We start from the raw sequence: 115343 nt of genomic DNA, 5'->3' as shown, positions 1-115343 counted from the left end.
CTGCCAACAGTGGTTTCCCGTACCAGGAAGTAGGCGGTTTTGTCGTAGTAGAACCGGTTCTCAATACGCTTGCGAAGCTCTGCATCTTCAATGTCCTGGGGATCAATGAACCGGGTGCTGAGGAACAGCTGGGGATCAATGGCCAGTTGCAGGTCACTGTCGTAAATCAGGGTGTCTTCGCTGAAGGCTGCCCGCTGGGCGGTGCGCAGGGGCTGCCAGCGGTAGTTGGCCAGCTGGAGATAGTCCAGCTGATAGCCCAGGCGGCCCATGTCCACCTGATAGTCGTAGATGTCCTGCAGGCGTGCCAGGTACAGCATGAGGCGGGTGCCTCCGGGGCGGGGCTCCAGGGTATCCTGATCAAGAATGGTGATGAGGGCGGCTTCCCGACCGTTGCCGGAGAGGGAGGCCAGCATGTAAATACTTTGCTGCTCGGCCAGGTTCAGGCGGTCCACCAGCCGGTTGTTGTGCACCACGATGGTGCCGGCGTTAAATCCAAAGTTGTTGTAATCTGCCTGCAGTTGCTCAGTGGCAAATTCCAGCCGTTGGATGCGGGTATCGTAAATCTGGGCACTGCCGTTTTGCACCTGCAGCTTGGCCACCCGGGGAACGCCGTAGCTTTGCTCTGCGGCGGCATACACCTGGCTGCCGGTCATGCGGGAAAGCTGCTGCAGAGTGAGGGCCTGGGCGCCGCTGTAAAGCTGGTTGTTTTCGGCCTTGTACCGCACCAGCTGGTCGCCGTGGGGAACCCACCGGTTGTTTTCCAGCCGGGTAATGTCCTTTAGAATCACCTCGCCGGCCCGGAGATCAACGGAGTCAATGGTGCCCCGAATCAGATCGGTGATATGGCGCTCGGCATCTTCCACTCTTATGGTGGCAATCTCTGGGCTGTAAATATCATCAAAGAGGAGGATGACCCGGTCGCCGTTCTTTATTTCAAAGGGCTGGGCCATGCGGCCTTCCCGTTCGATGCGGGTGAGGGTGGTGATCTGGTAGGTTTCCCGGTTGCCGCTGGGCATGGCGGTGATTTCAACGGAAGTGCCGTCGTAGCTGAGCACATCTCCCACCTTGAAGCGGCTTTCAGGAGGAATATAGCCATGAAGGGCCGGGTCTTCCTCCAGAAAAGCATCGATGCGGTTGATTTCAGTGGCTCCGGTGACGCTGCTCCGGGCACGGGCGGCGGTGATTTCAATGCCATAGGGCAGGCCCTGTAGGGATGACGGCTGACCGTTGATGGTCACCGGCAGGCCTGACCGGGCGGTGAGCTGATGCTCCAGCCCGTTGAAGTCTCTTATTTTCAACATGTTGGTTCCCGGGTCAATGTTTTCCAAAAACCCGGTGAGGGGGGTGACAGCTTCTGCCTGACTGGTGCCGGAGGCCAGCACCATGAGACGGGCAGTGCCGTCGGGGTTATGGTACCAGCGGACATCATCGCCCACATATACCTGACTGGACAGGGTATAGGTGGTGTTGCGCAGTACCAGCAGGTCTGCCTGGGGGGTGGCATGAATCAGTGCGGCGGTGCCGTTGTGATTTTTCACACTGATCTGCCGGGTGACATCGCCGGCCCCGGTGCCGGTGGTAATGGGGGTGATTTCTTCCACATGGCCGGTTTGGCGGGTGATGCCCTGAAAACCAATCCATGCAGGAATGGCCTTGTGCATGACAGCGGCCATTTGGGCACGGGTCATGGAGGCATTGGGGGCAAAGGTGGTGGCACTGGTGCCGCTCATATAGCCGGCCTGAAGCACGCCTTCGATGAAGGGGCGATTGGCCTGGTCGATGGCACTGGCATCGGTGAACCGGTTCAGCTCCGGAGTCATGCCCACGGCTGCCGGTTCCAGGTTGATGGTACGGGCCAGCCACACGCTCACCTGCTGACGGCTGGCGGGACGGCCCCAGGCGGTTCGGGTGGTGAGCTGTTGCCGCAAGGCATTCTCCAGCTCGGTGAGCTCGGGAGATGTGAGTTCACTCATCACATAGGGCTGGACCTGGTCATTGACGCTGCGTTCCAGGGCGTCGGCTTCTGCCGGGGTGAGCTGGTTGATGGTGTCGGCTTCGGCAGCGGTGAGAATGCCCTGCTGCTGGGCCAGGGTGACCACTGCCTGCCGGGCGGCATCGGCATCGTTGGAGAGATTGACTCCCGCCACATTCACCGGTGCCTGAGCAGCCCGCTGTTCACGGAGTGCTTCGTCAAGTCCCCGGGCTTTCAACAGAATGGTGAGGGCATCCCCATAGGAAAGGGACTGGTCGGGGGAAAACCGGTTGTTGCCGGTGCCCCGAAGGAGCCCCAAACCGGCAATTTCCAGAATGGCGGGGGCGCCCCAGTGATTGTTGATGTCGCTAAACTGCAGTTCCTGAGCCATTTGAGCGGCACCGGGCATGCCCCGGTACTGGGGGGCGGAAGTGAAGGGGGTGATGGCTGCCGCCGGGCTCAGGGAGGTGATGAGCAGGGTCATGATGAGGATGAAGGCGCTCACGTGTCTTTTCATTGGTTAACTCCTCGAATCAGAATTTGTGGTGCTCTCATTCATCTACCGGTTGCTGATCAGCTGATAAATACCAGATTCCCGGAAGGTGGCGGTGGTACCGCCCACGCTGTTGAATTTGTGGCTGGCCGGGTCGTAGACCATGAGGGCGGTGTTACCGGTGCTGCTGCCCTGGTAGACTCCTGTGTTAAGAGCAATAGCCAGGCTGGCGTTGCCCAGCAGGCGGGGCAGGTTTTGCTCATTGCGCCCGGCCTTCAGGTTGAAGCCCACGCCGTAGGCGCCGGAGGCTCTTCGCTGGGTACGGGTCACGGCAGAGGTCATGGCAGTGGCTTCCTGCCCTTCCAGCCGCTTCAGCTGCACCTGTACCACCGCGTCCTTTTGCTGGTCGTTGGTGAGGCCGCTCACCTCCCGGGTGAGAAGATGGCTGGGAGTGATGGTGAGGGAAGCGCTGCCGTCGGTGATGCGCACTGGCCGGTTCATGGTGGTGAGGGCACTGACAGGGAAGGCCACGACAAAGTCGTTCTGCCGGCTGTACTGGGCGCCGGAGAAATCGATGACATAGGGGGTGGTGCCGGCGGGGATTTCCCGGCTGCCCACGGTGCGTACCACCCGGTTACCAGCGACTTCTTCTTTGCCTTTGGTTTCCAGCTCTTCCTGCTGGCGATCAAGTTCTTCGATTTTTTCACCCAGTTTGGGGTCATCCCGCAAACTGAAGGTGCGGGTGCTGGCTTCGGCGGTTTCAATGGCGCTGCCATAACGGTTCAGGGCACGCACCCGGAAATCGTACCGGGTGTCTGGCTCAAGACCCCGCACCAGGAAGTCAGCCTCCTGGGTGTCACCCAGGTAGGTGAACTGGGCATCGCTGCTTTTCTTGCCGTAGACTTCAAAACGATCAGAGGCATTGAGTACTTCAGGCCCTGACTGGGACCATACCAACTGCACGCTGGATTCGGCCCCGGGGATGGCTTCCAGCACCAGCGGTTTATCCGGTACAGGTATGGCGTAGTCAAAATCACTGTAAGGGTCTGACAGACCGCCGTCGGGGTTGATGATGATCAGGTCGTCGTTCGTCAGATCCAGCACTTCAGGGAAGCGGAGGACCATCACATTCTCGCTGGTGACATTCACTGTGGAGGCAGGCACGCCGCCCACCACGCTGAAGTAGAGGTTGTTGCCGTTGTCGTCAACGCCCCGCACCCCTTCGCCGTGGACAGTCTCCCCGGCAGGCTCCTGGCCCTTGCGAATCAGGCGGCCTCCCAGAATTACTTTGGCGCCGGAGATGAACATTTCACCGGTGACGGTGACGTCACTCTCACCATCATTGGCAAAAATGCGGGCCGGATCCATGGTGGCGATGTTGGGCTGACTGATGTATCGGAACTGGCCCGGGGGCAGGCTCAGCTCGCCGTCGGGGTTTTCCACCCGTACATTGACGTTGCCGAAGGTATTCCCTGCAGGGGCAGTGACTTTAATCTGACGGTAATCCACATATTCCAAGTTGCCGGAACCATCTTCCACCCTTGCTTCTCCAAAGAAGACATTGAGGGGGTTCTGTTCGTAGCCCTCCATGGTTTTACGGAAATCATTCCCTGTGAGGGTGATGCGGGTGCCGCCGGTGACAGGACCTTCTGCCGGTGTAATGGTATCGAGGCGGGGATCGGATTCACCTTTGGTAATTTCAATATAAATGGGCGTGGGTTCTGCCCTGTCGGAGGTGGCAGAGCCGCCGTCCACATTGGTCACTACCACCCGGTAAAGGCTGCCCACTGTGTTTTCAGGGAGAGAGGGCATGGTGAAGGTGAGGCGGTTGGGCAGGTTGTAGGTGATGTCCTGAGATCCAATATTCACCACATCGCCGATATTGATGCGGGCATCTTCACGAAAATCGGTTCCCACTATGCTGATGACGTTGCCGCCACGGAGGGAGACTTTCTGCACCCTGATTTCCCCATAGCCTTCCCGCTGCTCCAAAAGGGGATCTCGCCCTTCACGGGTGATGTTGGTGATCACCGGGCGGCTGTCGGGGGTGATGTACACAAAGTCACGGCTGGCGGTGCCGCCGTCGGGGTTCACCACTGACAATCTAACAGTGCCTGTGGTGTAATAGGCGGGCATGGTGGCCACCAAATGTCGCGGGGTGCGGTACAGCACTTCCGGCGCGTAGCCGCCTTCCACAAACAGCCGGTTTTCCCGCACTTCAAAACGAATCAGCTCCCGGTAGGGGTAGGCTTCATCGCTATTGTTGGTGAGGTGCGTGGTATCGATATAAACTGTCTCACCGGACTGGAAACCCCGGTATTCATGGCTGTAGGTAGTGCCCCGGTCGACGATGCTGACTTCCAGCGTGCCGGTGCCTCCGGCATCGTACCGGGCGGTGACTTCTCCCGCCAGGCGAACGGTGGCCCTTCCGCTGCGAATGACCCCGGAATTTTCGTCTTCCCGGGGAAGGTTCTTGTTAGTGCGCTGGCCCACACGGACCATTGCCTGATTTTGGTTGGTGAGCCGCTGGGAGGCGCCATTGGTTCCATCGGTATCCAGCAACAGGGTAATGAGACTTTCTTCAAATCCCTGCCCCAGAATTTCCACCAGCGTGCCTCCCCGGCGATCGGCCCGGTCAGGGTTGACGCTGGTGATGGCCGGCTGAGAACTGTCGAAGGTGAAGCTCAGGGTGTTGGAAATACCGGAGTCGTTGTTCACCACATAGACCGGTACGGCACCTGCATTGGGGCCCACCACCACCTGAAGGTAGGTGGGTGAAAAGACTACAATTTCAGCCTCCTGGCTGCCAAAGTAAATCTGGGGATAAAGCTCGTCCAGCAGTACCTGATACTCATCGTTGTAAAGGGAAGTGCCTTTGTTGTCTGGGTCGGCATTCAGGGTTTCGGTAATATTGCCGTCTTCATCCCGGATATTGCGGAAATCACGGAAATCGAAGCCAAAAATCTCCACCACATACCTGCCGGCGGCAGAGCCGCTGACGGGAGAAATGCTGTCAATTCTGGGATTGCTGGTGGGCACCACATAGGTGTATCCAAAAAGATCCACACTGTAGTCTTCGGTACCTCCGGCAGTGCGCCGGGTGCGCTGAACAGTGATGGGCTTGTTGAAATCCACGTGGAAGGTGCCGCCGTCGGGGTTCACCAGCACCAGGGGCACGGTAACACGGTCGGTTCCCTTGTCCCGGATATTTTCGTAGAAAGCAGGTACTTTGATGCGAATTTCCTGGCCATTGGGAGAAACCACCACATCGGCGGCGGGCACCTGCTGGGCACCGACAAACACCTTGGTTTTGCTGGTGCCGGTATCCACAAATCCGGTTTCCACATCGAGGGTGTCATCCAGTTTCAGATTCACCAGATTGCCGCCGGCTTCCGGCCCAATTTCCGGTACGATGTCTCTAATGGCGGGAATGGTTCTGGGTTCAGGATAATAATAGAAGGCATTGGTGAGACGGGCCTCTTTGGTATCTGGGTTCACCACGGCCACATCATACAGGCCGGCACCTGTCCAGGGGGCTATTCCCATATTGGGAACGCGAATGTTGAGGGTGCTGCCGTCAATATAGGTGACCCGGTTGCCGGTGATGGTGTCGAACCCGTCCACCTGACTGACAAAATAAGGGGTATAGGCTTTCAGTGTTTTGCCGTCGAAAGACAGCACCCCTTTGGTGCTCTGGGTGATATTGTAGGTGTTCGTGCCGGAAACAGCCTGGAAATTACCGCCGTTTCGGCGAATCTGGTAGCGCAGACCCAGTCCGTCTTCAATCCAGTAGCGGTTTTGCACATCCCGGATCAGACGGTAGAATTTTCGGGAAGTTTCGTTATAGAAAATCACGCTTTCAAAACCTTCACCGGCTCGCCATTGGCCGGTATCAGCGCTATAGATAAACACATGGTCTTTCAGGGTTCGGTCAGGAGCCGCCCCCTCATGGTAGGGCGTAAGCGCAACCCGGTTACCTTCCCGGTTATAGGTATTGATGTCGTGTGCCCCCATGAAAAAGCGGGTGCCAATGAGCCGGTTCATGATGAAGACATCAATGTTGTTCAGATCTGTCACCCGCACAGTGGGGTCCGGCCGCAGAAAATTGCTTCCCTGGGCAGTCACCAAAGTTCCCTCAGTGCCTTCAGTGGGCGCAATGCGGGTGAGGCGGGGCTCGGTAAAGGTGGTGGTGTAGGTGAAGGGGTAGGTGGCCAGGCCGCCCTCCGGATTCACCACCTGCAGCTGGGTTTCGCCGGCACGATTGCCTGCCGGCGCCGTGAAATCAATGGTTTCTGCGTCGCCGGAAACAGTGATGCCGGGGACCACACGCCCTTCAATAAACACCTGAGTTCCCGGCCGGAAGTTGGAACCGGTGATGCGGACAGGAACGCCCCCCTCAAGGGACACCAGGTTGGGAATAACGCTGATAATTCTGGGAAAATCATTTTCTCCGATTTCCCGGAACTCGACTTTTTCAGGGAAGTTGATGAAAAACGCATCGTCAGGGAACTCCCCGCTGCCCCGCCGCGGGTTGAGAATCGCAATGGAACGGTCGTTTCGTTCAATGACCTCAAAACCCTCTGAACCTGCTCGCAAGCGGATCACCAGGGTGTTGCCGGTTTCGTTGTTGCCGATGCCGTCCACCAAAGTGCTGCCTCTCAGCACCTGAAAACTCTCGGGCACGTAAACACCAGGCGCGCCCGGCGCCGCATTGGGGTCAATGACCATTTGTCCCAGGCGCACCTTGGGATAATTCACCTGCTCCTGGCCGCCTGACATGTAGCGGGTCACCAGAAAGCCATCTCCCCGAATCACCAGCATCAACTCTTCAAGACTGCTGTGGAGATAGTCATTGTCGCCCAGCCGTTCGATGGGGATGATGCGGGGAATCACCTCTTCCACCTGGGGGGCTTCTGTGGAAGGGATAAACGTGAACTTGCCATCGGAGGTAACAATCTGCTCAATCACCAGCTTGGTTTCATTCAAGTCATCAAGGGTGATGGTGGTGAGGACTTCAACGGATACCGGCACTTCCCGGGGCTGAGTAATGGTGTAGGTTTCTGTCATCACTTTAAAGGTGTTATCCCGTTGAACACCGGTGCCTGTTTGGGGGGTGAAGTCGTAAATGCGCAGGGTATTGTCAATAACCACCTGAAAACTGCGCTCCACACTTTTCACCGGCTCAAGCGTGCCGCCCAGGTTAATGACCGGGATGGCGCTGGCTTCGTGAATGTATTCCACTGTCAGTTCCGATAGTCCGGTTGAGGGAATGGCCGGCACCACCATTTCCTCAACCGGGTAGTTCAGGCCGTCGATGTTCAAACGGCTGAAGAAACCGCCGGTGATGGTGACTTCTGTGGGCTGGAGGGACGGGGCCGATGCCGGTGAAAAGTTATCGATCACCGGGCTGTCCTGAATGCTGATCACCCGGTACTGCTGGTTCATCACATAACGGGAGTCGGTGTTTCCCCGGGGGGTCAATACCACATAATAGGCTCTCCCGGCATCAACGCCGGGAACCGTCACGGTATAAATCCAGTCTCCGTTGGCCTGGGGTGCCGGGTTGCTGACAAAGCCGGCCCGGTTGGCGGGAGACAACAGGGTGAGGTTGGTCAGGTCTTCCACAAAATACACGTCGTATCCGTTGGCAGGCATCTGGTTGTTCCAGGTGAAACGCACCCGGCTGCCCACTTCGCCCAAGGTGGGGAACATGGTCATCCCGTCGAGATTCAGGGGCGTGATGACACGAACGGCATCCACATAGTTGTAAAGATTACGCAGTGAGTTGCTGGTGGTTAACCGCTGAAGGGAACGCTCCACGGTAATGGTGAGTAATCCGCCGGGAAAGCTGTTGCCGGGAGCGGCCTGAAGCCCTACCTGGCTGTTGGTCAGAGTGAGACCTGCAGGGTAATTGGGGTCAGCGGCATCGTCATTTGTCCAGACCCTGGCAACAGCGCCGCCTACACGCACAATATAGCCGGCAGGTGTGTCAGCCAAATCTTTCACATTGGCATCACGACCGCTGACAATGATCACATCTTCGCCTGTGACCAAAGGGTTCACCACCCCTGTGATTTCAGGTATTCCTTCAGAAACATTGTTGTATTCCAGCGTTTCGGTGGTGTTGTCAGGTTTTTGAAAACGCACCTGCACCTGGCGCAGGCCGCTGAAATTGTCGGGTATTGTTGCCTGGGCCAGGGAACCAAAAACCGTCAGCTGGTTTGCCGGCACATTGTACAACCCGGCAACATCGTCAAAAACACCCATGGTATGGCCGGTGATCCCTGTACCGGAAAAGTCGCCGTCCTGAACGGTGACCCGCTTCAGCACCCGGATAAAGTTCTCATAATTGTTGGTGATGGTGAGAATGGGCGGGGTGAGTTCCAGTGCCGATGCCGAGGTAATACCGGCCATGGCACCCATTTCCAGCGGCAAAAACGTCACCAAAAACGCCACCAAAAGCAGCCAGGCAATGGCCCGACGGGGGGTGTGACGGTATTGTTTGTGGGGGGGGCTGGAGTGCTTTCGATGAAAAGTGGCGGGTGTGTGCATGGGTTAATTCCTCCATTTGGCTGATATTGTGAAGCTGATATGATCAGATTGGGATTGTCATTTGACACTTCATTTCGCTGTGATAGATGAGATTGAAGCGACTTGCTAAAGTCCTTCTGAGAGGAAAAGTGGCTACAACTCTATACTTTTATCGACAAAAATCCGATAGTATGTTAGAGGCTTTTCTTAATTATGTTCAAGACTTTATCGGGTGGCCATCGGAATCAGGTTGCCATCAGATTCATGTGATCATCGCGTTCAGGGCATGACCACCTGATTTGCCTCATTGCCATGGCCGGTTATTGCCATTGAACGCCCCTTATTATATCATAAGGCTATGACACCACATACCCCAGATCCCCATATTAATGAAGGCCGTCTCATCATCATGAAGATAGTCCCATCGCATGAAGATATTCACTGCCACGAAGACATTTTCCCGATCATTAAAACCGCACATCACATCATGAGGAGGTTCTCTAAATTGAAGACATCTCACGGTCATGCTTCACTTTGTCATTTTTTTCAATTTTTGTGTTTGTTTCTCGTTGCACTGCTGGTGATGGGCAGCCTGGCCCCCGCCTGGGCTGCCGGTTACCCCCGGAATGCCACGCTGGAGTTGCGGGATACAGCCATCACTTTGGACAACTTCGCTCTGCGTCTGGAACAGCCTCTGGTTTGGCTGGAGGGCCAGCCTTATGGTCCCGCCATGCCTCTGGGTGCTTTTTTAGGGGTGGGGGTTCGCTTTGATGCCACCGAAGGCTGGCTGGAGCTGACCACCGAAGGCGTGTTGAACCAGCCGGGCACCAACCCCTGGGCGGGAGAAGTGGCCCGACTGGGCTACGAAAAAACCCAGCTGCAGCAGCATCAGCAGGCACTGGAGGCTTCACTGGCAGCATTGAACACCAGCAGCACCGGTAGTGCCACCAGCACTGTCTTAACGGAAATGAGCAGCCTTCGTGAGGCGGAGCGCTTTGTTCAGAACGTTTTTGGCCGGGTGCAGGGGATTCCACTGTCGGTGAGCCTTGCAGACAGCGGCAGTCAACTGATGACCATCACCGTCACCGTGGACGAAAGCGACCGCCGGGATTTTGAACGGCTGGCCAGAAGCACCGTCACAGCTTATGTGGAGGATTTGGTGGCCGCCGCCACCACCCTGGCCCCAGGCACCTGGGAAGTGACAGGCAGCCTGAGAAGCCGCAACAACAGCACTCGCAGCCTGGTGGAGTTTGAGGCAGGCAGCAACAGTACCCGCCCCACCCTCACCTTCCGCTATACCCCTTCTGGCAGCAGCAGCTCCAGCTCCCGTGACACCCGCATCGGCAGCGTCACCGCCACCATGGCCCGCCGGGTGGAAGACCGGCTCAATGATCAGCTGAACCGGTATGACGGCGTAGACTACAGCTTTCGGGCCCGAGCCGCAAGAGATGAGCTGGATGTCACCATCGACACCCGCCGCAGTGATTACGAAGCCTTGAGCCAGAGCCGCCGGGAAGCCTTTTTAACCCGGGTGGCCGAGGAAATCAACCAGGCTGAACGGAACCTTTATGTGTGGGGAGAAGTGCTGGACGAAGACACCGGCCGCTTTTTGGAGAGCTTTCGCATGGACAGCGGGCGCCTGCGGTGGCACAGCGCCACCCGTTATGATGACCGGTACGATGACTACTACGACGACCGGTACCGGGATGATGGCCGGTACTGGTACGATGATCGCGACCGGTATGACGACCGGTACCGGGATGCCCGGGATGACCGGTGGCACAACTGGCAGCAGGAAGCCGGCACCACCACCGAGACCGCCGGCAGTCCCCCGATGCAGGATGCCTATGCTGCCCTGGCGGCCCCTGTGGCCATTACCACTCAGCAGGCCGGCATCACCCTCTACCCCCTGCGCATGACGGTGGATGGGGTTTCTTTCCACAGTCAGGAAGAAATGTTTGTCTGGCAGAACACCCTGTATGTTCCCCTGGGTGAATGGGCTGATGCCCTTTATCTGACACTTTCCAGTGATCCTGTCACCAACACCCTGAGACTGGGCAGTAACCCGGCTGCCAGAAGCAACCTGTTCCCGGCCATGCTTCAGCAACTGGAGAATGACCGTCAGACTGTCGCTGCCTTGCAGGCAACGGTGGCCGATTTGGAGCAGCAACTGACTGAAAAGCAGGAAACCCAGCAGGATGAATCCCGTCGCATCCCTTACCGCCGGGTCACCACCCTGGCAGGCATGGAACGCTATTTGGAGGACTATTACGAAACCATTGACGGCATTTCCACTTACATCACTTTGTCTCGTATTTCAGGCAGCCGTTACCGGCTGCGTATTACCTATGATGCCGCTGATTTCAACCGGTTTGATGCCCTTTCCCGCCAGCGGATTGAAAACTGGATTGGTGATATGGAAGCCGCCCTGCAGGAGCTTTTTGATGCCGACGCCACCATCGAGGGCTGGATCACCTCCCGCAACACTGCCTCCAATGAATATACTTATATTACTTTCACCTCCCGGGATGGCAGCCTGCGGTTTAATTTTGAAGAGCACGGTGGCTCAGCTGGTGTTCAGACCGTTGATATTACTGAGCTGTTACGCATTTTACGCCGATACCTGGGCCGCTTTGACGGTATCAGCTATGAATATGATGCCCAATTGATTCGCCGGGATGTGGAACTGACGGTGATCACCCCTGAAAGCCGGTTTATGAACCGGTCTGTCACTTACAAGAGAGACTACCTGATGGCGCTGCAGAAAGAGCTGGAAGACAAGTACCCCAACATTCGAGTGGATGGCTTTATGGTCAACAACCGGGGCGAAGAACCCTTCTACCGGTTCGCCATTGAACGGGGGGAGCTGCGTTCTTACAGTCTGATGGAGGACGTGGCAAGGGAACTGAATCGCAACTGGAACCGTTACGACGACTTGCGTTTCACTTATACGATACGGGAAGACACCGATGGTTCAGTGCGGGTGAAGCTGGAAGGCGATTTCGCCATTCAGGAAAGTGCCTGGCGCTCAGTGGATGAAGCTGCTTTTGATCAGTGGGCTGAAGAGGTGGCCGCCGAAGCTGTACGGCTGCTGAACCGCACCGTCACCCTGGAAGTGGTTGACCGGGTGGCCCAGGTGATTCTGGTGAAGGGCAGGGAGTAGATAATTAAAAGCGCCATCGGGCCGGAAAACCGGTACGGTGGCGCTTTTTAGAGTGTTATGGGATGAACATTTAGCAAACTGAGTCAACGTCTAATACTGATGCAATAAATCATGGTGCCCGACATCCAGTAACAGAATGACTCGATCACCTTCATAGTACCAAATAACTCGAATATCCATATTCACACTGCACTCAAACAAGTTTTCTGTCCCCTTAATACGTTTACTTCTTAGTCAGGGGTGCATGGGATTTTCTGCCAGTCGTTCAACTTTTACTCTAATCAACTTCTTTTCCTCTGCCGTCAATTTCCTGTAGTGTTTCAGAAATCTTTTCGAGTAAGTGATCTGATACACTGCCACCTCACCTTTCGTCTTTGTCTAATTGAGCAAACAGATCATCTACGTTGTCGAAGACCGCCTTCTTTCCAGATTGAATATCTGATTTTAAAGTTTCCATTTCTTCTTTTAATTCTTCTACATATCTTTTGGGATAAATTGCCACCGGCACCAAATGAATCACTCCACCCTGCTCAACAATTTCAAACTGATCGCCTTCCTTTAACCCCATTCGTTTGACTACATCCTTAGGTATGGTTATCTGTGATTTTTTTCGAAGTTCAGTCAGCATTATTTTCACCTCTTCATCTTTTCTTGTTTTTCAATTTTCTTTCTTTCTAACTTTCTATCTTTCTTTCTTTAAGTATACTCCAAACGCCAACGCTGATCAATCATTTTTTCCTGCTTCCTTCAAGCTCATTATTAAAAGTATATCAATCACTATTTTGCATGTGCTGCTTCCTATGCCGCAAAAAACCGGCTGTGACAATCTGTCGCAGCCGGTTTTTTCATTGTTTCATGCGATTTTGATTTACTATTCCCTGCTCATTGTTCCCTGCCTTCTCGTCACAGCCGGTTTTTATTTAGCTTTTATGCTGGTTTAAGTTGGGTTATGCCTGTTGCCGTTTTTTCAGGATCACACCTGCGGCTGTCATAAAGAGGCCGGCCAGGTAGAGGTGATAGGGACTTCTTTCACCGGTTTGAGGCAATGTGGGCACTCCCAGAGGAACTTCTTCGTCGAGAATGATGATTTCTTCAGGGGTGTCCATGGTTACCACTGGTGTTGGCGCTCCCAGAGGAATTTCAAAGGGTTCAATGGTGACGTCTGCATCGGCATCGGCGTCAGCATCGGCGTCAGCATCTGCGTCAGCATCTGCGTCGGCATCAGCATCTGCGTCGGCATCTGCGTCAGCATCGGCGTCGGCGTCGGCATCAGCGTCGGCGTCCTGTTCTTCATCCCGTTCGTTGGTAATGGTCATCATGGGGAACAGGTTGCAGTATTGGTAAGCAACATCTTGTGTCAGGAAGATGGGCACTGATTCAGGGCCGCAAACTCCAAAGAGAATCATTTGGTCACTCAGATCATACAGGGGTGCCAGCCAGTCTGCTCCCGGATCCTCTTCCACAAAGTACGCTCCAAAAGGTATGGCAGGTGGTGTTTCCAAGTTGGCAGGATTACCGAAGTACTTAAATTTCGCCCCTGAGGACATGACTTCGATCAGGCCGTTATCCTGGTTGTCTCCCACCCATTCGCCGTTCCAGAAGAAACGGTTGGTTCCCTGGTAAATGGTGCGTACCAGCGGCTCAACGCCTTCCATGGGAACCCATTCGCCATCGACAAATACCATGGGGGTCAGGGTAATTTCAAAGGGTGTCATGGTATCATCGGTGTCGTCACCCACAATCACTTTTTCAATGATCACATGGGGAATTTCACTGTTGAAGAAATCAATGGTGCGCTGTCCGTTAATGGGGCCTTCCACCATTTGAAGTGCCAGGGTTTCCATGTCGCTGTCTGTTAAAATGATGGTTCCTTCTTCTCCCAGGAATACGTAGTAAGTGAAGGGTGCCCATTGTACCCACTCGTCTGCGTCTTCGCCATCCTTGAGCCCTTCTTCCACTTTGTACCACTTATTCAGTGTCAGGTTCTCGAAGCTGAAGGCGCCGTCGTCATCGGTGAGTGTCTCTGCTTTCCATTCCCATTCTTCGGGGATGGTCATGAGTGTTGCTGAAACCATTTCGTCATCGACTTCGTTTTCTTCCATTCCCTTTTCTTCAGAGAGGGTGATGGGCCAGCCGGCTCCCGGGTCTTTGGGTCCCCAATAGCCGTAGCCGCCGCTGTAGTAGTATTCCATGAAGGGAACGATCCATTTGTTGCCTTCGATGTCGCCAAACTTTTCTTCTGTTCTTTGGTTGGTAATGGTGATGGTGGTGTCGCATTCATTTGACCAGTAGAAAACCAGACCTTTCAAGCCGTTTTCTTCCAGGCTTCTGATCATTGGCTCTCCGCAGTCGGACACGACTTTGTAGTTGATGTCACGATAGCCTTCCGGCAGATCTGTTTCAACGATGTGGTACCAACCAGCAGGAAGGTGGCTCAAATCAATTTGCCCGGTGGTTCCCTGCTGTAGCCCTTCCACGGTCATGGGGAAAGTGGGGGTTTCCTGAGCGCTTGCATACAGGTCGTTGTAGCCTTCATGTACATCAATGATTACTTTGAAGGGGGTGCTGTCCTCTGACAGCAGATCTTCATTTTCGTCGACAATCAGTTTTTCTAGGATCAGTTTGGGGGGAACAACCGTTTCACAATAGAAGAACGTGATATGGCTGATGCTGTCTGGCTGTGGCGAGTAAAGACCTGTGTCGCCATAGGTACCGCCAGGATAGCTGTAGAGGTATCCCCCAGGACCTGCTTTGACCCATACATGATAGACTGGGTCTGTGGCGCTGCTAAAGTCAAAGACGTTGGAGCTGCTGTAGGAAATATTGGTTAATTGAACATCAAACTGCGTGTTGGCATCTGACTTTGAAACCTTGCTGCTGTTCTGACTTCCCAGATTGCCTGCCTGGGGATCATCGATTTTGACTGATTTGAGTGTGCAATCAGAAGGATGACTCACGTCATTCAGTCCCGGTCCCGGGTTTAAGCCCATGTAGAGGGGTTCAATGCCCTGGCCTGTTGTTGGCAGTGAAGCCATCAACATCATACCTGTCAGGTCTAAAAGTTCTTTTTCAAGTTCTTCATCAAGCTCTTCTTCAAGCTCTTCTTCTACTGCGTCAGCTTCTGTTTCATCTGCATCTTCATTAAGCTCTTCGCCAGGTTCACCGTCTGCTTTTTCTTCCTCATCAGCTTCCGGTTCTTCGCCAGGTTCACCTGTCATGTCACCTTCGGTGTCGTTATCTGTTGCTTCGTCATTCAGATTTTCATCTGCTTCATCCAGTTCATCAGAATCATCATCTTCCTCTGCCGGCGGTGCTTCTGTCACGACCTCTTCCTGGCCCTGACCGGAATCGTCAGAAACGGCTGTGTCATCTGCCAGTGCGGTGAAGAAGCTTCCGAAGGCCAGTAGGAAAACCAGTAGTAAGCTCAATGCGAGTTGTCCTTTTCGAAGCTTTCTCATATCTCTCACTCCTTATTTCTGAAAATGGTGCCTGCGTTGTTCTAAAGGCAGGTGCTTTGTTTTCAGCCGCGTTTTGACGGGACGTGGTTACCCGAGGAGTGCCGCGTTTTTCTGGATGGGACGTGGTTACCCATTTTATTTATCTAAAACCTGATGAAAATAGGCGTTCTCTCTTTGGATACTGCTTCAGACCGACGGCTGGCGCTGTTGCTTACATAGATGAGCACCGTTGGTCCTGATGGTGGCTGACTGTTTTCACCTCCCCTTCCTCTTCAGCCCAGCTTCTGTGGCCTTCTCCTTCAACTTTTCCAAGGGCAGCTTGTATCAACTTCATCAGCTCCAGGACACTTCGAAAACTGATGGCTTCGCCGGTGTCCAAGCGCTGAAGGTTTCCCTGCCAGCTATTGTGTTGTTGATAACGGATGTTCACAAGAAACTGATTGGCTGTGCTTGGTGGATGTTGGATGGTTTCATGATTGTTGTTCATCGGGGATGCTCCTTTCTCTGAAGGGAGATGATACCCGACTCCCCATAGAAATGGGTCTGCTATAATTCAATTATACCGTCACCCTGTGACAAAACGCGGACAACGCTGTGACATCTGTGTGACACGGAAAGGCAGGGAATAGTGAATAGGGAATAGGGTATAGAAAAGGCAGAGGATCGGCGGCAGGGAATAGTGAGCAGGGCATAGGGAATAAACTCCAATGGATCAGCGCCAAAGTAAAACTTGGAGGGCAGTTGATAGGGCCCAATGGATAAGGTATAGTGAACAAAAGACCTTCGGTCAAAACAGGGGCAGCGACCCTGAGGGAACTAAAATGGGATGGAGGCGATGGTTGAATGGGTAAAAAGCAACAGCAGCGCTTGGAACAGGCCGTTGAAGCCAGTAAACGGAGCCAGCGGAATCGCTACCTGCTGGCAGGACTTTTGCTTGTACTGGCGGCCATGACCGCTTTTTATGGTGAAGCTTCCGACCTGTTGCAACGCCGGCAAGAACAGAAACTGACACAGCAGCATTTGCTGCTGTTTGAAGACAAGGTTTCAGCTCTGGCAGATGCCGTGTTTGCTGAAGAGTCGACTTCGGCCGCTTTTTTTTCTGATCCTTATGGGGTGTCCTTTTCCATCAGCGACACCACCCACCGGGCCTCTGTGGTCAATGGCCAGGGGGCCACGTTGCAGGAGGCTTGGGATGCTGCTCTTGCCAATGCGATGCAACTTATCGAAGAAGCGCACCTTGAGCCTGTGTGGGTCAAGGTGGATGTGGTGGATCACCGGGAGCCACTGGCCCGGGAAGACCTGCAGGGGATGCTGCAACCTTACCGCAATGAATTTTTCCGCAAGGGCATTGCATTTGATGCTGCCTTTGAAACTGCCTTTCTGGAAGCGGAGATCAACGGCAATAAACTGATTGACTATGAAGAAAAGATCTTGAGCCTGGAAACCATTCAGCAGTATTTGGAGACCTACAGCCGGCCTGTGATTGATGAAATTCCTGAGCAGCTGTATCTTTTCACAGCCCTGGGCTGGTTCTGTGATGAAGCGGGGCATGTCTACCCTTTATATGGTTATGAGGGCAACGGTTATGATTATGGGAGACGCAGGATTGAAGCCTTTGACCGTGAAAAAGCCGCCTCGGTGATTCTTTCTGCCACTGACTGGCTGGCAGGGGAGGTTCAGGAGGACGGCGCCTTCATTTATGGCTATTACCCCACCTACGACCGCCAGTTTACTGCCTACAACCTGCTGCGCCACGCCGTTTCCATTCAGCCCTTCATGTGGACCTACGACATGACAGGGGTTGACACCCATGCCGACGCCACCCGCGCTACCCTGGATTATTTGACGGAGGATCATGTGGTCTACTTACGTCCCGACACTGCTTTTATCATCGACCGCCCCAACGATGAGATCAAGCTGGGAGGCAATGCCCTGGCCATTATCACGCTGATGCAGTATATGGATACCTACGAAACGGATCAATACTTATCGCTGTGCGTTTATCTGGGAAATGGCATACTGGAGCTGATGGATGAAGAGGCCGGCACTTTCTACCATGTGCTGAACACTGATTTTTCTCCCAAAGAAGCCTTTCGAACGGTATATTATGACGGTGAATCCGCCTATGCCCTGGCACTGCTTTATGAAATGACTGGTAATGACAAGTGGCTCGACGCAGCCCGTTCAGCGGTGGAAAACTTCATTCGGGAAGACTACACCCGCTACCGGGATCACTGGGTGGCCTATGCCCTGAATGAGGTGACCCGCCATGACCCCAACCAGCGCTATTACGAGTTTGCCCTGCGTAATGTACAGGAGAATCTAAACGCCATTTATCACCGGGATACCTCTTACCATACTTATCTGGAGCTGCTCATGGCCAGCTTCGATCTGTATCATCGCATCAAAGAGAACAACCTGCAGGTGGATTACATGGCACATTTTGATGAAGCCTTTTTCATTGACACGATTTTTCACCGGGCTGAGCACATGCTCAATGGCTTTTTCTACCCGGAGTACAGCATGTATCTGAGAAACCCCCAGCGGATTAACGGCACTTTCTTTATTCGCCATGACGGCTATCGGGTGCGTATTGATGACGTGGAGCATTTTATTGCCGGTTATTACAACTTCTGGCGGCATTACGAGGCTTTGAGGCACTATCAGAATGAGTTTGCTCAGTAATGCAACCGCCAATTAGACACTTTTCAAATCATTTCAGCCAGCTTCACCTTCTCAGTGTCTGCAAGATTCACTCTCTGAAGAGCAACCAACTGAAACGGGTCTCGGCGTTTTTCCCGAGACCCGTTTGTCATATTAGTGGCTTTTATTAATCATTGTACGCTGCTTAAGCAGCTTCCCGTTTTCTGAGAATCATGCCTACCACGGCCAGCAGAATACCTGCCAGGTACATGGGATACGGGCTGCGTTCGCCAGTTTTCGGTAAAACGGGTGCTCCCAGAGGAACTTCCTCTTCAAGTGACAGGATTACCACTTCATCCACTTCCATGGGAACCTGTGGAACAATGGGGCCCCGGGGTGCAGTGGGGGTTCCAAGAGGGATTTCTTGGGGTTCCAGCACCACTGTTTCGTCTGAATCAGCATCTGCATCGGCGTCTGAATCAGCATCGGCATCGGCATCGGCGTCTGCGTCTGAATCAGCATCGGCATCGGCATCGGCGTCAGCGTCTGCATCGGCATCGGCATCGGCGTCTGAATCAGCATCAGCATCAGCATCGGCGTCAGCGTCTGCATCGGCATCTGCATCAGCATCGGCGTCGGCGTCGGCGTCTGAATCAGCATCGGCATCGGCGTCGGCGTCAGCATCTGCATCACCTTCTTCGGGTTGCTTGTAATTGACTTCACTTTCAGTGTGTTTTTGAACCACTTCTGTTACCACTTCTTGAATCTGGCGGCTGATCAGCGGCTGTGATGCCAGGTTTTCAACTGTCAGTTTTCCATTTTCATCAAGAGGCAGTTCGCCGTCAACCAGCGGCAGAAACACGTAGTAGTCTTTTTCCACGGTGGTTTTAGTTCCCGTCACTGAGATCTTCACCCACAGATGGTCAGGAATTTCATTTTCAGGAATACGAATGGTTACTTTGATGGTTTCTTCTTTTCCTTCGCCGGTTCTGTCTGATGCGACTTCGTAGCCTTTAATTGCCTGGTAAAAGTCATAGTCAGGGTGTTCAGGGGCCATTTCTTCGCCAGGTAAAAACTCATATTGCAGGGTGTAGTAGACGCTTGTCGGATTGTAGAAATAGGTGGTTGCATCTGTTGATTCACCAAATCCATCCACCAGATTTCGAAGTGAATCAAAAAGGGTTAACACTTCGGTGTTATTGGGGCTGCCCACATAGGTGTCCAATACTTTATTGCCCTGCAGCTTTTGGTGGGTTTCAACACCCTGCGGCACAGCATCGGGATTTAACACGTACCAAATGGCGGCTTGTACTGCTGCGATGCTCACATCATTATCTTTCAGGCTGCCATCTTCATTTTGGGGCTGGTTCTCCATGATGAGAGCCAGTTGTCCTTTTTGTACTTCTGTCAATTCATTGTACTCTTTCAGGAATACTTTCCCGTATTCCACACCATCGCTGAAAGGTGTTTCCTGATCGATGCAATAAGCTTCATAAAACTCCTGCACAGCTTCTTCATCAAAGTCATTTTGGATTTCTGTCACCGTTTCATCCGGATGGCTTTCTGAATCATCTTTCACAACAACCTCAAAGAGTGCTGTTGGAATTTTGTCACCTTGAGCAATTTTCCATTCACCAAAGCTGTAGGCGGGTTTGCCTCTTTCATTGTCTCTTTTCCACTCAGCATCAGCCTTGTAAATAATGTCGTAGCCATATTTGGCAATAGTTGCCTGATAAACATCTCCCAATTCCCAGGCCATCATGGCATCTTCAAATTCATCACCAAAGAGGTCTTCCAAGAGCTCCCGGCGCACTTCTTCAGGCACTTCTTCCCAGCCGGTGTCGTTGCCTTCTTCCCATCCTATTTCGTATTCAATGGAAAGTTCTTTTTCTGCTTCGTCTTCTTCTGTTGCTTCTTCATCAGCTTCATCTGCTGCTTCATCTGCTTCGATAAGCTCGACGTACAGGTCTCCTGTGTCCCCTTCAAGACGTTCTTCCGGTTCTTCAGGGTCCTGTGAAATCACTGGCTGAATATCGTCTTCCTGAACACTTTCCTGGAGCTCTGTTTGTTCCGGTGTATCTGCCAGAGATGGCATCACACTGCCGAAAGCCAATAATAATACCAGAAGTATTGCCAATCCTGCTTGCAGTTGTTTGTGTCTTCTTTTTAATGTTCTCATGGTGTTCGCTCCTTCAATTAAATGATACCTGTTTTCTTCTGGAGCCAGGAGCTCTTTTTTCAGCCGCATTTTTGAGAGGGACGTGGTTACCCATTGGTGATTCTGTCTTACTCTGAAAATCTTGTGAATGGCCACCTGTCTGGTCAATGTAATAGATTCATTATACACGGTGCTTGTGACAAATGACGGACAAGGCTGTGACATCTGCGTGACACGGCAAGGCAGGGAACAGGCAATAGGGAATAGGGAATGAAAAAAACAGGCCCCCGATCTTACTCAGAGGCCTGTTTGCGAAACGTTATTCAACTTGTGCCATGTTTTGTCTATTATGCGTGTGATCGTTTTCTGAAGAGGAATCCGGCTGCCATCAGGAATGCACCTGCCAGATAGAGATGATACGGGCTTCTTTCGCCTGTTTGTGGCAGTACGGGTGCTCCCAATGGAATCTCTTCGTCAAGTACGATGACTTCTTGCGGTGCCTGAGGTACTGTGGGTGCTGCCAGCGGAACTTCAGTTTCCTGAATTTCGATGGTTTCGTCTGCATCAGCATCGGCGTCTGCATCGGCATCGGCGTCTGCGTCTGCATCGGCGTCTGCATCGGCATCAGCGTCTGCGTCTGCATCGGCATCGGCGTCTGCATCGGCATCGGCGTCAGCATCGGCATCAGCGTCTGCATCGGCATCGGCGTCAGCGTCGCCTTCCGGTGGATCGTAAGCGTTGACAACGGTCACGATCACTCGAATGGGTGTCAGTTCTTCATTATCTCCGAAGAGATCGAAGTCTGCCGAACCATCTTCATTCAGTGTCAGTTCGACTGGTACGGTGATGCCCTCTTCATTGTCATACTCGTAACGAACTTCATAGCGCAGTCGTTCGTAATTCTGTTGCTGAAGAGGTGTCAGGTTCTCAATGATGTTGTAGGCCATCATCAGGTCAGGTGATTCATCTTCCGGATACCAATGGGTTTCGGGTCCCACGGGGCCAGCGGTGGTAAGGGTGTAAGGACCTGTGAAGTCATCTTCCCCTTCGATGCCACTGACAACCACGTTGAACTCAACGCCACCCTGATTAATAACCGGTGTTTCGATGGTTTCGCCTTCGCTGCCTTCTGTCACTACCACGATTCGCTTTTCAAGTTCCAGGTTGATTTCCATCATTTCTGGCGGAGTGTAGCGATTGATGACTTTGATGCGAATTCTGTCGGGCATATCCATCTCCCAGAGGTTCAGTTCAACCGGTGCCTCTTCAGGGGCGTATTCGGTTGTGCCATCGCCTTCTTCTCCCCAGAAGTACTCCACTTCGTAGCCTACCAGTTGGAAATGATCATTATCCCATTCTTTTTCGTAGAATTCATAGTTCATCACCAGGTTGTCATACCAACGGGTTTCGGTGATCACCCCGCCAACGGTGAGTTCATAATCATCTGCGAAGGTGTTGCTGTCTTCCATTCCCTGAGTTTGATAGATATCTATTGGGAACGGAAAATCAGGGTAATCTTGACCTTGAAGTTCGTCAATCACCAGGATGAATTCTGGCACTTCAAGATCTTCGATGTTGACGCCTTCGGGAAGCTGCAGTTCTTTTTCCATTTCGATGGTGATCTCACGACGTTCCCGATTCACCACGTTCAGTTCGTAAGGCTCGTTGGGTGAATATGAAGGAGGTGCAACGGCTTGTGTGCGAACTTGATTGTTGTTTCCAAAGGTGATGCTTCCCACAAAGACTTCTCCCGTGGTGTTGCCACTGCCAGGGGTCCACATTGCTTCTGAATTCCACCAGGAGTGTTCAAACCGGAAATTGTCATCTTCGCCAACAACTTCGTAGATGCTATAAGTGCCTTGTGTCAGGTTGTTGAGTACCAGGCTGTCATTGCCTTCCCCTGGTCCTTCTGCGAAAAGAACTTCGTCTTTGTAGACTTTAAAGGTGAAGCCACTGGCACTGATTTGTTCAGGCTCACGGTCTCCCAGACCCAGCCACCATTTGTTGACAATGAGGGAATCCAGTTCCCGGTTGGTGATGGTGAGTGTTTTGGGTGATGAGACATGGGCTCTGCCCAGGGTTGCCATTCCATTTGATTCAATGGTGAACTCTTCAAATTCAAAGTTATCAGGCATTCCCACTTCTTCAACCGTATAGGTGCCGAAGGGCAGCCCTTCCAGTTGAACAGGAACTCCAACGCTTAATGGGAACCAGGTTGGGTTTTCCGAATGTGGTGTGTAGCCGTGATCTGCCGGCATTTCCAGCGTGCCTGCCGGATTTTTAACGGTGATCCAGAAGACGGGATCAGTTTCCACATCCATAAGACTTACTGCTGCCGGCATCATTTGCCCGGGTACTTCCACCATATGAGCATCACTTTTTACAACGTCTTTAATGATTGTCAGTTTCGCTCTCAGTTCTTCGTTGGTGGCAGTGGTTTCTTTTGTTTGGTTAAACCCATGGATGGTGCTTTCCCAAACGATGGGTTCTCCATTGTGGCTGCCTGCACCACCGTTGTTCAGATCAAAGTCTGCGGAGCCAGCCACGACTTCTGTTACCAGATAGTCACCGGGAAGCAGGTTCTTGAACTGATCGGTTGGTGTACTGCTGTTCAGGGTAATGGTTTTGCCGGTGAAAACATATTGGCTGTTCTGATTGGCGTAGAGTTTAAAGGTAAACTCTCTGCCTTCAGGAATTTCGCCGGCTTGTCCGCCGTAAGGGGTCCACTCTTTTGTGACTTCAATTTTGTTGAGTTTGATGGAAATGGTTCTTTTTCCTGACAGATCAACAAATGTGGATGATCCATCTGTGGAAATCAGTGGCTGTCCTTCTTTGCCACTGGAAGTGTAGTTTGCTTTGTACCAGGATGCGGCAAAGCTTTGAGCTTTCCCGGTAACTTCCACTTCAAAATCCATATCTTCAGTCACTGCTGATTTGTTAACAAGAATCGTCACTTTTTTCTGGTGCCTTCCGGCATTCATCACCGTTTCTTGTCTTTGCCAGTTCCCTGCTCCGAACAAGCTGTCCAACTGGCTGTCTGTCATGTTATGGGTGAGGGCTGAGTAACTGCTGCTGCCGCTCACATCTTTATCATACCCGTAGGTGAATTCAATTTTCAGATGATCTCCGTCAATGCTCATGGAGGGGGTATCTACCTGGATGACTGCTCCCAGGTTCACCATGGGTTGCAGACCAATTAAATAATCATAGGCTTTCTTTGTGTTGCCGCTGAGGTTATGGTTTCGATTGTTGGTGCGTTTCCAGATGGCCTTTTGAGTGGCTTCAATGGCTTGTGCCTCAGTCAAGTTCGTTGTTCCATAAAGAGCGTTTAACTCACTCAGTGACAATGTGGGGTAGGAGTTGGCCAGAATCGCCAGTACATAATTATTGGCCGTATAGCTGGTTTGCTTGGTGTAGGTGTTCACCCACCAGCGCGTCTGCCAAAAGAAATCCCGTGTGCGGTATGCATTTTCCAGTGGCTTATCATAGTCAACGCAGTATACCAAAATATCGGAGCCAATGAAGCTGGTGGGGCCCAGTTCCCTGATGATATACCCATACCCGTTTGCCGCATAATCGCCTGTGAATCCATATCGTGTACTTGCATCCATCATCATCATGGGCAATGGTGCCGGTACTGATTGAACCAACTCAAGAACGGTGGACTCAGCCACAAACACTTCTTCGCTCAATACTGCAGTTTCCTGCACTTCTTCAGAACCTTCAGTCTCGCCACCGCTTCCTTCTGTGTCAGCTTCTGTGTCAGCGTCAGCGTCTGCATCGGCTTCTGTGTCAGCGTCTGCGTCTGCATCGGCTTCTGTGTCAGCGTCAGCGTCTGCATCGGCTTCTGTGTCAGCGTCTGCGTCTGCATCGGCTTCTGTGTCAGCTTCTGTGTCAGCGTCAGCGTCTGCATCGGCTTCTGTGTCAGCGTCTGCGTCTGCATCGGCTTCTGTGTCAGCGTCTGCGTCGCCTTCTTCTTCAAGTTCTTCTTCAATTACGACTGGCCCGCCAACAGGGGTGAGCTCGTCCTGGCGAATCATTTCTGCCACGACGACCACTGAAAGATTGTCTTCGGCCAGCGCTTCCTGCCATTTAGCCAGGTTGAATGTCTGGTTTAATCCATTGGTGCCTTCGATAATACTGTCTTCCAGGCTTCCGCCTTCTTTTGTCTGTCCTCTGAGGCTAAGGGCGTTGACCAGCCAGTTTTCACCTGGTGTTACCACTACTGTCAGGTTCTGACCATTTTGTAAAGCGGTCATTTCACCCACAATTTCTCCTGTTGCCAGCAGTGTCAGATTCACTGGCCCAAAGTTTTGTACGGGGTCAATAAAATCAGCTGCTTCCTCAAAGTCTTCTTCAATCTCTTCATGAATGATGACTTGTTTCCCGCCACCACTACTGCCGGTTTCTGCCAACGCCGATATCACACTGCCAAAAGCCAGCAGAAACACCAGCAGCATGGCCAAGCCTGTTCGCAGTTGCCTTAATCTTCTTCTGCGGGTTCTCATGTGGTTCTCACTCCTTTTCTGAAAATGTGCCTGTGTTTTTCTGGAGCCAGGCCCTCTTTTTTCAGCCGCGTTTTTTGGATGGGACGTGGTTACCCGGGAGTGCCGCGTTTTTTAAATGGGACGTGGTTACCCATTGGTGCTTCCGTCTGCGTTCTGAAAGGTCTAGTTACTACATAAGTGCGTTATCGGTCATTTTCCCAGTTGCTGATATTTGCAAGGTTGTCACTATCCAAGTTGTTCATGATGCTTTTTTCCCGTTTTCACCTCCTTTTTCTGTGTCTTCCAGTTTCTGAGATCCGTTTCAGGCAGGTGTCTGTCCCCTTGTTGTTTGACGGCTGCTTCCATCAGGGTCATCAGTTCCAGCGCACTTCGAAAGTTGATGGTTTCGCCTGTGTCCAGGCGCTGGATGCTTCCCTGCCAGCTGTGGTTCTGCTGGTAACGAACGTTGACAAGAAACTGAGAGCCTCCGAGATTGGGTGTTGTCTGGTGTCTGTTTGCTTTATTCATCGGGGTCCTCTCCTTTCAGCGAAGGGGGAATTCTCTCCCCACCCCCGTTGAATGCATTTTGGGTGACAAATGGGTATGTTTTGTTTGCTGTGTTAGGTCCATTATACCCGGAGGTTGTGACAAATGACGGACAAATCTGTGACATCTGTGTGACATGGAAAAACAGTTGATAGTTAGCAGGGAATAGTGAATAGGAAGGGCAGTGAAAAGCTTGCAGGGAATAGGGAATAAAAAATACCTCCCTATTAGGGAGGCGGGGGCTGTAGACAGCATAAGCTGAAGACAAGGGATTTGGTAAAGGGCAGCATTGAAAATCTTGTCAGTGTTTTTTCGAAAAGGAACGAAAACTGCAAGCGCCTGCTGTTTGAGCGCAGCGAGTTCAGGCGCTGTTTTCGAGACTTTCGACTAAAAACACACAAGATTGGAATCAGCTGGCCGGTCCAAAGCCCTTTGTCTTCAGCCTCTACCACCCCATTAGGGATGAGGTATGGGTGGGTGTTAGGATTCTTCCAGATCAATGACCTGGCTGTATACTTCACGCTTGGGAAGCTGGCGAAGGCGGGCGGTTTCTTTGATGGCTTCTTTTTTGGAAAGGCCGGTGGCCATGAGCTGGGTCACCTGCTCTTGGATGGTGAGGTGGTCATGAGCCTGTGCGGCGGCCTGCAGGCGCTGAATGGGGTCAAGGCCGGCCACCACCAGCACCATTTCGCCCTTTGGATCCCCCGGTGCGGTGTCAAGCTGCTGCCTGATTTCTTCCAGGGTTCCCCGGTACCAGGTTTCGTGGCGTTTGGTGAGTTCCCGGCCCAAAGCGGCCTGCCGGTTGCCCAAGGTATCTGCCAATTGTTTCAGGGTGGACAGGATGCGATGGGGGGCTTCGTAGAAAATCAGGGTGTGGGGCAGGTCTGTGAGTGAGGCCAGATGTTCCCGTTGCTTCTTTTTTTCCCGGGGCAAAAAACCCTCGAAGGTGAAGCGTTCTGTGGAAAGGCCTGAGGCGGCCAGGGCCAGAAGGACGGCGGAGGGGCCGGGGAGAACTTCAAAGGGAAGGTTTTCCCGAAGGCAGGCGGCCACCAGGTGGGTGCCCGGGTCTGAAATGCCGGGCATGCCGGCATCGGTGATGAGGGCAATGGTTTTGCCCTGGCGGAGGGCTTCCAGCAGGGGGCCTTCCTTTTCTCTGCGGTTGTGTTCGTGATAGCTCACCAAGCTTTTGCGGATGTTCAGGTGGTTCAGCAGCTTCAGGCTGCGCCGGGTGTCTTCGGCGGCGATGAAATCCACCTGTTGCAGCACTTCGATGGTGCGCAGGGTGAGATCCCCCAGATTGCCCAGGGGGGTGGGGCACAGGTAGAGGGTGCCTGGCTGTATGGTGAAGCGGTATGCACTGTTTTCAAGGGTGGCTGTCATGGAGCTGCCTCCTTTTCTTTGCCGTAGCAGGCCAGCAGCTGGGGGGTGTAGGTGCCATCGGGGTGGTAGATGATGAGGGGCGGGTGACTTTTCAGCTCTGGTCGGCCATTTTTGGTGAGCTGCAGCAGTACCATGGTGGGGGCTTTATGAGAATGGGAATGCACCATTTGCATCCACTTGGGTTCCAGCCGGTATTGCCTTCCCAGTACCATGATGTCTGCCAGGCGCTGGGGACGGTGAATCAGGTAGAACTGTCCTCCCGGCTCCAGCAGCCAGGCTGTCTGTGCCATGAGTTCCTGCAGGGTAAGGGTAATTTCGTGGCGGGCAATGGCTTTCTCCTCCCGGGGATTGGTAAGGCTGCCCGGGGGAAGGTAAGGGGGGTTGCTGGTGACCACTTGAAAGGAAGCGGGAGCCAGCACTTCCTGAAGATGGCGAATATCATGGTTGAGAATTTGAATGCGTTCATTCAATCTGTTCATGGCCACGCTGCGGCGGGCTCTTTCAGCCTGGGTTGGCTGTATTTCAACCCCGGTGATGTGGCAGTGGGGGTTTTTGCCGGCCAACAGCAGGGGGATTACGCCGGTGCCGGTGCCCAGGTCAATCACCCGGGCATTCCTTTTGGGTCGGGCGAAGTGGCTGAGGAGCACGGCATCGACCCCGAAGCAGAAGCCTTCGGGGTCTTGGATCAGGTGAAGTCCATTAAGTTGCAAGTCATCCAGCCGTTCTCCCGGCTGCAGGTAGTCTTGAAAAGGTGGCATGGTGTTCCCTCAGTTTCATTGATGATTGAACCATCTTGATGTGGTTACGCTACCGGTTGGTTATTCCACAGGCTCTGCTTTATCCGGTTTCTTTTTACCGTCGGCCTGGCGCAGTTTCTTCCCTTTATTCAGGGGTGTCAGCTGGTCCACGTGGCAGGTGACAATTTCTTCAGTGTCATCATCGGGATTTTTGACTTTCAGTTTTACTTTTCCCGTGAGGGTTTGGGTCTCGATGACTTCGCCTGTGCCTTCGGGGCAACGGCAGCGGGCACCGCAGGAGGGCAGGCGTTTCAGCATGTCCTGGTATGTTTCATGCTCGTATTTCAGGCAGCAGAACAACCGGCCGCAGATACCGGAAATCTTGGTGGGGTTCAGTGACAGGTTTTGCTCCTTGGCCATTTTGATGGTGACGGGATCAAACTCGCCCAGCCAGGTGGAGCAGCAAAGGGGTTTGCCGCAGGGGCCGATGCCCCCGATCATTTTGGCTTCATCACGCACGCCAATCTGCCGCAGCTCTATGCGGGTTTTGAAAATGGCTGCCAGGTCTTTCACCAGCTCGCGGAAATCAACCCGGCCATCTGCCGTAAAGTAAAAGATAATTTTGTTCCGATCAAAGGTGTACTCCACATCCACCAGTTTCATGTCCAGTTGATGCTTTTCAATTTTCTTCGCACCGGTTTCAAAGGCTTCTTTTTCCCGCAGGCGGTTTTCTTCACTGATTTTTCGGTCTTCATCGGTGACAATCCGCACCACTTTTTTCAGGGGGGAGACAATGTCTTTTTCAGAAACTTCTTTCATCCCCACCACCACGTCTCCAAATTCAACGCCTCTGGCAGTTTCCACAATTACCTGGGTGCCTACGGGCAGCTCATGCACATCTGGATCAAAATAATATATTTTACCGGCTTTCTTAAATCGAACGCCAACTACGCGATTCATGGTATTCCTCCCTCTATTGAAAAGGGCCTGCCGGCGAATCAACCGATACACCGGCGCCCCGTTTCCGTTATTGTATCAGATTTTGGTGCGAATGCACAATCTTTTTGAGGATTGGCCCTCACCGGAGGGAATGATTTCCCGAGTTCATTAATGGCTCGCGAATGGTACTCGTATGGCTCGTGGAGATGAATGGTTGTGGCAATACAAAAGCGAAAGGAAGGTTGCCGGTAAATATAGCAGGCGTGAGGGGTTGACATTGGGGAACGGTAGGCTTACGATGACCATAGGGTCAGTTTGATGGCGATTGCCTTAGGATGGCCATCTGCCCTTCCTCGAATTCCCCTTAGGAGGATCCCCATGCCTAAAAAAGCTTTTCTTGATCTCCCCAACCACCAGCAGGATGTTTTTTTTGACCAGGCGCTGATTCTTTTTGCTGCCAAGCCCTATCAAGAGGCGTCGCTCTCATCCCTGCTGCGGGAATGCGGAATACCCAAGGGCACTTTCTATGCCTATTTTGCCGACAAACTGGATTTATATACGTATGTGGTTGACACCGTGTTCACCATTCGGTCCGTTTATATTAAAAGTCGCTTTATTCGCCAGACAGATGATTTTTTTCAACTCTTTGAAGCACAGCTGCGGCTTGAAACCACCTTTCGTCTGGAGCATCCGGCTTTTCATCACCTGCTGTCGCTGGCCCTTGATCCCCGGTTTACCCCTTTCTCTCCGGAAAAACTCAAAGCACTTGAAAGTGATCTGTTCAAAAACTACCATGCATTGATGGTGCGTGATCAGTTGAAGGGAAAGATTGCCGCTGATGTGGATGCTCACATGATTACGTTTATCTGTCAGTTGATTTTAAAAGAATTTCATTTCTATGTTCAGCGGCAAATGACTACTAAAAAAGAAGCTCCCGGCGTTGCCGAAGAAGCTTCTTGCGATTATCGCGAGGTCACCGCCCAGGGGTCACGGCGGCTGATGGCTCTGCTGCGCCGGGGGTTATCTCCCCAGGGGCGTTAACCATTGAACCGCCGGGGCGGTGGTTGGGCGCTTAAAGCTGTCCAGCAGATTCAAGAGCAGTATTTCAGTGACGTAGGCCAGATTTCCATGATTTTCCAGGTCGTCCCGTGCCTGTTCCAACAGGAGCAGGGCATTGGAAAGGCCCCGGGACAGGTGCAGGATAACGGGCTGGTCATGGCTTTGGTCTGATGACCGAAATGATTCCCGTGGCGATGCCTGGGAAAGTGCCTGAGTTGCCAGCTGCTCCACCTGCTGCCTGAGGCGTTCTTCTTGATCCTGGTTAATAAGAAGGACGTTTTCCCCTTTGAGGGTGAGTACCTGCAAATCACGCACCCATTCCTGCCACATGGCCAGCACTTCAAGTGCCTGGCTTTTTTCACGTGCCAGAAATTCACCTGCTTCCAAAAGGGGTGATATCTTTCCTGCCGCCAGGGTGTCGGTGAGCTGTAACAGCTGTCGACGAAGTTCCTGGAAGCTTTCGCTCTCCCGAAGTTTCACAGCTCTGGCGGGGGTACCGTTGGCAAAGGCAGCCAGTTTGACAGCCTGATGAGAGTCGATCTGATAGCGGTTTTCCAGCCAGGCTTCCATTTCCTGTTTCCCCACCGGACGAAAGACTGCCGTCTGACACCGGGAGAGAACGGTGGGCAAGAGGGTTTCAGGCCGGGAAGTGGCCAGGATGATGACTGCATGGTCCGGTGGTTCTTCAAGGGTCTTCAGCAGGGCGTTCTGGGCCTGGGGGGTCATGATTTCCGCCTGGGGTATCACGTATATTTTCCAGTCGCTTTCGTAGGGCTTGAGATAAATGTCTTTAATGAGTCCCCGGATGGTTTCCACGGAGAGACTGGTGTCTTTTTCCGGATTTTCCGGCAGGATCCATCGAAATTCTGGGTGACTGCCTGCCATCACCTGGCGGCAGCTTTTGCAGGTGTGGCAGGGGGGCTTTTCATGGGAGCAAAAAATGGCGGCGGCAAACTCCCTGGCCATGGTTTCCTTCCCCAGCCCCGGGGGACCTTCGAAAAGATAGGCGTGGGAAAACTGCCGACTGTTAAGGGCCTGGGTCAGCAGTTTTTTCACGGCGTCCTGCCCCACGATGCCCGCGAAGGGAACGCCTGGTTTCGACATCACATTTTCCACAAAAATGCTCCTTTACAGCTTCAGGTATTCGGCGATGACTTCAGATATGCAACTTCAACTGCACTTAACTAACTTCAACTGCAGGCATTGAAATCCAGCTTCATCTGTTTGTCTACATCTTCAGGTATTCGGCGACATCCACCACAAAAATGGTGGCACCTCCCACGGTCACTTCCACCGGGTAGGGAATGAACACACCCGTGGTACCGGAGACAGGGGCAGGTGAAGTCACCATTTCTTTTCGGGACTGGCAGTTGTCAGAGATAATGGCCTTTACTTCTTCCACCCTGTCGTCTTCCACTCCCACCAGTACGGTGGTGTTGCCGGCCTTCAGAAAACCTCCGGTGGAGGCAAGCTTGGTTACTCGAAATTCAGCTTTGGTCAGGTCTTCCAGCAAGGCTTTTGCATCTTCGTCGTGAACAATGGCTATCACCAGTTTCATGAGTCATCCCTCCTCAGTGTTTTGGGGTTGCTTCAAACTGTCAGTTCTATTTCTCTATGCTGTTTCATGTCGTTTCATGTTCTCTATGTTGTTTCATGTTCCAGATGCTTGATGCGTTTATCGGTTTCACAGCGGAGCACCTGTTGGATCCAGGGAATGCTTTTGGTGGCATCAATGACCACGAAGCGGTCCGGATTCGCTGCTGCCAGCTGGCGATACGTCTGGTAGATGGTCTCATAAAAGGCCATGTCTTCCTGCTCCAGCCGGTCTTTGGGGTCACTGCCCTTGCGGTGAAAGCTTTCTTCGGGGGTGATGTTGAACCAAAAGGTGAGATTGGGCAGCCGGTTCATCAGGCCGGGTTCATTCACCTGGTAGACTTTTTCAATCCCCAGGTTGCGGCCGGCACCCTGATAGGCCAGGCTGGAATCCACAAAGCGGTCGCAAATCACCACTTCTCCCCGGTTCAGGGCGGGCATGATCACTTCAGCCACGTGCTGGGCCCGGGCAGCGGCATACAGGAGGGCTTCTGTCCAGGGGTGCATCTCCCCATGGTCGGGGTCCAGAATCAGTTCCCGGATTTTCTCGGAGATGGGGGTGCCGCCTGGCTCCCTGGTCATGCAGACCGTATAGCCCAGGCTCTCCAAATACCGTTTTAGTTGAAGCATTTGGGTGGTCTTGCCGGCACCATCCATCCCTTCCAGTGTGATGAACAGACCATCGGTTGTCTTCATGTGTGTGCCATCACCTCCACGTGGGGGGCATGGGGTGTTGCCATGCCCACAATATCCACACCGGCAGCGGCCAGTGTGCCTAAATAGCTGCAAAGAGACGCTTCAATGATTTCTCCCGGCACCACCAGGGGAATACCCGGCGGGTAGGGGATCAGACTGGCAGTACTCACCCGGCCGGCGGCCTGACTCAGGGGAATCCATTCCCTGGGGGCCCGAAGGGCAGACTGGGGGCTGCAGTGCACCTGGGGCAGCTCCCGGGGGGGCCGCAGGGAAGTCAGGCTCTCCGATGCCTGTGCGGGAACCGCCTGGTCGGCTAAACGGGCCAGGGCTTCGCAGAGCTGGTGCAGGTCTGCCGGGGTGTTTCCAATGGAGGCCAGCGCCAGCACACCCCTCAGATCAGCCATTTCCATTTGCATGTGCCAGGTGGCAGCCAGCTTCTTATCCAATTCATACCCGGTAAATCCGGTTTGATGCAGGTCGATCCAGATACGGGTCAGATCCATGGGTTGCCGGTGGGTACCGGTGCCTTCCTCCTGCCTTGAAAACAGGAGCCCGGGGAGCGATTCCAGTCGATGACGCAGGGTCATCATGCCATCGATCAAGGTGTTCATCATGGCTGGCCCCGGCCCTGCCACCAAAGAGGTGGCGGCGTCAAGGGAGGCCATTAACAGGTAACTGGGACTGGAGGTTTGGAAGAGCCGGAGTTGAAAGCGGAGGCGGTCCCGGTCAAGCCGGTTGCCCTGCACATGGAGCATGGAGGCCTGTGTGAAGGCCGAGAGTGTCTTGTGGGTGCTCTGAACAGCGGCATCGGCACCGCAGGCCATGGCATCGGCAGGCAACCGGGAGCTGAGGCGCAGATGGGCCCCGTGGGCTTCGTCCACCAGCAACACTTTTCCATCGTCATGAACCAGCCTGGCAATGGCAGCCAGATCGGCGGCATGACCATGGAAGGTGGGGCGGGTGAGTACCACTGCTTTCACCCGGGGCCAATCTTTCAGACCCTGGGCAACGGCCTGGGGGGTGATTCCCAGGGGAAGCCCCAGGCGTTCATCCACTTCAGGCACCAGATACCGGGGAACCACCCCGGTGAGGAGACAGTAATGATACACCGACTGGTGGGCGTTGCGATTGATGAGAATTTCATCTCCCGGTGCGGCGGCGGCACCAATCATGGCGTAAATGCCGCAAGTGCTGCCATTGACCAGAAAAAAAGTTTCTTCGGCACCAAAAACAGCAGCGGCCCGTTCCTGAGCCTGACGTATGGCACCGGTGGGGTTGTGGAGGTTGTCGGTGCCCGGTACTTCGGTGGTGTCAAGGGCAGGGAGGAATCCTGCCAGCAGGGGGATTTCCCCCATCACGCCAGAACGGTATAAATGGCCATTTTTGTGGCCGGGCATATGGAAGGAGATGGTTTCTCCAGCGGCCCGCCTGTGCAGCATCTGCTGCAGGGGGCCCTGGGGTTCGGTGATTTCGTCGGCGGCGGATGACTCGTTGACGGGCATGTGATCGCACCTTTCTCAGCTTGAATTGAGCTGTTGCAGAATGAGTTGATGTATTGCAGAATGACTTGATGTATTGCAGAACGACTTAAAATGTGACCGAATGAATCCCGCTGTCCCAGCATGATGTGAATGGTGTGACGCTGGACGGTATCAGCAGGTGGTCATGCCTTCTTTTTAATGCCTTTGTTCAGTGCTTTGGCCAGCTGTTCACCCGGTTGAAACAACATGCGGTAACGGCGGGTGCCCTCATAAAACTGGAGAAGATAGACATCGTCTCCCTTCACCCGACAGGCGTAATACATGGTTTTTCGCGCCCGTTTCATGCGGGGCAGCTGGGGCTGGATCTCCGCCAGAGGCCGTACCCATTCCACCTGATGGATGGGTATTTCGATGAGGGGTTTGTCTCTTCTTCCCAGGCGGCGTTCCACCTGAAGTTCACTGCCATCAAACCGGTAGGTGTAGGTGGCCAGCTTTCGGTTCATCAGCCGGGAACTGTAAAAGGCCAGGGTGATGATGAGGAGCAGGCCTGCCAGCCCGCCGTAACCTCCCGGCATCTGGTTGGTTAACACTACGGCGGTGTTCACCCCCATCACCAAAACCACCACCAGCAAAAACACTTTCCAGACAGGCTTTTTGGGTTCCTGTGCTTTCACTTCTATTTTCACGAAAATTCCTCCCTACTGTGTCATTTTTCGATGTCATCACCACCGGGCTTCTTCACCGGTTAAGGCTGTGATGGCACTTGGGTTTGACAGTGTTTCAGTCTGTATGATCTCTTTCAGAGAGGCCTTGTTGCTATTCATGTGGATTGTTTTCCACATGAAAAAGGATGTTGTCCACATGATTCACCAGGTTATCCACATTTAGTGGTTGACTTATCCACAACCCACTCTATATGGGGTCTCTCTTTCAGGGGAAGGTGGTCTCCCTGATGTCCAAATCATCCACAGCCGGGGGTTGGTTATTCACAGTAAACCCGGATTATCCACAAGGGTATCCACAGCTTTTTTTCAGTGAATAGATGATAGGGAATAGTGAATAAAAAGCCCCTTTCCCCGGTTATCGGAAAAGGGCATTTTTTCGTTCTTGCGACCGGCCTTTTATCACCTGCAACCGATGCACCTTCTTTTTGGCTGCAGGTGATTTCGCTGCAGGCGTTCTACCCACGGGCATTGGCTGTGTGGGCTTTCTTTTCCGATTGAGCAGGTTCATTTCCCTGATGAGAAGCAGGTTCTGAATCCCTAAGAAAACAGCCACAGGAATCAGCAGCAGCACCATAAAGGCAATGTTGGCGTTTCTTTCCATGGGCTGCATCCTCCTTTCAATCTTCAGGTAATCGCTGGTCCCTTTGGAAACATTATAGCACAAGTTTACCAACTGGGAACAGGGAATCAGCAGTCCTGTTGTGAAAAGAGGGGCGGCAGTTGTTTTTCGGTCCATGCCAGCACTTCTTCCAGGGTGGCGGCCTGGGGAACTTCCGGAGGAAGAACCGGCCGCTGAATCAGAATCACCGGCACCTTCACGTCTTCGGCGGCCTGAATTTTTTCCCGGGTGCCGCCGGTATCACCGCTGTCTTTGGTCACTAAACCGGCAGCCCCTGTATGGAGAAGAAACTGTCGATTCATCTCCCGGCTGAAGGGCCCCTGCATGGCAATGATCTGACCCGGTGTGAGACCCAGGTCGATGCACTGCCGGATAACGCCGGGGAAGGGCATGACCCGCACCAGCAATCTTTCCAGGGGAACATGGCTGCAGAACACCGGCAGTGACCGACTGCCGGTGGTGAGCAGCCATTGGCCGGAACGTCGGGCCACTTCTTTAGCGGCGGCTTCGGGGTCGGGGCAGGTGATGAGGTGGGGGTTGGCTTCTGTTTCTTCCGGCAATAGGCCGGGGCGTTGCCATCGCAGGAGGGGCAGGCAGTGTTTTTGGGCAACCCGGGCGGCCAGGCGGGTAATCTCCTGGGCGTAGGGGTGGGTGGCATCCACCACAGCGGTAATGTGATGCTGTGTCAGGAGGGCCTCCAGGGCTATTTGATCCAGGGGGCCAGTGGCCAGCTGGCTTGGAAGCAAAGACGCGGCTGAAGGGGTGGCGGTGGCTGAAGCGGTGGCGGTGGCTGAAGATAACGTGCTGCGTTGAGCCGGAGCCAACGATGGGGCCAAACCCGGCAACGGAGTTGGATCTGCCGATGAAGCTGGAGCCAGCGATGGCTCAGATGGCTCAGATGGATCAGATGGTGCAGATGGCGGCGATGGCACAGGCTCCTGGCCCACGGTTTTCAGCAGCAGCTGGCTGCCATAGGTGGTGACGGTGGTGGCCAGGAAGGGCCGGCGGGCATCGGTAAGGGCGGCGGCCAGCCGGCGGCCTTCGGTGGTGCCAGAGAGAATGAGGATCATAGGGCATACCCCCTGGGCGTCACCATGCGGCCATCCTTTCGCAAACGGGTGGACCGGTTGCCGATGATCACCACGGTTTGCATGTCAACGGGAGCTTCCAACAACTGGCTGAGAGGCCAGGTGGTGGTCACTTCACCTGTGTTCTGAGCCCGGGTGACCACGCCCACTGGGGTTTCCGGCGGCAGGGTCTGTTGCAGCAGGGCTACGGCTTCTTCCCACTGGCGCACCCGTTCCCGGCTTTTGGGGTTGTAAAGGGCAATGACAAAGCCGGTGGCGGCAGCGGCTTTCAGCCTGTCCAGTATATCCTGCCAGGGGGTGAGGTGGTCGCTGAGACTGATGGTGGCATAGTCTTGCATCAGGGGGGCTCCCAGTCGGGCGGCGGCAGCAGTGGCGGCGGTGACACCGGGAAGGATTTCCACGGGAATCAGGGGGGCTTCCTGTTCCTGCAGCTCTAATAACAAGCCTGCCATGCCATAGACGCCGGCATCGCCGCTGCTCACCAGCAGCACCCGGTTCCCCTGGGCAGCCAGCTCCAGTGCCTGACGGCAACGCTGGGTTTCCCGGCGCATGGTGCCATGAATCACTTGCTGATGGGTGACCAAGGGGGCCAGGCGGCGGGTATAGGTGTGGTAGCCGATGACCACATGGCTGTCTGTCAGGGCCTGGGCCACGGCGGGGGTCATATGCTCCGGCAGGCCGGGGCCGATGCCCACCACGGTGACGCTTCCCGCCAGGGGGGCCAGTGTGAAGGTGATGCCGGCGGCGGCTCGGGCAGGGTTGCCATCAGCCGGTGGTTCCTCTGGCAGCAGGCAGGTGCCTCCCCCTGAGGATAGCCAGGCGGCAGGACTGCTGACAGCGGTGACGCCCACGGCTTCTGCCGCCTTTGCCGAAGCAGGAAAATGGTGCTGAACGACGGCAATGGCTTCCGGGGAATGGCCCTGGAGGGACAGTTCCCATTTTTCTGCCAGGGCTTGCAGGCCCGGCTCCCGGGTTTTCAGGTCAATGGTGGCCAGAGCTGCCAGTGAATCCGAAGAAAGCTGATGATGCTCCAGAAAGGCTTCCAGGGCGTTTTCCAGCGCTTCCAGGGTGGTGTTTTTCCGGCAGCCCACTCCCAGCACCCACCGGCGGGGGAGGAGGTGCACCCATTCTCCCTCCGATAGTTGTTCTTCTGGAAAACCGGTGCCGATCCAAATGCCTCCAGTTCCTTTCAAAAAGGTGTCTTTGTCTTCCACCAGCTGGTACCCGGCGGGGAGGGCTGGAAGGAGAGGCTCGCTGCTGTAAACGGGGATGGGCCGGCCTTCCAGGGCGGCGGCGGTCCATTTTTTGGCGGCGGTCCAGTGGGTCAAAGGGGCGTGGAGACGCTGGGCCAGTTGGTCAACGGCCAGCACATTGCTGTTATCGCTGGCGGTGGTGATCACCGGCCGGGCACCGGTGAGACGGGCCACTTCCCGGGCCAGGGCATTGGCACCTCCCAGGTGGCCGGAAAGGAGGCTGATGACATGACGGCCTGTGTCATCCATCACCAGTACTGCCGGGTCGCTCCCCTTGTGCCGGGGCAATTGCTGCAACAACCGCAGGGCAATACCCGTGGCGGCGATGAACAGGAGGGGTTGCCCTTTCTCAAAGGCTTGGGCTACGGCGGTGGCGGCGGTGCCTTCCAAAAGGAAATTCTCACGGGTGCTGTTTTCACTCACTGGTGTTTCAGGAGATGCTGGTATTTCAGAAAATGCTGGCGTTTCAGAAAGTAAAGGAACTTCTTTTTGAAGTGTTGTTTCCCCTGTTGATGGTGATACTTCCTGAGGTGATGGCGGCGGTGATTCCTGAAGAAGGTGTGCCGGCGCGTGGAGAGTGGTCTGGGGATCATGGGTCAGCAGCTCTCGGCCCAGGGTGATTCCCCGCTGGGTAAAGGTAAAGATTTGGAGGGGTAGGAACTGGGCCTGAGATCGAATTTGAGACTGAATCTGAGATTGAGACTGGGTTTCCTGCTTCATTGGTGTCCCTCCCGATAGCCGTGGCTGAAGGCGGCGTGATAGAGAAGGGAGTCTTCTCCCTGCCCCTGGAGGCAGTCGCCAATATAAATGAGGGCGGTGCGGTTGATGCCTGCTTCTTTCACCTGCTCAGGCAGGGTGGCAAGGGTGCCCCGAATCACCTGCTGGTCTGGCCATCCAGCCCGGTACACCAGGGCTGCCGGGGTTTCGGGGGGGTAGGCGGTGAGGCAGGCTTCGGCCACTTTTTCCACCATGCCGGTGGAGAGGAAAAGCACCAAAGTGGCCCGGTGAGCAGCCAGTTTTTCCAGGGCTTCTTTCTCCGGCACAGGGGTGCGGCCGCTCATGCGAGTGAGGATCACTGTCTGGGTGAACCCGGGAAGGGTGAGTTCGGTGCCCAGCAGGGCGGCCCCTGCCAGAAAGGAGCTGATGCCGGGAATCACTTCATACGGAACGCCGGCGGCTTTCAGGCGGCGAATCTGCTCGGCGATGGCACCGTAGAGGGAGGGGTCGCCGGTGTGGAGGCGCAGCACGGTTTTTCCTGCCTTTACCCGGGTGATCATCCAGTCGCAGAGGGTTTCCAGATCCATGGCAGCGCTGTCGGCCACATCGGCGGTGGGGGGGCAGTGGGCGAACACTGCAGGGTTGACCAATGAGCCGGCAAAAAGAATGGCCTGGGCTTCGGCGATGAGGCGGTGGGTTTTTAGGGGCAGCAGTTCGGGGTCACCGGGGCCGGCACCGGCGAAAATCACCCGGGGCTGGTCTTGGGGGGGTATGGAAGTCGTGGAAGTTGTGGAAGTCATGGGGATGCTCCTTTTCATGAACGAAGATAAGAACAAAGACAAAGGTAATATAACAACAAGGATTCTGTGTCGGCTTCAGCCGTGAAACCAATCTAATGCATCTACCATTTACTTGATCCGCCACCATTATGATCGGGGGGATCTGATGAGAATGCCCAAGGACAAATAGGGGAGTTTTCCTTCCCGAAGGCACTGGGGCCCTTCATGAATTTCTTCCCGAGCTTCTCCCAGATGGCTCACCACTCGCAGCAGGGGCTGGGGATGCTGGGCTTCCATCCACTGGGCCAGGGCTTCCTGACAGGCGGAAAGTTTATAGATCACCACGTTGCCGGGTAGCTGATCCAGCAGGGGGCCCATGTCTTCCCGCCCGGCGGTGCCGGGAATCCAGGTGAGGGGCTGGTCTTCTTCTGCCAGGGTTTGGTTCAGCCGGGCGGCGGCGGCAGAGGCGGCGCTGATGCCGGGGATGGTGCTCACCGGGTGGCCGGCCTCTTGCACCTGCTGCATCACATAGCTGTAGGTGCTGTAAAGGAGGGCGTCTCCCAGGGTGAGCATCACGGCGGAATGACCGGCTGCCAGCACTGCCATGATTTCTTCGCTCCGCTGCTGCCGCTGTACCTGCCGCTGGTGGTCTTCCCGATGCATGGCAAAGAGGAGGGGGCGGCACTGGGTGTGGGGGGAAAGCCAGGGCTTCACAATGTTCAGGGCAGCGCTTTCTTCGCCTTCCCTGGTAATGGGGTAAAAGACCACTGCTGCCTGCTGTAAGGCTTTGATGCCCTTGGCGGTGAGCAGGTCGCTGTCGCCGGGACCCACGCCGATGCCGGTGAGGGTGGGGCGGGTGGGAGAAATGGAAGGGGCATTGGTGCTGGTGCTGGTGCTGGTGTGGTTGTGGTTCTGGTTGCAGGCTGCTGGCTGTTGGGCTGGTTTTTCCAGGGTAATGAGGTACACCGGATTGCCCGCTGCCATCATGGTGGTTTTTCCCCGTTCCACATGGCGGGTGACCCCCACCTGGACGGTGGCCACATGGGTCAGGGTGCCTGCCGCCACTTGTTCCTTTGTCCAAGTGGTGACGGTGGCAAGGGTTTCCAGGGTAACGGCGGTGAGCACCATGCGTCCGCCGGGCTTCAGTTTCGCCAGGCCTTCTTCCAACAAAAGGGGTAGGCCGCCGCCGGAGCCGCCGATGAAGAAGCGGTCAAGGGGCGGTAGGGAAGGCAGTAACGTTTCGCCTTTTCCCTGATGAAGGGTGACATTGGCGCAGTGAAATTGGGCCAGGTTCTGGCGGGTGAGGTCAACGGCCTCTGGGTTCACATCCATGGCGTACACCTGCCCGGGGGCAGTCATGCGGGCCATTTCAACGGTGACAGAACCGGAGCCGCAGCCGATGTCGGCGGTTACCTGGCCGGGAGCCAACTGGAGGCGCGCCAGTATCAGCCACCGGATTTCCTCTTTGGTCATGGGCACATCACCCCGGAGAAAGGCGCTGTCGGGGATGCCGGGACTCGCGAAGGCCAGGGGATTCGCCCCTGTTGCCTGTTGGTCAGCGGGCTGGTCAGGCGTTGCTTGGGTACCAGGGCAGGTGTTGCAGATGTCGGATAATGGCTTGGTCACAGGAAATCACCACCACATTGAGAGAGTAAGGGCCTCCGGCGGCAATGGCCGCGGGGGAACCCAGAAAAATACGTTCATCGTCATAGGAAAGGCGCTGGCCCACGGCCATCATCACTTGATAATCAGCCTTCTGCGGTGCCGGTGAATCGGAAGAAACTGCTGGATGGTGCAGGTCAGCAGATGTCTTCAGCACTTCTGCCTCCGGTAAATCGGATGAGGATGCCAAAGATGTCATTTCTTGGAGGGCCGCCGCCAGTTGTTCCGGTCCCTGTTGGGGGTCGGTGAGGAGGCAGATGAAAGAGTGCTGGCGAAGGGCTGTCTGCCAGTCCGTCTGGCGCCCATGGAGGCTGAGGCAGCGGCCCTCACTCCAGGAAAGGCCCAGGCGGCTGCAAAAGAGCTGCAGGGAGCTGATGCCGGGAACCACCCGCAGCTTTTCCGGCCCAAAGTGGCTGGTGAGGCGGGGCAGGAGGCTGTGGAATCCGGGATCGCCGGAAACCAGCACTGCCACGGCGGGGGTATCGGATGCCTGACGGCGGTCTGCCACCTGCTTGAGAAAGTCAGTCACTGGGCCTTTCAGGGGAATCAGTTCCCAGGGGCCTTTTTCGTAAGGAGCCACCAGCCGGGGAGCCCCTGCCAGCACCTGGCAGTTTTCGATGGTCTCTCGGGCTTCGGGGAGTAAATACCGGGGATGCCCGGGGCCCATACCCACCACTTGGAGGGGGGAATGTTGTCTGTTGTGGTTTGTCATGGGGTGTCCTCCTGTTCTTTCCATTTTTCCTGTTGCCGGCGGCCCTGGGGGCACATGCCCAGCAGCCCGCCTTCATAGGAAAAAAGGATGGTGCCCACTTGTACCTGATGGTCGGTGCGCTCTGCCGCTGCCCGGGAAATGCGGTGAGCCAGAAAATCAAAAAAAGCCTTTTCTCCCGCTGCCTGGATGATGCCAGCGGCTTCTTCGGCGGTGTTGCTGTGCATCACTTTTGTCATCAGGCTTATATCGGCTCCATAGAGGAGGAGGTTGGCGGCCAGGATTTCCCGCCGGGCATCGGCCACCCGGCTGTGGAGGTGGAAAATGCCGCCGGCGATTTTCACCAGTTTGGCCACGTGGCCCACCAGCAGCACTTCTTTCACCCCAAGGGTGGCGGCTTCGTCAAAGAGGGTGCCTGGAAAATTGCCCATGCGGATCACCGGCGAAGGGTCGGTGGCGGGGTGAATTTTCAGTTGGTCCCTTAAAAAGGCCTGGCCATGACTGCCGGGCACCACCAGCCAGCGGTGATGGCCGGCTGCTGCCAGCATGCGGCATTCCAGCTCCAAGGTGCGTACCCAGGCTTCCTGTGACATGGGCTCCACAATGCCGGTGGTGCCCAGAATGGAAAGACCTCCCACCACACCCAGTTTGGGGTTGTAGGTGCGCTTTGCCAGTGCCTCTCCGCCGGGAATGCTGATGGTGACCGTATACCGGCGGGAGGTGTCTAAACTCAAGGAGCCCTGGAAGACGGTGGGTTTTTCCCAGGAGTGGTCTTCCAGCACATGCTTCACATTGGTGAGAATCATCTGCCGGGGGGCGTCGTTGATGGCCGGCTGCCCCACCGCCACGGGAAGGCCGGGGCGGGTGACAGTGCCCACCCCTTCTCCCGCCACCAGGGTGATGTCCGGTGTTTCTTTGGTTCCCCCGACTCCCTCGGCTCCCCCGACTTCCGGCACATCCAAAGCTTCCAGAGCCACCCGGGCATGGACGCTGACACCGTTGGTGATATCCGGATCATCGCCGGCATCCTTCACCACCCGGCAGGCGGCCCATTGGGGATGCACCTGGGGGTCTTCCAGCCGAAATTCATGGGGCTTTCCCTGAAGCTCCAGGGTCCATGAATGATAGCACTGCTGATCCCGGAGCATGGCGGCGGCACCTGCGGCGGCGGCAGCGGCACAGGCCCCGGTGGTGTAGCCCTTTCGCAGGTGGGCGGGGTTTTTCTGTCGGCTCATGGGTGGGTGCGCCCCGTCAGCCGGTACAACAGGGCGTTGACGATGGCGGCGGCCACGTTGCTGCCTCCCTTGCGCCCCTGGAGGGTGATCTGGGGCACATCGTACTGGAGGAGGTGGGCCTTAGATTCTGCTGCTCCCACAAAGCCCACCGGCACGCCAATCACCAGGGCGGGGGCAGCCAGGCCCTCATCCATCAGCTGGCAAAGGCGAAACAGGGCGGTGGGGGCATTTCCGAAAACGAAGACTTTTATCTGGGGGTCTTTCACCGCTGTTTCCACCCCCAGGGCAGAGCGGGTGCGGCCCTGGGCGGCAGCGTCGGCGGCCACCTGGGGATCATCCACCAGGCATCGGGTGGAGAGATTCAGGGTTTCCAGGGCTTTTCGATTGATGCCGGACTGGACCATGCGGGTATCGGTGTAGATCACCGTGCCGGGGGCCAGGAGGCGGGGCAGGGCTTCATGAATGCGGGGGTCCACCTTCAGCTGGTCCCGCAGTTCAAAATCGGCGGTGGTATGAATCACCCGCAAGAGCAAGTCTTCTGTTTCCGGGGCGGGGGGCTGACCGGTGAGGGCTTCCAGCTCTTTTCGGATGATGGTGAAGCTGTCGGATTCGATGGCGGCGGGCCGCCACTCAATGGCATGGTCAAGGGTGGGTTTTTGGGGGGTCATGGGCATTCCTTCCTTTCAGTCACCGTGACGCCTCCCGGGATGAGCCGGTGGCGGCGGGGAGGAAAATAGCGGGTAGCGGCAGGTTCCCGATGCCAGTTGTCCAAAAAGGCTTGCAGCTGGAACCGATGGGGGTCGTGGAGCAAGGCCACGGTGCTGCCGCTGTGGGCGATGTTCAGCCCCCAGGCACCATGGCGCAGGGCCAAATGATGGAGGGTTTCCAACCCTGGCAAGGGGTGAAAAAGCTGGTTGGCCCGGGCGCTGATCCAACAGGCGGCGGCCAGGGTTTCCATTGCTCCCCGGGCCAGGCCTTCCTCAAAGAGGCCCAGGGCTTCTGCCAGTTCTGTTTGTTGGGCTTCCCGGCGCAGGGCGTGATTTTCTCGGCGGAAGCCGGCGGTTTCCACGGCGTCCATGCCTTCCAGCACCAGTACCTGCAGAGGCGGCAGTTCCTGATAGCGACGGGTGACTTCCCCGGTGAGGGGGTCCATGAGGGCCAGCTGGGAATGGATGATGCTGTCGGTGGGCTCCAACTGGGTGCAGAGGCGGGTGAGGATTTCGCCGTCGAAGGGCTGGTTGAGCCAGGTGAGCAGCGCTGCCGCTGTGGCTGCCAGGTCGGCGGTTGAGCTGGCCATTCCCTTGGCCCGGGGCAGCTGGGATTCCAGCACAAGGGTGAAGGGAAGGGACCGGGCGGCGTCTTCTCCCAAGTGATTTTTCACAATGGCCACGGCCAGCTCCCAGGCCCGGGGATGGTCCCGGCGGAAGGCGGCATGCCCATCGGGGGCGGGGGCCGGTGCCAGAGTGACCTGGCTGTAGCAGTCGATGGCATAGGAAATGAGTTTTTCGCTGCCGTCCAGCCATCCCTGCAAAAATTCGCCGCAGGACCCGGGGCACCGGGCGATGATGGGATGATGGACGATGGGCGGAAAGGGCTTCATGGGCGTTTTCCTTTCTGATCTGCAGGATAAAACCGTCAACATTACTGTAGCAATATCAAGAGCAATGATCGCAAAAGCCATCTGGATAAAAGAAGTAGGAGAACCTTATGCCCGCCTTATGCCAGCCTTACGTCAGGGCAGCGATGACAGTGAGGGGGGTGGTGATGGTCTCCCGGAGGGCCGCCAGTGCTTCGGGGGTCATGGCGGCCACGGCGCAGGTGGCAGGACCGGCGGTTTTTGCCAGGGGCAGGGGGCAATCGGCTTGCCATTCAAGGCTCAGCCCGTTCAGGGCGGCCAACAGCCGGGCTTCTGCCTGAATGCCTTTGGAGCCGACGGGGATGAGATCTGCCACGCCGGGGTGGCGGCGAATGGTGATAAAATCCTGAATGGATAGGATTTCCGGATCAACGGGGTGCTGGATTTCCTTTCCCACCTTGGGGATACCGGCGGCCACCAGCAGCTGTCCCGGAGCGGCGATGCCGCTGCGAAGCTCCTGGGGAGGCACTTGGCCGATGACGGTGATGCCCATGCCTGTTTGCTTCATGGGAAAGTTTTCTTCGGTGCTGCCGTTGAGGGGGACGAGGGGAATGCCGGCTTCTTCCAGAAAGGCTTCAATGCCTGCCATGATCCGACGGCCGGTGGGTTCCCATTCCACTGCCAGGGTGTCGATCACCAGGCAGGGAATCGCCCCGGTGGACATCACTTCCATAGCAGCCACCCGACAGGTGAATTTCCCCGTAATTTCTGGGGAAACAGGTACCAGATCTTCCGGCTTGTCGCCCACCCCGCCGCAGGAATCGCAGGCAATGACCAGGGTGTTTTCCGGAGATACGGGGAGCAGGGTAAAGTCCCGCCGGGGGGTGGATGGGCGGGGGGCTGTATGGGCCAGGGAGTCGTTGCCTTCATTGGCAGTGGCAGCTTTCGTAGTCATGGCGGTTTCTTCCTTTCTCTTTCCTGAAATCATTTCTCTTTCCCGGAATCATCAGGTCTTTGTTTTCTTTGTTTACATCTTCTTTATCCAGGCCATGCCAAAGGCGGGGTTGGTGTGGAAAAACACGTGGGGAAAGCCTCCAAAGGTGTTCTTCACGGTCATGCCACAGGTCCAACCTGGGGCGGCTGTGCTTTCAGTGGCATTACTTCCGGTGTCAGTGCTTCCGGTATCGGTGGGTTTTTCCATGGTGAGTACTGGGGTGGTAATCTCACCAGAAATGCTTCCGGTGCCGCTGCCATTGATGCGTGTCTCCTCACCTGGCTGATGCGCTGCCGGCAACGATTCCACCACACCACGGTGAAATTCATGGCCCCAGGTGGTGATGCCCGGCGGAAAATAGGGCTGGTCTGACAGGGTGGTGACCCGGCAATAACCAAAATGCTGTAACCGACTGGTCATGCGGCTGGCGGCGGGAAACACCCCTGTCATTTCCCAAGTGCGGCCTTCCAGATCGGTGAGGTGGCGGCACAGGTATTGAAAGCCGCCGCATTCGGCGTATACGGGGAGTCCTTCGGCCACTCGCCGGCGCAGGGATTCCCGAAAAGATGCATTGGCTTCCAGAGCTTCTCCAAACATCTCGGGAAAGCCACCGCCCAGATAAAGGGCGTCCAGATCCGCGGGGAGGGTCGGGTCCTGTAGGGGGCTGACGGGGATCAGGCGGCATCCCTGGTGGCGCAGCCAGTCCAGGTTGCTCTGGTAATAAAAGTGGAAGGCGGCATCGTAGGCCACTCCCACGGTATGACGGGGGGTGGGGAAATGCTGATATGCGTGGCTGAAGCGGTTGATGGGTGAATGTTGGGGTACCGGCTCATGTGGCGAGCCGGAAACGCAGGCGTCCATACACTGGGCCACACCAGGGAGGCGGTGCAGTTCAATGTGTGCCGCTGCTGCCTGGGCCATGGCCTGAATCTGCTGGCGCAGGGATTCCACCTCAATGGCGGGAACCAGGCCCAGATGACGGCTTTCCAAATGGAACGAAGCTTCCCGGGGCATCCACCCCAGGCAGGGAATTCCCGTGTCTCTTTCAATGGCTTCCTTGATTAACCGGTAATGTTTTTCGCCGCTGATGCGGTTCACAATCACCCCGGCCAGCTTCACGGCGGGGTCGTAGTCCCGATAACCTTTCACCAGGGCAGCGGCGCTGGTGGAAAGACCGCCGCCGTCGATGACCAGCACCACGGGCAGCTCCAGGCACCGGGCCACCCAGGCGGTGCTGCTGCCTTCGTGGCGGCTACCCCGGCCATCGAAAAGGCCCATGACGCCTTCCACCAAAGTCAGGTGGCCAGGCAGGCGGGTTTCACCGTAAAGGTTCACCATGGTGTCATCCCCCAGCAGGCAGGCATCCAGGTTGTAGGCGGGGGTGCCGGTGACCGCTTCGTGAAACCGGGGGTCAATGAAATCTGGCCCCACTTTGCATGACTGAATGGGCAGGTTGAGGTTTTTCAGGGCCTGGAGCAGGGCCAGGGTGAGGGTGGTTTTGCCCACACCGCTGTGGGTGCCGGCGAGAACAAATCCGGGGGTGCTTGCCATGAAATCGCCTCCTGATGATGTGACGCATCACATCTCTGAAATGATAGGCCCCGCTGATCCAATCATCTGCAACGCCTATAAAGATTATTGTCACATGTGCTTTTTAAGAAAGCAAGCCTTTAGGCACTGAGATCTTTTTCGATTTGATCCAGCAGTACCCGGGTCATGGCAGGATGGTCGCCGATGGAGCCTCCCATGGTGAAATTCAGGTGAGGGTACTCTTTTTTAAGGTTTTCCAGTTCTTCGGGAATATCTTCCCGCAGGTGATTGCCCCGAAACAGAAAGAAGGGGGCGATGTGAACGCGGGTGACGCCGGCTTCCGCCAGCTTCCGGGCGGCTTCTGCCATGGTGGGGTTGGCCATTTGAAGAAACCCATACCCCACGGCATCAAAGGTGTCGGCGGTTTGAATTTTCACTGCTTCTGCCAGCCGCTTCACGGTTTCGTCTGTTTCTTTCACTTTGCTGCCATGGGCCAGAATCAGCAGGCCTTTTTTTTCTTTGGTGACAGCGTTGACTTGTTCCTTCATAGATTCATGCTCCTTTCAGAATAAAACTGCCTACAGCAGTTTTTCAGTGGATAGGTGATAAGGAATAGTGTATAGAATAGCAAAACCTTAAAAAAACGTTGTCCACAGTTTTTTGCGTATGCTATTTCCTATGCCACATGCCACAAAAAAACACCGGGTCCTCAAGGACTCGGTGCGGTGTGCCGGTGTATGGGCTCCGGTGGCCAGTGATTCGTTGGCCGCGCCATCCCTCAGGTGCTTCCCTCCGAAGCGTGAGCAGGTGTTTTCAGGCCGGTCTCCTGGCTTATGCTTCCTCTTACTCACGGCCCCTTCCCAAAACATTGGATATGATCATTTAGTGATCACCCGTAGGTTTCAGTGGGTATGTTGCCGTTTTCATCTGCATTGACAGTAGCGGGGGCTGCAGGGGACTTTCACCCCTTTCCCGTTTAGCTCCCAAAGGGAGCACCTGAAAAAATCATGAAATTGTCATCTGATGGCAATTGATGGTCCTCTTATGAAAATGATGAATTTCGTTGCTGATTCTCATTGCTTTTTTCAGTATATCAAAAGAACCTGCCTTCTGGCAACCATACTGCCCTGGCAGTTGGGTAGCTGCCAGAAGGCAGGTCCTTATTATCACTCAGGATCACCGACAGACTTGGTAATCCAGCAGCTCAACTTCCGGTGCCAAAAACCCTTCCTTAGCGGGCTCCGGTTTCATTAAATCGGTGCTGAGGTATTTTTTATTATCATCAGGCAAAACAGTTACCACACATTGATTGCTTTGAGATTGCTGCTGCACGCTGATGGCGCCCAGCACATTTGCACCTGAAGAGATACCAACCCCCAACCCCAGGTCTTTTGCCATTTTCTGGGCCATGATAATGGCATCACCATCGTCAACGCCTATGATTTCATCCAGTTGATCCAGCCGGACAATATCTGGAATGAACTCATCGGAAATGCCCTGAATACGGTGTTTGCCAATCTTGTGCCCGGTTGATAAGGTGGGTGAGTTCAAGGGCTCCAGCGGATACACCTGCACCTTGGGATCATACCCTTTTAAGAATTTTCCTATCCCCATGACAGTGCCCCCGGTTCCGACTCCCGCTACAAAAGCCTGGAGACGGTCATTGAGCCGCTGAGTCTGTTCGACAATCTCCGGGCCGGTGGACAAAAAGTGTGCATTGCTGTTGTTTTCGTTGGAGAACTGTCTCGGCAAAAAAGCGCTCTGCAGCTCCAAAGCCTTATCTGCTGCCATTTGAATGCTGCCCAAAAAACCACCTTCTTCGCTGCTTACCAGAGAGATGTCGGCCCCAAAGCTTCGAATAAGGTTCCTTCGTTCATGGCTCATCCAGTCTGGCATAAAGATCATAACGGGGTGGCCCAGCGCTCTTCCAATGGCAGAGAATGAAATACCAGTATTTCCACTGGTGGCTTCAATAATCATGTCTTCGGGGTTAAGGGCGCCTTCTTCATAAGCCTTCCTGATGATATGAAGTGCCATTCGGTCTTTGATGCTGCCTGTTAAGTTATAGTGTTCTGCCTTGGCGTATAGAGAATACACCTCGCCACGAAGGCGGTAGGTTATTCTAAGAAGAGGCGTTTTTCCTATCATTTCTGATAGTTGATCAACTTGTTTCCTTACTTGAGCACCATACATACCGCCGACCTCCCAGTAACTGATTGTTTTCATCTGCCGGACTTTACATGACCCCGATGATCGCCCGGTCAACCTGACGCATTCCTTCGATGCTGACACTTTCCAGGTTTCTAAGGGTGGATTCCACGTCATCACCGACAATCCCGTTTCCTGCCGGGATTCTGACTCCCTCCACAGCGAGCAGCGCACTTTGCCAGGCCATGGATGCGCTGGCGGACAGTTTAAGTGCACACCCCACTTTTCCACCATCACAAATCATGCCGGCCAGGCTGGAAATCACGTTGATGACTGCGTACTCAACTTCTTCGGTGGATGCTCCCATCAGGTAAGCCATTCCAGCGGCTGCTCCGGCACCAGCAGAAACACCACATCCGCAGACAGGTGAAAGCCGTCCGATATGATGCTTTACCTTTGAGTTTGTCACATGACTGATGGCCAGTGCCCTGGCTTTTTCTTCATCCTTTACGCCCATTTTATCTGCCAGCGTTGCAATGGGAATCACTGCAATCAGGCCATTGTTACCGCTTCCTGAACTGGTCATGACTGGCAGTTGAACGCCCGACATCCGCGCATCACATGCAGCCGTTGTATACATGTTGATTAAACTTCCAACATCGTTTGATCCATATCCTTTTTTCATAACACGTTGCCATGATTTTCCAAATTTCAAACCCCGATCCATCTGCATTCCAAAATCGGCCATTTTCATGTTGTAGTCAATGCCTTCCAGCAAAAAACTCAGTTCTGCCAATGACATTTCCCGAATGGTGTTCATCAGATTTTTCAGTGTCACATCCAGCAGATGATCCAATGGCGGAAGGGAGCTTAATGACTCCTGAAGCAAATCAATTTCTGTTTTCCCGTTCATCTCGAGATAGACCAGGTTATCATGCCTGTCTTTAATGATCGCCCGGCCAGATTCGGAGGATGTTTCTGCCTCCACTTCGATCCATAAGCTGGGTTGGTCATAGAATATTTCTACCTTAATGTCAACCTTCTCCATCAATAGCTGTGCTCGTTTCTGTTCAATTTCGGTGACCTTGGAAAGTATTTTCAAATCAAACACCGGCTCCACCATTGATGCTCCCAGCGCAATGGCCATTTCGATTCCCGTTTGCTCAGTGCCCGGAATTCCCACCGCTTTTGCATTTTTATAAACACTGCCGCTCACTTTTAAATGAATTCTTTTCAATTCACTTGTCAGATGCTTCGTCGCATAGCAGGACGCCAGTGCGATGGCAACCGGTTCTGTGCATCCAACCGCCAGCACAACTTCGCGTTTCAACACATTTGCAATACGATCAGACAATTTTAACGATTGGTCAGTCCTATGAGAATTGATGTTGTTCAATCTCTTTCAACTCCTACGATTTAAGTTATCTTTTCAAGAAAACAATTTTTTCTGCCGTGTGGTCTTCAGCACAAATCCCATATTTATCCATTTTTCGATAAAGTGTCGCTCTTCCAATGCCCATTTCACGGGCAATGCGTTCTTTTTCATATCCCTTTTGCAATAATTCGATGATGATTTTTCTTTCAATTTCTTCCATCTGGTAGGTTTCAAAACGACCGTTCTTTCGCTCAAATTCATCTGGCAGCACCTGTACCACATGTTCTTCTGTTACCAGCTTCACATTGGCCAGGCGAACAATTTTCTCCATGGCGGCTTCAACTGAAATGCGATTTTGAGGCCAATGACAATTTGCCAGCACTTCCACTGCCTCTGATGACAGTCGAATGTCACGATTCTCATAGACTCTTTTCATCTCTTCAAATATGTGCAGTAATATTTGACGAATGCGTTTTTTCCTTTTTCTTAACGGGGGGATTGTCAGTTTTCGACCCGATATGCGATGGTAGAGGGCTTCTGAAAAATGACCCGCTTTCACCAACGGCTCCAGAGGCACCTCTGAGTGCACAATGAACCGCAGATCCACACGATGCAACCCAAAGGATTCACTGTACACAGAATTTCCTTTGACAATTTGAAGGATAAAAGATTGCGTGAATAATGGCATTCTTTGAACGTTCCTGAGAAAAACGGTTCCGCCATTGGCCATATTTAAATCGCCAATTTGAAAATTATTACCCTCACTGTAAACTCTAAACTCCAACATTGTACTTTCAATCTCTTTCATTGTCAGCTGGGCAAAATCAATTTTTTTGAATACTTTTTCTGATCGATCCGAATAATTATGGATGGCACGTGCCAGTTCGTTGACTTCCAGCCCCGGCTCGCTTTCGATGAGAATATCATCATCTGTGACTGCCATTTCTTTAGCCTTTTCAATTTCGATTTGAAACACTTCATCTGCATCCACAAGATGTTGAAATCCGATTTCAGCACCATGATCCAGCAAGTTTCGCAGTGAAATGAAGTTGGCATTCAAGTTTTTAAAAATGAAGATGCTGCCTTGTTTGATACCGTTCACCATTCGGTTTTTTTTGGTCACACTCCCAATAAAGGTCTTTTGCTGATACTCATAGAAGAGAGGGCGGTTTAACTCATCATAGACCGATCGGTAGATTTCATCCAGCCGGGAGTGATGAAAAATATCGCTGAACTGCTTCCCTTCAAGCGGCCCTGTCACTGGAAACTCTGTGGTGAACCGTTTGTTGTAATACGATACTTTACCTGCAACATCGAAGGAGATAATGGCATCATCCACCGCATTGATAATACTCTCCCGATCATAACTGGTGAGTCGCAGGCGTTCCATATCTTCAATATTCAATAGTTTTGAACTGATAAGATCCGCTATGATTTCAACAAAATGAACTGCCGGGCCCACATTTTTGAAAACGTCAGTCTGATTCGCTTTATGGAACAGGAGCGCCACCGCTCCCACTGCTTTATGATTCGAGAAGATGGGAACAGAGATCATGCCTGCAATCATGCATTCAGAAGCATCTTCGCAATTCTGACAGATGGGATAGTTTTCTTTGTTTTCGATAATGATAACTTCACCTTTGTTCATGGCTTCGCCGACAACGGTGGTACTGGTAATGGGAAGGGCATCACTCACGTTTCTGGTTGTATAGGCTATTTTGGTGTAATAGCGGTCAATAATCACCACATCAACATCAAGAACTGTTGAAATTGCCTCCGAATACTTCACAATCACATCTTGCATCAGCATTAAATTCATTCAAATCACCCTTCCCATTGGGCAACAAGCTTCAGTTGGCTGTTGCTGACAGGTATTTAGCGTTGGTCACTCATCAGCACGTCTACCAGCGCTTCAATTTGATAATACATGGTAACCGCTCCCGGATCAAGGTTTCCGACACCCTTGTTGGTTTGATAATAAGCTCTTCCCTTGGCGGCTTCCATTTCTTTGGTTGACTCCATTCCTGCCAGTGCGCCGCTTTTCAGGGCTTGCAGCACTGCAGCATCATCGGCATTCTCTGCCAGCTTTTGTCTCATGCTCTCCACACCGCCATGCAGGGTGTCAATCATCGTTTTGTCACCTGGTTTGGCTTTCCCACGTTCCATGATGGCGTTTAAAAACGCCTGCAGCATGTCGGCAAGCTTTGTCGCATCCAGTTCCTGCACATCGCCAACTGTCTGGGCTGCCCGAATGTAACCGCTTCCATAGAGGACGCCGGACGATCCCCCGACTGTTGACATAATGGTCATGCCAATTTTTTTGAACATTTCTCCAAAAGTCAATGCCTCCAGGTCTGATTTTTGATCAATCAGTTTCCGAAATCCCATATCCATGTTCACCCAGTGATCACCGTCTCCGGTAACTGAATCCAATTGGGTGATGTAATCCTTTTCTTTTTCAAGCTTTTTCATAAACGTTACCAGGTACAAGAGATATTGCTCATTTGTCAATTTCAATTGAAATGACATCACTATCACCTATCCTTTCATTGCCGGCGTCTGGCAAGGTGCATCGATTAGCGCCTTCAGTTCCTGATCCAGGTTCAGCAGCGTCAGCGACGCACCCGACATTTCCAGAGCTGTCATGAAGTTACCCACATAGGCTCGATAGACCGATATGTCATGCTGCTTCAGGAGTTCAGTCACCTCTCTGAAGAGAATGTACAGTTCCATGAGGGGGGTGGATCCCAGTCCGTTTACCATGACCGCCACTTCGCCACTCATCTTTTCAAAATCGTTCAGGATGGGCTCCACCAATTTTTTGGCGATTTCTTTGGCGGGGAGCACCGGGCTTTTTTCAATGCCAGGCTCTCCATGGATCCCCATTCCAATTTCAATTTCATCAGCACCCAGTGTAAAACTGGGTGTTCCCACCCCTGGCAGCACACAGGAAGACATGGCCATGCCCATGCTGCGAATATTGGCGATGGTTTTTTCTGCCACCTGCTTCACTTCCTGAAGGGAAGCACCCGTTTCTGCCTTGGCGCCGGCCACCTTGTGAACAAAAACCGTCCCGGCGATTCCTCGCCGTCCTGTTGAATAGGTGCTGTCGGGTACTGCCACATCATCCTTCACAACCACATGATCCACTTCAATGCCTTCCATTTCTGCCAGTTCCTGCGCCATCTGGAAGTTCATGATATCACCGGAATAGTTTTTGATGATCAATAAGACTCCTTTTCCGCTGTTTGCCTCCTGAATGCCTTTTAACACCCTGTCTGGTGATGGTGATGCAAACACATTGCCGGCAACTGCCGCATCCAGAATGCCTTTTCCCACATATCCCGCGTGGGAGGGTTCATGCCCGCTGCCGCCGCCTGAAACCAGCCCCACTTTGTGACTCTTTTCTTTCCGGGCAATGACCTCAGCCTCTTTAAAATAAACCACTTCCGGATGTGCCAGTGCCATTCCCTCCAGCATTTCCGTCACCACATGATCGGGATGGTTAATGATTTTTTTCATCGCGTCTCTTCCTTTCCTGGTTTATTGAAGGATATCTCCCAAGTATGCTTTTCGCACTTCGTCATTTTCCTGCAGCGCCCGGGCATCATCGCACAATATGATCTTTCCTGTTTCCAAAACATATCCGCGATTTGCAATGGCAAGGGCCATATTTGCGTTCTGTTCGACCAGCAGAATGGTGGTTCCCTGTTGGTTGATGGATACAATGAGCTCAAAAATGGTTTCGATCAGCTTTGGAGCAAGCCCCAGCGAGGGTTCATCCAACATCAGCAGCTGGGGAGCTGTCATGAGGGATCTTCCAATGGCCAGCATCTGCTGTTCCCCTCCGGACAACGTTCCCGCCGTCTGCTTTTTCCGCTCATGCAGACGGGGAAACAACTCATACACACGGTCAAAAGAAGACTGTATTCCGTCTTTGTCTTTGCGTATATAAGCGCCCAGCTTTAAGTTTTCCTCCACCGTTAATGCGGGAAACACTTCCCGCCCTTCAGGGGTGAGGCTGACTCCCTTTTTAACAATTTGATCGGGGCTGAGTGACGTAATGTCTTTATCTTCGAAAAAAATGGATCCCATTTTTGAGCGCACAAGGCCGGTGATGGTGGACAGTGTGGTGCTCTTGCCTGCTCCATTGCTCCCAATGAGGGTGACAATCTCGCCCCGGTGAACTTCCATCGTGATCCCTTTGAGTGCATGAATATTTCCGTAGTAAGTATGGATATCCGTGACTTTAAGCATTTTCTTCCTTCCTTCCAAGGTAGGCTTCAATGACTCGGGGATTTTTGGCAATGTCTTTCGGAAGCCCTTCCGCAATTTTTTTGCCATGATCAATGACATAGATTCTGTCGGAAATATTCATCACCAACCGCATATCATGTTCGATGAGAATAATGGTGAACCCTTGTATTTTCAGCTCCATGATGAAATCCAGCAGGGCGTCGGTCTCAAATTCATTCATGCCCGCCGCAGGTTCATCCAGCAGGATGATTTTGGCTTTTGTGGAGATGGCCCTGGATATTTCAAGTCTTCTTTGGGCACCATAGGGAAGATTCGTTGCATAGTTGTGTATTTGATCCTGAAGGCCGATGGATGTCAAAATCCGCAGGGCTTCTTCGTGCTTTTCAAGTTCGATGGTTTTAAACTTTTTTGTTCTGAAGACCACATCCCAAAAATGATAGTCTGTGTGGGTGTGCATTCCCAAGAGCACATTTTCGATGACGCGCATGTCTTTGCATAAACGAATGTTTTGAAAGGTGCGCGCGATCCCTGCTTTGACAATTTCCTGGGGCTCTTTATTGTGGATTGGCTGATTTTCAAAATGAATGCTTCCTCCGGTGGGTTTATACACACCGGTAATGACATTGAACAGAGTGGTTTTACCCGCTCCGTTTGGCCCGATGATGCTGACGATTTCGCCGGGTTCAACCTGAATGGAGACATCGTCCAATGCCACCAGACCGCCAAAATGCATTGAAATATTATCGATGGATAGATATGCCATAGTCAGTACCTTCCTTTATCGGATTCTGATCGGTTGCCCTTCTCCTCATTGATTGTCAACCTTCATCCCCTTGGGAAAGGCATAATCCGTTTTCTGCTGACCACCCAGCAGCCCCTGTGGACGGAATCGCATCATGAGCACCAATATCAGCCCATACAACACAAAGCGATACTCCTGAACAAAACGCAGCAGTTCAGGAAAACTAATCAACAGGATGGCTCCTAAAAACATTCCCTTGATGGTTCCCATTCCTCCCAAAATCACAATGCTCAGGATCAGGATTGATGTATCAAAGGTGAAGGTGTTTGGATCGATAAATCGAATCATGTGTGCGTAGAAAGCACCGGCCAGGCCTGCGAAAAAAGCACCCACGACAAACGCAATGATTTTGTAATAAGTGGTGCGTACGCCCATCATGACTGCCGCCACTTCATCATCCCGTATGGCTGTCAGCGCTCGTCCAAATTTGGACCTGACAATGAAATGCATGACCAGGGTGGTCACCAGAAGCAGCGCCAGCACCAGGTAATACATGCCGTTGTTTGCAATCGTCAGCTCAATGCCAAAAAAGACCGGTCGCGGGATTCTGGAAATGCCCAGGGGGCCATTGGTGACCCTCTCCCAGTTAAGAAAGATCATCCGCACCACTTCTGCAAATCCCAGCGTGGTGATCGCCAGATACGTTCCGGAGAGTCTTAACGTCGGAAGTCCGAGCAAAAGCCCCATTAATGCAGCGACACAGGCCGCGATGGGAGCGGTGATAAAAAAGCTGACGCCGTAGGTCACACTAATAATCGCCGACGTATAGGCTCCAATGGCATAAAAGGCTGCGTGCCCCAGGGAGGTCTGCCCGGCATAGCCTGTGATCAGTCCCAGCGACATGCCAAGCATGCTGTAGACACAGATCATGATAATGATGCGCATGATATACTGGGAGTTCAGCAGGTAAGGCAGTGCCAGCAGCAACAGCAACAGCCCTGCAATGATGTGGTTCCGGTACTGATCCATTTTACGATAAAGCGGTATGCGTTTTTCTTTTATTAATCTCCTCAACTCATCCATGGATTCACACCTTCTTTATGCCTTTCTTTCCGAATAAACCGTTGGGTCTAACCAGAAGAACAAGAATCAGAATAATAAAAGCCACTGCATCCCGGTAACTGCCGCCGAGATAGGTTGCTGCAAAGGTCTCGGAAATGCCCACCACCAATCCGCCGATGACGGATCCGTACAGGATTCCTATGCCGCCCAGCACCGCTGCTGAGAACGCTTTCAGCCCTGGCATAAATCCCATTCCCGGTGACACCATCTGGTAGTAGCCGCTCACCAAAGTGCCTGCAATGGCAGCAGAAACGCCTCCCAGAAAAAAGGTGAAGGTCACCACTCGATTGACATTGATTCCCATTAGATACGATGCTTTGGCATTTTGCTCCACGCCTCTCATGGCCAGGCCTACCTTTGTGTAATGGATAATTGCCGTCAAAGCCACCAAAAGAACTAATGAGATGAAAAAGATGGCGATTTGTGTGCTTCCCACATTAACTCCAAAAATATGAACTGTTCCATAGTTGAACAGCCGGGGAAAACTCTTTGTTTCACTGCCAAAAACAATCATCAGCATGTTTTGAATGATGTAGGATATGCCGATGGTTGTAATGAGTGCGGCAATTGGTTTGGAGCCTTTCATTCGCAGGGGCTCCAGAGAAAGTTTGTCGATGGCAATGCCCAGCATTCCCGTGAAAATCATACTGGCAATGACCGCCGGTACAATTCCGAACTCCATGGAAATAAAAAGCAATGACATGTGTGCGCCAAAAGCATAAACGGACCCATGGGAAAAATTCACCAGCCTTAATATGCCAAAAACAAGGGAGTAACCCACAGCAATTAAAGCGTAGATAATTCCAATGGTCAGTCCATTAATCAACTGTTCCATTACCATTCGTTCACCCCATCGCTTCTTTGTCACTACATTCCTGTCTCGGTGTTGGTATCATTAAAGATTGTTGGCTGCAGGGATGCGGCGCATCATCTGCTTTGGCATCCCTGCAGGTTTGCATATCACTTAATGTTATCGGTTTATCTTGCTTCCACAAACTCTCCCTGGTGAATTTTCACCACTGTGAAGGGCCGTACTGAATCTCTGGATTCATTAAAGGTTGTAAACCCTGTGACACCATTGTATTCAATGGCTGCCACCTGATCCCGAATGGCAGCACGATCCAGTTCACCCGCGTTTTGAATGGCAGTCAGGATAATGCCTGCACTGTCATAGGCCTGGGCGGTCAAGCTGCTGGGTGTTGATCCATGCGCTTCTTTGTAAGCTTCAACAAAGGCGACAACGTTTTCATCTGTGGAACCGTCGAAAAACTGGGTGGGGAAGTGAATACCTTCTGCACTGTCGCCGGCCAGTTCAATAAGCTGACGGCTATACGCATTGGAGAATCCTACAAACTGAATATCCGGGTTCACATCTTGATATTGAGATGCAAAGGGTCCCAGCACATTATACATGGCTGCCACAATAATCACTTCTGCACCAGCATTGTGAAGACGCGAAATGTTTGGACTGAAATCAACGGTGCCATCCAGAATTTCCTGATGATCCACCACCTCTGCACCAGCGGCTGCCACCAGTTCCTTTGTAATTTCAGCGGTGCTGGCACCCCAGTCGTTCCGAACTGACAGAATGCCCACTTTGCTTTTTCCGTAAAGCTCTGTTGCAATTGCCACGGCTGCTTCAGCTTCCACATTGATCACGGTGTTGTTTCTGAAAATGTAATCCCCTTCTTTTGTGAAGTCGGGATGAGATGCAGAAGGAGAGATATTCACGATGCCTGTTTCCTGGTAGGTGGGTGTTGCCGCCATACAGACACCACTGGCAAAGTGCCCCACCACTCCCATGATGTTGTCATCTGAGGCAATTCGCTCTGCGATGGTGGCTGCTTCTTCACCATCATTTTTATCATCATAGACCACCAGTTCTATCTGCTGACCTAATACACCGCCGTTTTCATTCCATTCATTGACCATCAATTCAACCGCATTTCGAAAACCGGTGCCGTATTCTGCAAAATCTCCGGTCATCGGTGCTGCTATTGCCATTTTAACCGATCCGGCATCTGTTGAGCTGCTTCCACAGCCAGTCATACTGACGAGAACCAAGGCAAGGATCAACATTAAACTGATTGTTTTTTTCATCTTTAAGCTCCTCTCATTCCTGTTCATGATCAACTGGTCAACTGTTTCAGAAATGCTGTGTCAGCCTTAGCAAATCCGTTATGTCCTGGTTTTAATTGCCTGCCTTATTTGGAGAAATGAAGCTTGCAGGTGGCACATCCCTTGGCAATGGTGTCACCCAGCTCAAAGGTTGCTCCGATAGCTTCTGCAATGCCACGATCACCATCCATTGCCATGTCACAAAGAAGATCAATGGTTTCGTTGTCCATTCCCAGCTTCTGCCAAGCACTCACCAGCGGGCAATAATTGAACTCAATTTTAAAGTTCTCTGTCTCCAGCTCTTTAATGTCCATTTCAAAAATATTAATGACATGACTGGTTAAGAAGGCATGTCTGAAATCAACCAGACTTTCTCCTTTTTCCATGGCTTTCTTAATGTTGGCGCCATGAATATTGCCCGTTTTTCTGATGGCCGCCCGGGTTATTTTTTCTGCATCACATCCGGCCTCTTTCGCCGCCAGATAAGTCAATCCCATCCAGGTGGCCCGGTGTTCAATGGCACCCCTCAGAAGTGCCGTTACGTCATCTTCCTGTTTTTTCTTTTGGTTATTGATGGTTGTCATTCACTTTTCCTCCATCCCTTTTTGTTATTAGTATCATTTTGAGACTCATTGTTTATTTGTCTCGTTATGATTATATTTCCTCTTTCTTAATAATGCAAGCAATTTTGTTATTTTTTCTGTCTGCTTGATCATTTCTGATGACTCACATTATAGCTCGTCTCATTATGATACATAAAAAAGCAAAAACACCTCCTTAAAATTCTTTGCCAATTTTAAGGGGTGCTTCATCATTTGTCATCTTGTATCAGTTCAGTTGAAACACTGTCGAAAGGCAATCACGTTGCCTCAACAGTCGTGAACAATCAATCTATCCCCTTCCCCAACAGAAGAACGCAACCACACCAATCCTTCAACAATCTGGTGGTTTCCAGGGAGGCACCGGCACTTCATTCTCTTTGGTACCATTCTCTTTGGTGCCAGCTTCTTTTGGCCGGCGTTTTTTCTGAACCCAGTGGTAGAGGTGGGGGCCCAGGGCGATGGCCAGCAGCAGCGAGTAAGCAGTGATGGTTTGGGGAGAAAAGTAGTTGTCCAGGTTGTCTGCCAGGTAGGTGTAGAGCACTCCCTTGGGAATGGCCCCCAGAAAAGTGCCCCAGATGAATTTTCGATAGGAGATGTTGGTGAGACCGGCGGCGTAGCTGATGATGTCGAAGGGCATTCCGGGAGAAACCCGCAGGGAAAAAGTTTTGCTCACCAGATTGGTGGCTGCGGCCTCCTGCACCTTGCGGATGTATTTTTCATGAACGATTTTGTAGAAAAGACACTGGAAACGGTGGGCCAGCCAGTAGCAGAGGCTGGAGGAGATTACCAGACCGCCGATGGCCAGGGCTGATCCCTGAAGGGTGCCAAAGGCAATGCCGCCGGTGATGAAAAAGACGGAAACAGGCATGAATAAAAAGGGACGGATGGCGGCCAGTCCAAAAAACAACAGCTTTCCCCAGAAACCGTAATGCCGCACCAGCTCCTGAATGTCGTCAGGGCGAAAAAAAGCGATCCAGGCAACGAGACTGTCGGCGGCGGTGAGATAGATGCCCAGCGCTGCCGCAGCCACCAGCAAGATAAGTACTCGTTTTCGATTCATGCCAGTCACCTCCTTTTCTCCCTTTTAATTGGTTCCTCTAAATCTATCCAATCCCCTGTCACCGGCGATTTTAAAGCTGTCCTTGCGTTGTCACATTTCCATTATTGTCATTCTTGTCATTGTCATCATCCTTCTCATTATCACTATGTATTTACCCGGTTCACTGCACCAGGTAACTTTTCACAAGAAGTGCCCTGCAGCACATTTTTCAACAGCTTTTTTGCGCGTGCTGTTTTTTTATCTCAAAAAAGCAGCACGCCTGGGTTGTCTGTCGACATCATCACCCCGCTGGCTGCTGCTTTCTTCATAGTGCATCTTTCTATTCAGACCATCATCATGGTCGCCACCTTACTCATCACTTCGGTTGCGGTAGGCCTCCACATTTTGAAGGTGGTCCCGGTACTCCCGGCTGAAATTGTGGCCGCCGTCGCCCACCACAAAGTAGAGATAGTCATTGTCTTCAGGGTAAAGGGCCGCTTCAATGGAAGCCCTGCCAGGGTTGGCAATGGGGCCAGGGGGGAGGCCCTTGTATTTGTAGGTGTTAAAAGGGTGGGGTTCTTCCAGGTCCCGGTAGAGGAGGCGGGTAGCCAGCTCCTGACCGTCATCCAGTCCATACAGCACTGAGGAGCAGAACTGAAGAAGCATGTCGATTTCCAGCCGATTATATACCACGCCGGCGATGGTGGGCCGTTCATGATCGCCAAAGGCTTCCTTTTCGATGAGGGAGGCCAGGGTCAGCAGCTGGTGGGTGGTGTACCCCATTTCTTCTGCCCGCTGGCGCCACTCTGGGGTGAGCACTTTTTCCATTTGCCGGGCCATCACTGCGACAATTTCATCGGCGGTGGCATCCACTTCAAACTGGTAGGTGTCGGGAAACAAGTAGCCTTCCAGGGGAAAATAGAGCTGACTGGCATCAAAGGAATAGTCGCCGGCTGCATGGTATCGCCGGGTGGCTTCCAGAAATTCTTCGGCATCGACAATCTCCCGCTCTTCCAGCCGACGGGCCATTTGATAAAGGGTGAAGCCTTCGGGAAAAGTGACCCGTACCTGTTCCCGCTGCTGGCGGTCGATGGTTAAGGCTTCGAAGACATCGTCGATGTGGCTGCCAGGCTCGATCACCAGGGTTCCCGGCTTGATGAGCCGGTCGATGCCTTCCTCCTGGCCTTTGCGGCGAAACCAGAGGGCACTGCGAATCACCCCTGCTTCTTTCAGTTGCTCCGACACCCGGTGCAGGCTGTCGCCGGGGGCAACGGTGATTTCTGCGGGATCTTCATGCACGGTGACAGACAGGGCCGCAGGGGCCAGCAGGTAAGCGCCTATTCCAAGGGCGGCACTGATGAAGATCAACAGGCCCGCCACTGTGAGTGTAATCAGGCATCCTTTTTTCATGGGCAATCCTCCTTGTCATTTCCCCATTTTACCATAAGCCTATGCTTCTTTGAAGAGGCTGGTAAAATTCTGATGAAAGAGATTCACGGCGTCTTCCGGCGGCAGGGGTTTACTGAACAGGTACCCCTGAATATAGTCGCAGCCGCAGGAAGCCAGCCGCCAAAACTGCTCTTTTTCTTCAACGCCCTCGGCAAGCACCTCCAGGTCCAAGCTGTGGATCAGGGCAATCATGCTGTCGATAACTGCCTGGCTGTTTTTTTCCAGATATCGGTCAATAAGGCTTTTATCCAGCTTCACCACATCTGCCGGCACTTCGGTGAGGTAGCTGAGGGAGGAGTAGCCGGTGCCGAAGTCGTCGATGCTGATTGCCACGCCCAGGTTTTTCAGCTGGTGAAGAAACCGCAGGGTCTCTTCCCGGTTGTCCAGAAAAATACTTTCGGTGATTTCGATCATAATCAGCTGGGGAGAGACGTTCATCTGGTAAAGTTCCCGCTTTAGAAAATCCACATAATCGGTGTCGTTGAGCTGCAGGGCTGAAAAATTGATGGATACGGGCATCACCGACAGCTCCTGCTCCTGCCAGGCTGCCACCTGCCGGATCACCGCCCGGGTTACCCAGCGTCCAATTTCAAGAATCAGCCCTATTTCTTCTGCCACGGAAATGAAGATGCCGGGGGGCACCGAAAAGTCCTTCAGGCGCAGCAGCGCTTCGAAGCCTGCCAGCTTTCCTGTTGCCACCATCACCTGGGCTTGGTAATGCAGGGTGAAACCGTCGGTTTCCAGCGCTTCCCGAAGAATGTTTTCCACCCGGGCTTTTTCCCGCATGCTTTTGGTCATGGATTCATCAAAGAAAAGATAATTGTTCTTCCCCATGGTTTTCACACGGTGAAGAGCCATATCGGCTTTCATGATCAGCGCCTCCGGGTCTTGCCCATGTTCCGGATAAGTGGCAATGCCCATGCTCAGAGTCAGATGAACACTGGTCTCCTCCACCGAAAAGTGCCGGCTGAAATGGCTTTTTATGGTCATCGCGACAGATTCCACCTGTCGTGAATCGGTGGGTCTGTCCAGTAAAATCAGAAACTCATCGCCGCCAAACCTGGAGAGAAACACACTTTCCCCCAGCAGGGAAACAAGCTCTGCTCCCATCTGTTTTAATACTTTGTCTCCAAATATATGCCCCATGGTATCGTTGATACTTTTGAAGTTATCGGTGTCCACCAGAATCACCGCCCCCTGAAACTCATGCTGCAGGCAGCTGGCCAGCCGCTCCATGAAATGACGCCGGTTGGGAAGCTGTGTCAGGTCGTCATGATAGGCCTGGTGTTGAATCCATTCCTGCTGCTCTGTGATGTAGGCCAGCTGATCGTTGAGAGCTTCTTCAGAGGCCTGGATGCGCTGGTAGGCTTCGGTGATGTTCTGGTTGGATATTTCCAGGTCACGCTGGTTTTCCTGGAGGCTGGTGAAGTACTGTTGGGTGCGGTCCAGGATTTGGTTGATGGTGGCCGCCAGACCCAGGAAAGGATTGCCCGGGGAGAGCTGAATGCGGTAATCCATCTGTTCTTTGATGTCAATGCTGCTGATGCCTGCGTCCAGCTCTTTCACCGGTGCCATCACATGCCGCCGCTGGAGCCACAAAAAGGCCAGCAGCACCGCCAGTGCCGTTGCCACGAAAATCAGGGTCATTTGGTGAAAATGGTCATACACCGAGGCCATGGACATGCCCACGATGAGCACATGGCCGATTTCTCCATCGGTGACAATGGGCGTGATCACCTCCATCACCCGTTCATTTCTGGATTCGTCATACCACTCTGCTACCTTTGTAGCTCCGCGAAAAGCTGCCTGCATGGCCGCTTCTTCCTCTGGAACGTAACGAATGCCAAGATCTTTCAGATCAGAGTCGGCGATGGCCGTCATCTGACGGTCCACCACCAGGGCATAGGTGAGGTTTTCACTTTCAGCCACCTGTGCCACCAGTGTCTGATAGCCGAACTGCCGGGTCAGCTCCAACACATTATCTGCCAGAATGCCTGACCGGACAAATTTGCCGCTGGGATGCTTCAGGGCACCGTATTGATAGTTCTCACCAGTCAAGCTGATAAATCTCAAGGGCTCCATCAACTCCTGATCAGTGCCACGCAAAAAAGCATATAAAGGATCACCGGCGGCAACAGGCCGTCGCCGAGAATTGTCACTGGCAAACAGCACCTGTCCGTCAGCATCATGCCAGGTGATTTCATCCATAAGAGTGATTTGTGTCAAGTGGGTGAGGTAATCATCGCTCACCTGATCGCTGTTGGCCACCACCAGCTGGTTGGCACTGCTAATGTGGGTTTCCATCATGTGCCGGGCCAGTCTGACAGAAGACTCATTCCCCTGAATCTGGCGGACAATCTGGTGGGCCAGGGTGACGCCATCTTCTTTAATTTGGTTTATGATCAAATGCCTGCTGGTGTAGGCACCGGCCACACTGATGATGATCAGGCCCAGGGTTACCAGGATCATGGGGTAGCCGATGAGCTTGGTGCGTTTGATCAACCGGGGTGGGGGCTGTTGTGTCATGGGGGTCACTCCTTCCAGCAGATCCGGCCCTGTTCATCCCAGGTGTATCCGGTTTCATGCAGCATTTCTCTGGCTTTGGTGATATCGAAGGGGTATTGGGTGACAGCCGGATTTTTCCAGAATACATTGCCTGTGGAAATGGGCTGCCCAGGACCACCCACATCTCCAAGACCTTCAAGGTATTGGGAAATCAGGTAATCCAGATCCATGGCCATGGCAGCGGCCTGGCGCATCACCGGGTCATTAAAGGGAGGGCGGGAGCAGTTGAACCCCAGATAATGAAAACCCAGATCAGGCACCTGAATCACTTTGATTTCAGAGAATGCCTCTGCCCTAGAGAGCTGTTCCGGTTCCAGATTCACCCCGGTCATATCTGCCTCGCCGGAAAGAAGTGCCTGAAACACGCTTTCTGTATCGGGGTAAAGGCGGTAGATGAGCTCATCAAGGTCCACGTCGTCGGCTGCAAAATAATGGGGATTTTTTCGAAAGGTGATCCGTTTTCCATGTTCCCAGGTTTCAAAAATCAGGGGTCCGCTGCCCACCAGGGGAACTGGCATATTCTCTGATGCTCCCGGTGTTGTGGGAGCTGCTCTTTCATATTCGGGCAGGAATCCTGACCACAGGTGCTCCGGCAGAATGGGAATCTGGGCCAGGGTCATGGTGATGAAAGCCGCATAGGGCTCTTTCAGCCGAAAACGGATGGTGCGGTCTGGCAGCAGCACCACTTCTTCAATGGGGTCTAAAAAAGCGGCAAAATAAGTGACACCTCGCTCCCGCATCATGTCGTAGGTGAATACCACATCTTCAGGTCTCACAGGCTGGCCATCATGAAACGTCATCCCTTCCCGTAGAATCACGTCGATGGTGACGTCATTCACCTGGCGGATCTCCCGGGCGGCCCATGGTTTCGGCTGAAAATACTGGTTTACCCTGGCCAGTTTATCGTACATCAGGCGCAGCAGCTTCCATTCCCATACGGTGGAGGCGGTAAGAGGATTCAGGGAAGAGGGCTCCTGGTTGCTGGCGATGACCAGCCGGGCCATGGTCTCTTTAGCGTGTGCATTTCGAGGCTGGGCATGAAAAGGCAGCCATTCGTGGTAAATGCCTTCCCCCGCCATGGCAGTCATGTTTTCCCATCGATCCTGACGATAGGCCTGCACCACCCGGCGGTAAAAGAGTGTCACATAGGGAACATCCTGGGCCAGCTTCTCCTGGGCGGCATACACCACTTCTCTGCGCACATCGGGGTTCATGACCCGGCGCTGGGCTTCAGCCAGGGCATCGTAGGCTTCATTTCGGTATTCGCAATAGTTGTTCCCCATGATGCCTGCCTGCGAGGAATGGGCAATGGAGTAAATGAACATATCCGGGTCAGCCCGCTCCACCCGGCCTGTCCAGCTCATGGTGAAGGCATCCCAGTCTTTTTCCTCTGGATCAAAATTTCGTACAGCATGGGTGAGTTCATTGAACTCCATGGGAATTACTTCCACTTCAAATCCCAGCTGTTGCCACCAGTCTGCCATTTGATGGGCCGCATGATACCGTATCGGGTCATAGCTTTCGGTGTTGGTGAGGAGGGTGAGGGGAGGTATTTGGCGATGGGTGGCGCCTGGCAACGAAGCCGGGGCAAGGCCACAGGCGGCGAAGATCATCAGTACCGACAAGGCAAGGAAGACGATCAATGGATACCAGCGTTTTCGCTGATGAGATGGGTTCATCAATTTCATTGTCACCACCGCCTGAGGAAATGTGTGAGGGTGAAAAGGCGCAATTCCATTGATGGAACCACACCTATACAGCACCTTACCTTATGCAGAACCATACCGCTAAAGATTGCGGGCTCATTGTCAGACTTTTTCCAATGTTTACCCCCATTGTATCTCATTTTTTCCTTTCCGGTCAACCGTCAGGCTTTCACACCATTTCTCCTCCTGACAAAAGGATTCAGCTTGAAAAGACTTTATCCATGGCTTCTTTGCCCAGGCTGTTGTCCTTCCATAAAAAAAGGGCCGGCAAGGACTGTTAACAGCCTTCTGCCGGCGTAGGACAATGGTGAGCGTTTTAGAACGAAGCGTGTCCCCAAAGAGATCATTGGGTTCCTGCAGAAACAGCGATTGCAGTGATTGCATCTATTGGAGTAATTGCAGTGATTGCAGTGATTGCAGTGATTGCAGTGATTGCAGTGCTGCGCGTTAGCCCCTTACTGCTGCTGAATAGCAATCACGTCGTAACCGGCGTCATCGATGGCTTCCCTGATGAGGGCATCATCCACCGGGGCCGCCAGGTTGATGATGGCATTTTCACCTTCAAGATCCACCACCACATCAGTGACCCCCTCAAGTCCCTTCAGCATTTTTTCAACGCGGGCACTGCAGTGGCCGCAGGTCATTCCTTTAATTTTAACCAGTTTACGCATGGGATCATCTCCTTTCTCGTCTTCAATTCTTCAATCATTTTCAGCAAATGTGTCAAACCGCTTTTATCAACGACTACAGTTTCTTTCATGGAATATTTCAAACCTCTTTCATGAAATACCCCATTTTAAAAGGTTTATGCATCAGGATTTCACGTATCCCGGCTTGATGTTGGCCCGCTTCAGCCGCAGGGAGTTGTACACCACGTTGAGAGAACTGATGCTCATGGCGGCGGCACCGATCATGGGATGCAAGAGCCCCAGCATGGCCACGGGAATGGCAATGGCATTGTAGAACCAGGCCCAGAAGTAATTTTCCTTGATTTTTCGAAAGGTGGCTTTTGAAAGCAGAATGGCAGAAATAATGCCGCTCAACTCTCCCTTCACCAGTGTCACATCGGCGGCCTCAATGGCAATGTCGGTACCGGTGCCGATGGCAATGCCGATGTTGGCCTGCTTTAGAGCGGGGGCATCGTTGATGCCGTCTCCCACCATGGCCACAGTACCGTACTGAGCCTGCAGCTTTTTGACTTCATCCACCTTGCCCTCCGGCAGCACTTCGGCAATCACGTAACCCACGCCGGCCTGACGGGCAATGGCATTGGCGGTGCGCTGGTTGTCACCGGTGACCATGGCTGTTTGAATACCCATCTCATGGAGCTCTTTAATGGCAGCAGCAGAATCGCTTTTCATGGGGTCAGCCACTGCGATGATTCCCGCCAGTGCCTTCCCGGCAGCCACCAGCATCACGGTTTTGGCTTCTTCTTCCAGGGCGGCAATGGTATTTTCCCACTGGCTGAAATCAATGCCCTGGGCGCTCATCAGCTTTCGGTTGCCCATGAATGCCCGGGTACCGTCAGCCAGTTCTCCCTGAATGCCAAACCCTGGCAGGGCTTCAAAATTTGTGACAGCGTTGGGGGTCATGCCTTTTTCTTTGGCTTTTTCCATGATGGCAAAGGCCAAGGGATGCTCTGAAGACTGTTCCAGATCGGCGGCCAGCTGCCACAGCCGGGATTCGTCGCCGGCGTCCGTCACCTGTACATCAGTGACGGCGGGGCGGCCCAAAGTGATGGTGCCTGTTTTATCAAAAATGATCATTTTCAGCTCTTTAAAGGTTTGCACCGCTTCGCCGTTACGAATGAGAATGCCGTTTTCGGCACCCATGCCGCTGCCAACCATGAGAGCAGTGGGGGTTCCCAGACCAAGAGCGCAGGGGCAGGCGATAACCAGCACGGCGGTGGCCGTGACAAAGGCGATGGACAGGGTGCCCGCTCCCGGACGCACCCAGGGAAGGTACTGAGCTCCCCATATCAGGATGCCCTGATGAAATTCAGGAAACAGCAGGTTGGAGGTAAATACCAGGAGGGTAATTACCAGAATGGCCGGTACAAAAAAGCCGGTGATGCGGTCGGCATATTCCTGAATGGGTACCTTGGAGCCCTGGCAGGATTCCACCAGCTGAATCACCTGAGACAGAAAAGTGTCTTTGCCGGTTTTGGTTACCTGCACTTTCATGACGCCCTGCTTGTTGATGGTGGCACCAATGACGGTGTCACCCACGGTACGGGTCACTGGCATGGATTCTCCAGTGGCCATGGACTCATCCACAGTGCTCTGCCCTTCCATTACCTGGCCGTCGGTGGGAATTTTTTCACCGGGGCGAACAATCATCACGTCTCCAGGGCGCAGGTCTTCTACAGGCACCTGCACTTCTTCCCCGCTCAGAATGATATTGGCGGTTTTAGCACCCATTTCAATGAGCTTCTTGATGGCCTGAGAGGCCCGGCCCTTGGCCCTGGTTTCCAGGTATTTTCCCACCAGGTGGAGGGTCATGATACTGCTGGCCATTTCTGTGAAGGCCTGCAGTGGCAGGAAAAAGGCCATGAGTCCGATAAGGTAGGGGGGAACAGACCCCAGGGTCACCAGCACGTCCATGTTGGGGCTTTTGTTCTTGACAGCGTTCCAGCTGGCCCGGTGAACATGACGGCCCAGCAGGAAGATATTGGGCAATGCCAGCAGGTTAATGATCCACAGGTAATAGGGGGGATGGACCCCGAACATTTTGATGATCATCAACACCATGATGGTACTGGAAAGGATGGCCGATTTCAGCATACGACTGCGGGCGGCACCCATCATGACTTCTTCCTGGTCAACGGCCTGGGCGCCGGTTTGTTCCGGCAGCAGCTCGTACCCCAGGTCTTTCACTTTTTTCTCCAGGGAAGCCAGTCGCACCTGTGAAGGGTCATAGGTGACAGTGAGTTTTTCAGCGGCAAAGTTCACGGCGGCCTGTTCCACCCCGGCCATTTTATTCAGCCCCCGCTCGATGGCGGCTGAGCAGGCGGTGCAGGTCATCCCGGCCACTTTAAGGGTTTTGGTTTCGGTGGCAGGTAACGCGGCAGCAGGTTCCTGAGAGGTTGTGGGAGATCCCTGCTCCTCCGCGGTATCCATCAGGGGGGTGTACCCCAGCTTCTCCACAATGCCGCTGATTTCTTCCAGGGAAATAGCGGTTTCATCATAAGCAAGGTGCAGCTTCTCAGTGGCAAAGTTAATGGCAGCTTTGGAAACCCCGGGAGTTTTGCCCAGTTTCTTTTCAATGGCGGCAGAGCAGGATGTGCAGCTCATGCCGGCTACTTTTACAGCAGTTTCTTTCATGTCAAATCACTTCTTTCTTTGTAATGAAAAGCTGAATGAACCATTTCATCCACCCTCGAATCTGTTACTGAGTATGGCCTCTGTTTCTGATCGTCAAGCCTGCTCAACTAATCGAGTCCGGTCTTTTAGCCCTTGTTGACCTATTGACACGCTTCAGACTGTCGACAATGCATCATGAAGGCAACTGCCCTTGTCACAAGCTTTTGTCTTCACCCGCGACCGTTGAACATGTTTTCTGTTTTATTTGGTGATTTTTTTGATGGTGGTGAGAATTTCTTCCACCACATCGGTATCGCCGTGTTGAATCTGATGCACTACACAGTGCTTCACGTGACTTTCCAGCAGCACCATTTCAATGGATCGAAGGGCCGACCGGGCCGCCTCCAGCTGGTGGAGAATGTCATCACAGTAGGTTTCCTGTTCAATGAGTTTTTTGATGCCCCTGATTTGACCTTCCACCCGATTCAGGCGGTGCACCAGTCCCTTTTGTACTTCTGCAGAATGCATGGATGGCTTTTTTTCTTCAGGCAACGAACTCCCTCCTTTCCACTTTTCTTCTCATCTGGGTTCATTATACCATACCCCCCTATGGTATGCAAGGGATAATCGCTTGTTTGACACACTTTGATCCATGTACTATAATAGTGACGGTAGCAATAATTCGTGCGGCTCCCTTTATAACTGTCTTATAAAGGGTTTTTTTACCCGCTGCAGCTCGTCAGGCAGTGACTGTCATCCCCGGTGCCGCCAGAAGGAGGGAACCCGATGCAACCAGGCCGAATCGAGAAAGAACAGTTGAGGTTTCGCAGTTATATAAAGGTGCGCAGGGTGACGGAAGCCGATATTGGCGCCGTTTATCAAATTGCATCTTCTGTGGGAAAAAGTGATAAAGACTCCACCCAGGGGTTCCTGGTGGATGATTACGCCTCAGAGCCTGCTTTTTACATGGAAAAGTTCACTGCACTGGCACAACGCCTGGATCATTTCTATGTGGCAGAAAACGTTTCCAGTTCGACAAAACCCCTGGTGGTGGGATTTTTAATGGCCTATACCCGGGATCAATGGCTGGAGGATAACCCTGACTGGATTGAGGAGGTCAAATGGCACCCCCTCTTTGACCAGGAACGACTGAACAGTTTTGTGGTGGTTGATAAAACCGCCATTCGCGCCCACCTCACCGGTCATGGGATCGGCAGCGAACTTTACAAACGGCTCATCGCCGACATACGCCCCAAAGACATTACCACCATCATGGCTGAAACCATCATCAGCCCCATTCCCAATTTTGCTTCTTTGGCTTTTCGCAAGAAACAGCAGTATACCCTGGCCGGCGTTCGTTACGAACCTTATCTGGGTGAAATGTATACCGACCTGATTTACTTCAAGGATATCGCTGGAGTCGCAGTGGATAAGGCGTAGGGAACAGAGATTCGGGAATCGCGAATCGTAAAAAGCAAAAAATGAAAGAGCACCCCGCGGGGTGCTCTTTTGAGGTTGAAGACGAAGGGCTTTGGCCAGGGCAGCTGACTCCAATCTTGTGTGTTTTTAGTCGAAAGTCTCGAAAACAGCGCCTGAACTCGCTGCGCTCAAACAGCAGGCGCTGGCGGTTTTCTCCCTTTTTCGAAAAAACACTGACAAGATTTCCAAGGCTGCTCTTTACCAAATCCCTTGCCTTCATCATATTTTGTCTACAGTCTGAGAACACCCCGTGGGGTGCTCTTTTTTGATGCAGGCAGTAGGTTTCCGTAAAGCGATTTTACATTTCATTTTTGTCTGCTGATGATTCATTGCTTTTCTTATTCACTATTCCCTGTTCTCTATCAACTGGTCTCCCGGGCCACATCAAAGAACCTCTGAATCTGAATTTCATTCCATAAACGTCGCCGTGACGTGATGTCAGTGACTTCGCTTCCAGCAGTTTCTTCCGATACTTCTGAAGCTTCTCCGGTTTCACTGCCTGCTTCAGGCGCTTCTGCCTCCGGCTCAGCCTCCAGACCGCTTTCGCCATTGGAGTAGATGTAAATCAGCAGCCGGCGTGTTTCCAAAGCGTCATGAAACACATAGCTCAGGCCGCCCTGGGTGCGTGGTTCACCCGGCAGACTGTAAGTATTCATGTTCTCCTGGGGATTCAGGGATCGGGCCGCGTTGGCCAGCCGCATCACTTCCTGCAGCTCCACATCGGTGCGCACAAATCGGAAAGCGGAGGTGGCCAGGGTGGGCAGGTTCCCCAGTGTGAGGGCTTTTTCCAGGGCATTTTTCATAAACTGCTGCTGGGCTTCAATGCGTCCCAGGTCACCGTTCCGTTCCATGGCACCCGACCCGGGGGCGGCCTGACGGTAACGGAGAAACTTCACAGCGTCACGTCCGTTGAGTACATGGTTCCCGGCAGCAAAATCAATCACCAGGGGTGGTGTGTCATACGGATCTTCATAGTACATGCGCTTGGAGATGTGAATTGGCACGCCACCAATGGCATCCACCACCGAAGCGGCTCCCTGATAGGTCACCGTCACATAGTAATGCACGGGCACATCATATAACAAATCGCTGATCACATTTTTCACACCGTCGGCCCCGTGTGCGCTGTAGGCAGCATTGATTTTTTTCTGCCCAAGGCCATCATACCCCACCCGGGGATAGTAGGTATCTCTGGGAATGGAGATAAGGTCCATATTTTTGGTGTCGGGGTCAAAGGAAACAAACATCATGGTATCTGTCAGTCCACTGGCAATTCCCAGCAAGATGAAATTCACCCGACTGCTGTCGTTGACCAGTCTTTTCAGCTCATCCTGTTCAACAGGTTCTTCCTGCTGACGGTCAAACTCACCGTCTTCCCGGTCGCGAACAACAGGCACATCTGCCTGGGGATGATCTTCTTTCATGTAAGTGTTAAACGCAGCAAAAACACCTGTAAACAAAATTGTAAAGCAGATGAATGCTACCAGGAACACTCTGAGAAACAGTTTTTTCACAGTTCTTCACTTCCTATTTAATATTCCACCACACTGGCTTTTTGACATCAACCTGTTGACTTTTGCCCTGATGCTTCTTTTAATTAAGTGCTTCTTGAATGTCTTTATGTATTCAACACTGTTTACTGCCGCTTAAGTTTCACACAGTTCTTATGCTTCATGACGTCATGAAGTCAAAAAAGTTTCAGAATTTCGATCTGTGCATACAGATGGAGGCTATCCCTCCATCACGATTAATCGTTTCGGCTCAGTTCAGCTCAATTCATCCCGGCCCGTTCCAACTTGTTTCGACTCGATGCAGTTCGCTTCGACTCGCTGATTAGCTGGTTGTTTCAAGGTTCTGAGAGGGCTGATGACATGTATCACCCGTAATCTTTTACCTGAGTATTGGCAGAGTCCCATCGATTATATCAGAATGAAGTGAAAAAATCTACAAAGCTGCTTACATTGTCATTCAATTATCATTTTGATCCTGTTGCCTTCGTCTACTGTCTTCGTCTGTTGCCTTCCTCTGATAAATTTTCATTCACTTCATTCAAACCCCACAATCTCCCCTTTTGAAACTCAACACCTTCGCCGATGTTCTGCCCTTTTATCCTGATCGGCAGTCAAACAGCCAGTGTCGAACACTTCTGTCCTGGCATCAAAACAGCGTTTGAATCAAAAGTGATCGGGTATTAAAAAATAATATCGTACTGTGTAATATATAAAACAACTTATTTCGATTTGAAATTTTTTGAAGATGGAGTGATGAAAATGAAACCGTGGATGAAATGGACTGCAGCACTTGTCCTGGTAATGCTGATTGGCTTAAGTCTTTTTTTTCTATTACCTGACCGCACACCTGCGCCTCCCGAACTGCTGGGCATGGAGGCAACACCCTTCGTGCAGGTGTTGAGTGCCACCGGTCGCATGGTTCCGGCCCGCCAGGTGCAGCTACAGGCCCAGGTGGCCGGTCGGCTGATGTCTCTGGAGGGGGCGGAGGGTGATGAGGTGAGTGATGGTCAGGTTTTGGCAGTGCTTGATGACGGCGATGCCCGCCAGCGAGTGGCAGAAAGCCGAGCCAATCTGGCCCTGGCCCAGTCCCGCACCCGTTCGCTGTCGGAGCTGGCAGCGCCTGTCACCCGTGAAGAACTGGAGCAGCTGAGTCTGAACCGGGAGCAACTGGTGCGCACTCTGGAACGCCAGGAAGCACTTTATTCCCAAGGCGCCCTTCCTTTGGAACCTTTGGAAGAAACTCGAAATTCACTTGAAATACTGGATTCAAGAATTCGATCCACCGAAATTTCTCTGGCAGCCCAGGAGGCTGGCGGTGCCGAAGCAGCTGAAGCGGCAGCAACGGTGGCTCAGGCCAGAAGCAGCCTGGAAACCCTTGAGAGAGAACTGGCCAAGTACAACCTCCAGGCGCCCTTTAACGGTGTGGTACTGGAGCGGCTGGTGGAGCCGGGAGAGTGGGTGCAGCCAGGAAGCCCCTTGCTGATCCTGGCAGCCGATGAAGGTTATTATGCAGAAGTAGAGCTGGATGAACGGGTAATGGGTCTGGTGGCGGTGGGTCAACCGGCCCGCTTGTGGCCGGAGGCTTATCCTTCAAGGGAAGTGACTGCCCGAGTGGCTTCCATCGCCCCCCGGGTGGATGCAGCCACCGGCACGGTACGCATTCAGCTGGCACTGGAAGACCAGGCGGATTATCTGATTCAGGATCTGACCATCCAGGCAGAAATTCAGGTGCGGGAGCTATCAGAGGCGTTGTTGCTGCCCGTTGCTTTCAGGTGGGAGGAAAATCCCCTGCGGGTGCTGGTACTGGAAGACGGCATGGTGAAAGAACGCCCCATTACTGCTGAAGCTGTGAGTGCTCATCAGTGGCTGATTCTCGATGGGCTTTCCGTCGGCGATCAAATCATTGACCCCTCCTACGGATTGAAACCGGGAGACTCCCTGGCACTTCCAGAGGCAGATGCGCCGGAAGGCGGGGATGCTCCATGAGATTTGAATTAAAAGTAGCCCTCCGATTTCTTCGGGAAGGTAAAGGACAAACCCTTTTTATCCTGCTGGGCATTGCCATCGGCGTGGCAGTGCAGGTTTTTCTGGGCACCCTCATTACTGGCCTGCAGCGGGATCTGATCAATACCACCGTGGGCAGCAGCCCCCACTTGATTTTTTCTGGCAGCGATGCCTCGTCCCTGCTGCCTGAATCCTCCAGTTCCTCAGATTCGCTTGGTTCTCCCAGTGAATCGAGGATTGCCACTGTTACAACAGCTGGCAACTTTCGCCGGGAAGATGCCACACTGAAAAACTGGGCCGACCTTATGGTTTTGTTGGATGAAGATACCAGCCTGACGGCTGTTTCTCCTGTTGCTCAGGGAAATGGCTTTGTGCTTCGAAGCGGCCAGCGCTGGCCAGTGATTGTTCGCGGAGTGGAATCCGAACGGGCAAATGCCATCTATCAGTTGCAATCCGCTTTGCAGTCAGGCACCATGGCTCTGGAGGGCAATGGGTTGCTCATGGGCAGCGCATTGGCCCGGGAAGCCCGCCTTGCTGCCGGAGATCAAGTCACCCTGGAGCTGCCGGGAGGCGGTCGCCAGTCTTTCAGCGTTACCGGTGTTTTTGATTTGGGCAATCAGAGTCTCAACGAAACCTGGCTTTTCCTGGATTTAGGACGTGCCCAGCGATTATTGGGATTGGGAGATGATATCAGCCGCATCGAGGTGCAGATGTCAGACATCTTTGCTGCCGACACGCTGGGCGCCCTTTACCAGCAACAGCTTTCCGGTGTCACTGTGGATAACTGGAAAGATCAGAACGCAGATCTTCTCAGTGGACTTCAGGCTCAGAGCAGTTCTTCTGTCACCATTCAGGTGTTTGTGCTGCTGGCGGTCACCCTGGGAATTGCCAGTGTGTTGGCGGTATCGGTGGTGCAAAAATCCCGCCAGATTGGCATTTTGAAAGCCATGGGCACCCCCTCAGGAAGCGCCAGCCGCATTTTTCTCTTTCAGGGAGCCTTTCTGGGCTTCGGCGGTGCTTTACTGGGGAGCGGCCTGGGCTTTGTCATCACCCAGTTCTTCCTGTGGGGAACGGCTCAGGCCACTGGTAGACCTTTGTTTCCCCTGGAATTTGATCTCGGTTATGCCGCTGCCATTGTGGTCATTGCCACGCTGGCCAGTGTGATATCGGCACTGCTCCCCGCCCGGAAATCTGCCCGTCTCAATCCCATTGAGGTAATTCGGGGGTAGCTGCCAATGTATTTTCCCGATACAGGGGCTCCTTGCCAAATGAGCGGCATGCAGCATGCCCTATGAAATGATCTCAACGGAATTCGTTGCAAAGGCGGGATGAAATGCAAAAGAAGCGTTCAAAGCAAAGGTGTCCTTCAATGCAACGCAGGTTGAAATGCCAAAGTGGAATTTAATGTATAAGAAGTGAGGGATGATGATGAGTGAATGGCTGATGGAAGCCAAAGGCATTACAAAGGTATATGGCACAGTGGTGAAAACCCGGGCGCTGAAAGGAATTGACCTGGGCTTTCATGCCGGTGAATTTGCCAGTATTATTGGATACTCCGGCTCAGGCAAAACCACCCTGCTGAATATACTGGGGGCTCTGGATAAGCCCACCGAAGGGTCTCTCTGGTTTCAGGGAGAAGAAGTAAGCCGTATGGGCGAAAAAAGGCTGGCAGCTTTTCGCAATCGAAACATCGGTTTTGTTTTTCAGTTTCATCATCTGCTGCCAGAGTTCACCGCCCTGGAAAACGTGCTGATCCCCACCTGGATTCAGGCGGGAAACGGCACCCGCCGCCAAACAGATCGGGCAAAGGAACTGCTTGAGCTGGTGGGATTAAAAGAACAGATCAATAACAAGTCCACCGATCTTTCCGGCGGTCAGCAGCAGCGGGTGGCCATTGCCCGGGCCCTCATCAATGAACCGGCACTGATTCTGGCCGATGAACCCACCGGTAATCTGGACAGCGAGACAACGGAGCAAGTCTATTCACTCATGCGGGATATCAACGACCGGCTGGGCACCGCTTTTTTGGTGGTAACCCACAACGACCATATCGCCGCCAAGTCTGACCGGATCATCACCATGAAAGATGGCTTGGTGGTTCGGGACGAAACCACCACCGGACGACCTTCTGAAGAAGTATGGCAAACCGTGGCCCCCGGCTACTGCCGCCACTGCTATAAAGATGCGGAGGAAGTGAACAATCAGTTGCTGTAGATTTTACGTGTTCACAACCACACAAAACAACAGCCGCAAATCTGCCGGCTGTTGTCGATTGATTTTCATGAAAGCTAAGCGTGGGCCTTGATGATCTCCACCACCATTTGACCGGCCTTCACCAGGTCATTAATGGGAATATACTCGTCATTGGTATGTGCCTTATCCATGCCCACACTCAGGTTCACGGCTGCAATGCCGTTGTTGTTAAAGTGATTGGTGTCACTGCCGCCGCCGGAGCTTTGAATCACCGGCTCCAGTCCCATGGTGACAAACACCTCTTGCAGGGTTTGAATCATGGGGGCTTCTGCCGGTACATGGAAGGCAGAATAGACCCGTTCAACAGTGACATCCACAGCACCGCCAAAATCACTGGCAGCTTTTTCCATGGCGGCTTTCATATGCGCCGTCTGGGCGTCCAGCTTTTCGTTTTTCTGGCTGCGGGCTTCGCCCACCAGGCGCACTTCGGGAGTGACGATGTTGGTGGCCCGGCCGCCTTCAATGCTTCCCAGGTTGGCGGTGGTTTCGGCGTCAATACGCAGCAGGTTCATGGTATCAATGGCCCGGGCTGCCATTTGAATGGCACTGATGCCTTCTTCAGGCGCTACGCCGGCATGGGCGGCTTTTCCATGAAACACCGCTTCAATGCGGTCTTGGGCAGGCCCCTGGTTGATGATGGTGCCCATGGCACCGCCGCTGTCCAGAATAAAGGCCCGTGCCGCATTCACCAAACTGTAATCAAGGTTCAGTGACCCAAAAAGGCCGCCTTCTTCCCAGATGGTGAAGACAGCCTGCACATCGCCATGGGGTATCTTGTTTTCCTGAAGCACTCTGACTGCCTCGATGAAAGCAGTGATGCCTGCTTTGTCGTCACTTCCCAGAATGGTGGTGCCATCACTTCGAATCACGTCGCCGTCCACCACCGGGTTCACAGACTCACCGGGCTGTTGCACCGTGTCCATGTGGGCACTGAAAAGAATGGGGGTGCCGGGAGTTGTTCCCTTCAGGGTGGCAATGAGGTTTCCGGTATCTGTTCCCAGTTTTTTGCCGGCGTCATCAAACACCACGGTCATACCCAAACCTGTGAGAATTTCCTCCAGGCGTCGGGCCACTGCACCTTCTTTGCTGGAGGGACTGTCAATGCGCACCAGCTCCAACAGCTGGTCGATCATGCGTTGCCGGTTGATCATGGGGCATCTTCCTTTCCGATTGTTAAGTGTCATGATCATCATACCACAAGGAAACCCCTGAGGGACAGCCTCTTAATGCGGAGGAATGTCCTTCAGGGGCATACATTTTAAGCAACCTGTTGATTTCTTGCCAACGCCTGATACACATTTCCTACCCAACGCTGCTGATTCTCTATCTCTGTTACCCTTCTCCATTCGCCGTTGCTGATTCAATGCCGCGCACCGCCTGCTACCTATTCACTGCTTCTTGAACCTATTCACTCTTCCCTGTTCCTGATTATCTGAACTGTCAGGCCATACGGATGCCAGCCTGGCAAACTCTTCGATGCTGAGGGTTTCTCCCCGGCGGTTGGCCTCAATACCGGCAGCATCCAAACGTCGGGCTACATCTGCCTTGTCGACGGCATCGGGCATGGTACCAAGGGCATTGAGCAGGGTTTTTCGCCGCTGGCCAAAGGCAGCCCGCACCAGTTGAAAAAACAGGGCCGGGTCTGGAATCTCTGCCGGTGGTGTTTCATGGCGGGTGAGGCGCACCACTGCCGAGGCCACTTTGGGCCGGGGAATGAACACCTGGGCAGAAACGTCAAACACCTTTTCAGCTTCGCAGTAAAACCGGGCACCCACGGTGAGCGCACCGTAGTCTTTGGTGCCTGGTTTAGCAGCCAGTCGCTGAGCCACTTCCTTTTGAATCATGAAAAGCATCAGGTCGATGTCCAGGCCGTCTTCCAGCAGTTTCATAATGATGGGGGTGGTCACATAATAAGGAAGGTTCCCCACCACCTTGATGCTTTGAAAACCTGCTTCCCGCTGTTCTGTGATCCAGCCTGCCAGATCGGCTTTCAGTACGTCCTGGTGCCACAGGGTGAAATGGGGGTAGTGCCCCAGAGTTTCCTGAAGAAAGGGGATCAGGGATTTGTCAATTTCCACTGCCAGCACACTGCCGGCTTCCTGCAGGAGCATTTCTGTGACAATGCCGGCACCGGGGCCAATTTCGATCACGGCATCGGCCTTTGTCAACCTTGCAGTCACCGCCATTTTACGCAGAATGTTTTCATCGGTGAGAAAGTTCTGCCCCAGGCTTTTGGTAAACTGGAAGTTCCCGGATTGCTGCAGCCGCCGGATTTTTTCCATGGGAGTCATGTGGCCACCTGCTTTCTTGTTCCTCGTCCAGGCTTATTTTATCGTTTAGTTTAAATCATCTTCCAGCACGTAGACCCGTACCGACTGACGGCCGAATCGCAGGGCTTCGCTGCGGCTTTCATAATATAAATCGATGCGGTTGCCCCGAATGGCGCCACCGGTGTCTTCTGCATAAGAGACGCCATAGCTGGAACTGCGGCCAAGTGATTCCACATAAAGGGTGCTGCCAAGGGGAATCACCCGGGGGTCAACCGCCACCACACCCGGACGCACTCGGGTACCACTGCGGGTAATACCATAGCCTGGGTCACCCGGATTTTTGCCGGTGCTGTAATAGCCGGCGTCGTAGGCGGTGGCGGTCATGGTGTATACTTCCTTGTAACGGATCAGATCACCGTCGCCTGTGATTAACAACCGTTCCCTGCCCTGCTCTTCCACATGATCCATCGCTGGCCGAAGCACCTCGGTGCTCACCAGCTCTTCTCCCGCCGGCTGGCCGTCTTTGGTGATGCGGGCGCGGCGGGCAAGGGTGAGCCCGGCTTCGCCTTCCTGTACCAGGCGGGTTTCGTCCACCGGCAGTTCGTCTGTAAAGCGTGTGATCTGCTGGGGGGGGATTTCCACCGTCTCATAATAATACTCTTTTTGAACCCGGGTGACAACTACCCGGGTTTCGGGTTTCAGCAACGTCATCATGGCGGGTTCCACCTGGTCATACTCTCCCAGTTGAATACCTGCAGACTGCAGCAGTCCCTGAACGGTGTTTTCGGTGGTCATCATTCTTTCTTCTGTGCCATCTGCCTGAAGCCACACCGGAGTGGCTGACCGGATGGTGATGATCATGCCGTTTTCAATGATGTCCTCGGGGCCTGGCGTTACGTAATCGTATTCTGCCAAAATCAGGTCGGTTTCGTCCAATAGCTCCCGGACGGTTTCCACGCGGGTTTTTAAGGTAAACTGTTCGCTGCCTGCATCAATCACCACAGTCTTATCCTGGGGGATCCCAAAGGCGGTGATGAGCATCATCCCGATGATCATGGGAATCAACAGCCCGATTTGTTTCTTCATTGGTGCCTCCTTCATTCTTCACAATCTGCAGCCGGGGTGAGCGTCTGCCCGGAACGGCAGCACACTTCCGCTTGCATTCTGTCTTTCCTGGCAAGGGGATTCTGCGGGATTCTGACAGAAATTCATCTGTTGAATCATGCATCTTCCGGGAAATCATTTATCGAATCGTCGTTTGGGTGATTTGCCAGGACAACAGAAAAAAAGACGCTTTTCTGAAAGCGTCCTCAATTTTAGTACGGTCCGCAGTTTTTGTCAAGCAAAAAAATCAAAGGCATTTTTATGATCTAGCTAAATGAATGGATGTAGAGGTTATTGTTCTCTGGTCGACTTAAATCAATCAACTGATTGTTATTCTTTAATTTAACTATTGGACGGTAAATATAAATGCGGGGTACAAAAATGATTTCACCCACTCGCTGGTCACTGAGCTTCACTTCCTGGCCCAGGAAGCAATTCCCGATGCGGCTCAGGAAAATATAGAGAATGCGGGTATCCAGTTTATCCATATATTCACTTTCAAGAATTTTAACGGCCTCAAAGGGGGTTCGGCGTTTTTCAACCCCATTAGCCATGGTCAGTGAGTTGTATACATCAGCCACCGCAATAACTCTGGCCAAAATCGGAATTTTATCCTGCTTTAAGCCGAGGGGGTATCCACTGCCGTCACTGCGTTCGTGATGAAGCAGAATGGCCTGCATCATGTCATGGGTGATGAAATCATACTTTTTCACCAACTCATAACCCAGCACCACATGTTTCTGGTATTCCAGCTGCTCATCAAGGCTCAGATCGTGGCGCTTTAGAATCAGTTCGGGAGAAATTTGCTCTTTGCCGATATCATGGAGCAGGGCACTGAGTGTCAGATCTTTCATTTGTGTGGTGGTGAAGTTGAGCCAGGTGCCGATGTAGTGGCTGATCAGGGTGACATGGTAATAGTGGGCAAAAAGGTCCCGGGCATCTTTTTTAATGCTCTCAATGAGTTGAAAAACATTAATAATGCTGTCGAAGCTCTTCAGAATCTCCACAACCCGGCCTTCCATCTCTTCTCCGGTGACAGGATCTCCATGAACCATTTTTTCGAAGTCACTTTTGATGGCTTCCCGCTGTTCATAGTAGCGATCCTGAAAAGCTTTCGTTTCCTTGATGCGCCGTTGTCGCACTTTTCGTTCTTCTTCTGCCTGAATGATTGCCGGGTCGGCATACGTCACCGGAGGGAGAGCGGCATCTGCCGAATCAGTTGTTCTGTCAGGGGCGGGGGCGGTTTTTTGGGGGAGAAGATCCGGCTTCTCTGGCGACTCTTTTTTAACTGAAGGTTCATCCGTCTTACTGGTTGGTTCCGCCAGCGCACTGCCATTGGTGGCCGTCGGATATGTGGCTGTATGGGGGGGCTTCAGGCGGACTTTCAGCACTTCCACCTTGTGGAGGGTTAAAAACTGGATGAGCTTACGTGTGTCTTCCACCACAAACCCTGAGGCAATCAGCACATTTCCCCGCTGGTTCACAATATCTTCTGCAATCACCATCCCTGGTTTCAGTTCGTTGAGATCGGTAATGGATTGATACTTTTCGGGGGGTTGAGAAATGGGGTTTGCCATGAGGTTTCCTCCTGTCCGTTGATCCTCTTTTGCTGCTCCTATTATACCTTTAAATTGCCATTGCCATGGTCTTTCAAAAAAATTTCTGGGATAATTCGATGAATTCGGGACTTTTGGTCCCCCATCATCAGCCAGTAGCTTGAACATTTTCAGAAACTGGGCTAAATGGTTGTTTTTGATCCTTTTTGTAACGTTCGTTTACAGCGTTTGTATATTTATCGGCTTTTTGACCTCATTGATAAGTAGGATTCATGGCCCGAACAGGCGAAAAGGATTCCCAGGTTCGGGAATCCGCCTCAGGGTGGTTTCATCGGCTGCGCTCCCGCCTCTATCCGTTTTTCAGCAGATCGTAAAAAGCCATTTTCCGTAGTGTCCCTTGGCATTGGGATCACGCCGGAAAATGGCGAGGGGGGAGTTGGCTATGTCAGATTGCTGCTTTGTTTTATACGATTTTAAAAATCAGAATACCGGCAAGGATCACCAGTAATCCGACGGGCTTTGTCCAGGTGAGGGGTATCTGCTCAAGACCAAAAAGACCGAAGGTATCCATTGCCAGTGCGGATAACAGCTGTGTCATGAGAATAATGGTGGTGGCCTGGGCTGCTCCCAGCCGACCAATGCCGTTCATCACACTATAGACGATGACCACACCAAAGGCACCACCCAGCAAATAAACCCGGTTGACTTCAAAGGCGTGGGAAAGCCCGCTCCACCCAACCCGGGTCAGAATGGCCATGGCCACCAGCAGTCCTGTGGCATGAACGATGGCTGTGGTTTCCCACAGTCCCACCTTCTCCCCCAGGCGGGTATTGAAGACACTTTGCAGGCTGATGAAAAACCCTGCGAGAATGGCGTACAGAATTCCCATTGAAAATCGCCTCACTCAATCCAATTTGTTCATTCACGTTCCTGATTCCCGCTTGTTCATTCGTATACATTACCGTTTGCCAATAGCAGCAGTTGCTCCAGGTCTTTCACCAACAGTCGCCCCTCCTGGCGCTCCACCAGTCCTTCTGTTTCGAACTGGCGCATCACCCGGTTCATGTGGCGGTAGCTGGCACCCAACAAATGGGCAATATCGGTGACGCTGCTGGTTTTAATTTCTTCTGCAAACCGGGAACCGCCCTCGCTGGAAATAGTGGACACCAGATAGCTGGCCAACCGGTTTTCGAGGGGATACAGCAGGTTCAGGCTGGAAGCATTGGAAATAGTATAAAGCTTATGGCTCAGATGGCGAATGATAAAATGCAGCACCTGGGGATTATTCGACCCATGGGTGGCAACAACACGTTGAGGCACCATGAGCAGCTGGGACGGCTGCACCACTTCCACAAAGGTTTGCACCTCGTAGTCGGAGAAGGCTTCCATATCTCCGATGACTCCCAGCGGATTGTTGAACCGGAGGAGAAACTGTTTGCCGTTCTCCAGCGTGCGGTAAATTTTCAGTTTTCCCTGTACCAGCAAAATCAACTGGTCGAGGGTTTCCCCGGGGCGGCAGAGCAGATCCCCCACATCCCCTGCAAAGAGTTCAAAGGCTTCCATCATTTCCGGCGGGAAGATGCTGTTTAGCCGGTATTGGCTGTTCCAGTGCTCAATAGCCTGGGGCTGGTGCAGTTTCTTCATGGCCGCTGCCTCCTCTCCCGGTGGATGTTGGCTACTTTGATTGCATTATATCCCACCTTTGCCGCCATGAACAGGACATATGGCCGATGGCGCGAAAAAAGCCGCTTTTGGCGGCTGAATGTGATTATTCTGTGATGCGAAACAGTTTTTTGGTGTTGGCCATGGTGTGAGCGGCTACTTCTTCCACAGGGATGTCTTTTGCAGCGGCAATGGCATCGGCCACCCGGGGTACATAGCCGGGTTCGTTGCGGCGGCCCCGGTGGGGCACCGGTGCCAAGTAGGGGCAGTCGGTTTCGATGAGGAGCCATTCCAGGGGAATTTCGGCTGCCACTTCCCGGGTTTTACGGGCATTGTGAAAGGTAATGGGACCGGCCAGCGAAATGTAGATTCCCCGCTTCACGTATTCCCGGGCCATCTCCACACTGCCGGAAAAGCAGTGCAAGACACAGCCGGTTTCTGCCACACCTGTTGCTTCAATGAGGTCGAAGACGTCGCCGTGGGCTTCCCGGTCGTGAATGATCACCGGCAGGTGGAGCCGCCGGGCCAGTTGAAGCTGTTCTTTGAACCAGCGCTGCTGGTCTTCCTGTGGCGAAAAGTTATAATGATAATCCAAACCGATTTCGCCGATGGCCACCACTTTTGGTTCCCGGGTCAGGACTTCCAGCTGGTCCAGGTGCTGGGGCAGCATGTCTTTCACATCGTGGGGGTGAATGCCCACCGCGGCATAGAGGCCCTCATGGCTGGCGGCCAAAGCCACCGCCTTTTGGGAGCTTGCCATGTTGGCTCCGGGGTTGAGCATATGGGTGACACCAGCTTCTTTCGCCCGCTGAAGCACGGCGATCAGGTCTTCACTGAATTTTTGATCGTCCAAATGGGCGTGACTGTCAAAATACATGGGTGTTGCCTCCTTCATTGAACAGACGACTGCGGCAGGTGAAGTTGAAGAGCGGCTCAGCTGACGCTGGCACCGTCTGTCATGGCTTTATCAACAGTGAGGAGTCCCAGACCGTTTTCATCTTCTGCCGCCATGATCATTCCCTGGGATTCAATGCCCCGGAGCTTGATGGGCTTCAGGTTTTTCAGGTAGATTACGGTTTTACCCACCAAGCTTTCAGGGGCGTAGGCCTGGGCAATGCCGGAGACCACCTGGCGGGTTTCGTCTCCCACCTGGAGCTGGAGCACCAACAGCCGGTCGGCTTTGGGATGCTTCTCTGCCGACAGCACTTTGGCCACCTTCAGGTCGATTTTGGCGAACTCGTCGATGGTGATTTCTGCTTTAGCAGGCTCTTCTTCTTGAACAGCTGCTTGATCTGCTTTCTGGCCTGCGGCCTTGGTGCCTCCTGCCAGTGTGGCGGCGTAGGCATCATTGGCGGCGGCCAGGTCCACCGCTTCTTTCTCCAGGTCAAGGCGCTTGAAAAGAGGTGCACCTTTATCCACTTTGGTTTCCTGGGGAATGCCGGTGAAAGTAACCGTATCTTCCCAGGTGAGGGAGGTGCCGGATTCAACAAGGCCCAGCTGCTTCTGAATTTCAGCGGCGGTATGCCCCATGAAGGGACGAATCAGCAGGCTGACAATGCGCAGGCTTTCTGCCAGGTGATTGAGCACCGTATCCAGCCGGGGTTTTTGGGCCGGATCTTTGGCCAGTACCCAGGGAGTGGTTTCATCAATGTACTTGTTGGAACGACGCACGATTTTCCAGATTTCTTCCAGAGCCTCGTGGAACTGCATATGATCAATGGCGGCTTCCACCTTGGCGGCGGCTCCCAGTGCGATGGTGCGCAATTCGTCATCCACAGGGGCTTTTTCATCAGCCGCCGGCACAATGCCTTCATTATACTGCTGAATCATGGCCACTGTACGGCTCACCAGGTTGCCCAGGTCGTTGGCCAGATCAGCGTTGTATCGCTGGATGAACAGGGTGTTGGTGAAGTTGCCATCCTGTCCGAAGGTGAATTCCCGCAGCAGGAAGTATTTCAGGGCGTCGATGCCGTAGCGCTCGATAAAGGGCTCGGGATAGATGATGTTGCCCTTGGATTTGGACATTTTATCTTCGCCAAAGAGGATCCAGCCATGGCCAAAGACCATTTTCGGCAGGGGCAGATCAAGGGCCATGAGCATAATGGGCCAGATGATGGTATGGAACCGGACGATTTCTTTGGCCATGAGGTGCACGTTGGCGGGCCAGAACTTATGGTACAGTTCCGGGTTTTCCTGGGAGCCCCAGCCCAAGGCGGTGATATAGTTGGAAAGGGCATCCAGCCACACATAGATCACGTGCTTTTCGTCAAAGGGAACGGGGATTCCCCAGTCAAAACTGGTGCGGGAAACGCACAGGTCTTCCAGCCCCGGCTTCAGGAAGTTGTTCAGCATTTCGTTCTTGCGGGAGGCAGGCAGGCAGATTTCAGGAAAATCTTCGTAATACTGAATCAGCCGGTCCTGGTACTTGGACAGCTTGAAGAAGTAGGCCTCCTCCTGGGTGAGCTGGGCTTCCCGGTGGCAGTCGGGGCATTTATGACCTTCTTCCAGCTGGGTTTCTGTCCAGAAAGACTCGCAGGGGGTGCAGTACCAGCCTTCGTAGGTACCTTTGTAAATATCCCCTTTGTCGTAGAGGGTTTGAAAAATCTTTTGCACGGCTGTTTTGTGGTGTTCATCGGTGGTGCGAATGAAAATATCGTAGGAAATTTCCATGTTTTTCCAGATCTTTTTGATGTCTGCCGCCATGCCGTCCAGGTATTCCTTGGGAGCCATGCCCTTGGCTTTGGCACTGGCCTGAATCTTTTGCCCGTGCTCGTCGGTGCCGGTGAGAAAAACCACCTCATGGCCGGTTTCCCGTTTAAAGCGGGCCAGGGCATCTGCCGCCACAGTGGTGTAGGTATGTCCGATATGCAGCTTGCCGCTGGGATAATAGATGGGGGTGGTCACGTAATATGTGCCCTTTTGCTGGCTGGTCATCTTGTTGCCTCCTTCTTTACTCGTTCACTTTAGACTATACTATATCCGAACCCGGTGTGATCGTCAAGTGGAAGCCGCACAGGGCAAGGTTTTTAGCAGCTTTTGTGCCTTTCGTTGGCGACAGGCATCCACTTATGATACAATGGGATAAAATTCACAGAAAAGAGCGGATGACATGCGAAACCTGTCAATGATGACGGACTACTATCAGCTGAGCATGATGAAAGGGTATCTGGAAAGCGGCGTTCACGAGGATGAAGTGGTCTTTGACCTGTTCTTCCGGAAAAACCCCTTCCACAACAGTTTCACCATTGTGGCTGGTGTGGAAACTCTCATTGACTATATCAATGGTCTTTCTTTTACAGCGGATGATCTGAAGTATCTGGCCTCAGTGGGGTTTGACAACGCTTTTTTGGAACATTTGAAGGCTTTTCGCTTCACCGGTGATCTCTGGGGAGTGACGGAAGGCACCATCATGTTTCCCCACGAACCGGTGATTCGCGTGAAAGCTCCCATCTTTCAGGCCCAGCTCATTGAAACCGCCCTCTTAAATATTATCAATTTCCAGTCTCTCATTGCCACCAAGGCTGCCCGCATTTGCGAGGCCGCCCAGGGTGACCCGGTATTTGAGTTTGGTCTGCGGCGGGCCCAGGGACCGGATGCAGGCATTTACGGCGCCCGGGCTGCTTACATCGGGGGCTGTGTATCCACTTCCAATGTGCTGGCGGGAAAACTTTACGGCATTCCCGTGGTGGGCACCCACGCCCACAGCTGGGTGCAGAAATTCGAAACAGAGCTGGAAGCTTTTCGGGCCTACGCCCGCAGCTATCCGGAAAACTGCCTGCTGCTGGTGGATACCTTTAACACCATTGAAAGCGGCATCCCCAACGCCATCACGGTTTTTCGGGAACTTCAGGAAAAGGGTTTCAAACCCAAAGGGATCCGCATTGATTCCGGCGACATCGCCTATCTTTCCAAGGTGGGCCGACGCATGCTGGACGACGCCGGCTTCCCCGAGACAGCCATCGTCGCTTCCAGTGACCTGGATGAAGACACCATTGATTCGCTGAAGGTGCAGGGTTCCATGGTCACTCACTGGGGGGTGGGTACCAACCTGATCACTTCCAGCAACTGGCCTGCCCTGGGTGGTGTCTATAAACTGGCCGCCGCCACCGAAAATGGCACACTGATGCCGAAAATCAAGATTTCCGATAACCCGGAGAAAATCACCAACCCGGGGCTGAAAAAGGTGACCCGCATTTATGACGAGAGCGGCCTCTTCGCCCTGGCAGATCTCATCATGTTGGCAGATGAAACCATTGACACCAGCGAACCACTCACTATTTTCCACCCCATTTACACCTGGAAAACCAAAACCTTCCGCCGGTACTCCCTGCGGGATTTGCTGGAGCCGCTGTACCTAAACGGTAAGCTGGTGTATGAGCGGCGAACCGTTCAGGAGGTGCGGGCCAATGTGCGCCAGGAACTGGATGGCTTGTGGCCGGAGTATAAACGCTTGCAGCGACCGCAGATTTATAAGGTGGATTTATCGAAGAAACTCTGGGATCTGAAGCATCAGATGATGCTGGCACATAAGGAATAGAAGATAGTGAACAGTGAATAGGGAATAAGGAGGCACCTCATGTTAACACGACAGACAGCTTATGATTTACTGACCAAATACAATGATAGTGAAGCGCTGGTGACCCATGCCATGGCAGTGGAGGCAGTGATGCGTTACTTTGCCCGGCAGCTGGGAGAAGATGAAGATTACTGGGGTGTGGTGGGCCTGATTCACGACATCGATTACGAAAAGTACCCGGAGGAACACTGCCATAAAAGCAAGGAAATCCTGGAGGCCGAAGGGGTGGATGAAGACATCGTTCATGCGGTGATTTCCCATGGCTGGAACATCTGCATCGACGTGGAACCCACCCGCAAAATGGAAAAAGTGCTCTATGCCACCGACGAACTGACGGGCCTCATTAATGCCACGGTGCTCATGCGACCGGATAAAAGCATTTTGGATCTGGAAGTGAAATCGGTGAAGAAGAAATTCAAATCTAAAGGATTTGCCGCCGGTGTGAACCGGGAAGTGATTCTGACCGGTTGCGATATGGTGGGCATGGAGCTGGATGAAGTGATTCGATGGTCCATTGAAGGAATGAAGGAAGCTGCTGAATCTCTGGGATTGGCAGGGCAATAAAAAACCGCCCGGAAAAGCGATGAATGGCTGTTGAGCCAGACGCTTTTCCGGGCGGTTTCAATTATTTTTGATGCCTTACTGCGCTTGCTGGTAATGCACTTCGATGATGCGGATGTCGGCATTCCAGATCACTTCGTAACCGAAGTTTTCAAGGTCTTTCACCAGCATCATTTCATCAGAGGGCTCCAGATCAAGTCCGAAAATCTCCACAGCAGCGGCCACACTCATGTAGGAACGACCTTCCGGTGAGAACTCGATGACGACTTCTCCCTCTTCAAAATCTTCCATTCGGAAGTAATAGCCTTCGCTGGGGTCAATCATTGCGGCCACCTGGTAATCTGCGGTCTCCATGCCTGCGCCACCCATCATGCCTGCCATCATCATGTTGGTCAGATCATCTTCAGTGATGACTTTCACTGAGGTGGGCAATTGGATGTTGGCTTCTGCCAGTTTGTTGGCGGTGCTCACCATTTCCAGGCTGAAATCACCAAAAGGAGTGGTGAGGAACAACTGTCCCGCTTCCGCATAGGCATCTTCTTCAAAAGTGGTGGCCTGGTGATAGGTACTGCCGGCAATGGCTTCTTTTGCCATATCCAGCATGGGAACCACCATCTGCTGGTACATTTCAAGGGCTTCGGCCTTTTCAGCCTCTGTCAGTTCCAGTTCATCTTCCATTCCCATGATGCCCATCATTTCATCCATATTGTTCATAACATAAAGCATGTAGGCATTCATCAGATCAACCATTTCGTCGGCTGTCATGGCGAGATGATACATGCCGTCTTCCAGGGTCATGTTGAACTCAAAGTCCAGTTCCATGCCTTCAATAAATTCCAGAATTTGCAGCAGAAAACTGCGGTCCAGCTTCATGCCGGTGTCGCCGCTTTGCAGCATCACAAAATCTTCTTCCAGCTCAAAGGTTTCTCCTGCCAGGGCAGCAAAATAGAGGACGGGTTCTGCGTTGAAATAAAGGTCTGTTCCCTGGGTATACATTTCAATCACAGGAATCTCCAGATCCATTCCAACCACTTCCACTTCAATGCGGCTGTGTGTCACAAAGGCATCAAGATCTGAAACTCCTGTCATCTTCACATTCGCCGTGATGGGCTCTTCTCCGGGCATGTTGATGGTCAGGGTGAGATCTGACTCGCTTTCCATGATCTGCCATTCTTCGTAGATGGTTTTCATCTCCAGCCAGTAAGCTCCCGCCGGTGTGGGTTCTGCGGAAACAAGCCCCACAGACAGTAAGAGAACTGCCAATACCATTGCCAATACGCGTTTCTTCATTGTCACAACACTCCTTCTTTTTTTGCCTGTTTCATGACACCACTTATGGCAACCTCTTATGGCATCATCCCATGACACATAAGAACTTTCCATTTTTTCAGTTCAAGACGATGTCACAACAGTCATGTTAGTTGCCTGATTGCCATTTCCTGTTGCATGGTGCATGTTACCTGCTGCTGCTTTACTTGCCGTTCACTGCTTGCTGTTCACTTTTCATATTTTCCATACGTCCTGTTTTCCTATGCAGGCCATTCCACTTTTGAAAAATGCCCACAACAAAAAAGTGTCTTCACTGCCCTTCACAATTATAACGGATTATCGGGGCAAATGTCTGCGTTATTTAAAATGTTTTTCTCACATCTCAGAATCAACCCGTAGAATCAGGGCTTTTGCCTCATGGGTGATTGGATCATACAATATACAGCTTTCGGCCAAAGAGTTTTTTGAAGTCTTTCTGAAAGGCCATGGCAGTGGTGATTTCCAATTCTGGGCTGTTGGTGGTTTTCACCAGCACCTGCACATCGCTGTCGCTGACATAGCAGACCAGGTCTTGCACGCTGGCGGTTTCACTTCGGTCCAGCTTTTCAGCAATGCGCACAAAAAGACTGAGTTTTCGGATGATATCAAGGTCTTTGTCATCAATAAGCATGCCATAGGCCTGCCAGTCTTCCTTTAAATTGGCTTCCCGATGCATGCCCACCACAAAGGCGCACATCACCCGCTCCCGGTTTCGCAGCCCATTGAGGCGGGCATTGAGGCTCAGGTAAAACCCGTGCTTGTGATGGTTGTAGTAGTCGATGTACATGCCCACATCATGGAGAAGGGATCCCACTGCCAGCAGGCGGCGCTCAGCTTCGCCCAGCCCGTGGAGTTCCCGGGTCTGGTCGAACAGGGCCAGGGCCAGCTTTTTCACGTGATGACAGTGGCTCAGGTTCATTTCAAAGTTTTTCAGGGTGTTGTCCACCGAATGGAAGGTGACATCTTCGATCAAGCCCCCCTGATGTTGGGTTTCTTTCAGATAGTGCTCGTAGAAAACGCCTTCTCGCAGGCCGTTGCCGCTCACCATGAGTTTTTTGGCTCCAATGGTTTTCATTAACGCCCAAAGGGGTGTGACGCCGGCGGCAATGATGTCGGACCGGTCTTTGTTCACGCCTGGAATCTGACGGATTTCTGCCAGAGTGCTCCGGGTCACCTGCTGATAATGAGCTTCCACTTCGTCATCCCGCATCTGGTAATTGTGGAGGCTTTCCAGGGGATAACCGATTTTATACTTATTCATTTTTGCCAGGGTGCGTATGGTGCCCCCCAAGCCCACCACCGGGTATCCTTTCAACGGTTTCAGCCAGTCAAGGGATTCTATGTGCTTTTTCACATAGTGCTCCACTTTTTTAACCTTTTCGGGGGTGATGGCTTCTTTTCCCAGGAACTTCTCTGTCAGGGTCACTGCCCCAAAGGGAAAGGAAACGGCTTTTTTCATCTGGCGTTTTTCGATCCACACCACCTCGGTGGAGGCACCGCCGATATCAATCATCACGCAGGACTCCACTTTCATGGTGTTGATGACGCCCATGTAGCCGTACCAGGCCTCTTCTTCTCCAGTGGCCACCCGAAAATCAAAGCCCGTCTCTGCACTGACTTTTTCCAAAAACAGGCCCTGGTTGGAAGCGTTGCGCACGGCGGCGGTGGCAATGGGAATCACTCGGTCTGCCTGATGCACCCGAATGAGTTTTTTAAACAGGTTCAGGGTATGCATGGTGCGTTTCATGGGGAGGGGTTTCAGGGTGTTTTCCTCTCCCATGCCTTCACTGAGACGCACCATGTCTTTCACCTGATCCAGCATTTTGTAGGAGCCGTCTTCGTTCATTTTCATCATCAACATGCGTACTGAGTTGGACCCCATGTCAATGATGGCGACTTTCTGGTTCATGACTTTTCCTCTTCTCTATATCCTCTCACTGATGGTTTTTTGCCGGCTCTTTGCGGCTCTTTGCGGTTCTTTGCGGTTCTTGGCGGTTCTTGGCATTTCTTGGTGTTTCTCGCCGGTTTTTTTGTCACAAGGATTGATGACACTTATTATACCACTGATCTCTGTTTTGCCAATCATGTGACCGGACAAATACGCGGTGCTGCTGTCAGGGCGATTCCTTCTTCAGTGCCTCACTGGACAAAATGGGTTCGAAGGCGATGGCCGCCTCCTGTTGCCGCCGGTGTTCCTTTGCCAGCACCCGGGCTCGCTCACAAAAGTACAGCTGCGCCTCCAGCCGCTCTTTGCCCCGTTTGTCAACCCGGAGGTAACTGCCATCGGGCTGCAGCAGCCGGGTTTTAAGGGAATCATTAAACAGCACCTGCATCACTTCCAAAATGTGCGCCTTGATGTCCGGTTCTTCCACTTCAAACAGCAACTCAATGCGCCGGTCAAGATTTCGGCTCATCCAGTCGGCACTGGAAAGATAAACGGGACGCCGGCCATCCTGCTCAAAACAAAAGATGCGGGGATGCTCCAAAAAACGGCCCACAATGCTGTGCACAGTAATATTCTCGCTGATGCCGGGAAGACCGGGGCGCAAACTGCAAATGCCCCGCACCAGCAGTTGAATGGTCACCCCCGCCCGGGAGGCATCATACAGGGCTTCAATAATCTTTTGATCCACCAGGGAGTTCATCTGCGCCCGAATCATCGCTTTTTTGCCCTGACGGGCATTTTCAGCCTCCTGATGAATAAGACGGTTAAACGTCTCCCGCATGTTCAGGGGTGCCACGGTGAGTTTGAAAAGATCTGGCGGTTCGGAATAACCGGTGAGCATATTGAAAAAAGAAGAGGCTTCTGCCGCGTATTGCTCTCGGCAGGTAAAAATGCCCATGTCGGTGTAGAGGCGGGCGGTGGAATCGTTGTAGTTGCCCGTGCCCAGATGAAGGTAGCGCTTGATGCGGTCTTCCTCTCGGCGAACCACCAGAGTGATTTTGGAATGGGTTTTCAGCCCCACCAGGCCATAAATCACATGACAGCCGGCTTTTTCCAGTTGCTTTGCCCACTGGATGTTGTTCTCTTCATCAAACCGGGCCATGACTTCCACCAGCACCGTTACCTGCTTGCCCCGATCAGCGGCTTCTGCCAGGGCTTTAATGATGGGTGAGTCGCCACTCACCCGGTAAAGGGTCTGCTTGATGGCCAGCACCTGTGGATCTTCGGCGGCTTCTTGCACAAACCGAATCACCGGTTCAAAACTGTCGTAAGGCACATGAAGAAACCGGTCTTTTTCAGCGATGATCTGAAAAATAGAGGCTTCTTCCCTGAAAACCGGTGGCATCACCGGTTCAAAATCCGGATATTTCAAGTGATCAAAGCCAGGGGTTCCACAGGCTTTCATGAGAAATGTCAGGTCGAGGGGGCCGTTCACCAGGTAAATTTCACCTCTGTGGATCTCCAGAGATTCCTGAAGAATATCCAACAGCTGCGGATCCATGCGGGCGTCAGCCTCCAGGCGAATAGCCGCTCCCCAGCGTCGTCGCTTCACAGATTTTTCAATCTCCATGAGCAGGTCTTTGGCTTCCTCCTCTTCAATGGAAAGATCGGCGTTGCGGGTGATGCGGTAGGGGTGGGCACAAAGAATCCGATGGCTGGTGAACAGTTCCTGGAGGAAGAGCATCATCACTTCTTCCAGCAGCATGTATTCCACGCCCTCCGGCGCTTCTGATGGCAGGGGCACCAAACGGGGAAGCATGGCCGGCACCTGTACCGTCGCAAAAGTGGGGGTTTCTTCCTCCTTCTCCTTCACCAGCAGGGCAATGTTAAGACTGCGGTTGAGGATGAGGGGGAAGGGGCGGGAAAAATCCACTGCCATGGGGGTGAGAACAGGGTAAATCTGCTGGCGAAAGTATTCTTCCACATATTTTCGTTGTTGCCGGCTGAGCTGTTTTTCTTTCAGAATGCGAAATCCCCTCTTTTTCAGCCGGGGCAGCAGGCTTTTGTTATAGGTGTTGTACTGGTGGGTGATCATTTCATGTACCCGGATGGAAATCTGCTTCAACTGGCGTTTTGGAGTTAGTCCCGAAGGGTCTGCCTTGTCATAGCCTGCATTCACCTGTTCTTTCAGGGAAGCCACCCGCACCATGAAGAACTCATCCAGGTTTGAGCTGGCAATGGCCAAAAATTTCATCTGCTCAAAAATGGGGTTTCTTTTGTCCCGGGCTTCCTCCAGCACCCGGTGGTTGAACTCCAGCCAGCTCAGCTCCCGGTTGATGAAATGATCGCTGTGGTAAGTGATTTCATCAGGCATTTTCTGCATGGGCCATCTTCCTTTTCACTTTAAGTTGGGGGCGAATGCCAAACACTTCCTGAAAAAACTCAGATTTCACTTCGAAGGTCCATTCTTCCAGCAACGCTTCTTCCACCGATTCTCCTTTAATCATCATGGTATCGCCTTTCATGGCGATGCTCAAGCCGCTGATTTTTTGCCGGTGACTGCGGTCGAGGGCATCGGCCATGCGGATGATGGCCACCAGTTTGGCGGTGACCACCCGGTTGCGGGGCCGCATGTGCCAATAATTTTCATGGGACTGTTGAGGAATCTGGCTGGAATGATACCGGGCCACATTGGCAACGATGTCCTGCTCTTCTTCTGTCACTCCCAGCATTTCAGAAGCTTTGATCAGATTGTAGGAATGAATGTAGTGTTTGTTAAGATTGACAAACTTGCCGATATCGTGGAGTTTTGCCGCCAGACGAAGCAGGTATTTTTCCCGTTCTTTCATTCCATGGGTTTTTTTCAGAGCATCAAAAATCGCAATGGATTTTGTTTCCACGTCGGCGGCATGGTTCATATCGGCATGGTATTTACGAGCCATCCCCAGCGCCAGTTCCTGCACATCTTCCAAAAATTCCTGCTGACGGTGGGTCTTGAAGCGCTGGTCGATGAAATCAGCCACAATGCCGTCAGCAAGTGACACCAGGGGAGTATAGAGGCAGCGGGCGTTGGTCATTTCCACACATTTTTTCAGCACCATCATCGAGGGCAGCAAGGTGGCGGCCATGTCTGAAGGCAGCCCGTAGTCCCGGGCCAGCAGAGGAGTGGGTTTTTTCACCATTTCCCGGTAAAACCGGGTGAATGCCTCCATGGATATGGTTCGCAGCCGGTCTGCCTGATCGGTCTGATTGCACAGTTTGCTGATGGTTCTCATTTCACTGCCCAGTGCTATGAAGTGGTTCAACTGGTAACGTTCCCGGATGAACCGGAGAATATCCAGGTGACTTTCCACATATTCTTCCAGTAAATTGGGGAAATCCTGGGTGCGCTGCTCCAGGGTGGAGAGCACCTCTCTGAGACGCAAATGACCCAGTTTTAAATTGTGGGTGCGCTGGAGGGCCCCCTGGTGGTAAAGAGACATTTCAATGCTGCCGGAACCAATTTCAACCACCATCACCCCGTCTTTACGAATGGTTTGATGATCAGGCAGGTTTTCCCGAATGGCTTTATAGGTGAGAAAGCGCTCCTGAGCATTGGTGAGCACCTCCACCTTTAGGCCGGTTTTCAGCTTAATCTGATCCACCAGGTAATCTCTGTTTTGGGCCTCCCGGATGGCGCTGGTGGCCACTGCCCGATAGTGCTTCGACTGATATTCCTGCATGAGGCGCTGGAAACCGGTGACAATGTCGCAGGCTTCTTCAACGGTTTCGTAACTCACCTTGCCCATTGAAAAAGTATCCCGCCCAAGAGACGCAGGCTTCGACAGTTTTTCGATGGTATGTACCTGGCCGTCTTCGTCCACTTCCACAATTTTCATTTTCAGTGAATAGGAACCAATGTCGATGGCACTCATCACTGCTTTTTTACGGGTTTCCGGCATATCAGCCGCCTCCAATCTCTGCAACCCTCATCGGTTGTCGCCCCACTGTTTCCTTTTGAACTTCACCTGCTTTTTCTGTCTGGCAGGATGTTTACCTTTCATTATAAGCTATTTACCCAATAGCCGTGTAAATATGACGTTAAATCTTTGAGAACCTGGCAAAGGAGCATTCTGACAGCAGCAACATGTGGCAAATGGATCGAAGTACCTGGTAACGTATCGAGCCTGGTCGGATCGCAGATGAAAAAAAGAAGATAGCATTTTTTACTATCTTCTAGATACACAAAGCCTTTTTGCACCTATTTTACTCGTATCTAAGTGCATCGATAGGGTCAGCCTTTGCTGCCTTCCTTGCAGGGTAAAGTCCGAAAAAAATGCCTACCATGGCAGAAAAAACAACAGCTGTTATCACCACCTGAGGCTTAACAATGGCAGTTATTCCAAAGGCCATGCTTCCTATTGCGACAACACTTGTTCCAAGTATCGTACCTGCAATTCCTCCTGCCGCTGAAATGATGGCAGATTCCACAAGAAACTGAAGAAGAATATCCTCCATTCTTGCTCCAAGAGCTTTTCTAATACCAATTTCCCTGGTTCTTTCGGTAACGGAAACAAGCATAATATTCATAATTCCGATGCCTCCTACCACAAGGGAGATCGCTGCAATGGCTCCTACAACAAGGGAAAGTGTGCTCATCATACCATCAATGGATTTCATTTCTTCCTCGGCAGTATAGTATCTTATATTTTCAGGCTTTATTCCTTTTGACCTGCTCACATAGTTGATAAACTTCGCTTTAAATTCCTCAACGCTTATCTCTTTTGAAGAACTTATCTCAATGCTCCAAAACCAGCCATCTTTTTCTGTTATTACTGTTTCGGGAACATAGGTTACAGCCCTTGTTTCACTGCCACCCAAGAGCTTTTTAAGAGCCGAATCATTGTTTTTATAAATTCCCGTAACTGTCAACTCCAAAAGATTCTCGTTAACCTGAATTCTCAACAATTTACCTAAAGCATTTTTTGTTCCGAAGATTTCTTCGGCTGTTTTATCTTCGATAATGATATAGGGCCTTGAATTTTTAATATCGTTATTGGAAAACATCTTTCCATGTATCATATTCAACTGCTTGTACACCTCAGGATTTTCTGCCAATCCTCCAAGGGTTGCATCCTTAATCACTTTCCCGTTTTGAATTTTTCCAGAAGCTCGGGCTCCTGTACTTATATATTCCACCTGATCTCCAAAAGCCTCTTTTATATTCTCTATATCCTCATAAGTGTAGGTCTCGTTGGAACTATAATAGTCGCTTTCAGACATAATATAGCTATAGGCCAGCGTTGTACCGATATTTTCAAATTCATCAGCAATAACGCTTCTCATCGTATCCCCTAGTGAAACGATTGAAATAACAGAGCTTATTCCTATAATCATTCCAAGCATTGTCAGAAAGGAGCGCATTTTATTGACTCTGATAGAAGAAAAGGCCAGGCTTATATTTTCTAAAATAAGCATTATTCAGCCTCCCTCCTTCTGTCCTCAATCATTTGCCCGTCACGAAACCTTATAATTCTTTTGGTGTATTCGGCTATGCTATCCTCGTGGGTAACAACGATGACAGTTGCTCCCTCCTTGTTAAGCTCTGTAAAAATATTCATAATTTCCTCGGAAGAAGAAGTATCCAAATTTCCCGTGGGTTCGTCAGCTAAAATGATTGCTGGCTTATTGGCAAGAGCCCTTGCAATGGCTATCCTTTGCTTCTGACCTCCTGAAATTTCGTTGGGCATATGATGAAGTCTTTCTCCTAAGCCTACCTTTTCCAGCAGCTCTATGGCTCTTTCCCGCCTTTCTTTCTTCCCTTTCTTTGCATATATCATTGGCAGCTCAACGTTTTTAAGGGAAGATGTTCGGGGAATCAGGTTAAAGGATTGGAAAACAAAGCCTATTTTTTTGTTTCTTATAGAAGAAAGCTCACTGCTTTCCATTTCAGAAATCGTCATGCCATCCAGCTGGTAAACTCCCTTTGTGGGCCTGTCAAGGCAGCCGATAATATTCATCAGTGTTGATTTTCCTGAGCCTGATTGACCCATTATGGCAACAAAATCTCCTTTTTCTATGGAAAGGCTCACATCTCGTAATGCATGAACCTGAACAACGCCTGTATCATATACTTTGCTGAGATCTTCAATTCTTATCATACTACTCATTCACAATCACGCTCATTCCATCTGTCATAGAGACATGAGGGTTCAGCACAACCTTATCTCCCTCTTTAAGTTCGTCGCATATGACCTGAACCTCCAACACATCCTCCACTCCCAGCAACACCTTTAATTTCTGAATGGTTTTGTCTTCTTTAAGAACAAAAATGCTGTATGTATCGTCCCCATTATCTATCAGTGCCTCAAAGGGAACAACCAGTACATTTTGAGCCATAGCCGTTTCAACCTTGGCCGAAGCGTTAATTCCGGCAATGAGCCCCTTCGTGTCGCCAGTCACATCAATTTGAACAGGGATTATTCTCTCGTTTGACCCCTGTTTTTGCTCTCCTGTAGGACTGATCCGTGAAACAATGCCGTCAACTTCATCACCATTTAAAATATCTGCGCTTATTTTAACCTTTTGGCCTATTTCCATCTTCCCTATATCATATTCACTTACATTTGCTACCATTTTAAGGGTGTCGATATTTTCAATTACAAACATAGGATTTTTATCGTCTATCTCGTCAGCAAAACGACCCACCTTTGCATTAACCCTGGTGACGGTTCCTTGTATAGAACTTTTAACCTGGCAGTCCTCGAGCTCTTTTTGTTTTCTTTCAAGTTCCTTCTTGGCTATTTCTATTCTTTTTACCTCTGAAGCATTGTTCAAATATTCTTGTGCATTCCTTATCTCTGCTAACTGTGCGTCAGTGGCCTGGACCTTGCCGTCGATCACATGAAAGGCGTCGACCTTTCTTTTAGCCTCATTAAGCGCATTTTCCTTGTCCGCAAGATCCCACTTACTTGCCCCTCCTGAATCGTATAATACCGCTGTGCTTTCGTATCTGTTTTTAGCTATGCCATACATTTCCAATGCAGACTCGTAGCTCCTTTGGCTATCTTTCAGCTCTTCCTTAAGCCTTTGCTCTGCCAAGGTTGCCGAAGTGTCCTTACTGTTTTTTCCTTCCGTATTCTGAATCTGCAACAGCTCAACATTGTCCTTTAGTTTCTCAATTTCCTCTTCAAGATGGCCTGCATCAAGTACAGCAAGCACCCGATCTTTTTCCACTTTGTCTCCTTCCTTAACATCAATGGAAAGTATTTCATAGTGAAGCCTTGACACCACTTCAACACTCTCGGTTCCTTCAAGCGGTGCCCTAAGCGTTAAAGTAGCCTTTATGTCTTTTCTAACAACATCGGAAACACTTATAGCTACCCCACTGTTAGCAGTGGCTTTAAGCTTAGCATTTACACTACCCCCGCCTAAAACAAGAGCAACAGCGACAATTCCCATGATAATCTTTTTTTTTCTGGAAAACTTCACGTTAATCCCCCTTATAAATGATCGGTTCATTAATTGAAACTTCACTATACAATATAGTTCTTAAAAAAAACGAACGGCATTCTTAATAATTCTTTAAGAATCAACCGCTATTCTTACATGAGTAACTTTCACATGACCAAAACCTTGAAATATGAACCCCTTTTTTCATCAGCAAAAAGGGGTTCACCCCTACTCTGTCGAAGTATATAAGTGCGAACCAATACACTTCACAGAGAAAGGAATGAGCCCCACTGTCTATTGTGGTCTGCGACACTTTTTCCGGTTTGCCGGTAGCGACATATGCCATTCGCTCACTTAGTATTATGTCCTTTAAAAAGCGGCATTCCGAACAAATTCCGGCAAAAAGGTTTCATCAAAAGTGCCCATGAACACCTGGCGGCCGTTTTCATCGTAGAAGCCCACCATATAAACAGGGAAAGCTTCCCGGTTCATCCAGGAGGAAGAATAGAGGTCCAAACTTTCTTCGATTGCCGCTGCCTCTTCCACAATCAGACTTTGTTGCAGGTTCAGGTTCCATGTATGGTAGATGGGCTCCATTTCTTCTTCTGTTTGCACCCGTTGCACCGCCACCTGGTGGATGTCTGTCGCTGTCACCGTGGCCTGCTGGTAAAAGCCCTTTTCTTTCAGCCAGGTTTCCACCCGCTGGAAAGCGGGGAGACGGTATACATGTACTTCGGGATTGCCATGATAGTATTCGGCGGTGGCATGGGGAGGCATCGCCTGGGTGGTGAGAGCTTCAATGGCGTCAGGGTCAGCAGCTTTCACATGGAACCGGATGTCACCTTTGGAGGGCCATCCCAAAAGCTCTTCATAGCTGGCTTCCATGATTTCTTGCTGTACCAGGGCTAAGAATTCCGCCATTTCATCCGGATCCTGTATATAGGCCACTTTCTGCAGCTCATGGGATTCCAGCATAATTTGGTTCAAGTCATCGGGTGAGAGGGCCAGCACGGGATACGTGAACCGTTTATCTTCCTCAGATTCTTTCAGAGCTGTCAAATAGGTTTCGTAATTTTCTTCATTCACCGCAAACTGCCGTGCCAGCACCCTGCCATTGTTCAGGTGGTAAAACAGGGTCATGTTCCGGTAATCATTGCGCCGGTTTCCCTGACGGGATTCATTGGCTAGAATGGCGGCGTGAATGCGGCGCACCTGTTCCTGATTTTCAGGGCTTTGGTAGAGCCCTTCTCTCTGACCACTGCCATAATAGAAAAAGTGAGGGAAGTTGCCGGCATAGGCTCCCTGAATCTGATCAAGCTCAGGGATACGCTTTTCAAAACCCGTGATATCAAAGTGAATCCCTGCCATCAGCAGCGCCATCAGACCGAGATACAGGCCATATTGCCGGTAATGATGCCAGCTGAAAATCCGCAGGCTTTTGTTCAGCACCGCCCGGGCGATGGTGTAACCAATGAGGGAGAAGACACCATAGACCACCAGCAGCCAGGAAATCCGGCTGTTGATCATGTAGGCATAGAGACCGCCCACCAGCATGGTGCAAAAGGTGATGCCAAAAAGAAACAGAGCATTTAACCCCTTAAAGACAATGGTCTGCCCGTTCCGCTCCATTCGCCGGTGCCGGTACAGCCAGTGGGCCGCCAGGATCAGCAGCACAATGAACACGCCATACCCGGCCACTTCTTTCCACTGGAGAGGTTCATATAGCACTTCCACCAGGCGCACCAGGGGCGACAGCTGGGCTACCCGCTCCATCCCAAAATTAGTGGCATTAAAGCCCCATACCAACGCTTCCAGGTTATAGACCACTAAAAGAGCCAGACCAGCTGGAAGAAACAGTAAGATAAAAGTGAAGATTCCCTGCACCAGCACCACGCCGGTGAACATGCCCACCACCACTGTACTGAGGTAAAAGACGGTGTTCATCAGCAGGGTGGTGCCCAGCCAGATGCCCACTTCCTGGGGTGACAGGTACTGCCCCATTGCCGTTAGTTGCTGCAGCAGCAGGCTAAAGAGGCCGATGATCACCACCGGCAGGGTGATGATGGTCCACCCGGCGGTAAGATAGGTCCCGTAGTAGGTGTTGCGGCTCACCGGCAGGCTGTGGTGAAAATCGGAGGCCGTGGCATTTTGCAAATGCTGAAATACCAGCAGTGCCGTGAAGAAGGGGACCAGTATGATGAGAAAGATCTGAAAAGGTTCGCTGTTAAAGTTGTACATGCGTTCAAAAGTGCTTACAAAGAAGGTTGTTTCCTTGATCTCCGGCAGGGTCATCATCGCCCGCAGAGGCAACAGCAGAAACAGGGCCAGAAAGTAGGCGCCGGCGATCCAGGCAAAGCGCTTCAGGGTGTGGCGAAAGATGCCGGCATGAACGGGACCGGATGATACTGTACCGGCTTGCACCGGGGTTGATTGTGTCATTTTAGGCGAAGATAATGTTGTCGACAGCATAGCCATGATCCCCCATTTCATAGATAAAGATTTCTTCCAGGGTGAGGGGCAGCATATCCAGAATCACAGGATGATGAGGCTGAAAAGCTTCCAGCAGTGTCTGCCGGTTTCCCCGGGCGATGATCAGGTTCACGCTTCCCCGGTTTTCATGATGCAGCAGGTTCAAGTGCTCAAACACCTGGGCTGGCGGCGGGTTTCGAAAAGCCACCTGAATTTTGTGGATATCCTGCTTCAGCTCATCCACCTCTTTCTCCAGAAGAATGGTCCCCTCATGGAGAATACCCACGTGATCGCAAAAATCTTCCAGTTCCCGCAGGTTGTGGGAAGAAATGAGAATGGTCATCTGCCGGTCGGCCACGTCTTGAACCAGCAGGTTTTTCACCTTTTGGCGCATCACTGTATCCAGCCCGTCCAGGGGTTCATCCAAAATCATTACCTCAGGCATGGTGGAAAGAGCCAGCCAGCAGGCCACCTGGCGCTGCATGCCCTTGGACAGCTGCTGCACTTTCTGGTGGGTTTTCATGTGAAAGAAAGGTGCCAGGGCTTCGTACCGCTGCTGGTTCCAACAGGGATACAGCTCTCGGTAATACCGGGCCATGTCGTCGATACTGGCCCCGGGAAAAAAGTAGAGGGCATCAGGGACAAAGATCATCCGCTGCTTCAGGGCAATGTTGTCAAAAATCGGTGCATCATCGACGGTGACTTTTCCGCCGTCTTCCCGGTAGATGCCTGCCAGGGTTTTCAGCAAGGTGGTTTTGCCGGCACCGTTGGAACCCAGCAGGCCGTAAACCGATCCTTTTTTTACCTGAAGATCCAGGGATTTCAGTGCCTGGTAGTTATCAAAGTATTTGTCGAGGGCCGCTGCCTGAATCATCACCGGCGGAGTGGTCTCTTCTTCCTGATGGGTGGTGCTGACTGCTGTTGAAGTCTTTATGTGTTGTTCAGTCATTTTGCTGCTCCCCTCCTGTCTGTTCAGCCGCCTGATGCACCAGGTGCATCAGCTTTTCCTTTGTCATGCCCAGGTACATGGCCTCTGCCAGAAGCCGTGCAATTTCTTCCTGAATTTTGGCCAGCTTTTCCCGGTGCATGGTGATGTCAATGGGTGCCACAAAATTTCCCCTGCCTTTCACAGTGTAAATGAACCCTTCCCGCTCCAGTTCCCGGTAGGCTTTCTGGATGGTGTTGGGGTTAATGGTCAACTGCTGGGCCAACGCCCTCACAGAAGGCAGCTGATCGTCGGTGCGCCAGACTTCAGTGATGATGAGTTCTTTGATTTTTTCGATGAGCTGCTCGTAAATGGGCTGGCGACTGCGTAAGTCCAGTTGTAACATGGCTTCACCTCTTTGGATGCCGATGAGTTCGGCAAAAATGGTTGCTTCAGGTGATTTGATGCTTCACCTGTGGTCAGTGATCAGGTGTTGACTTGATTGGGTGAGGATTGTTCGACACTTGGCGTTAGGTGTTTGGTGTGAATTAAGTGTATTAATTCATATAGTACAATATGAGTATATCGGGAGTCTTTCATTTTGTCAATGGTCATTTTCACAAAACTATTTTTCATTTAAAAATGTTGCTTTACGGCGTTGCTGCGACAAAAATAGTAAAAAACCCCTGTGAGGATGCTTGAAAGGTGTTTCTTTCAAGTGTTTTCTCACAGGGGTTTTTCTCAAGCTCACGTATTCTCAAAGTCACGCATGTCATTGTTCATATGTCTATCCGTTGACATATCTGTTTAAAAACAAGTTGGCCGAAGGCCGCCGAAATGCCTACATCATCTCTTGAATGGCTTCTCCCAGGCGCTTGATGCCTTCTTTGATCTTTTCTTCAGGCATGTTGGAGTAGTTCAGGCGCAGGGTGTTTTCGTAGCCGCCGTTGGGATAAAAAGAACCCCCGGGCACAAAGGCCACTTCTTTTTCAAGGGCTTTTTTGAAAAGTTCCCGGGCATTCAGGTGGGCGGGCAGCTCCACCCAGGTAAAGAGACCGCCGTTGGGGTAGGTGAAGGCGAGGCCTTCCACCTTTGGAAAATAGGTTTCCATGGCTGACAGCATCACGTCTCTGCGGCTGCGGTAGACTTCTCTGATGGTGGCGATGTGTTCATCCAGGTCGTAGTCTTCCATGAACTGGTTTAACTCCCGCTGGCCCAGGGAGCTGGTCTGCAGGTCGGCTCCCTGTTTCACCAGCACAAACTTGTTCAGCAGTTCCCCTTCGCCCAGGGTCCAGCCCAGGCGCATGCCGGGACAAAAGGTTTTGGAGAAGGTGCCTAAAAACAGTACCCGCCCCTGGGTATCGAAGGATTTCACCGCCGGGGGGCGCTGGCCTTCAAAGCGCAGTTCACCGTAGGGGTTGTCTTCCACAATGGGCAGGTCGAACCGGTTGGCCAGTTCCACCAGCTGTTTGCGCCGTTCCACCGACCAGGTTTTGCCTGTGGGGTTCTGAAAGTCGGGAATCACATAAATCATTTTCACCCGGTCGCGGGTGGTGAGCACCCGTTCCAGTTCGGCCATATCCATGCCGTCGTCATCCATGGCGATGTCCACAAATTCGGGGCTGTAGGCTTTGAAGGCCATGATGGCTCCCAAATAGCTGGGCCTTTCGGTGATGACGATGTCGCCTTCGTTGAGAAAGACTTTGCCGGCAAAATCCAGGCCCTGCTGAGAGCCACTGGTGATGAGTATGTTGTCGGCAGTGGCTTTCACACCGATGGCAGCCATGCGGGCGGCAATTTTTTCCCGCAGGGGACCGTAGCCTTCGGTGGCACTGTACTGGAGGGCCTGCATGCCCTGTTCTTCCAGCACTTTCACTCCCACCACCTTCATGGCTTCAACGGGGAACAGCTCTGGCGCCGGCAAGCCGCCGGCAAAAGAGATGATCTCCGGTCGTTCTGCCAACTTCAAGAGTTCCCGAATTTCAGAAGCCCGCAGGTTGTTCATGCGATCAGCGTATTGAATGTTCATGATGATTCCTCCTGTGATGGTTGTTGGGTTGGTGCATTGGGGCCCGGCGTCACCTGGCGAATCCGCTTTTCCAAATTAGGGCGGGGTATCCAGACTTCATGGCCGCACCCGTCGCACTTAATGCGAAAGTCGGCACCGGTGCGCAGAATGGTAAATTGTTTGCTGCCGCAGGGATGGGCTTTTTTCAATGTGACCCGGTCGCCAACAAACAGGTTCATGGGCATGGGGCTTCATTCCTTTCCTTGGGGTCTGGCCTGTCTTGCCTGTCTTGCCTGTCTTGCTTAGCTGGTTTAGCCTGCCGTTCTCACCGGTCTTGCTTTTCTTTATCGTTTCCCCGCTGATAGAGTACCCGGCGGGGGTAGGGAATTTCGATGCCTTCCCGGTCGAAGGCCAACTTAAAGGCTTTGCGCATTTCCCGCTCGATGGCCCATTGCTCCATGGGTTCGGTTTTGGCCAGCACAGAAAGCACCACCTCTGAATCTCCCAAATCGGTGACCCCCAGCACAATGGGGCCTTCCAGTATTTTTTCATGGGTGGTTGCCAGCTTTTCACTCTCGCTGCGAAGCACCTCCAGCGCTCGTTCAATATCTTCTTCGTAGGCAATGGAGATGTTCACCCAGGCACGCATTTTACCGTTGCTTTTGTTCACCACATGGTTGATGGCACCGTTGGGCACAATGTGGAGGTCGCCGTTGAAATCACGCACTTTGGTGACCCGCAGGGCCATTTCTTCCACAATGCCGCCAGAGCCGTCCACCTCAACGTAGTCTCCCACACTGAACTGATTCTCAAAAAGAATGAAAAATCCGGTGATCACGTCTCGCACCAGGTTTTGAGCGCCGAAGCCCAGGGCCAAGCCGCCCACACCGGCAGTGGCAATGAGGGCCCCCACCTGAACGCCGGCCATGTTGAGAATCGAAGTGCCGGCGATGAAATAGATGGTGTATTTGATGACGCTGGTCATGAGGCCCTCCAGGGTGTTCACCCGGGCTTCATCCACCTTGAATTTCAGATGCTGCCGGGAAGAGAAGATGCGCGACACGACAGCCTGCAGTACTCTAATGGCAATGCGGGTCAGCAGCAGGATGATCACCAGGCGTATGAAAAATCCCAGCAAACGGCCCACCACTTCTGTTTCGGTGATGAGTTGATAGGTGTGGATCAACTGTTGCCACAGGCTGGTGACTTCTGTTACTACCATAAAAGGACTCCTTTCGTCTTGCATGATTAAATGGCACTTCTTGATGTGTTTGATAACCCTGCAACAGGCTGCCGCATGTTGCATTGCTGGCTGATCTTTTATGCAGGGTTGTCATTATTGGCAAATCTTCTCTTGCTCGCAGGTGTTCATTCACTCGCATTTTTTCCAGCTTGCAGATGTTCACTTGTTCATTGGCGTTTCAATTCAGCAGTCTTCGTAGCATTGCCGCCAGGGGTTCTCTTTGTCCGCTTCTTTTCGATAGAGCCCCACCCATTCGATGCGATGATCGGCGAGCATCTGCCGCACCTGCTGCAGACGGACGATGTCATCCACGTTCAACAGCAGCGACAGTCCGCAGCTGGCAGTGATCTGGCGGGGGGTGGGTATCATCTGAAAAACAAGGCCTTCGACAGGCTTTTCTTTCAGACGGGATTCAGCGGCCATGGCGTGGTGCGTTGAATCAAATACCAACAGCCATTGATTCATGTGATTGCCTCCCGTGAAGTGTCTTTTGTCGGGTGTTGCCGGGTCGATATGGGTCTATAGCTGCAGTGTGTTTTTGGCTTTGTTCAAATGCTCCACAATGGTGTACATGTTGCTGATGCCGCCCACCATGAGCATGCTCTTCAGTTTGAAATAATCCAGGCAGGTGCCGCAGGAGAGAATCTCCACCCCTTTTTCTTCCAGCTTGCGCAGATTTTCAAGGGATTCGGAGCCGGCGCAGGTGAGCTTGACGCCACCGTTGACAAACACCAGGGTCTTGGGCATGGGCAGTACTTCGGTCAGGGTGTAGAGGTAGCCTTTCATAAGAATGCGGCCCAGCTCCTCCGAACCTTCTCCCATATAATCTTTGGAGATCATGACCACCAGATCACTTTTAGGAAGGCTCTCCGGTTCCATCTCCAGGTCAAGCACACGCATCTCCCGATACTTCAGTTCCTTAAAAATGTCAATGTAAAAATGACCCTGATTTTCTTTCACCGTATAGCGGTAGTCCATGCTTTTGGCAAACTTTTGAATGTTTTCTTTGGCCGTCTCATTGTCTACAATGGTGCGCACACTACCTTCTGACAGCGCATCCAGCGCTTTCTTGGTTTGAATCAGCGGCATGGGGCAGTTGAGCCCCCGGGCATCGATTTCTTTGTTCATCATTAATTCCTCCCAAAACCAGCCTTTTCTTCAGCTGTTCATTTCAGCTTCAAATCATTGCTGAATATCGTTTTGATCCTTCTGATTCCTGCTAATTGAAGGGTTCTATCAATACTATATCATAAATCCCATGGTTTGACAGGCTACTTTTCCCCTTCTGTTCCCATTCAGTTTTTTGGAATGGTGACGATAATACAAACATGTGATAAGATGATGACAGGTGTGTCCAAAATGTCTTTCTTTTCCATTTCTGCTTTTCATGATGAGCATGACCTGTTGATGTGAATGAATCGATTCATGTGAATGGGTCAATTTATATGAATCGATCCATTTATGTGAGTGAGTCGATTCGTGTGACCGCCTTAATTCCTGTTGAAAAGAAGTGATTCTTTCATGCGCAGCATCAAAATAAAAATTCTATTTTTGAGTCTGACCATCATCCTGGCGGCATCTGCCATTTTAGGTGCTTCCAGTTACCAGGCCAATACCCATGTGCTTGAAAGGGAAGCCGAGGCGTCGCTGGAACTGCTGGCCCTGGAAAGCGCCGAGAAGCTCTCCCTGATGATCCAGCTGCAACTGAAGGGGCTTGAAGAGCTGGCGGCCCGGGAACGGGTGCGCAGCATGGACTGGACCCGTCAGATGGATGCTCTTTTGCCGGAGCTGGAGCGCCAGGGCTTTCTGGCACTGGCGGTGGTGAACAGCGATGGAATTGCCCATTACATTGACGGCTACACCCTCCCCCTGGGTGACAGACCCTATATTCAGCAAGCCCTGGCTGGCCAGACCACCGTCTCTGAAGTGCTTGTCAGCCGCGTCACTGGTCAACCCGTGGTGATGCTGGCCACGCCCATTGAAACTTCTGACAAATCTCCCGCCGCCCTCATTGCCCGCATGGATGGCACCTGGTTAACAGACCTGGTGGCTCAAATTCAGTACCGGGATAACGGCGTTGCCTGTCTCATCAATTACGAGGGCACCATTCTGGCACATCGACAGCACCCTGAATGGGCCCTGACACTCGCCACCCTTGATACCATTCGGGAAGAATCCCCCCATTTTGAAAGCTTCACTTCTTTTGTTTCTCAGACCCTTCAAACGCAACAACCGGGAATTGGCAGCTACGCTGCTAACGCAACCCAAATGCATATGGGGTTTGCGCCGGTGGCCGGCACCGACTGGATGCTTTATGTGGGTGCGACCCACACCAGTATCATGGCAGGCATCGCTGCTTTTCATGAGCAGTTCTTCACCACCCTGCTGCTGGTAATGCTGGGCGGCATACTGGCTTCACTATTGCTGGCCCGTCATTTCTCCCACCCCATTATTGAACTGGAGCGGCTTTTTACCCAGGCCTCAGCCGGCGACCTCACGGTGCGCGCCACCCCCCACACCCGGGATGAAATTGGCCGGGCGGGCCATACCTTCAACGTGATGATGGACCGGCTGGCAGATCTCACCTATTATGATCCCGTCACCGGCCTCGCCAATCAACGGGTGCTCCACCAGGATTTCAGGGAGTTAACCGAGCCTTTCAAAGATGAAGAAAACGTCCCTTTACTCCCGTTGCTGTTGGTGGCCGCCGATAATTTCAAACGAATCAACGAACGTTTCGGTTACCGGGAAGGCAACCAGCTCTTGCGCATGGCCGGCCACCGGCTGCAAATCTATTCTGGCGACCACTGCCGCCTTTACCGGGGTCAGAGTGATGAGTTTATTCTCATCTGTCATTCTTACCAGGGTTTAGCAGAGGCTGAAAAAGCCGCGTATGTGCTCCTTCAAAAACTCCAGGAGCCCTATGAACTGGCCAGCGAGAAAGTGTCTATCACCTTTAGTGCCGGGCTTGCCACTTTCCCCCTGCAAGGGGAAACACTGGATGAGCTTCTGAAAAATGCGGGTTTTGCCAAGAATTTGGCAAAAGAGAAGGGCTCTGGCCGCCTGCAAGTGTTCGATATTGCCATTCAGCAGCAGGTATTGTCTTCCCGCATTTTTGAAGAAGAAATGTCGCTGGCGCTGGATCGCAAAGAATTTTTGCTGGAATATCAGCCTCTGGTGGATTTGAAAACCGGCAACATTCACACGGTTGAGGCTCTTATCCGCTGGCAGCACCCTGTAAAAGGAAGGCTGGCCCCCGATCTGTTCATTCCTGCAGCCGAAAACACAGGGCTTATCAACCGCCTGGGAAAATGGGCACTGTTGGAGGCCTGTCGGCAAAACCGGCAGTGGATGGACCAGGGGCTGCGCCCGGTGGTAATGGCCGTGAACATTTCTGCCAGACAGTTTGAATCTCCCGACTTTGTTTCCTATGTGCGTCAGGCTCTGAACGAGTCTGGGCTGCCGCCGGCGCTTCTGGAACTGGAAGTAACAGAAAGTGCCGTGATTCAACAGGTGGAAGAGAACATCATTCGCCTGAACACCCTCCGTTCCATGGGCATTCGCATTTCGCTGGACGATTTTGGCACCGGTTATTCTTCTCTCAGCTATGTGGTGCGCCTGCCCATTGACACGCTGAAGATTGACCGATCTTTTGTGAGCATTCTCACCAGCAGCCGCCAGGCCCACACGGTGGTCTCCACCATTATTTCCATGGGTCACTCTCTCGGGCTGACCCTGGTGGCAGAAGGTATTGAAACCCTGCAACAGTTGGCCATGGTTCAAGAGGCCTCCTGCCAGCTGGGCCAGGGCTACCACTTCAGCCCGCCGCTTCCGGCTGCTAAAATGGAAATGCTGCTGCGCCAGGGAACACTGAAGCCCAAGCTGTCGTAGCCCCTTTCATTTTCAGACGCCTATACAAAGTGATACCTATATACGAAAACGGAGAGCCTGCCGGCTCTCCGTTTATTGTTGTATTCATATACACGATGAAGGTGATGATGTCATGATAAGCAAATATAGAGCTGTGCACCCCACTCTGACCATGCCTCACAGCCGGTACTCCGGTCGCCGGCTCAGACCAGGCTGACCCGCAACACACGAAAGGGATCACTTACCGCTGCTTCCTTCCGGATCTGACGGGGTTCATGAGCTTCCGTTGCACGGGACCCAGTCCTCATCACCACGTGCCGGAGGCAGCGCCACAAGCACAGGGCCTCGGCGGGGAATTCGATCCTGCTATAGCGGATTGCAGGCAACAGGGCACCGCTACCTCCCCATCTAGCACAGCAACTCTTATGACTTGGTTAGCCGGGAAAATCCCGGAAAAATAAAATGGCGGAGAGAGCGGGACTCGAACCCGCGGGGCCGTGAAGCCTTACACGCTTTCCAGGCGTGCCCCTTAGCCACTCGGACACCTCTCCGCGACAGTTTCAGTGCTGCTGGTTTTGTCAAATTGTCTCCAGCCGCACAATCTATTATATAGAAAGTCACCGCATTTGGCAAGGCATTTTTTCTTTCTTCCCCAGCGCCTGCATCACCCGGTGATCGCCTTCCATCAGACAGCCGCGCTTTTCTTCCAACAAACTTGTTACTTCAACCTGACTCATTACTTCAATTTGAAACCTGACTCATTACTTCAACCTGAGGTATTGCGTCAAACAGCCCTAAACAGAACCATCTATTTGGGATTTCTTTTTTTTCCGAAGGGTTTTGAAGAAGCGGCTGATCACAGCTTTACACGCTTCTTCCAACACACCGGAGACCAACGTCGCCTGATGATTAAACCGCTCGTCCTGCAAAAAGTTGATCAGGGAACCACAGGCTCCCGCCTTGGGATCAGCGGCACCAAAAACCACCCGGTCGATGCGGGCCTGAAGAATGGCTCCGGCGCACATGGGGCAGGGTTCGATGGTGACATACAGGGTGCTGTCTGTCAATCGCCAGCCCCCTGCGGCGGCACAGGCCTGCTGAATGGCCAGCAGCTCTGCATGGGCGGTGGCACATTTTCCTGTTTCCCGCAGGTTATGGGCCCGAGCGATCACCTCTCCCCGGCGTACCACCACTGCCCCAATGGGAACTTCTCCCAGCTTCGCTGCCTTTTCTGCCTCTTCCAATGCCATTTTCATATAGGTTTCATCGGATGGGTTTGCTTTGACCGTTGTCTCCACTTCGTCAGCTCTTTCAGAGACTGCTTCTTCCATCACCCGGGGTTGATTCTGATCCATGGCGCCATGCCTCCCTATGGGTCTGATTGCTTATGGATAAAGCCTTTGCAGTGATCTATCGCTTTTTAATCACTATTCCCTATCAACTATCAACTGCAGTAACAGTATATCATGAGACGCCATCCACCCAAAGGTGCCTGCCGGTCCACCGCTGCTTCATCTAAGGAATGGGTGCCTGTAACAAATAGGTCGCCTATGTGCCAAAGCACCGTTTCACCACTTCTCTGCAGGCATATGCAGGCCCACGCTGGTGAAGTTCCTGTTGCCAATGGCAAACTTTCTGACGGGTTTCCATGGCCAGCGCATGGTTGAGGGCAGCTGTCAGATCTTCGGATGTAAAAGTATTGGGCACCAGCACCTGAGCCACTCCCATGGCTTCAGCATCGGCGGCAATATGAAACTGATCGCTGGAAAAGGGGAGCATCACCATGGGCTTGCCAAAATAGAGACTTTCAACAAAGGTGTTGCAACCACCGTGATGAATCACCAGATCCACCTGAGAATACAGGGCGGTTTGAGGCAAAAAGGCTTCCACCATCGTTCGGTCATCTGCCAGAGATACCAGCAGGGGCAGGCTGTCTCCCGCCGCCAACAGGATGTGACTTTGGGGAAAGGCCTGGCGGATTCCCCTGACACAGCGGCGCAGCACGTCTTCCCGCCGGGAGAGAAAGGTACCGAAGGATAGAAGTATGCGGGGCCGGCCCTTGCCACGCTCCCAGCGGGCCAGCTTTTTTTCCCATTCCAGCGGCAGGGGTTGAGGTTTGAAACAGTAGCCGGCATGGATACTCTGGCGATTCTCCACAGACTGTCCTCCCACGAGAGGGTATTGATAGACCACTGCCAGGGGTGAGGTTTCGGCGAAGGCATTGGTCACTGTCTCCTGTGAACCGTGGCGGTTCAGCATCTCCTGAAACCGTTCAGTAAAGAGAGTGCGGGCCTCTGTGGCTGTCGCTTCCACCATGGCCATTTGTTGCGGGTCTGGGTGAAAGCTGGCGGGCCATCTCACCGGCACCCCAAAAAGCCCTTCGGCCGAAGGAATGCTGAAGGGGTGGGGCGGGCAGAAAGTGATGAAGGGCAGCTTGAGACACTTCATGGCCAGGGTGGCTCCGTAGGAAAGCTGGTCCACTACCCACAGGGTTGGTGAATGATGCCGGTTCAGCACGTTTACCTGACGAATCAGCCCTTCCGGGTCTGCCAGCATGTCTGCCTGCCGGTGGCGGCTCTGGACCAGCAAAGTGGCCTCCGGCCCTTCCCGAGTGGCCTGAAAAAAAGCTTCCAACCGTTCATTTTCTGTTTCTGCCTGCCGGGTGTGGGCGGCGATGCCGGTGTTGGCGTTACGGCTGATGGTAACAGTCTCAAACTGCAGACCTGCTTCTTTCACCTGAGGCGCAAAGGCATCACTGGTTCCCACCACCACTTTCCAGTCTTGCTGACGAAAGGCTTCTGCCAGGGTGAGCATGGGGTGAAAGTGGGAATAGAAAGGTGGAATGAGGAACAAAATGGTTGCCATGGCTTAACCCCTTTTCTGGAAAATGAGTGAGAAAAGATTCTCACCCGCGGTTGATGACACATGATGTTGACCCAGTCAGCTGATGTGGTTGCGGACAGACCTGCTTATGTTGGCAGCTGCCCGTAAAAGACGGCAAAGCGTCGGGCCACCTGCTGAATATCGAAGCGTTCTGTGACGGTATTTTTTCCCCGGTTGGCCAGGGCTCGCCAATCAGCATCAGCTGGTAATTCCTCCAGCAGCAGATGGGTTAGAAACCGCCCAATGGTCTTTTCTGATGACGTATCCATTAGATATCCGTTGTCACCATGGGTTATGTAGCTGCCCACACCGCCGGCTCGGGGAGCAATGACCGGCAGCCCGGCTGACATGGCTTCAATGATGGACAAGCCAAACTCTTCTTTTTGACTGGGCGCCACATAAATCACCGCCGGAGCTTCATTGGGTGTAACGATGGCTGCCAGTTGCCGCTGCAACTGGCGCAGAGTTTTGTTCTCCATGCGGGGCAGGTGGCAAAATGCCCCCTGCAGCTGTGAATGGTGCTGGATAAAGTCATCGAAAGCTGTGAGCAGTGTCTGTTCTTTTTCATCTGGCGATTGCAGGTCGCCTCCAATGAACACCAGGTTCATATGCCGCCAGAGAGCAGTGGTTCCCCAGGCTTTCAGCAGTTTTTCATGGCCTTTCACCGGGTCCAGACGCCCCACGGTGAGTATCAGGGGAAGCGACAATCGCTGAGGGGAAAGACAATGCCTGAGGGATTCATCAGTAAAAATTTCCTGGAGATTGCTGTCATTCCCCCACTTTCCAGAAACCTCACGGCTTTTCGATACCTGTGAAGACACTTTTTTTAACTCAAACTCCTGATAGGCTGCTTCTCTGTCATCAGCTTCATCATAAAGCCGGATTCCTTCAGGGATCATTTGAAATACAGGCCTCTTTTGACCGGCATGCTTTTTCTCTAAAAGCTGAAAGCGTTGCAACTGATGACCTGATTGATCCTGCACATCTGCTGCCTTTATCTGGGGAAAGTAGTGCAGCAACTGCTGTGACATAGCCTCTGTGCCGATGCCCACGATCCCCTGCACCCGGCTGATGATTTCATCTGCCACTGCCACCTTGTTCAACTTTTCGAGGAGATCTATCACCTGTGCTTCCATGAAGGCGACAAGATTCAACGCCCCTGACGGCACGGTTTTTTCTGGAGACGAAATTTCAAGGGGAATCAGGTGCCGATGGGGGTCTGGCGTCAGAGTGAACACAGCATGCTTCCCCCGATGAGCTGCCAGCAATACTGCCGCCAGGGACGCATTGTCGGAATAACGCATGTGGTAAATATCTGGTTCAATCGCCAGCAATGTCATCATGTGGTTCAGCGTATTCAGAAGATCATCCTCTTTTTCGGCAAAAAGCCGGGGGCTGCAGGCTTCATTAAAGAACACCGGCACTCGCACCAGCGTATGCCCCGGTGACAGCAGGGTGATGAGGGGAATGGTGGCAGCTGATTGGCCGCAGGGAATCATCATGAAAGTGTACACCTGTTGAATCTCTGGCTGTTGGACCAGGGTGTCTCCCAGGGCGTGGAGCAGTGTGGCAATGCCGCCGCTGTTGGATTTTCCCGGCATTAGTAAGTCACCGTAAAACATGAACTGGGCCAGGGTCAGTTTTCTTTTTTCAGGGGATGCTTCTGTTCCTGTTCCCATGGTTTGCCGCCGCTTCCAGCAGGCCTCCCCCAGTGCCACGTATTCCCGCAACCAGTTTGCCACTGGTGTAGCTAGTGTCAATCTTTCCCGCCATTCAGCCAGCAGTTCCCCGGCGAATGCCTCAGCAGCGGTAGCACAATAATTGATCATGGCTTGTTGCAGTCGGGGCGAACACTTGAAAAAATCTATTCCCTGCAGTTCTTTCACTACCTGTTTTTCATAAACCGGATTCTCTTCAGCCCACTGGAGCAGGGCCCGAAGGCACTTTTCCGATGCGCCGCACAGCTGCCACCATTCTTTCCAGCGCTCAGGAGACAGTGGCCTTGAGGGGTGGCCCGATTCCAGATTCAGCAGCAACAAAAGCTCCTGCTGCCATGAAGGATCGGGTGCCTGGTGGACCCGCTCGAACTGGCGGAACTGCTGGTCCCACCTTTTTTCCAAGATCCGATGTCGCTGGCCTGGCGGCATCTGGCGAAAAAGACGACGCAGCAGGGGACGGGTCATCTCCCGGCAGGGAAGCCTGGCGGCCAGCTGCTCCGGCACAGCCTTATTGTCACAGTTCACCGCAGCCGCCAGCAGCGTATGCTCCGCCAGCAAACCCAAGGTTTCTTCTGAAAACTCCGCTTCCATCTCAAGGGGGATGAACCAGCGTTTTTCTGCCAGGGCAAGCATCAGCGCCCTCCAGAATGGATGAAGGTCCCCAGCAAGACCAGACCGCCCATCTGCCAGTAACCGCCGCAGGCGGCCATAGGAAGTGCAGGCATCAGGTGTCGTCGTCACTTGATCAATGGCTGCATTTATTGCCTCCTCTGTGACTGTAAAAGCAGGCTTTTCTGCTACCTTGTGATGGGCATGATGAGCAGCAGGCCGGTGGTTCTGTTGACAAGGTTTGGATACCTGCCACGGCTCTTCCAGTTGTTTCAGGATCGACATGCACCTCTGGATCAATCGCCCTTCCCTGTTCATAGTGGCCCCCCTCTCTGAATTTAAGCTGCCATGAGATGTTTACCCTATTTGAGAAAGTTTCAACTTGACAGACTATTTTTCTCAGAAAAGGATTTTAGTGCTATAATAACCTTGGATGCGTGCTGGCGGAGGGATTTGCATTCACACACACCCTGCTTCACATCATGCACTGGACAGAAAGGTGGCTATTAAATGGAACAAAAGCTGTTGCAACTCAATGAAAAACTGGCTTCAGACAGTACGTTAGCCCTTCAAATTCTGGAGAAGGAAACTGCTGAAGAGGTTCAGGCACTCTTATCTCAAGTTAGTCTTGAGTTCACAACCGTGGAGATCACTGAACTTCGAGGTCTGATGGTGAAGGTAACTGAATTAGGTGAAGAGGCTCTTGCAGATGTCTCTTACAAGGAATCTTTCCTTCAGACACTGGAACTGATTAATGTCTCAAATATCGAAACACCTGTTGGGCAATTCTGGTAGGTTTTCGCTTTTTGGCATTCAAAAAAGATTCGCTTTCTGACTTTCAACGATGCTAATGTTTTTTAGAATCTTTTCCGCCTGCAAATCCACAGCCTCCGGGTAAATCATTGGAGGCTTCTTCAAACATCCATGGCATCATATTCCAAATCAACTGAATACCAGAAATGCAAAAGAGGGCTTCCCCTGTTACGGAGCCCTCCATTGTTGCGCTATAAAAATACCCAAGTCCATCCCGCGAGACACCGTCTCCTTATACCGAAGACTTTTCGCTGATTTTCTTGATTTCCTACAACAGGTTAGCGAAAGAGACGTTTAGATCAGGTTTTCCTTCATCAACACAGACTCAAAAACAGGTACCAGCTCCGGGTCAAATCGAATCCCCGATAAAGCTTTTATTTCTTTTAGCGCCGCTTCCGGGGTGCGTGCCTTTCTGTATGGCCGATGAGTGGTCATGCTGTCCCATGCCTCTGCCAGTGCAACTATCCGGGCTTCCAGGGGTATTTTTTCGCCTACAATGCCCCGGGGATACCCCGAGCCATCCCAATGTTCATGGTGTCCCAGCACATTTTCCGCTA

General features: G+C 52.5%; 86 protein-coding genes, 1 tRNA gene, 1 other RNA gene and 1 riboswitch (2 of these 89 cut by a window edge). Of the genes, 11 read left to right on the top strand and 77 right to left on the bottom strand.

Annotation, left to right across the window (positions count from 1 at the left end; translation table 11 throughout):
* Together AAIG11_RS07135 and AAIG11_RS07130 are read right to left on the bottom strand one after the other, a co-directional pair.
* A protein-coding gene (locus AAIG11_RS07135; protein WP_343185548.1) for an S-layer homology domain-containing protein crosses the window boundary here: on the bottom strand, positions 1-2489 show its 5' portion. 349 nt of this gene lie to the left of the window's left edge; 2489 of the gene's 2838 nt are visible here — the first part of the coding sequence; it begins with the start codon at positions 2487-2489; the stop codon falls past the left edge of the window.
* Positions 2490-2531: 42 nt separating this feature from the next.
* Positions 2532-9017: an IPT/TIG domain-containing protein gene (locus tag AAIG11_RS07130; RefSeq protein WP_343185547.1), complete on the bottom strand. Its 6486-nt coding sequence runs from the start codon at positions 9015-9017 to the stop codon at positions 2532-2534.
* Positions 9018-9501: 484 nt separating this feature from the next.
* Between AAIG11_RS07130 and AAIG11_RS07125 the strand changes: the two genes are divergently transcribed.
* Positions 9502-12159: a hypothetical protein gene (locus tag AAIG11_RS07125; protein WP_343185546.1), complete on the top strand. Its 2658-nt coding sequence runs from the start codon at positions 9502-9504 to the stop codon at positions 12157-12159.
* 361 nt (positions 12160-12520) lie between these two features.
* Here the strand turns inward: AAIG11_RS07125 and AAIG11_RS07120 are convergent, their stop codons facing one another.
* From AAIG11_RS07120 to AAIG11_RS07110, 3 genes are all read right to left on the bottom strand, one after another.
* A complete protein-coding gene (locus tag AAIG11_RS07120; protein WP_343185545.1) occupies positions 12521-12787 on the bottom strand; it encodes an AbrB/MazE/SpoVT family DNA-binding domain-containing protein in 267 nt (88 codons plus the stop codon).
* Positions 12788-13106: 319 nt separating this feature from the next.
* Positions 13107-15617, bottom strand: a complete 2511-nt coding sequence (locus AAIG11_RS07115; RefSeq protein ID WP_343185544.1) for an LPXTG cell wall anchor domain-containing protein — start codon at positions 15615-15617, stop codon at positions 13107-13109.
* A gap of 211 nt (positions 15618-15828) precedes the next feature.
* On the bottom strand, positions 15829-16104 hold the full coding sequence (locus tag AAIG11_RS07110; protein ID WP_343185543.1) for a hypothetical protein: 276 nt from the start codon (positions 16102-16104) through the stop codon (positions 15829-15831).
* A 356-nt stretch (positions 16105-16460) separates the two neighbouring features.
* Here AAIG11_RS07110 and AAIG11_RS07105 point away from each other — a divergent pair, with 356 nt between their 5' ends.
* Positions 16461-18302 (top strand): glycosyl hydrolase family 88, encoded by a 1842-nt coding sequence (locus tag AAIG11_RS07105; RefSeq protein WP_343185542.1) that lies wholly within the window; start codon positions 16461-16463, stop codon positions 18300-18302.
* Between the two features lie 163 nt (positions 18303-18465).
* Here AAIG11_RS07105 and AAIG11_RS07100 read toward each other — a convergent pair whose 3' ends face one another.
* The 6 genes from AAIG11_RS07100 to AAIG11_RS07075 form a co-directional block, all read right to left on the bottom strand.
* Positions 18466-20439, bottom strand: a complete 1974-nt coding sequence (locus AAIG11_RS07100; protein WP_343185541.1) for a Cys-Gln thioester bond-forming surface protein — start codon at positions 20437-20439, stop codon at positions 18466-18468.
* 326 nt (positions 20440-20765) lie between these two features.
* Positions 20766-24926: a Cys-Gln thioester bond-forming surface protein gene (locus tag AAIG11_RS07095; RefSeq protein ID WP_343185540.1), complete on the bottom strand. Its 4161-nt coding sequence runs from the start codon at positions 24924-24926 to the stop codon at positions 20766-20768.
* 225 nt (positions 24927-25151) lie between these two features.
* Positions 25152-25433, bottom strand: coding sequence for a hypothetical protein (locus tag AAIG11_RS07090; RefSeq protein WP_343185539.1), 282 nt, complete (start codon positions 25431-25433; stop codon positions 25152-25154).
* Positions 25434-25931: 498 nt separating this feature from the next.
* Positions 25932-26831, bottom strand: coding sequence for a 16S rRNA (cytidine(1402)-2'-O)-methyltransferase (gene rsmI, locus AAIG11_RS07085; RefSeq protein WP_343185538.1), 900 nt, complete (start codon positions 26829-26831; stop codon positions 25932-25934).
* Entirely contained in the window at positions 26828-27589 is a 762-nt protein-coding gene (locus tag AAIG11_RS07080; protein WP_343185537.1) for a tRNA1(Val) (adenine(37)-N6)-methyltransferase, read from the bottom strand. Before AAIG11_RS07080 ends, rsmI begins: the two co-directional genes overlap by 4 nt.
* Before the next feature lie 60 nt (positions 27590-27649).
* Positions 27650-28528 (bottom strand): PSP1 domain-containing protein, encoded by an 879-nt coding sequence (locus AAIG11_RS07075; protein WP_343185536.1) that lies wholly within the window; start codon positions 28526-28528, stop codon positions 27650-27652.
* A 357-nt stretch (positions 28529-28885) separates the two neighbouring features.
* Between AAIG11_RS07075 and AAIG11_RS07070 the strand changes: the two genes are divergently transcribed.
* Complete coding sequence (locus AAIG11_RS07070) at positions 28886-29548, top strand: TetR/AcrR family transcriptional regulator (protein ID WP_343185535.1); 663 nt, start codon at positions 28886-28888, stop codon at positions 29546-29548.
* On the opposite strand, the gene holB is transcribed toward AAIG11_RS07070, so the two are convergent.
* From holB to AAIG11_RS06895, 35 genes are all read right to left on the bottom strand, one after another.
* Positions 29528-30682: a DNA polymerase III subunit delta' gene (gene holB / locus AAIG11_RS07065; protein WP_343185534.1), complete on the bottom strand. Its 1155-nt coding sequence runs from the start codon at positions 30680-30682 to the stop codon at positions 29528-29530. The genes AAIG11_RS07070 and holB overlap by 21 nt on opposite strands.
* Before the next feature lie 112 nt (positions 30683-30794).
* The gene (locus AAIG11_RS07060) at positions 30795-31124 is read right to left on the bottom strand and encodes a cyclic-di-AMP receptor (protein ID WP_343185533.1); all 330 of its coding nucleotides are present in this window, start codon (positions 31122-31124) and stop codon (positions 30795-30797) included.
* An 83-nt stretch (positions 31125-31207) separates the two neighbouring features.
* Positions 31208-31855 carry a dTMP kinase gene (gene tmk, locus AAIG11_RS07055; RefSeq protein ID WP_343185532.1) on the bottom strand — a complete coding sequence of 216 codons (648 nt, stop codon included), beginning with the start codon at positions 31853-31855 and terminating at the stop codon, positions 31208-31210.
* The gene (locus tag AAIG11_RS07050; RefSeq protein WP_343185531.1) at positions 31852-33357 is read right to left on the bottom strand and encodes an aminotransferase class I/II-fold pyridoxal phosphate-dependent enzyme; all 1506 of its coding nucleotides are present in this window, start codon (positions 33355-33357) and stop codon (positions 31852-31854) included. Before AAIG11_RS07050 ends, tmk begins: the two co-directional genes overlap by 4 nt.
* Before the next feature lie 161 nt (positions 33358-33518).
* Complete coding sequence (locus AAIG11_RS07045) at positions 33519-34022, bottom strand: hypothetical protein (RefSeq protein WP_343185530.1); 504 nt, start codon at positions 34020-34022, stop codon at positions 33519-33521.
* A 394-nt stretch (positions 34023-34416) separates the two neighbouring features.
* Positions 34417-34662, bottom strand: coding sequence for a hypothetical protein (locus AAIG11_RS07040; RefSeq protein ID WP_343185529.1), 246 nt, complete (start codon positions 34660-34662; stop codon positions 34417-34419).
* Positions 34663-34748: 86 nt separating this feature from the next.
* Positions 34749-35750, bottom strand: a complete 1002-nt coding sequence (gene cobK, locus AAIG11_RS07035; protein ID WP_343185528.1) for a precorrin-6A reductase — start codon at positions 35748-35750, stop codon at positions 34749-34751.
* Positions 35747-37741 (bottom strand): precorrin-3B C(17)-methyltransferase, encoded by a 1995-nt coding sequence (gene cobJ / locus AAIG11_RS07030; protein WP_343185527.1) that lies wholly within the window; start codon positions 37739-37741, stop codon positions 35747-35749. The genes cobK and cobJ overlap by 4 nt, the downstream gene beginning before the upstream one ends.
* The gene (gene cobM, locus AAIG11_RS07025; RefSeq protein WP_343185526.1) at positions 37738-38538 is read right to left on the bottom strand and encodes a precorrin-4 C(11)-methyltransferase; all 801 of its coding nucleotides are present in this window, start codon (positions 38536-38538) and stop codon (positions 37738-37740) included. The genes cobJ and cobM overlap by 4 nt, the downstream gene beginning before the upstream one ends.
* A gap of 126 nt (positions 38539-38664) precedes the next feature.
* Positions 38665-40143: a precorrin-2 C(20)-methyltransferase gene (gene cobI, locus AAIG11_RS07020; RefSeq protein ID WP_343185525.1), complete on the bottom strand. Its 1479-nt coding sequence runs from the start codon at positions 40141-40143 to the stop codon at positions 38665-38667.
* Complete coding sequence (gene cbiE / locus AAIG11_RS07015) at positions 40085-40891, bottom strand: precorrin-6y C5,15-methyltransferase (decarboxylating) subunit CbiE (protein ID WP_343185524.1); 807 nt, start codon at positions 40889-40891, stop codon at positions 40085-40087. Before cbiE ends, cobI begins: the two co-directional genes overlap by 59 nt.
* A complete protein-coding gene (gene cbiD / locus AAIG11_RS07010; protein WP_343185523.1) occupies positions 40888-42123 on the bottom strand; it encodes a cobalt-precorrin-5B (C(1))-methyltransferase CbiD in 1236 nt (411 codons plus the stop codon). The genes cbiE and cbiD overlap by 4 nt, the downstream gene beginning before the upstream one ends.
* Positions 42120-42791: a precorrin-8X methylmutase gene (locus AAIG11_RS07005; protein ID WP_343185522.1), complete on the bottom strand. Its 672-nt coding sequence runs from the start codon at positions 42789-42791 to the stop codon at positions 42120-42122. The genes cbiD and AAIG11_RS07005 overlap by 4 nt, the downstream gene beginning before the upstream one ends.
* On the bottom strand, positions 42788-43723 hold the full coding sequence (locus AAIG11_RS07000) for a GHMP family kinase ATP-binding protein (protein WP_343185521.1): 936 nt from the start codon (positions 43721-43723) through the stop codon (positions 42788-42790). Before AAIG11_RS07000 ends, AAIG11_RS07005 begins: the two co-directional genes overlap by 4 nt.
* Before the next feature lie 127 nt (positions 43724-43850).
* Entirely contained in the window at positions 43851-44654 is an 804-nt protein-coding gene (locus AAIG11_RS06995) for an AIR synthase related protein (RefSeq protein ID WP_343185520.1), read from the bottom strand.
* A gap of 72 nt (positions 44655-44726) precedes the next feature.
* Positions 44727-46244, bottom strand: a complete 1518-nt coding sequence (locus AAIG11_RS06990; protein ID WP_343185519.1) for a cobyrinic acid a,c-diamide synthase CobB — start codon at positions 46242-46244, stop codon at positions 44727-44729.
* 119 nt (positions 46245-46363) lie between these two features.
* Positions 46364-46771 carry a sirohydrochlorin chelatase gene (locus AAIG11_RS06985; RefSeq protein WP_343185518.1) on the bottom strand — a complete coding sequence of 136 codons (408 nt, stop codon included), beginning with the start codon at positions 46769-46771 and terminating at the stop codon, positions 46364-46366.
* Between the two features lie 251 nt (positions 46772-47022).
* A riboswitch (cobalamin riboswitch) is annotated at positions 47023-47238 on the bottom strand.
* A gap of 161 nt (positions 47239-47399) precedes the next feature.
* Positions 47400-48449 (bottom strand): PLP-dependent cysteine synthase family protein, encoded by a 1050-nt coding sequence (locus AAIG11_RS06980; RefSeq protein WP_343185517.1) that lies wholly within the window; start codon positions 48447-48449, stop codon positions 47400-47402.
* Between the two features lie 10 nt (positions 48450-48459).
* A complete protein-coding gene (locus AAIG11_RS06975) occupies positions 48460-49701 on the bottom strand; it encodes an L-cysteine desulfidase family protein (RefSeq protein ID WP_343185516.1) in 1242 nt (413 codons plus the stop codon).
* 91 nt (positions 49702-49792) lie between these two features.
* The gene (locus AAIG11_RS06970; RefSeq protein WP_343185515.1) at positions 49793-51565 is read right to left on the bottom strand and encodes a sigma 54-interacting transcriptional regulator; all 1773 of its coding nucleotides are present in this window, start codon (positions 51563-51565) and stop codon (positions 49793-49795) included.
* A gap of 56 nt (positions 51566-51621) precedes the next feature.
* The gene (gene dhaL, locus AAIG11_RS06965) at positions 51622-52263 is read right to left on the bottom strand and encodes a dihydroxyacetone kinase subunit DhaL (RefSeq protein ID WP_343185514.1); all 642 of its coding nucleotides are present in this window, start codon (positions 52261-52263) and stop codon (positions 51622-51624) included.
* 21 nt (positions 52264-52284) lie between these two features.
* Positions 52285-53268: a dihydroxyacetone kinase subunit DhaK gene (gene dhaK, locus AAIG11_RS06960; protein ID WP_343185513.1), complete on the bottom strand. Its 984-nt coding sequence runs from the start codon at positions 53266-53268 to the stop codon at positions 52285-52287.
* A gap of 21 nt (positions 53269-53289) precedes the next feature.
* Positions 53290-54003, bottom strand: coding sequence for an ABC transporter ATP-binding protein (locus tag AAIG11_RS06955; protein ID WP_343185512.1), 714 nt, complete (start codon positions 54001-54003; stop codon positions 53290-53292).
* Positions 53996-54766, bottom strand: coding sequence for an ABC transporter ATP-binding protein (locus AAIG11_RS06950; protein WP_343185511.1), 771 nt, complete (start codon positions 54764-54766; stop codon positions 53996-53998). The genes AAIG11_RS06955 and AAIG11_RS06950 overlap by 8 nt, the downstream gene beginning before the upstream one ends.
* Before the next feature lie 45 nt (positions 54767-54811).
* On the bottom strand, positions 54812-55828 hold the full coding sequence (locus tag AAIG11_RS06945; protein WP_343185510.1) for a branched-chain amino acid ABC transporter permease: 1017 nt from the start codon (positions 55826-55828) through the stop codon (positions 54812-54814).
* Positions 55829-55832: 4 nt separating this feature from the next.
* Entirely contained in the window at positions 55833-56702 is an 870-nt protein-coding gene (locus AAIG11_RS06940; RefSeq protein WP_343185509.1) for a branched-chain amino acid ABC transporter permease, read from the bottom strand.
* Between the two features lie 143 nt (positions 56703-56845).
* On the bottom strand, positions 56846-57967 hold the full coding sequence (locus tag AAIG11_RS06935; RefSeq protein WP_343185508.1) for an ABC transporter substrate-binding protein: 1122 nt from the start codon (positions 57965-57967) through the stop codon (positions 56846-56848).
* Positions 57968-58071: 104 nt separating this feature from the next.
* Positions 58072-58569, bottom strand: coding sequence for an L-2-amino-thiazoline-4-carboxylic acid hydrolase (locus AAIG11_RS06930; RefSeq protein ID WP_343185507.1), 498 nt, complete (start codon positions 58567-58569; stop codon positions 58072-58074).
* A gap of 349 nt (positions 58570-58918) precedes the next feature.
* Positions 58919-59647, bottom strand: a complete 729-nt coding sequence (locus tag AAIG11_RS06925) for a TVP38/TMEM64 family protein (protein WP_343185506.1) — start codon at positions 59645-59647, stop codon at positions 58919-58921.
* A gap of 348 nt (positions 59648-59995) precedes the next feature.
* Positions 59996-61036, bottom strand: coding sequence for an endolytic transglycosylase MltG (mltG, locus tag AAIG11_RS06920; protein ID WP_343185505.1), 1041 nt, complete (start codon positions 61034-61036; stop codon positions 59996-59998).
* Between the two features lie 39 nt (positions 61037-61075).
* Positions 61076-63601: a bifunctional diguanylate cyclase/phosphodiesterase gene (locus AAIG11_RS06915; RefSeq protein WP_343185504.1), complete on the bottom strand. Its 2526-nt coding sequence runs from the start codon at positions 63599-63601 to the stop codon at positions 61076-61078.
* A gap of 5 nt (positions 63602-63606) precedes the next feature.
* The gene (locus AAIG11_RS06910; RefSeq protein WP_343185503.1) at positions 63607-65328 is read right to left on the bottom strand and encodes an ABC transporter substrate-binding protein; all 1722 of its coding nucleotides are present in this window, start codon (positions 65326-65328) and stop codon (positions 63607-63609) included.
* 473 nt (positions 65329-65801) lie between these two features.
* A complete protein-coding gene (locus tag AAIG11_RS06905) occupies positions 65802-66017 on the bottom strand; it encodes a heavy-metal-associated domain-containing protein (RefSeq protein WP_343185502.1) in 216 nt (71 codons plus the stop codon).
* A gap of 141 nt (positions 66018-66158) precedes the next feature.
* Entirely contained in the window at positions 66159-68669 is a 2511-nt protein-coding gene (locus AAIG11_RS06900; protein ID WP_343185501.1) for a heavy metal translocating P-type ATPase, read from the bottom strand.
* 240 nt (positions 68670-68909) lie between these two features.
* On the bottom strand, positions 68910-69200 hold the full coding sequence (locus AAIG11_RS06895; RefSeq protein WP_343185500.1) for a metal-sensitive transcriptional regulator: 291 nt from the start codon (positions 69198-69200) through the stop codon (positions 68910-68912).
* Between the two features lie 234 nt (positions 69201-69434).
* On the opposite strand from AAIG11_RS06895, the gene AAIG11_RS06890 reads away from it, so the two are divergent.
* Complete coding sequence (locus AAIG11_RS06890; protein ID WP_343185499.1) at positions 69435-70088, top strand: GNAT family N-acetyltransferase; 654 nt, start codon at positions 69435-69437, stop codon at positions 70086-70088.
* 401 nt (positions 70089-70489) lie between these two features.
* On the opposite strand, the gene AAIG11_RS06885 is transcribed toward AAIG11_RS06890, so the two are convergent.
* Positions 70490-71641, bottom strand: coding sequence for an LCP family protein (locus AAIG11_RS06885; RefSeq protein WP_343185498.1), 1152 nt, complete (start codon positions 71639-71641; stop codon positions 70490-70492).
* Between the two features lie 756 nt (positions 71642-72397).
* Here AAIG11_RS06885 and AAIG11_RS06880 point away from each other — a divergent pair.
* The 3 genes from AAIG11_RS06880 to AAIG11_RS06870 all read left to right on the top strand — a co-directional run bounded on the left by AAIG11_RS06880 (position 72398) and on the right by AAIG11_RS06870 (position 75856).
* Complete coding sequence (locus tag AAIG11_RS06880) at positions 72398-73624, top strand: efflux RND transporter periplasmic adaptor subunit (protein WP_343185497.1); 1227 nt, start codon at positions 72398-72400, stop codon at positions 73622-73624.
* The gene (locus AAIG11_RS06875) at positions 73621-74871 is read left to right on the top strand and encodes an ABC transporter permease (RefSeq protein WP_343185496.1); all 1251 of its coding nucleotides are present in this window, start codon (positions 73621-73623) and stop codon (positions 74869-74871) included. Before AAIG11_RS06880 ends, AAIG11_RS06875 begins: the two co-directional genes overlap by 4 nt.
* 199 nt (positions 74872-75070) lie before the next feature.
* On the top strand, positions 75071-75856 hold the full coding sequence (locus AAIG11_RS06870) for an ABC transporter ATP-binding protein (protein WP_343185495.1): 786 nt from the start codon (positions 75071-75073) through the stop codon (positions 75854-75856).
* A 74-nt stretch (positions 75857-75930) separates the two neighbouring features.
* On the opposite strand, the gene AAIG11_RS06865 is transcribed toward AAIG11_RS06870, so the two are convergent.
* From AAIG11_RS06865 to metG, 8 genes are all read right to left on the bottom strand, one after another.
* Positions 75931-77046 carry a M20/M25/M40 family metallo-hydrolase gene (locus tag AAIG11_RS06865; RefSeq protein ID WP_343185494.1) on the bottom strand — a complete coding sequence of 372 codons (1116 nt, stop codon included), beginning with the start codon at positions 77044-77046 and terminating at the stop codon, positions 75931-75933.
* 237 nt (positions 77047-77283) lie between these two features.
* Positions 77284-78186: a 16S rRNA (adenine(1518)-N(6)/adenine(1519)-N(6))-dimethyltransferase RsmA gene (rsmA, locus tag AAIG11_RS06860; RefSeq protein ID WP_343185493.1), complete on the bottom strand. Its 903-nt coding sequence runs from the start codon at positions 78184-78186 to the stop codon at positions 77284-77286.
* A 45-nt stretch (positions 78187-78231) separates the two neighbouring features.
* Positions 78232-79251: a resuscitation-promoting factor gene (locus tag AAIG11_RS06855; RefSeq protein WP_343185492.1), complete on the bottom strand. Its 1020-nt coding sequence runs from the start codon at positions 79249-79251 to the stop codon at positions 78232-78234.
* Positions 79252-79535: 284 nt separating this feature from the next.
* Entirely contained in the window at positions 79536-80846 is a 1311-nt protein-coding gene (locus AAIG11_RS06850; RefSeq protein ID WP_343185491.1) for an HD-GYP domain-containing protein, read from the bottom strand.
* A 442-nt stretch (positions 80847-81288) separates the two neighbouring features.
* Positions 81289-81714, bottom strand: a complete 426-nt coding sequence (locus AAIG11_RS06845) for a DMT family transporter (protein ID WP_343185490.1) — start codon at positions 81712-81714, stop codon at positions 81289-81291.
* Between the two features lie 56 nt (positions 81715-81770).
* The gene (locus AAIG11_RS06840; RefSeq protein WP_343185489.1) at positions 81771-82469 is read right to left on the bottom strand and encodes a Crp/Fnr family transcriptional regulator; all 699 of its coding nucleotides are present in this window, start codon (positions 82467-82469) and stop codon (positions 81771-81773) included.
* A 124-nt stretch (positions 82470-82593) separates the two neighbouring features.
* Positions 82594-83364, bottom strand: a complete 771-nt coding sequence (locus AAIG11_RS06835; protein ID WP_343185488.1) for a TatD family hydrolase — start codon at positions 83362-83364, stop codon at positions 82594-82596.
* 56 nt (positions 83365-83420) lie between these two features.
* Entirely contained in the window at positions 83421-85421 is a 2001-nt protein-coding gene (metG, locus tag AAIG11_RS06830) for a methionine--tRNA ligase (protein ID WP_343185487.1), read from the bottom strand.
* A gap of 175 nt (positions 85422-85596) precedes the next feature.
* On the opposite strand from metG, the gene AAIG11_RS06825 reads away from it, so the two are divergent.
* Both AAIG11_RS06825 and AAIG11_RS06820 read left to right on the top strand, forming a co-directional pair.
* Positions 85597-87024: a nicotinate phosphoribosyltransferase gene (locus AAIG11_RS06825; protein ID WP_343185486.1), complete on the top strand. Its 1428-nt coding sequence runs from the start codon at positions 85597-85599 to the stop codon at positions 87022-87024.
* A 39-nt stretch (positions 87025-87063) separates the two neighbouring features.
* A complete protein-coding gene (locus tag AAIG11_RS06820; RefSeq protein ID WP_343185485.1) occupies positions 87064-87627 on the top strand; it encodes an HDIG domain-containing metalloprotein in 564 nt (187 codons plus the stop codon).
* A 75-nt stretch (positions 87628-87702) separates the two neighbouring features.
* Here the strand turns inward: AAIG11_RS06820 and AAIG11_RS06815 are convergent, their stop codons facing one another.
* The 16 genes from AAIG11_RS06815 to yedF all read right to left on the bottom strand — a co-directional run bounded on the left by AAIG11_RS06815 (position 87703) and on the right by yedF (position 106021).
* Complete coding sequence (locus tag AAIG11_RS06815; RefSeq protein ID WP_343185484.1) at positions 87703-88914, bottom strand: hypothetical protein; 1212 nt, start codon at positions 88912-88914, stop codon at positions 87703-87705.
* Between the two features lie 409 nt (positions 88915-89323).
* Positions 89324-90841 (bottom strand): exopolyphosphatase, encoded by a 1518-nt coding sequence (ppx, locus tag AAIG11_RS06810; RefSeq protein WP_343185483.1) that lies wholly within the window; start codon positions 90839-90841, stop codon positions 89324-89326.
* A 15-nt stretch (positions 90842-90856) separates the two neighbouring features.
* The gene (locus tag AAIG11_RS06805) at positions 90857-91018 is read right to left on the bottom strand and encodes a hypothetical protein (RefSeq protein WP_343185482.1); all 162 of its coding nucleotides are present in this window, start codon (positions 91016-91018) and stop codon (positions 90857-90859) included.
* Between the two features lie 28 nt (positions 91019-91046).
* Positions 91047-93191, bottom strand: a complete 2145-nt coding sequence (locus tag AAIG11_RS06800) for an RNA degradosome polyphosphate kinase (RefSeq protein ID WP_425499413.1) — start codon at positions 93189-93191, stop codon at positions 91047-91049.
* Entirely contained in the window at positions 93184-94758 is a 1575-nt protein-coding gene (locus AAIG11_RS06795) for a Ppx/GppA phosphatase family protein (protein WP_343185480.1), read from the bottom strand. Before AAIG11_RS06795 ends, AAIG11_RS06800 begins: the two co-directional genes overlap by 8 nt.
* Before the next feature lie 304 nt (positions 94759-95062).
* On the bottom strand, positions 95063-96274 hold the full coding sequence (locus AAIG11_RS06790; protein ID WP_343185479.1) for an ABC transporter permease: 1212 nt from the start codon (positions 96272-96274) through the stop codon (positions 95063-95065).
* The gene (locus AAIG11_RS06785; protein ID WP_425499412.1) at positions 96274-96957 is read right to left on the bottom strand and encodes an ABC transporter ATP-binding protein; all 684 of its coding nucleotides are present in this window, start codon (positions 96955-96957) and stop codon (positions 96274-96276) included. Before AAIG11_RS06785 ends, AAIG11_RS06790 begins: the two co-directional genes overlap by 1 nt.
* 1 nt (position 96958) lies before the next feature.
* The gene (locus tag AAIG11_RS06780; RefSeq protein ID WP_343185477.1) at positions 96959-98287 is read right to left on the bottom strand and encodes an efflux RND transporter periplasmic adaptor subunit; all 1329 of its coding nucleotides are present in this window, start codon (positions 98285-98287) and stop codon (positions 96959-96961) included.
* A 330-nt stretch (positions 98288-98617) separates the two neighbouring features.
* Entirely contained in the window at positions 98618-100687 is a 2070-nt protein-coding gene (locus AAIG11_RS06775) for a DUF6449 domain-containing protein (RefSeq protein WP_343185476.1), read from the bottom strand.
* A gap of 1 nt (position 100688) precedes the next feature.
* Positions 100689-101666 carry an ABC transporter ATP-binding protein gene (locus AAIG11_RS06770; RefSeq protein ID WP_343185475.1) on the bottom strand — a complete coding sequence of 326 codons (978 nt, stop codon included), beginning with the start codon at positions 101664-101666 and terminating at the stop codon, positions 100689-100691.
* Entirely contained in the window at positions 101659-102048 is a 390-nt protein-coding gene (locus AAIG11_RS06765) for a GntR family transcriptional regulator (protein WP_283409182.1), read from the bottom strand. Before AAIG11_RS06765 ends, AAIG11_RS06770 begins: the two co-directional genes overlap by 8 nt.
* A 435-nt stretch (positions 102049-102483) precedes the next feature.
* Entirely contained in the window at positions 102484-103671 is a 1188-nt protein-coding gene (locus AAIG11_RS06760) for an aminotransferase-like domain-containing protein (protein WP_343185474.1), read from the bottom strand.
* Positions 103668-103889, bottom strand: coding sequence for a DUF951 domain-containing protein (locus AAIG11_RS06755; RefSeq protein ID WP_343185473.1), 222 nt, complete (start codon positions 103887-103889; stop codon positions 103668-103670). The genes AAIG11_RS06760 and AAIG11_RS06755 overlap by 4 nt, the downstream gene beginning before the upstream one ends.
* Positions 103890-103975: 86 nt before the next feature.
* Positions 103976-104872 (bottom strand): mechanosensitive ion channel family protein, encoded by an 897-nt coding sequence (locus AAIG11_RS06750; RefSeq protein ID WP_343185472.1) that lies wholly within the window; start codon positions 104870-104872, stop codon positions 103976-103978.
* Between the two features lie 204 nt (positions 104873-105076).
* Positions 105077-105358 (bottom strand): putative Se/S carrier protein, encoded by a 282-nt coding sequence (locus AAIG11_RS06745; protein ID WP_343185471.1) that lies wholly within the window; start codon positions 105356-105358, stop codon positions 105077-105079.
* Positions 105359-105412: 54 nt separating this feature from the next.
* Positions 105413-106021 carry a sulfurtransferase-like selenium metabolism protein YedF gene (gene yedF / locus AAIG11_RS06740; protein WP_343185470.1) on the bottom strand — a complete coding sequence of 203 codons (609 nt, stop codon included), beginning with the start codon at positions 106019-106021 and terminating at the stop codon, positions 105413-105415.
* 393 nt (positions 106022-106414) lie between these two features.
* On the opposite strand from yedF, the gene AAIG11_RS06735 reads away from it, so the two are divergent.
* A complete protein-coding gene (locus tag AAIG11_RS06735) occupies positions 106415-108784 on the top strand; it encodes a bifunctional diguanylate cyclase/phosphodiesterase (RefSeq protein ID WP_343185469.1) in 2370 nt (789 codons plus the stop codon).
* Positions 108785-108915: 131 nt separating this feature from the next.
* On the opposite strand, the gene ffs is transcribed toward AAIG11_RS06735, so the two are convergent.
* From ffs to AAIG11_RS06710, 5 genes are all read right to left on the bottom strand, one after another.
* An RNA gene (ffs, locus tag AAIG11_RS06730) (signal recognition particle sRNA large type) lies at positions 108916-109180 on the bottom strand.
* A 46-nt stretch (positions 109181-109226) separates the two neighbouring features.
* Positions 109227-109314, bottom strand: a tRNA-Ser gene (locus AAIG11_RS06725).
* 243 nt (positions 109315-109557) lie between these two features.
* Positions 109558-110118 carry a tRNA adenosine(34) deaminase TadA gene (gene tadA, locus AAIG11_RS06720; RefSeq protein WP_425499411.1) on the bottom strand — a complete coding sequence of 187 codons (561 nt, stop codon included), beginning with the start codon at positions 110116-110118 and terminating at the stop codon, positions 109558-109560.
* Between the two features lie 193 nt (positions 110119-110311).
* The gene (locus tag AAIG11_RS06715) at positions 110312-111628 is read right to left on the bottom strand and encodes a glycosyltransferase (RefSeq protein WP_343185468.1); all 1317 of its coding nucleotides are present in this window, start codon (positions 111626-111628) and stop codon (positions 110312-110314) included.
* Between the two features lie 104 nt (positions 111629-111732).
* Complete coding sequence (locus AAIG11_RS06710) at positions 111733-114258, bottom strand: glycosyltransferase family 4 protein (protein WP_343185467.1); 2526 nt, start codon at positions 114256-114258, stop codon at positions 111733-111735.
* Positions 114259-114483: 225 nt separating this feature from the next.
* On the opposite strand from AAIG11_RS06710, the gene AAIG11_RS06705 reads away from it, so the two are divergent.
* Positions 114484-114768, top strand: a complete 285-nt coding sequence (locus AAIG11_RS06705; RefSeq protein WP_343185466.1) for a hypothetical protein — start codon at positions 114484-114486, stop codon at positions 114766-114768.
* Positions 114769-115080: 312 nt separating this feature from the next.
* Here the strand turns inward: AAIG11_RS06705 and AAIG11_RS06700 are convergent, their stop codons facing one another.
* On the bottom strand, positions 115081-115343 hold the 3' end of the coding sequence (locus AAIG11_RS06700; protein WP_343185465.1) for an HD domain-containing phosphohydrolase. 2743 nt of this gene lie beyond the right edge of the window; only the last 263 of its 3006 coding nucleotides appear in the window; the start codon falls outside the window, past its right edge; its stop codon occupies positions 115081-115083.

It is taken from the genome of Anoxynatronum sibiricum (genome assembly GCF_039414295.1).
Classification (GTDB): domain Bacteria; phylum Bacillota; class Clostridia; order Peptostreptococcales; family Tindalliaceae; genus Anoxynatronum; species Anoxynatronum sibiricum.
Note: the sequence above shows the minus strand (reverse complement) of the source record. Positions and strands in the feature narration are given on the sequence as shown.

Coding starts and splice junctions, on each gene's coding strand:
- AAIG11_RS06775 (WP_343185476.1), bottom strand. CDS start 100,687: ATGACACAATCAACCCCGGTGCAAGCCGGTACAGTATCATCCGGTCCC.
- AAIG11_RS06900 (WP_343185501.1), bottom strand. CDS start 68,669: ATGAAAGAAACTGCTGTAAAAGTAGCCGGCATGAGCTGCACATCCTGC.
- cobK (WP_343185528.1), bottom strand. CDS start 35,750: ATGATCCTCATTCTCTCTGGCACCACCGAAGGCCGCCGGCTGGCCGCC.
- rsmI (WP_343185538.1), bottom strand. CDS start 26,831: ATGACAGCCACCCTTGAAAACAGTGCATACCGCTTCACCATACAGCCA.
- AAIG11_RS06735 (WP_343185469.1), top strand. CDS start 106,415: ATGCGCAGCATCAAAATAAAAATTCTATTTTTGAGTCTGACCATCATC.
- AAIG11_RS06915 (WP_343185504.1), bottom strand. CDS start 63,601: ATGACACAACAGCCCCCACCCCGGTTGATCAAACGCACCAAGCTCATC.
- cbiD (WP_343185523.1), bottom strand. CDS start 42,123: ATGAGCCGACAGAAAAACCCCGCCCACCTGCGAAAGGGCTACACCACC.
- AAIG11_RS06985 (WP_343185518.1), bottom strand. CDS start 46,771: ATGAAGGAACAAGTCAACGCTGTCACCAAAGAAAAAAAAGGCCTGCTG.
- AAIG11_RS06820 (WP_343185485.1), top strand. CDS start 87,064: ATGTTAACACGACAGACAGCTTATGATTTACTGACCAAATACAATGAT.
- AAIG11_RS06905 (WP_343185502.1), bottom strand. CDS start 66,017: ATGCGTAAACTGGTTAAAATTAAAGGAATGACCTGCGGCCACTGCAGT.
- cobJ (WP_343185527.1), bottom strand. CDS start 37,741: ATGAAGCAGGAAACCCAGTCTCAATCTCAGATTCAGTCTCAAATTCGA.
- AAIG11_RS06845 (WP_343185490.1), bottom strand. CDS start 81,714: ATGGGAATTCTGTACGCCATTCTCGCAGGGTTTTTCATCAGCCTGCAA.
- AAIG11_RS06770 (WP_343185475.1), bottom strand. CDS start 101,666: ATGACTGAACAACACATAAAGACTTCAACAGCAGTCAGCACCACCCAT.
- AAIG11_RS06745 (WP_343185471.1), bottom strand. CDS start 105,358: ATGAATCAATGGCTGTTGGTATTTGATTCAACGCACCACGCCATGGCC.
- AAIG11_RS06925 (WP_343185506.1), bottom strand. CDS start 59,647: ATGAATCGAAAACGAGTACTTATCTTGCTGGTGGCTGCGGCAGCGCTG.
- AAIG11_RS06785 (WP_425499412.1), bottom strand. CDS start 96,957: ATGATAAGAATTGAAGATCTCAGCAAAGTATATGATACAGGCGTTGTT.
- AAIG11_RS07095 (WP_343185540.1), bottom strand. CDS start 24,926: ATGAGAACCCGCAGAAGAAGATTAAGGCAACTGCGAACAGGCTTGGCC.
- cbiE (WP_343185524.1), bottom strand. CDS start 40,891: ATGACAAACCACAACAGACAACATTCCCCCCTCCAAGTGGTGGGTATG.
- AAIG11_RS06825 (WP_343185486.1), top strand. CDS start 85,597: ATGCGAAACCTGTCAATGATGACGGACTACTATCAGCTGAGCATGATG.
- tadA (WP_425499411.1), bottom strand. CDS start 110,118: ATGGATCAGAATCAACCCCGGGTGATGGAAGAAGCAGTCTCTGAAAGA.
- AAIG11_RS06890 (WP_343185499.1), top strand. CDS start 69,435: ATGCAACCAGGCCGAATCGAGAAAGAACAGTTGAGGTTTCGCAGTTAT.
- AAIG11_RS06865 (WP_343185494.1), bottom strand. CDS start 77,046: ATGATCAACCGGCAACGCATGATCGACCAGCTGTTGGAGCTGGTGCGC.
- mltG (WP_343185505.1), bottom strand. CDS start 61,036: ATGAAAAAAGGATGCCTGATTACACTCACAGTGGCGGGCCTGTTGATC.
- rsmA (WP_343185493.1), bottom strand. CDS start 78,186: ATGACTCCCATGGAAAAAATCCGGCGGCTGCAGCAATCCGGGAACTTC.
- metG (WP_343185487.1), bottom strand. CDS start 85,421: ATGACCAGCCAGCAAAAGGGCACATATTACGTGACCACCCCCATCTAT.
- AAIG11_RS06710 (WP_343185467.1), bottom strand. CDS start 114,258: ATGTCGATCCTGAAACAACTGGAAGAGCCGTGGCAGGTATCCAAACCT.
- AAIG11_RS06755 (WP_343185473.1), bottom strand. CDS start 103,889: ATGAACCTGTTTGTTGGCGACCGGGTCACATTGAAAAAAGCCCATCCC.
- AAIG11_RS07090 (WP_343185539.1), bottom strand. CDS start 25,433: ATGAATAAAGCAAACAGACACCAGACAACACCCAATCTCGGAGGCTCT.
- AAIG11_RS06855 (WP_343185492.1), bottom strand. CDS start 79,251: ATGAAGAAACAAATCGGGCTGTTGATTCCCATGATCATCGGGATGATG.
- AAIG11_RS06950 (WP_343185511.1), bottom strand. CDS start 54,766: ATGGCATATCTATCCATCGATAATATTTCAATGCATTTTGGCGGTCTG.
- AAIG11_RS06875 (WP_343185496.1), top strand. CDS start 73,621: ATGAGATTTGAATTAAAAGTAGCCCTCCGATTTCTTCGGGAAGGTAAA.
- AAIG11_RS06805 (WP_343185482.1), bottom strand. CDS start 91,018: ATGATTGGCAAAACAGAGATCAGTGGTATAATAAGTGTCATCAATCCT.
- AAIG11_RS06835 (WP_343185488.1), bottom strand. CDS start 83,364: ATGTATTTTGACAGTCACGCCCATTTGGACGATCAAAAATTCAGTGAA.
- AAIG11_RS06795 (WP_343185480.1), bottom strand. CDS start 94,758: ATGCCGGAAACCCGTAAAAAAGCAGTGATGAGTGCCATCGACATTGGT.
- AAIG11_RS07100 (WP_343185541.1), bottom strand. CDS start 20,439: ATGAGAACATTAAAAAGAAGACACAAACAACTGCAAGCAGGATTGGCA.
- ppx (WP_343185483.1), bottom strand. CDS start 90,841: ATGAACCAGAAAGTCGCCATCATTGACATGGGGTCCAACTCAGTACGC.
- AAIG11_RS07115 (WP_343185544.1), bottom strand. CDS start 15,617: ATGAGAAAGCTTCGAAAAGGACAACTCGCATTGAGCTTACTACTGGTT.
- AAIG11_RS06840 (WP_343185489.1), bottom strand. CDS start 82,469: ATGAAGAAACTGCACCAGCCCCAGGCTATTGAGCACTGGAACAGCCAA.
- AAIG11_RS06850 (WP_343185491.1), bottom strand. CDS start 80,846: ATGGCAAACCCCATTTCTCAACCCCCCGAAAAGTATCAATCCATTACC.
- AAIG11_RS06910 (WP_343185503.1), bottom strand. CDS start 65,328: ATGAAATTGATGAACCCATCTCATCAGCGAAAACGCTGGTATCCATTG.
- AAIG11_RS07005 (WP_343185522.1), bottom strand. CDS start 42,791: ATGACCCCCCAAAAACCCACCCTTGACCATGCCATTGAGTGGCGGCCC.
- AAIG11_RS07080 (WP_343185537.1), bottom strand. CDS start 27,589: ATGCCACCTTTTCAAGACTACCTGCAGCCGGGAGAACGGCTGGATGAC.
- AAIG11_RS06970 (WP_343185515.1), bottom strand. CDS start 51,565: ATGAATTTAATGCTGATGCAAGATGTGATTGTGAAGTATTCGGAGGCA.
- cobM (WP_343185526.1), bottom strand. CDS start 38,538: ATGACTTCCACAACTTCCACGACTTCCATACCCCCCCAAGACCAGCCC.
- AAIG11_RS06715 (WP_343185468.1), bottom strand. CDS start 111,628: ATGGCAACCATTTTGTTCCTCATTCCACCTTTCTATTCCCACTTTCAC.
- AAIG11_RS06980 (WP_343185517.1), bottom strand. CDS start 48,449: ATGAAAACAATCAGTTACTGGGAGGTCGGCGGTATGTATGGTGCTCAA.
- dhaK (WP_343185513.1), bottom strand. CDS start 53,268: ATGAAAAAAATCATTAACCATCCCGATCATGTGGTGACGGAAATGCTG.
- AAIG11_RS07130 (WP_343185547.1), bottom strand. CDS start 9,017: ATGCACACACCCGCCACTTTTCATCGAAAGCACTCCAGCCCCCCCCAC.
- tmk (WP_343185532.1), bottom strand. CDS start 31,855: ATGAAGACAACCGATGGTCTGTTCATCACACTGGAAGGGATGGATGGT.
- AAIG11_RS06790 (WP_343185479.1), bottom strand. CDS start 96,274: ATGCTTATTTTAGAAAATATAAGCCTGGCCTTTTCTTCTATCAGAGTC.
- AAIG11_RS07060 (WP_343185533.1), bottom strand. CDS start 31,124: ATGAAACTGGTGATAGCCATTGTTCACGACGAAGATGCAAAAGCCTTG.
- AAIG11_RS07105 (WP_343185542.1), top strand. CDS start 16,461: ATGGGTAAAAAGCAACAGCAGCGCTTGGAACAGGCCGTTGAAGCCAGT.
- AAIG11_RS06945 (WP_343185510.1), bottom strand. CDS start 55,828: ATGGATGAGTTGAGGAGATTAATAAAAGAAAAACGCATACCGCTTTAT.
- AAIG11_RS06990 (WP_343185519.1), bottom strand. CDS start 46,244: ATGGCAAGCACCCCCGGATTTGTTCTCGCCGGCACCCACAGCGGTGTG.
- yedF (WP_343185470.1), bottom strand. CDS start 106,021: ATGAACAAAGAAATCGATGCCCGGGGGCTCAACTGCCCCATGCCGCTG.
- AAIG11_RS07110 (WP_343185543.1), bottom strand. CDS start 16,104: ATGAACAACAATCATGAAACCATCCAACATCCACCAAGCACAGCCAAT.
- AAIG11_RS06760 (WP_343185474.1), bottom strand. CDS start 103,671: ATGAACATTCAATACGCTGATCGCATGAACAACCTGCGGGCTTCTGAA.
- AAIG11_RS06870 (WP_343185495.1), top strand. CDS start 75,071: ATGAGTGAATGGCTGATGGAAGCCAAAGGCATTACAAAGGTATATGGC.
- AAIG11_RS06955 (WP_343185512.1), bottom strand. CDS start 54,003: ATGCTTAAAGTCACGGATATCCATACTTACTACGGAAATATTCATGCA.
- AAIG11_RS06940 (WP_343185509.1), bottom strand. CDS start 56,702: ATGGAACAGTTGATTAATGGACTGACCATTGGAATTATCTACGCTTTA.
- AAIG11_RS06930 (WP_343185507.1), bottom strand. CDS start 58,569: ATGACAACCATCAATAACCAAAAGAAAAAACAGGAAGATGACGTAACG.
- AAIG11_RS07075 (WP_343185536.1), bottom strand. CDS start 28,528: ATGAATCGCGTAGTTGGCGTTCGATTTAAGAAAGCCGGTAAAATATAT.
- AAIG11_RS06880 (WP_343185497.1), top strand. CDS start 72,398: ATGAAACCGTGGATGAAATGGACTGCAGCACTTGTCCTGGTAATGCTG.
- AAIG11_RS06815 (WP_343185484.1), bottom strand. CDS start 88,914: ATGAAGAAACGCGTATTGGCAATGGTATTGGCAGTTCTCTTACTGTCT.
- AAIG11_RS07120 (WP_343185545.1), bottom strand. CDS start 12,787: ATGCTGACTGAACTTCGAAAAAAATCACAGATAACCATACCTAAGGAT.
- AAIG11_RS06935 (WP_343185508.1), bottom strand. CDS start 57,967: ATGAAAAAAACAATCAGTTTAATGTTGATCCTTGCCTTGGTTCTCGTC.
- AAIG11_RS07050 (WP_343185531.1), bottom strand. CDS start 33,357: ATGCCCGTCAACGAGTCATCCGCCGCCGACGAAATCACCGAACCCCAG.
- AAIG11_RS07000 (WP_343185521.1), bottom strand. CDS start 43,723: ATGAAGCCCTTTCCGCCCATCGTCCATCATCCCATCATCGCCCGGTGC.
- AAIG11_RS06750 (WP_343185472.1), bottom strand. CDS start 104,872: ATGGTAGTAACAGAAGTCACCAGCCTGTGGCAACAGTTGATCCACACC.
- AAIG11_RS07040 (WP_343185529.1), bottom strand. CDS start 34,662: ATGGAAAGAAACGCCAACATTGCCTTTATGGTGCTGCTGCTGATTCCT.
- AAIG11_RS06765 (WP_283409182.1), bottom strand. CDS start 102,048: ATGTTACAACTGGACTTACGCAGTCGCCAGCCCATTTACGAGCAGCTC.
- AAIG11_RS06995 (WP_343185520.1), bottom strand. CDS start 44,654: ATGACTACGAAAGCTGCCACTGCCAATGAAGGCAACGACTCCCTGGCC.
- AAIG11_RS06800 (WP_425499413.1), bottom strand. CDS start 93,191: ATGCCTGATGAAATCACTTACCACAGCGATCATTTCATCAACCGGGAG.
- AAIG11_RS07070 (WP_343185535.1), top strand. CDS start 28,886: ATGCCTAAAAAAGCTTTTCTTGATCTCCCCAACCACCAGCAGGATGTT.
- AAIG11_RS06705 (WP_343185466.1), top strand. CDS start 114,484: ATGGAACAAAAGCTGTTGCAACTCAATGAAAAACTGGCTTCAGACAGT.